The organism is Gemmatimonadales bacterium, from assembly GCA_036279355.1.
In the GTDB taxonomy this organism is placed as follows: Bacteria; Gemmatimonadota; Gemmatimonadetes; order Gemmatimonadales; family GWC2-71-9; genus DASQPE01.
Genome location: DASUJH010000024.1, coordinates 113,346 through 228,688 on the forward strand (window position 1 = coordinate 113,346; position 115,343 = coordinate 228,688).

Annotated in this window: 95 protein-coding genes and 1 tRNA gene (2 of these 96 cut by a window edge); 57 read left to right on the forward strand and 39 right to left on the reverse strand. The window is 70.0% G+C overall.

Annotated features, from left to right (window positions below; genetic code table 11):
• From VFW66_06425 to VFW66_06435, 3 genes are all read right to left on the reverse strand, one after another.
• A protein-coding gene (locus VFW66_06425) for a type IV pilus twitching motility protein PilT (GenBank protein ID HEX5386311.1) crosses the window boundary here: on the reverse strand, positions 1-1,152 show its 5' portion. It extends 288 nt beyond the left edge of the window; 1,152 of the gene's 1,440 nt are visible here — the first part of the coding sequence; it begins with the start codon at positions 1,150-1,152; its stop codon lies off the left edge, out of view.
• Positions 1,153-1,161: 9 nt separating this feature from the next.
• Positions 1,162-1,626 (reverse strand): hypothetical protein, encoded by a 465-nt coding sequence (locus VFW66_06430; protein ID HEX5386312.1) that lies wholly within the window; start codon positions 1,624-1,626, stop codon positions 1,162-1,164.
• 81 nt (positions 1,627-1,707) lie between these two features.
• Entirely contained in the window at positions 1,708-2,595 is an 888-nt protein-coding gene (locus tag VFW66_06435; protein ID HEX5386313.1) for an NAD(P)-dependent oxidoreductase, read from the reverse strand.
• Between the two features lie 189 nt (positions 2,596-2,784).
• Here VFW66_06435 and VFW66_06440 point away from each other — a divergent pair, with 189 nt between their 5' ends.
• Genes VFW66_06440 through dinB form a run of 3 tightly spaced genes read left to right on the forward strand, consistent with a single transcriptional unit; the run spans position 2,785 to position 5,816 of the window.
• Positions 2,785-3,567: an ABC transporter permease gene (locus tag VFW66_06440; protein HEX5386314.1), complete on the forward strand. Its 783-nt coding sequence runs from the start codon at positions 2,785-2,787 to the stop codon at positions 3,565-3,567.
• Positions 3,564-4,610, forward strand: a complete 1,047-nt coding sequence (locus tag VFW66_06445) for an ABC transporter ATP-binding protein (protein ID HEX5386315.1) — start codon at positions 3,564-3,566, stop codon at positions 4,608-4,610. Before VFW66_06440 ends, VFW66_06445 begins: the two co-directional genes overlap by 4 nt.
• A 12-nt stretch (positions 4,611-4,622) precedes the next feature.
• Positions 4,623-5,816: a DNA polymerase IV gene (dinB, locus tag VFW66_06450; protein ID HEX5386316.1), complete on the forward strand. Its 1,194-nt coding sequence runs from the start codon at positions 4,623-4,625 to the stop codon at positions 5,814-5,816.
• 35 nt (positions 5,817-5,851) lie between these two features.
• On the opposite strand, the gene VFW66_06455 is transcribed toward dinB, so the two are convergent.
• Together VFW66_06455 and VFW66_06460 are read right to left on the reverse strand one after the other, a co-directional pair.
• Entirely contained in the window at positions 5,852-6,532 is a 681-nt protein-coding gene (locus tag VFW66_06455) for a hypothetical protein (protein ID HEX5386317.1), read from the reverse strand.
• A gap of 73 nt (positions 6,533-6,605) precedes the next feature.
• Positions 6,606-7,709: an outer membrane beta-barrel protein gene (locus VFW66_06460; protein HEX5386318.1), complete on the reverse strand. Its 1,104-nt coding sequence runs from the start codon at positions 7,707-7,709 to the stop codon at positions 6,606-6,608.
• Between the two features lie 394 nt (positions 7,710-8,103).
• Between VFW66_06460 and glnA the strand changes: the two genes are divergently transcribed.
• From glnA to ilvD, 3 genes are all read left to right on the forward strand, one after another.
• Entirely contained in the window at positions 8,104-9,567 is a 1,464-nt protein-coding gene (glnA, locus tag VFW66_06465) for a type I glutamate--ammonia ligase (GenBank protein ID HEX5386319.1), read from the forward strand.
• Between the two features lie 92 nt (positions 9,568-9,659).
• Positions 9,660-10,055 (forward strand): P-II family nitrogen regulator, encoded by a 396-nt coding sequence (locus tag VFW66_06470; GenBank protein HEX5386320.1) that lies wholly within the window; start codon positions 9,660-9,662, stop codon positions 10,053-10,055.
• 23 nt (positions 10,056-10,078) lie between these two features.
• Positions 10,079-11,755: a dihydroxy-acid dehydratase gene (gene ilvD / locus VFW66_06475; GenBank protein ID HEX5386321.1), complete on the forward strand. Its 1,677-nt coding sequence runs from the start codon at positions 10,079-10,081 to the stop codon at positions 11,753-11,755.
• A 40-nt stretch (positions 11,756-11,795) separates the two neighbouring features.
• On the opposite strand, the gene leuB is transcribed toward ilvD, so the two are convergent.
• Positions 11,796-12,896, reverse strand: coding sequence for a 3-isopropylmalate dehydrogenase (gene leuB, locus VFW66_06480; protein ID HEX5386322.1), 1,101 nt, complete (start codon positions 12,894-12,896; stop codon positions 11,796-11,798).
• A gap of 124 nt (positions 12,897-13,020) precedes the next feature.
• On the opposite strand from leuB, the gene VFW66_06485 reads away from it, so the two are divergent.
• Positions 13,021-14,472: an APC family permease gene (locus tag VFW66_06485; GenBank protein HEX5386323.1), complete on the forward strand. Its 1,452-nt coding sequence runs from the start codon at positions 13,021-13,023 to the stop codon at positions 14,470-14,472.
• Here VFW66_06485 and leuD read toward each other — a convergent pair.
• From leuD to VFW66_06515, 6 genes are read right to left on the reverse strand one after another with little or no spacing between them, the layout of a single operon-like run.
• Positions 14,463-15,077 (reverse strand): 3-isopropylmalate dehydratase small subunit, encoded by a 615-nt coding sequence (gene leuD, locus VFW66_06490; protein ID HEX5386324.1) that lies wholly within the window; start codon positions 15,075-15,077, stop codon positions 14,463-14,465. The genes VFW66_06485 and leuD overlap by 10 nt on opposite strands.
• Complete coding sequence (leuC, locus tag VFW66_06495) at positions 15,074-16,480, reverse strand: 3-isopropylmalate dehydratase large subunit (protein HEX5386325.1); 1,407 nt, start codon at positions 16,478-16,480, stop codon at positions 15,074-15,076. The genes leuD and leuC overlap by 4 nt, the downstream gene beginning before the upstream one ends.
• Positions 16,477-17,607, reverse strand: coding sequence for a ketol-acid reductoisomerase (ilvC, locus tag VFW66_06500; GenBank protein ID HEX5386326.1), 1,131 nt, complete (start codon positions 17,605-17,607; stop codon positions 16,477-16,479). Before ilvC ends, leuC begins: the two co-directional genes overlap by 4 nt.
• On the reverse strand, positions 17,604-18,128 hold the full coding sequence (gene ilvN / locus VFW66_06505) for an acetolactate synthase small subunit (protein ID HEX5386327.1): 525 nt from the start codon (positions 18,126-18,128) through the stop codon (positions 17,604-17,606). Before ilvN ends, ilvC begins: the two co-directional genes overlap by 4 nt.
• Entirely contained in the window at positions 18,125-19,876 is a 1,752-nt protein-coding gene (gene ilvB, locus VFW66_06510; protein ID HEX5386328.1) for a biosynthetic-type acetolactate synthase large subunit, read from the reverse strand. The genes ilvN and ilvB overlap by 4 nt, the downstream gene beginning before the upstream one ends.
• On the reverse strand, positions 19,876-21,438 hold the full coding sequence (locus tag VFW66_06515) for a 2-isopropylmalate synthase (GenBank protein ID HEX5386329.1): 1,563 nt from the start codon (positions 21,436-21,438) through the stop codon (positions 19,876-19,878). Before VFW66_06515 ends, ilvB begins: the two co-directional genes overlap by 1 nt.
• 492 nt (positions 21,439-21,930) lie before the next feature.
• On the opposite strand from VFW66_06515, the gene gltB reads away from it, so the two are divergent.
• The 12 genes from gltB (at position 21,931) to VFW66_06575 (ending at position 36,994) form a co-directional block, all read left to right on the forward strand.
• Positions 21,931-26,604, forward strand: coding sequence for a glutamate synthase large subunit (gltB, locus tag VFW66_06520; protein HEX5386330.1), 4,674 nt, complete (start codon positions 21,931-21,933; stop codon positions 26,602-26,604).
• Between the two features lie 68 nt (positions 26,605-26,672).
• Positions 26,673-28,034 (forward strand): SGNH/GDSL hydrolase family protein, encoded by a 1,362-nt coding sequence (locus tag VFW66_06525; GenBank protein HEX5386331.1) that lies wholly within the window; start codon positions 26,673-26,675, stop codon positions 28,032-28,034.
• Positions 28,035-28,688, forward strand: coding sequence for an outer membrane beta-barrel protein (locus VFW66_06530; protein HEX5386332.1), 654 nt, complete (start codon positions 28,035-28,037; stop codon positions 28,686-28,688).
• Positions 28,689-28,733: 45 nt separating this feature from the next.
• Positions 28,734-30,605, forward strand: a complete 1,872-nt coding sequence (locus VFW66_06535; GenBank protein HEX5386333.1) for an acyl-CoA dehydrogenase family protein — start codon at positions 28,734-28,736, stop codon at positions 30,603-30,605.
• Positions 30,606-30,638: 33 nt separating this feature from the next.
• A complete protein-coding gene (queF, locus tag VFW66_06540) occupies positions 30,639-31,049 on the forward strand; it encodes a preQ(1) synthase (protein ID HEX5386334.1) in 411 nt (136 codons plus the stop codon).
• 80 nt (positions 31,050-31,129) lie between these two features.
• A complete protein-coding gene (locus tag VFW66_06545) occupies positions 31,130-31,723 on the forward strand; it encodes a site-2 protease family protein (protein HEX5386335.1) in 594 nt (197 codons plus the stop codon).
• Positions 31,724-31,839: 116 nt separating this feature from the next.
• Entirely contained in the window at positions 31,840-33,123 is a 1,284-nt protein-coding gene (locus VFW66_06550; protein ID HEX5386336.1) for a citrate synthase, read from the forward strand.
• A 99-nt stretch (positions 33,124-33,222) separates the two neighbouring features.
• On the forward strand, positions 33,223-34,401 hold the full coding sequence (locus VFW66_06555; GenBank protein ID HEX5386337.1) for an acetyl-CoA C-acetyltransferase: 1,179 nt from the start codon (positions 33,223-33,225) through the stop codon (positions 34,399-34,401).
• 3 nt (positions 34,402-34,404) lie between these two features.
• A complete protein-coding gene (gene phbB / locus VFW66_06560; GenBank protein HEX5386338.1) occupies positions 34,405-35,154 on the forward strand; it encodes an acetoacetyl-CoA reductase in 750 nt (249 codons plus the stop codon).
• 43 nt (positions 35,155-35,197) lie between these two features.
• The gene (gene phaR / locus VFW66_06565) at positions 35,198-35,698 is read left to right on the forward strand and encodes a polyhydroxyalkanoate synthesis repressor PhaR (GenBank protein HEX5386339.1); all 501 of its coding nucleotides are present in this window, start codon (positions 35,198-35,200) and stop codon (positions 35,696-35,698) included.
• Between the two features lie 49 nt (positions 35,699-35,747).
• A complete protein-coding gene (gene phbB, locus VFW66_06570; GenBank protein ID HEX5386340.1) occupies positions 35,748-36,545 on the forward strand; it encodes an acetoacetyl-CoA reductase in 798 nt (265 codons plus the stop codon).
• Positions 36,546-36,631: 86 nt separating this feature from the next.
• Positions 36,632-36,994 carry a phasin family protein gene (locus VFW66_06575; protein ID HEX5386341.1) on the forward strand — a complete coding sequence of 121 codons (363 nt, stop codon included), beginning with the start codon at positions 36,632-36,634 and terminating at the stop codon, positions 36,992-36,994.
• 30 nt (positions 36,995-37,024) lie between these two features.
• On the opposite strand, the gene VFW66_06580 is transcribed toward VFW66_06575, so the two are convergent.
• The 3 genes from VFW66_06580 to speA are packed head-to-tail and all read right to left on the reverse strand — an operon-like array spanning position 37,025 to position 41,273.
• Complete coding sequence (locus VFW66_06580; GenBank protein ID HEX5386342.1) at positions 37,025-38,095, reverse strand: class III poly(R)-hydroxyalkanoic acid synthase subunit PhaC; 1,071 nt, start codon at positions 38,093-38,095, stop codon at positions 37,025-37,027.
• A 2-nt stretch (positions 38,096-38,097) separates the two neighbouring features.
• The gene (gene phaE / locus VFW66_06585; GenBank protein HEX5386343.1) at positions 38,098-39,267 is read right to left on the reverse strand and encodes a class III poly(R)-hydroxyalkanoic acid synthase subunit PhaE; all 1,170 of its coding nucleotides are present in this window, start codon (positions 39,265-39,267) and stop codon (positions 38,098-38,100) included.
• Between the two features lie 26 nt (positions 39,268-39,293).
• On the reverse strand, positions 39,294-41,273 hold the full coding sequence (gene speA, locus VFW66_06590) for a biosynthetic arginine decarboxylase (GenBank protein HEX5386344.1): 1,980 nt from the start codon (positions 41,271-41,273) through the stop codon (positions 39,294-39,296).
• 296 nt (positions 41,274-41,569) lie between these two features.
• Between speA and VFW66_06595 the strand changes: the two genes are divergently transcribed.
• From VFW66_06595 to VFW66_06645, 11 genes are all read left to right on the forward strand, one after another.
• On the forward strand, positions 41,570-42,274 hold the full coding sequence (locus VFW66_06595) for a hypothetical protein (GenBank protein ID HEX5386345.1): 705 nt from the start codon (positions 41,570-41,572) through the stop codon (positions 42,272-42,274).
• Between the two features lie 99 nt (positions 42,275-42,373).
• A complete protein-coding gene (locus tag VFW66_06600) occupies positions 42,374-43,459 on the forward strand; it encodes a site-2 protease family protein (protein HEX5386346.1) in 1,086 nt (361 codons plus the stop codon).
• A 28-nt stretch (positions 43,460-43,487) separates the two neighbouring features.
• Positions 43,488-44,894, forward strand: coding sequence for a TIGR01777 family oxidoreductase (locus VFW66_06605; protein ID HEX5386347.1), 1,407 nt, complete (start codon positions 43,488-43,490; stop codon positions 44,892-44,894).
• A 9-nt stretch (positions 44,895-44,903) separates the two neighbouring features.
• Positions 44,904-45,620, forward strand: a complete 717-nt coding sequence (gene queC / locus VFW66_06610) for a 7-cyano-7-deazaguanine synthase QueC (protein ID HEX5386348.1) — start codon at positions 44,904-44,906, stop codon at positions 45,618-45,620.
• Positions 45,617-46,273, forward strand: coding sequence for a 7-carboxy-7-deazaguanine synthase (gene queE, locus VFW66_06615; protein ID HEX5386349.1), 657 nt, complete (start codon positions 45,617-45,619; stop codon positions 46,271-46,273). Before queC ends, queE begins: the two co-directional genes overlap by 4 nt.
• 97 nt (positions 46,274-46,370) lie before the next feature.
• On the forward strand, positions 46,371-46,988 hold the full coding sequence (locus tag VFW66_06620) for an HD domain-containing protein (protein ID HEX5386350.1): 618 nt from the start codon (positions 46,371-46,373) through the stop codon (positions 46,986-46,988).
• A complete protein-coding gene (locus tag VFW66_06625) occupies positions 46,988-47,854 on the forward strand; it encodes a hypothetical protein (GenBank protein ID HEX5386351.1) in 867 nt (288 codons plus the stop codon). Before VFW66_06620 ends, VFW66_06625 begins: the two co-directional genes overlap by 1 nt.
• A 26-nt stretch (positions 47,855-47,880) precedes the next feature.
• Positions 47,881-49,221, forward strand: coding sequence for a sensor domain-containing diguanylate cyclase (locus tag VFW66_06630; GenBank protein HEX5386352.1), 1,341 nt, complete (start codon positions 47,881-47,883; stop codon positions 49,219-49,221).
• Between the two features lie 23 nt (positions 49,222-49,244).
• Positions 49,245-49,790 (forward strand): CGNR zinc finger domain-containing protein, encoded by a 546-nt coding sequence (locus tag VFW66_06635; GenBank protein HEX5386353.1) that lies wholly within the window; start codon positions 49,245-49,247, stop codon positions 49,788-49,790.
• A gap of 24 nt (positions 49,791-49,814) precedes the next feature.
• Positions 49,815-51,590 carry a serine/threonine-protein kinase gene (locus VFW66_06640; protein ID HEX5386354.1) on the forward strand — a complete coding sequence of 592 codons (1,776 nt, stop codon included), beginning with the start codon at positions 49,815-49,817 and terminating at the stop codon, positions 51,588-51,590.
• A gap of 220 nt (positions 51,591-51,810) precedes the next feature.
• Positions 51,811-52,026 carry a cold shock domain-containing protein gene (locus VFW66_06645; protein ID HEX5386355.1) on the forward strand — a complete coding sequence of 72 codons (216 nt, stop codon included), beginning with the start codon at positions 51,811-51,813 and terminating at the stop codon, positions 52,024-52,026.
• Between the two features lie 95 nt (positions 52,027-52,121).
• Here VFW66_06645 and infA read toward each other — a convergent pair whose 3' ends face one another.
• From infA to VFW66_06705, 12 genes are all read right to left on the reverse strand, one after another.
• Entirely contained in the window at positions 52,122-52,340 is a 219-nt protein-coding gene (gene infA, locus VFW66_06650) for a translation initiation factor IF-1 (GenBank protein ID HEX5386356.1), read from the reverse strand.
• A gap of 136 nt (positions 52,341-52,476) precedes the next feature.
• Positions 52,477-54,204 carry a M3 family oligoendopeptidase gene (locus VFW66_06655; GenBank protein HEX5386357.1) on the reverse strand — a complete coding sequence of 576 codons (1,728 nt, stop codon included), beginning with the start codon at positions 54,202-54,204 and terminating at the stop codon, positions 52,477-52,479.
• A 34-nt stretch (positions 54,205-54,238) separates the two neighbouring features.
• Positions 54,239-56,266 (reverse strand): DUF2339 domain-containing protein, encoded by a 2,028-nt coding sequence (locus tag VFW66_06660; protein HEX5386358.1) that lies wholly within the window; start codon positions 56,264-56,266, stop codon positions 54,239-54,241.
• Between the two features lie 22 nt (positions 56,267-56,288).
• A complete protein-coding gene (locus VFW66_06665) occupies positions 56,289-57,536 on the reverse strand; it encodes an MFS transporter (GenBank protein HEX5386359.1) in 1,248 nt (415 codons plus the stop codon).
• Entirely contained in the window at positions 57,533-59,284 is a 1,752-nt protein-coding gene (locus VFW66_06670; protein HEX5386360.1) for an iron ABC transporter permease, read from the reverse strand. The genes VFW66_06665 and VFW66_06670 overlap by 4 nt, the downstream gene beginning before the upstream one ends.
• Positions 59,281-60,357, reverse strand: a complete 1,077-nt coding sequence (locus VFW66_06675) for an ABC transporter ATP-binding protein (GenBank protein HEX5386361.1) — start codon at positions 60,355-60,357, stop codon at positions 59,281-59,283. The genes VFW66_06670 and VFW66_06675 overlap by 4 nt, the downstream gene beginning before the upstream one ends.
• Before the next feature lie 9 nt (positions 60,358-60,366).
• Complete coding sequence (locus VFW66_06680; protein HEX5386362.1) at positions 60,367-61,428, reverse strand: extracellular solute-binding protein; 1,062 nt, start codon at positions 61,426-61,428, stop codon at positions 60,367-60,369.
• Positions 61,415-64,123, reverse strand: coding sequence for a PIG-L family deacetylase (locus VFW66_06685; GenBank protein ID HEX5386363.1), 2,709 nt, complete (start codon positions 64,121-64,123; stop codon positions 61,415-61,417). Before VFW66_06685 ends, VFW66_06680 begins: the two co-directional genes overlap by 14 nt.
• A gap of 39 nt (positions 64,124-64,162) precedes the next feature.
• The gene (locus VFW66_06690; protein HEX5386364.1) at positions 64,163-64,738 is read right to left on the reverse strand and encodes a hypothetical protein; all 576 of its coding nucleotides are present in this window, start codon (positions 64,736-64,738) and stop codon (positions 64,163-64,165) included.
• A 105-nt stretch (positions 64,739-64,843) separates the two neighbouring features.
• Positions 64,844-65,398 (reverse strand): hypothetical protein, encoded by a 555-nt coding sequence (locus tag VFW66_06695; GenBank protein HEX5386365.1) that lies wholly within the window; start codon positions 65,396-65,398, stop codon positions 64,844-64,846.
• A 67-nt stretch (positions 65,399-65,465) separates the two neighbouring features.
• Positions 65,466-65,771, reverse strand: a complete 306-nt coding sequence (locus VFW66_06700) for a hypothetical protein (protein ID HEX5386366.1) — start codon at positions 65,769-65,771, stop codon at positions 65,466-65,468.
• Between the two features lie 165 nt (positions 65,772-65,936).
• Entirely contained in the window at positions 65,937-66,293 is a 357-nt protein-coding gene (locus VFW66_06705; GenBank protein ID HEX5386367.1) for a DUF971 domain-containing protein, read from the reverse strand.
• A gap of 58 nt (positions 66,294-66,351) precedes the next feature.
• Here VFW66_06705 and VFW66_06710 point away from each other — a divergent pair, with 58 nt between their 5' ends.
• Entirely contained in the window at positions 66,352-69,180 is a 2,829-nt protein-coding gene (locus tag VFW66_06710; protein HEX5386368.1) for an aconitate hydratase, read from the forward strand.
• Positions 69,181-69,254: 74 nt separating this feature from the next.
• Here the strand turns inward: VFW66_06710 and VFW66_06715 are convergent, their stop codons facing one another.
• Positions 69,255-70,148 carry a sigma-70 family RNA polymerase sigma factor gene (locus VFW66_06715; protein ID HEX5386369.1) on the reverse strand — a complete coding sequence of 298 codons (894 nt, stop codon included), beginning with the start codon at positions 70,146-70,148 and terminating at the stop codon, positions 69,255-69,257.
• Positions 70,149-70,463: 315 nt separating this feature from the next.
• Between VFW66_06715 and VFW66_06720 the strand changes: the two genes are divergently transcribed.
• Genes VFW66_06720 through VFW66_06730 form a run of 3 tightly spaced genes read left to right on the forward strand, consistent with a single transcriptional unit; the run spans position 70,464 to position 73,407 of the window.
• Positions 70,464-71,642 (forward strand): Re/Si-specific NAD(P)(+) transhydrogenase subunit alpha, encoded by a 1,179-nt coding sequence (locus VFW66_06720; GenBank protein ID HEX5386370.1) that lies wholly within the window; start codon positions 70,464-70,466, stop codon positions 71,640-71,642.
• Entirely contained in the window at positions 71,639-72,001 is a 363-nt protein-coding gene (locus VFW66_06725) for an NAD(P) transhydrogenase subunit alpha (GenBank protein HEX5386371.1), read from the forward strand. Before VFW66_06720 ends, VFW66_06725 begins: the two co-directional genes overlap by 4 nt.
• Positions 71,998-73,407 carry an NAD(P)(+) transhydrogenase (Re/Si-specific) subunit beta gene (locus VFW66_06730; GenBank protein ID HEX5386372.1) on the forward strand — a complete coding sequence of 470 codons (1,410 nt, stop codon included), beginning with the start codon at positions 71,998-72,000 and terminating at the stop codon, positions 73,405-73,407. Before VFW66_06725 ends, VFW66_06730 begins: the two co-directional genes overlap by 4 nt.
• Positions 73,408-73,417: 10 nt before the next feature.
• On the opposite strand, the gene VFW66_06735 is transcribed toward VFW66_06730, so the two are convergent.
• Genes VFW66_06735 through VFW66_06745 form a run of 3 tightly spaced genes read right to left on the reverse strand, consistent with a single transcriptional unit; the run spans position 73,418 to position 76,390 of the window.
• Positions 73,418-73,969, reverse strand: a complete 552-nt coding sequence (locus VFW66_06735; protein HEX5386373.1) for a hypothetical protein — start codon at positions 73,967-73,969, stop codon at positions 73,418-73,420.
• 11 nt (positions 73,970-73,980) lie between these two features.
• Entirely contained in the window at positions 73,981-75,810 is a 1,830-nt protein-coding gene (locus VFW66_06740; protein ID HEX5386374.1) for a TIGR03545 family protein, read from the reverse strand.
• A 7-nt stretch (positions 75,811-75,817) separates the two neighbouring features.
• Complete coding sequence (locus VFW66_06745; GenBank protein HEX5386375.1) at positions 75,818-76,390, reverse strand: TIGR03546 family protein; 573 nt, start codon at positions 76,388-76,390, stop codon at positions 75,818-75,820.
• 48 nt (positions 76,391-76,438) lie between these two features.
• Between VFW66_06745 and thrA the strand changes: the two genes are divergently transcribed.
• The 3 genes from thrA to thrC are packed head-to-tail and all read left to right on the forward strand — an operon-like array spanning position 76,439 to position 81,230.
• Positions 76,439-78,928, forward strand: a complete 2,490-nt coding sequence (gene thrA, locus VFW66_06750; protein ID HEX5386376.1) for a bifunctional aspartate kinase/homoserine dehydrogenase I — start codon at positions 76,439-76,441, stop codon at positions 78,926-78,928.
• Entirely contained in the window at positions 78,925-79,878 is a 954-nt protein-coding gene (locus VFW66_06755; protein ID HEX5386377.1) for a homoserine kinase, read from the forward strand. Before thrA ends, VFW66_06755 begins: the two co-directional genes overlap by 4 nt.
• On the forward strand, positions 79,875-81,230 hold the full coding sequence (thrC, locus tag VFW66_06760; protein HEX5386378.1) for a threonine synthase: 1,356 nt from the start codon (positions 79,875-79,877) through the stop codon (positions 81,228-81,230). The genes VFW66_06755 and thrC overlap by 4 nt, the downstream gene beginning before the upstream one ends.
• Here the strand turns inward: thrC and VFW66_06765 are convergent.
• On the reverse strand, positions 81,211-82,533 hold the full coding sequence (locus VFW66_06765; protein HEX5386379.1) for a PQQ-dependent sugar dehydrogenase: 1,323 nt from the start codon (positions 82,531-82,533) through the stop codon (positions 81,211-81,213). The two genes, thrC and VFW66_06765, sit on opposite strands and share 20 nt — an antisense overlap.
• A 200-nt stretch (positions 82,534-82,733) precedes the next feature.
• Between VFW66_06765 and VFW66_06770 the strand changes: the two genes are divergently transcribed.
• From VFW66_06770 to VFW66_06795, 6 genes are all read left to right on the forward strand, one after another.
• Positions 82,734-83,138 (forward strand): SWIB/MDM2 domain-containing protein, encoded by a 405-nt coding sequence (locus VFW66_06770; GenBank protein HEX5386380.1) that lies wholly within the window; start codon positions 82,734-82,736, stop codon positions 83,136-83,138.
• Positions 83,139-83,228: 90 nt separating this feature from the next.
• Positions 83,229-84,911 (forward strand): energy-dependent translational throttle protein EttA, encoded by a 1,683-nt coding sequence (gene ettA / locus VFW66_06775; protein HEX5386381.1) that lies wholly within the window; start codon positions 83,229-83,231, stop codon positions 84,909-84,911.
• A 49-nt stretch (positions 84,912-84,960) separates the two neighbouring features.
• Positions 84,961-87,114: an alpha-glucan family phosphorylase gene (gene glgP / locus VFW66_06780; protein ID HEX5386382.1), complete on the forward strand. Its 2,154-nt coding sequence runs from the start codon at positions 84,961-84,963 to the stop codon at positions 87,112-87,114.
• Between the two features lie 13 nt (positions 87,115-87,127).
• Entirely contained in the window at positions 87,128-88,648 is a 1,521-nt protein-coding gene (locus VFW66_06785) for a glycogen/starch synthase (protein HEX5386383.1), read from the forward strand.
• A 14-nt stretch (positions 88,649-88,662) separates the two neighbouring features.
• Complete coding sequence (locus VFW66_06790) at positions 88,663-90,354, forward strand: 1,4-alpha-glucan branching protein domain-containing protein (GenBank protein HEX5386384.1); 1,692 nt, start codon at positions 88,663-88,665, stop codon at positions 90,352-90,354.
• Between the two features lie 7 nt (positions 90,355-90,361).
• Positions 90,362-92,326 (forward strand): alpha-amylase/4-alpha-glucanotransferase domain-containing protein, encoded by a 1,965-nt coding sequence (locus tag VFW66_06795; GenBank protein HEX5386385.1) that lies wholly within the window; start codon positions 90,362-90,364, stop codon positions 92,324-92,326.
• Between the two features lie 21 nt (positions 92,327-92,347).
• Here VFW66_06795 and VFW66_06800 read toward each other — a convergent pair whose 3' ends face one another.
• Positions 92,348-93,190 (reverse strand): cytochrome c, encoded by an 843-nt coding sequence (locus tag VFW66_06800; GenBank protein HEX5386386.1) that lies wholly within the window; start codon positions 93,188-93,190, stop codon positions 92,348-92,350.
• A 100-nt stretch (positions 93,191-93,290) separates the two neighbouring features.
• Between VFW66_06800 and VFW66_06805 the strand changes: the two genes are divergently transcribed.
• Both VFW66_06805 and VFW66_06810 read left to right on the forward strand, forming a co-directional pair.
• Entirely contained in the window at positions 93,291-94,184 is an 894-nt protein-coding gene (locus VFW66_06805) for a carbon-nitrogen hydrolase (protein HEX5386387.1), read from the forward strand.
• A 23-nt stretch (positions 94,185-94,207) separates the two neighbouring features.
• Positions 94,208-95,245, forward strand: coding sequence for an agmatine deiminase family protein (locus VFW66_06810; protein HEX5386388.1), 1,038 nt, complete (start codon positions 94,208-94,210; stop codon positions 95,243-95,245).
• 4 nt (positions 95,246-95,249) lie between these two features.
• Here the strand turns inward: VFW66_06810 and VFW66_06815 are convergent, their stop codons facing one another.
• The 4 genes from VFW66_06815 to hutU all read right to left on the reverse strand — a co-directional run bounded on the left by VFW66_06815 (position 95,250) and on the right by hutU (position 99,677).
• Positions 95,250-95,624 carry a hypothetical protein gene (locus VFW66_06815; GenBank protein ID HEX5386389.1) on the reverse strand — a complete coding sequence of 125 codons (375 nt, stop codon included), beginning with the start codon at positions 95,622-95,624 and terminating at the stop codon, positions 95,250-95,252.
• Between the two features lie 192 nt (positions 95,625-95,816).
• Positions 95,817-96,710, reverse strand: coding sequence for a formimidoylglutamase (locus tag VFW66_06820; GenBank protein HEX5386390.1), 894 nt, complete (start codon positions 96,708-96,710; stop codon positions 95,817-95,819).
• The gene (gene hutI, locus VFW66_06825) at positions 96,707-97,930 is read right to left on the reverse strand and encodes an imidazolonepropionase (GenBank protein ID HEX5386391.1); all 1,224 of its coding nucleotides are present in this window, start codon (positions 97,928-97,930) and stop codon (positions 96,707-96,709) included. Before hutI ends, VFW66_06820 begins: the two co-directional genes overlap by 4 nt.
• 73 nt (positions 97,931-98,003) lie before the next feature.
• The gene (hutU, locus tag VFW66_06830) at positions 98,004-99,677 is read right to left on the reverse strand and encodes a urocanate hydratase (protein ID HEX5386392.1); all 1,674 of its coding nucleotides are present in this window, start codon (positions 99,675-99,677) and stop codon (positions 98,004-98,006) included.
• 105 nt (positions 99,678-99,782) lie between these two features.
• Here hutU and VFW66_06835 point away from each other — a divergent pair, with 105 nt between their 5' ends.
• The 7 genes from VFW66_06835 (at position 99,783) to VFW66_06865 (ending at position 105,942) form a co-directional block, all read left to right on the forward strand.
• Complete coding sequence (locus VFW66_06835) at positions 99,783-100,367, forward strand: RNA polymerase sigma factor (protein HEX5386393.1); 585 nt, start codon at positions 99,783-99,785, stop codon at positions 100,365-100,367.
• Between the two features lie 3 nt (positions 100,368-100,370).
• A complete protein-coding gene (locus tag VFW66_06840; protein HEX5386394.1) occupies positions 100,371-101,102 on the forward strand; it encodes an anti-sigma factor in 732 nt (243 codons plus the stop codon).
• A gap of 15 nt (positions 101,103-101,117) precedes the next feature.
• On the forward strand, positions 101,118-102,014 hold the full coding sequence (locus VFW66_06845; protein ID HEX5386395.1) for a DUF4097 family beta strand repeat-containing protein: 897 nt from the start codon (positions 101,118-101,120) through the stop codon (positions 102,012-102,014).
• Between the two features lie 322 nt (positions 102,015-102,336).
• On the forward strand, positions 102,337-102,903 hold the full coding sequence (locus VFW66_06850; protein HEX5386396.1) for a hypothetical protein: 567 nt from the start codon (positions 102,337-102,339) through the stop codon (positions 102,901-102,903).
• Between the two features lie 33 nt (positions 102,904-102,936).
• Complete coding sequence (locus VFW66_06855) at positions 102,937-103,509, forward strand: hypothetical protein (GenBank protein HEX5386397.1); 573 nt, start codon at positions 102,937-102,939, stop codon at positions 103,507-103,509.
• A gap of 11 nt (positions 103,510-103,520) precedes the next feature.
• Positions 103,521-104,291, forward strand: coding sequence for a hypothetical protein (locus VFW66_06860; protein ID HEX5386398.1), 771 nt, complete (start codon positions 103,521-103,523; stop codon positions 104,289-104,291).
• Complete coding sequence (locus VFW66_06865; GenBank protein ID HEX5386399.1) at positions 104,275-105,942, forward strand: hypothetical protein; 1,668 nt, start codon at positions 104,275-104,277, stop codon at positions 105,940-105,942. The genes VFW66_06860 and VFW66_06865 overlap by 17 nt, the downstream gene beginning before the upstream one ends.
• A gap of 40 nt (positions 105,943-105,982) precedes the next feature.
• Here the strand turns inward: VFW66_06865 and VFW66_06870 are convergent.
• A tRNA-Pro gene (locus VFW66_06870) sits at positions 105,983-106,056 on the reverse strand.
• Positions 106,057-106,128: 72 nt separating this feature from the next.
• On the opposite strand from VFW66_06870, the gene VFW66_06875 reads away from it, so the two are divergent.
• The 5 genes from VFW66_06875 to VFW66_06895 all read left to right on the forward strand — a co-directional run bounded on the left by VFW66_06875 (position 106,129) and on the right by VFW66_06895 (position 114,088).
• Entirely contained in the window at positions 106,129-108,108 is a 1,980-nt protein-coding gene (locus VFW66_06875; protein HEX5386400.1) for a DUF885 domain-containing protein, read from the forward strand.
• A 219-nt stretch (positions 108,109-108,327) separates the two neighbouring features.
• A complete protein-coding gene (locus tag VFW66_06880) occupies positions 108,328-108,513 on the forward strand; it encodes a hypothetical protein (protein ID HEX5386401.1) in 186 nt (61 codons plus the stop codon).
• A 208-nt stretch (positions 108,514-108,721) separates the two neighbouring features.
• Positions 108,722-109,762, forward strand: coding sequence for a hypothetical protein (locus VFW66_06885; protein ID HEX5386402.1), 1,041 nt, complete (start codon positions 108,722-108,724; stop codon positions 109,760-109,762).
• 118 nt (positions 109,763-109,880) lie between these two features.
• Positions 109,881-112,073 (forward strand): EAL domain-containing protein, encoded by a 2,193-nt coding sequence (locus tag VFW66_06890; GenBank protein HEX5386403.1) that lies wholly within the window; start codon positions 109,881-109,883, stop codon positions 112,071-112,073.
• A gap of 14 nt (positions 112,074-112,087) precedes the next feature.
• Positions 112,088-114,088: an Ig-like domain-containing protein gene (locus VFW66_06895; GenBank protein HEX5386404.1), complete on the forward strand. Its 2,001-nt coding sequence runs from the start codon at positions 112,088-112,090 to the stop codon at positions 114,086-114,088.
• A gap of 34 nt (positions 114,089-114,122) precedes the next feature.
• On the opposite strand, the gene VFW66_06900 is transcribed toward VFW66_06895, so the two are convergent.
• Positions 114,123-115,343 carry the 3' portion of an MFS transporter gene (locus tag VFW66_06900; protein ID HEX5386405.1) on the reverse strand. It continues 36 nt past the right edge of the window, so the window shows 1,221 of its 1,257 coding nt (coding positions 37-1,257); the start codon falls outside the window, past its right edge — the gene reads right to left on this strand; its stop codon occupies positions 114,123-114,125.

Here is a 115,343-nt window from a genome sequence, read left to right on the forward strand (position 1 = left end):
CTGGGTGATGACGCCGCGCAGCGACTCGGCCAGCATGACCCGGATCTGCGCCTGGCGATCGGCGGGAAACTGGTCGATGATGCGATCGATCGTCGACGCCGCGGAGGTGGTGTGCAATGTGCCGAAGACGAGGTGCCCCGTCTCCGCCGTTTCGATGGCGATGGAGACGGTCTCGAGGTCGCGCATCTCGCCCACCATCACGACGTCCGGATCCTCGCGCAGTGCGGCGCGGAGCGCCTGCTTGAACGAGCGGGTGTGCTGGCCGACCTGACGCTGAGTCACGAGGCACCGCTTGCTCCCGTGCACGAACTCGATGGGGTCCTCGATCGTGATGATGTGGTCGCCGCGGGTGCGATTCACCAGGTCGATCAGAGCGGCGAGCGTGGTGGACTTGCCGGAGCCGGTCGGTCCGGTGACGAGCACGAGCCCCTTGCTCAGATAGCAGAGGTTCTGCACTTCCCGACTCAGACCGAGCTCGTCGGCCGTCGGCACCTGGCTCCCAATGGTGCGGAACACGCCGAGCGGGCCGTGGCGATCCCGCCCCGCGTTGCAGCGGAACCGGCCGACCCCGTCGATCTCGTACGCCCAGTCGGTGTCGCCCGTCTCGCGAAATTCCGCCAGCTCTCGCGGGCCCATGATGCTCGCGAGCATGACCTCGAGGCGCTCGGCGGCCAGAGGCTCGGTGCCGTGCCGCTCCAGCTCGCCGCCGCGCCGGAGCATCGGCGGCTCACCACTCCGGAGGTGGAGGTCCGATGCACCCGCCGCGGCCAGCTCCCGAAGCAAGCGTTCGATGGCATCGCGCGCCTCGCGCTGGTCCGCCGGCGGCGCGGCGGCCGGCGCGGCGGCGCCATTGCCGACCGGCCGGAGCCGCGCGCCCGCGCCAGGGCCGCCCACCGGCAGCTCGACCTGGACGGCGCCGGCCGGGGCCCGATATTCGAATCGAACCGGCGCGCTCGCCGCTGCGCCGCTCACCGCGCCCGCGGGGGCGATCTCCCGCACCAGCGCCGCGATCTGCGTATCGCTCAGCGACTCCTTCGTGAGCGGGCGTGCCGCGCCATCCCGCACCAGCGCCGCGGGTTTTCCGGCCGCGAGCTCGAGCGCGTCGGCGCGCTGCTCGTGGAGCGCCTGGATCAATCGGTCGAGTCGAGCCACGGCTCCTCGTCAGTCATGGGGGCGGACCGTCCGCACCAGGGCCTTGTTGATGTAGTGGGTCACGTCGTCGGTCCAGAGCGCGAAGAATGGGTCGGGACCGTTGACGTAGTCGAGCGCGCGGGCGCGCGATGGCGGCAGCTCGAGCGCCGCGCGCCCGCGCAGTTCGGTGCCGCCCACCACGACGACCTCGAGCGCCACGAGCTTGGCAGCCGAGAAGCGTTCGGGGTCGGTTGGTGGTGCGTGATGGTGACAGGAAAGCACGGCGGCCTGCGACTTGGGCACGAACAATACGCCGCCGTCAGCCTGGGTCAGAGCGAAAAAGGCCTCAGGCCGGTTGAGCATTTCGAGCGGCGTTTCGGGGCCCGGCGGATACGCGTCGCGCGACAGCAGGTGCAGACTGCCTTCGACCCTGACTCCCTCAGCCAGCATGACCTCGGCCGATTCCTGGCGGATGGATCCCCAGGCATCGGTCATGATGTGAATTGGGGCACTGGGCTCAGCATAGGTAAAGGGAAACTCGCCAGCGCCCCCCGATCCCGGCAAGGCCTCGCGGCCTCACCCGCGGATCTCGGTGCCGGCGTCGCGCTCGACGAGCTTGATCGCCTCGAGATAGTCGGCGCCCTCTCCCAGCTCAGCCCGCGCCTCGGCAAAGAGCCGGCCTGCGAGGCGGATGAGCGGCCCGCGCACGCCGGTCTCGTCGAGCAGCCCAAGCGCGATGCGCACGTCCTTCTCGAGCAGTGCGAGTCGGAAGGTCTGCGGCCAGGCGCCGGTGAGCACGCGGTCGGGCACGAGCGATTCGCTCACGAACGAGCGGCCGCTTGATGCATTGAGCACCGCGAGCGCGTGGCGGGCGGGCACGCCCGCCTTGACCAGCGCGACAAAGCCTTCGGCGAACGCCTCGATGTGCACCGCGAGGAGGGCGTTATTCACCGCCTTCACCGCATCTCCCGCGCCCACCGGGCCCATGTGCTCGATGCGCTGGCCGAACGCGGCGAGCACCGGCATGGCGCGCGCAAACGTCGCCTCATCCGCGCCGACCATGACGGTGAGGGTGCCGGCCTCGGCGCCATTGGTGCCGCCGCTCACCGGGCAGTCGGCGTAGGCAACGCCGCGTGCGTGGAGACGTGCGGCAATCCGGCGCGCGCCAGCGGGATCGCCCGAGGTGCAATCGAGGAAGAGCGTGCCGCGCGCGAGACCGGCCTCGAGCCCCTCCGGCCCGTCGAGCAGCGATTCGACCTCGGCCGAGGTCGGCAGGCAGGCGAGCACCGTGCCGGCACCAGCGGCGGCCGCGCGGGGGGTGGCAGCCGCGCGGCATCCGTGCGCACGAGCGAAAGCCTCCGCGCGCGCCGCGGTGCGATTCCACACGACGAGGTCGCCGCGGCGTGCCAGGTGCGCCGCCATCGGCGCGCCGATGGCGCCGAGGCCGAGAAAAGCGACGCTCATGCGGCGCCGCGAGTGATGCGAGGCTGGAGCATCGCGGGAAGATAGAAATGGCCTGTGGGGTCGTCCATGGCCGGATCGCGCATCGGATTGACGGCGCTCGCGGCCCGGCGTACGCTCCGGCGCGGCCGTGTGGCGCAGCCGCGCCGCGGCGCCGCACGATGTTCTCGCCCCATTTCGTCGGAGGTGCCGATGACTCGCCGGTTCTCGTGGTCGCGGGTGGTGCTCGCGGCACTGGGCGCGTGCCTCGTCCTCTTCATCGTGGGCCCGCTGCTCCGACTCCTCCTCGTGGCCTCGCCCGCGAGCTTGAGCACCGCGCTCGCCGATCCCGATCTGCGCGCTTCCATCGCCCTCACGGTGGTCACGGCCACCGCAGCCACCGCCGTCGCGACATTCCTGGGGGTGCCGCTCGCGTATCTGCTCGCGCGCCGCGACTTTCCGGGACGCCGCGCCGTGCAGGGCCTCATCGAGCTGCCCGTGGTCGTGCCCCACCCCGTCGCGGGGATCGCGCTCCTGCTGTTTCTCGGGCGGCGCTCGGCCCTGGGCGGCGCATTCGCGCAGATCGGGATCGAGTTCGTGAGCCACGTGCCCGGCATCGTGGCCGCCATGCTCTTCGTCTCCGCGCCGCTGCTCGTGAGCGGCGCGCAGGAGGCGTTTCGCTCGGTGGACCCCAAGCTCGAGCGGGTGGCCCGGTCGCTCGGCGACACGCCGGCGCGCGCCTTTCGCCGCGTGACACTGCCGCTCGCCGCGCGCGGCATTCTGGCCGGCGCCATTCTCGCCTGGGCCCGGAGTGCGAGCGAGTTCGGCGCCATCGTGATCCTCACTTACAATCCGAAGGTGGCGAGCACGTTCATCTTCGACACCTTCACCGCCCTCGGGCTCGAGGCGGCGGCGCCGGCCGCGGTCGTGCTGCTGCTCATCGCGCTGGGCATTTTCTTGCTCATTCGCCTGGTGCAGCCGATGGAGCGCGCGTGATCCAGCTCGACGGACTCACGGTGCGGGCCGGCGACTTCCTGCTTGGCGAAGTGTCGTTCGCCGTACCGCGCGGCGGGTACGGGCTCATCATCGGGCCCACGGGCTCGGGCAAGACCACGCTGCTCGAGGCGGTGGCGGGCCACGTGCCGCTCAAGTCGGGCCGCGTCCTCCTCAACGGCATGGACGTGACGGGCCTGCCGCCCGAGCGTCGCGAGCTGGGATTCGTATACCAGCAGTATCACCTGTTTCCCCATCTCACGGTACGGGAGAACATCTGTTACGGGCTCCGGGGCCCGACGCGCGGGGATCGCGCCGGCGAGCTGGCGGAGTTGCTGGGCGTGACACCGTTGCTTAACCGGACGGTGCGCGGCCTGAGCGGCGGCGAGCAACAGCGGGTGGCCCTCGGTCGAGCGCTCGCTCCGCGACCGCGCATCCTCCTGCTGGACGAGCCGTTCGCCGCGGTGGACCCGGCGACCCGCCATCTGCTCCGCCGCGAGCTGCGCGCGCTGCACGAACGCGAGGGGATCACCACCCTGCAGGTGACCCACGACTTCGACGAAGCCATGCGCCTGGGCGACATCGTGGCCGTGCTCTCGGAGGGGCGGATCGCGCAGCACGGACCGCCCGAGGAAGTCTTCCGCTATCCCAATTCGGCCTTCGTGGCGCGATTTGTCGGCACCGGCAACGTGCTGGCGGGCACCGTGGAACGCTGCGATGCCTCGGGCGGCAGTCCGTTCGCGGCGCGGTTCACGAGTGGCGCGCTCACGCTCGAGGTTGTGGCCGAGCGCGAGGGACTGGCCCATGCGGTCATCCGGCCGGAGGACATCACGCTGAGCCGGGACGAGGCACCGAGCTCGGCGCGCAACCGCATGGCGGCGACCATAGCCCACCTCGAGTTGCTGGGGCCGATCATCCACGTGCACCTCGACGTCGGCCGCCCGCTCATCGCGGCAGTCACCGCGGCGTCGGCCGGCGCGATGGGGCTGCATCGCGGCGCGCGCGTGATGGTGGCGGTCAAGGCGACGGCCGTTCGTCTGGTCTAGGGTCTCGACGGAATGCCCCCCCGCATCATCCATCTCGACCTCGACGCATTCTTCGTGGAAGTGTGCCGACAGCGCGACCCGGCACTCCGCGACGTCGAGCTGCTCATCGTGGGCGGCAGCCGGCATACGCGAGGCGTCGTGCAGTCGGCGTCATATGGGGCCCGGCGGTTCGGCGTGCACGCCGGGATGCCGATCGCCGAGGCGCGGCGGAGGTGCCCGGGCGCCACGTTCGCACACGGCGGGTTCGCCCACTACCGCGAGGCCTCGCGCGCCGTTCGGCGGGTGCTGGATGGCTTCTCGCCCACCGTGGTGATGGCATCGCTCGACGAAGCGTACCTCGACTTTGCGGGCACCGAGCAGCTGCACCCCGTCTCGCTGCTCCCGCTGGGCGAAGCGCTCCGCGACGCCGTGAGGCGCGAGACCGGGCTCGAGTGCAGCATGGGAATCGCACCCAACCGGATGGTCGCCAAGCTGGCGTCAGATTGCGCCAAGCCCCGCGGCTTGATGGAGGTGCGCGCCGGATGGGAGGAGGGGTTTCTCGCGGGGCTACCGCTCCGGGCGCTGCCGGGTGTCGGACCCCGAACGGCGGAGCGGTGGGCGGCGCTCGGTCTCACCAACGTGGCCCAGGTGCAGCAGATGGACCGCGCCGGGCTCGAGCGGATCGTGGGCCCGGACGCAAAGCTGCTCAAGCTTCGGGCGCACGGCTACGGCGGCAGCGCGCTCCGGGCGGACCGCCTGCCACGCTCGGTGAGCCGCGAAACGACGCTGGCGCGCGATGCGCGTGATCCGGCGGAGCTCGCGTCGATTCTCGCGTTGCTCACCGCGCGCGTGGCGGGACAACTTCGTGAGGAGCATCTCGTCGCGCGCACCGTGGCGCTCAAGCTCCGGCACGATGACTTCCGCACGGTCACGCGCCGAGTCACGCTGGACCATGCTACCGATCTTGACGCCGAACTGTACGGTGGGGCGGCCGCACTGCTTCGGGGCGCCTTTGCCGAGGTCCGGCGCCGCAATCGGGGCGTACGGCTCATCGGCATCGCGGCGACCGGCCTTGCGACGGCAGCGGACCGCGACCTGTTCGAGCCGCCGGAGCGCGCCAGGCTGCGCCAGTTGACGCGCGCGGTGGACGTCGTTCGCGAGCGGTTCGGGTTCGAAGCGATGATGCAGGCGCGGTTGCTTCGTTACAGGCGAGGTTCGGCGCCGTAGCGCCGCGCGGCCGGCACGACCGCCACCTCCAGAGACTAGCGCGCCGGGAAGTTCTCGCTGTTGAACCGGAGTCCCACGACGCGATTGCGCGCCTCGGCCACAGGACCGACATCGCGAAACTCCGCGGTGTGCCCAGCCGAATCGGCCGCGCGGACGGTGCTGTTGCCGTAGAGCCGGTAGTAGCCGATGAAAACGCGCTGGGCACCGGGCCGCACCGCGCAACCGCAGTCGAGCGCACCCGCGAGCCCCGCGTTCACCGTGATCCGGAGCAGGCCGTTCGTCGCGTTGGTGATGAGCGGCGCGAAGTAATCGGCCGTGTCGGTGCGCGCTTCGGCCGCGCGCGCCATCGTGCCGCGCGGATTGGGCACGGCCCACGAATCCTGCATCTCTTCGCCCATCGGGCGATCATCGGCGGAGAGCGGGCGAACCAGCGCCCACCCGGCGACGAGCGCCCGGCGCGGCACCCGCGCCCGCACCGTGTCGCCGGGAGGCACGAGACGCGACGAGTCCCCGATGGTAAGCCTCACCGTGCCGGCGAGGTCGTTGGCGAACACGAACGTCGGCCGGCCAAGGACGCGGGAGGCGGCGTACGCACCGGCGAGCACGAGCATCGACGCCACCGCCGCGGCCAGCACCTGTCCACTCGCGCGGTGGGGCGGCACTGGAGGCGTCGGCGATGGCGACGCCGCGCCGGGAGTTGGCTCGGGGGTGGTCATGGCCTGAATAGGCCGCCGCACCGGGCGCCGGGTCAACCCCCGACCGCCCGGCGAGGCGCCGCCCGCGGCGGGATCAAAACATGTAGGAGGTGCCGAGCGCGAACGTCACCTGGTCCTTGGAGGGAGTCGCAGGGTCGCCGAAGACGGCGAGGCTCGAACGGTCGTAGCGCAGCTCGGGCCGGACGAGGACGTGCTGCCACCGTTTGATGTTGAGCGTCACCGTGCCGCTGCCGAACTTCTGGCCGGCGTTCGGCGGGAATCCGAACACGCCGGAGGTGCGGGTGCCGTCCTCATCGTTGATGTAGTCCCCCCGCACGGCGATACCGAGGACCGGCGTTACGTCGTAGGTCCCCCACGCGCCGAGACCCCACCATCTCGCCTTGCTCCCCGGTGACGGGAGGTCCTGCTCCTCCCCATAGTCGCCCTGCAAATAGACCGTCGCCTTTGGTCCCAGCTTCTGCGTCACCACGATCTCCCCGCCGGAACGCTTGCTGGTGCCGTTGGCCTGCTCGGCGCCGTAGTAGCCGAGCAGGCCGATGACGGTCCGGCCGGTGGGCGTGATGCCGATTCGGCCCATGAACGACTTTTGAGTGTTGTTGTCGCGCACGACGTCCCATCCGTTGAAGACGGCGAGCTCGAAATCGATGGCCGCTGACGGCTTCACGTCCACCCGAAGGCCGGTGTTCGTGAAATTCTCCAGGTACACGAACTGGTTGGCGACCGAGAGGTTCGGGTTTACCACGTCCTCGATCACCTCGATGCCCATGAGCGTGGCGAGCTTGCCCGCCTTGAATTGCACATAGCGGCCCACTCCCGCGGGGATGTTGAGCGTGACGAAGGCCTGGGTGAGGTCGCCATTGTCACCCAGATCGAGGCCGAGCGACTGGGTGACCTTGGCGTCCTGCCCGAAGAGAAAGTCCGCGCGCACACCGGCATCGAAGCGGTCGGTCCGGACCGGCCGCTCGAGCACGACCTTGGCGGCGTTCAGCATGACCTGATCGTGAAAGCGGTCGTAGAAGCGGCCGGCGACGGCGTCGCGGGTGTTCTGCGTCGAGTAGGTGTAGGAGGCGGTCACGAACCCGCTGATGGTGAGCGGCGGCCCGGAGGTATCGGCCGGCGCAGCGCTATCGGGCGCGGTGACCTGCCCGGTGGCATCCCGCGCCAGCAGCGATAACATGGCGGCGGCAACGGTCGCCGCGCGAGCACACCTCCGGAATCGCGTCATGAGCCCCCCTTCGAGTGAGTGGTCCCGGCCGATCAGGGCGGACACACGGACGGGGTCACCCGTCGCGGCGGCCGGGACGATGACGGGGGCAACCGCGGGTCCGGAGCAATGATATGGCTACGTGATGAATGTGTCAAGCAAGATATGTCAGATCTGCACTGCTCGATCAACGTAGATTCATTTGTTGATACTTATGCTGAAAATATGGATATTATGACTGCACTATTAGCACGATCTGCTTGACAGCCTGCAACTCACCCATTATTCTCTCCCCCACGCCCGGCAGCGCCCAAAGCGCCGTCCGGCGGGCCACCGAATACCACCCATTCACGGCTCGCGAGGTCCCATGAGCACCACGGTCAGGCCCAGGGCTCCCCTCCGCACCGCGCCATCGAGCGACGCCGCGGCACTCCTCCAGTTGCTCAAGGACCGAAAAATCCAGGTCGTGGACGTGAAGTTCTGCGACCTGCCGGGCACGTGGCAGCACTTCTCGATCCCGGCGGCCACGCTCGACGCCGAGATGCTCAAGGAGGGGCTCGGGTTCGACGGCTCGTCGATTCGCGGCTTTCAGGCGATCAACGAGAGCGACATGCTGCTCGTGCCCGACGTGTCCACCGCGTTCATCGATCCGGTGCTCGAGGTGCCGACGCTCTCGCTCACCTGCGATATCTACGACCCGGTCACGCTGGAGCCCTACTCGCGCGACCCCCGCTTCATCGCCTTCAAGGCCGAGGAATACCTCAGGACGACAGGCATCGCGACCGCCTGCTACTGGGGCCCCGAGGCCGAGTTCTTCATTTTCAACTCGGTGCGCTTCGACCAGAACGCGTTCGAGGCGTATTACCATATCGATTCGGACGAGGGGATCTGGAATTCGGGGTCCAACGGAAAGCCGAACCTGGGCCACCGGCCGCGCCACAAGGAGGGCTACTTCCCGGTGCCACCCGCCGACCGGCTGCAGGACGTGCGCTCGAAGATCATGCTGGCACTCATCGAGGCCGGGGTGCCGGTCGAGGTGCAGCATCACGAGGTAGCCACGGCGGGACAGGCGGAAATCGACTTCCGCTTCGGCACGCTGGTCCAGACGGCCGACCGCCTGCTGGTCTACAAGTACATCGTGAAGAACGTCTGCCACAGCCTGGGCTACACGGCCACGTTCATGCCCAAGCCTCTCTTCGGTGACAACGGGTCCGGCATGCACGTGCACCAGTCGCTCTGGAAGGGCGACGAAAACCTCTTCTTCGACGAGAAGGGCTACGCGCTCCTGTCGGAGACGGCCCGGCACTACATCGGGGGTCTCCTCGCCCACGCGCCGGCGCTGCTTGCGCTCTGCGCGCCGACCACCAATAGCTACCGGCGGCTGGTGCCGGGCTTCGAGGCACCGGTCAACCTCATGTACTCGGCGCGGAACCGCTCGGCGATCTGCCGGATCCCGTGCTACTCGTCGAGCCCCAAGGCACGCCGCGTGGAGTTCCGCGCGCCTGATCCCACTGCCAACCCGTACCTCGCGTTTTCGGCGATGCTCATGGCCGGCCTCGATGGCATCACGCGGAGGCTCGAGCCGCCCGCCCCGATCGACGAGGACCTGTACGAGCTACACGACGAGCGCAAGGCGACGATCAAGACCGTGCCCGGGAGCCTCGCCGAGGCGCTCGATGCGCTCGAGCGCGACCACGAGTTCCTGCTGGCCGGCGATGTCTTCACGCCGGACGTGATCGCTACCTGGATCGGCTACAAGCGGGCGAAGGACGTCGCGGCCGTGAGCTTGCGGCCGCATCCGTACGAGTTCTTCCTCTACTACGACGCGTAGGCACGCGGCGTGGGATCGGCTATTTTGGGGGTGCCCGCACGGGCGTGCCGCAGAGCTCGGCGTGCCGGGTACCCCCGAAGGAGCCAGAGAGGATGAAACTGATCACCTGCATCATTCGGCCGGAGCGCCTTACCGAGGTGAAGGCGGCGCTTTTCCGTGCCGGGGTCACCGGCATCTCGATCAGCCGCGTAAGCGGCCACGGCGGCGAGCGAGACCTGGTGGAGCACTACCGTGCGTCGTCGATCGTGCTCGAGTTCCGCGAGAAGGTGAAGATCGAGATCGCTGTTTCGGACCCGTTCGTCGAGCCCACGATCAACGCCATCCTCACCTCGGCCCGTACCGGCGAGGTGGGAGACGGCAAGATCTTCGTCCAGGCGCTGGAGCAGGTCATCCGCATCCGGACGGGCGAGACGGCGAACGCCGCGCTGACGCCGGTCACTGCCGACGAAGTGCAGCGGAGCGCGTTGCAGGCAGCCGGCTCGAAGTGACGCGCTCAGCCGAATCGTTCCATATGGCCCATGAACTGCGCAGCCGCGAGATCACGGGAGGCCTTGAGCGCGCCCCCAACCGCGCCATGCTCCGCGCCGTCGGCTTCGGCGACGGCGATTTCTCCAAGCCCATCGTCGGCATCGCCAACGGATACAGCACGATCACACCCTGCAACGCGGGGCTCGACCTGCTCGCGCACCGAGCCGAGGCGGCCGTGCGCGCGGCCGGCGGCATGCCGCAGCTCTTCGGCACCATCACGGTGAGCGACGGAATCTCGATGGGCACCGAGGGGATGAAGTACTCCCTCGTCTCCCGCGAGGTGATCGCCGATTCGATCGAGACCGCCTGCGGCGCGCAGCGGATGGACGGCGTCGTTGCGATCGGGGGCTGCGACAAGAACATGCCGGGCGCCATGATCGCCATCGCCCGCATGAACATTCCGGCCATCTTCGTTTACGGCGGCACCATCAAGCCGGGCCATCTCGACGGGCGCGATCTCACCGTCGTGAGCGCGTTCGAAGCGGTCGGGCAGTTCAGCGCCGGACGCATCGGCGCCGACGAGCTGCTCGCCGTGGAGCGGCACGCCTGCCCCGGCCGTGGGTCGTGTGGCGGGATGTACACCGCCAACACGATGTCGTCGGTGATCGAGGCCATGGGCATGAGCCTCCCGGGCTCATCCACCATGGCCGCCGAGGACGTCGAAAAGGAAGAGAGCGCCGCTCGCTCGGGCGAAGTGCTGATGACGGCCGTCCGCCGCCAGTTGCTCCCCCGGCAGATCCTCACCCGGAAGGCTTTCGAGAACGGAATCAGCGTGGTGATGGCGCTCGGCGGCTCGACCAACGCGGTGCTGCACCTGCTCGCCATGGCGCGCGCGGCCGAGGTGCCGCTCACCCTCGACGATTTCGAGACCATCCGCGCACGCGTGCCGGTGCTTGCCGATCTCAAGCCGTCGGGCCGGTTCGTCGCGACCGATCTGCACCGGGCCGGCGGCGTGCCGCAGGTGACGCGGATGCTGCTGGCGCACGGCCTGCTGCACGGCGACGCGCTTACCATCACCGGCGAAACGGTGGCGCAGGTGCTGCGCGACGTGCCCGACGAGCCGCCGGCGGAGCAGGAGGTGGTCCGGCCGTGGCGCCGCCCGGTGTACCCGCAGGGGCACCTCGCAATCCTGCGAGGCAACCTCGCGACCGAAGGCGCCGTCGCCAAGATCACGGGCGTCAAGACGCCGCGCATGACCGGCCCCGCCCGCGTGTTCGAATCCGAGGAAACGTGCCTCGAGGCGATTCTGGCCGGGAGCATTCGCCCCGGCGACGTCCTCGTGATCCGCTACGAGGGCCCGCGCGGCGGCCCCGGCATGCGGGAAATGCTGGCGCCCACGTCCGCCATCATCGGCGCCGGGCTCGGCGACAGCGTCGGGCTCATCACCGATGGGCGCTTCTCAGGAGGGACGTACGGGATGGTGGTGGGCCACGTCGCGCCCGAAGCCGCGGTCGGCGGTGCCATCGCGCTGGTGCACGATGGCGACCCGATCACGATCGACGCCGAGCGCCGGTTGCTACACCTCGAGTTGTCGGACGAGGTTCTGGCGCAACGGCGCGCCGAGTGGCGCGCGCCCGCGCCGCGCTACCGCGCGGGTGTGCTGCACAAGTATGCCCGGCAGGTCTCGAGCGCGAGCCTCGGCGCGGTGACCGATCTCTAACCCATCGAAACGCGCCGGCCTCGCGCGCGATCCTTTCTAGCTACTTCGCGACGGATCGGCCGCTCTTTGCAGCCGCCGGCGCAATCAAAGCCCGTACAACCAGCGCGCCGAACTCACGCGTGCCGACGCTCGGCTCGCCTGGGCGCGCGAGGTCGCGGGTGCGGACACCCTCGTCGAGAACCCGCCGGATGGCGCCCTCTACCAGGTCCGCCGCTTCGGTCAGGCCGAGGCCGTGACGAAGCAGCAGCGCCGCCGACGCGATCGCTCCGATCGGATTGGCGATGCCCGTTCCCGCAATGTCAGGCGCGGAGCCGTGGACCGGCTCGAACAGGCCCGCGCCGCCGCCGAGCGATGCCGACGGCAGGAGACCGAGGGAGCCGGCGAGCACCGCGGCCTCGTCGCTCAGGATGTCGCCGAACATGTTCTCTGTGACCAGCACGTCGATGGCGGCCGGCTGCGCCACGAGCCGCATCGCGGCAAAGTCCACGTAGAGGTGCTCCAGCCTCACGTCGGGATACTCGGCTCCGATGCGGGTCAGGGTTTCGCGCCAGAGCTGGGAAACCTCGAGCACGTTGGCCTTGTCGACGGAGGTCACCTGGCGCCGGCGGGTCCGCGCGGCCTCGAATGCGACGCGCGCCACCCGCTCGATCTCCCCGACCGTGTAGCGCAGCGTGTTGACTGCGGCGACATCGTCGCGCCCGCGAGGCTCTCCGTAGTAGAGTCCGCCGGTGAGCTCACGCACGATCAGCAGGTCGACGCCGGCGAGTCGCTCGGGCCGGAGCGGCGAGGCGTGCGCGAGCCCCGGGTGCACCGCCACCGGCCGCAGGTTGGCAAAGGCGCCGAGCGACTTGCGCAGTGCCAGGAGCCCGGCCTCGGGCCGATGCTGGCGTGGCGCCTGGTCCATCGCCGGATCGCCGACGGCGCCGAGGAGCACGGCATCCGCATCCCCGACGGCGGCCCGCGTGGCCGGCGGGAAGGGGTCGCCAAGCTCACGGTACGCGCGCGCGCCGATCGGGAATTCGGGCGTCTCGAATCGATGATCGAACAGTTCCGCCACGGCCCGGAGCACCCGAACGGCCTCCGCCGTCACCTCGGGCCCGATGCCGTCGCCGGGGAGCACGGCGATGGTGCAGGTGCTCATGCAGCGCCGTGCTGGCTGCAGCGACCGGCGGTGGTCCACCGCCGCCAGGTTATATTGCGCGGGTCCATTCCCTCTCCTTCCATGCAGCCCATACGACGGCGCCCGACGTTGGTGTGACCCATCGATGAGCGCGGACGCCGCACGCGAGCCGCTCCCGTCGCCGATCGCGACGTCCGCCGACGCCTCCGTCCAGGCCAAGCGCGGCCTCCGCCGCGTGATGGGGCTGAGCGACGTCGTGCTCTTCTTCATCGCGGCGGTCGTCGGCCCGCGCTGGATCGCGGTCGCCGCGGCGGCCGGGCCGAGCTCGCTCGTAGTATGGTTCATCGCCGGACTCACGTTCTTCATCCCGCACGCGTTCACCGTCATCGAGCTCTCGTCCCGCTATCCGGAACAGGGCGGCATTTACGTCTGGAGCAAGCGCGCATTCGGTGACTTCGCGGGCTTCCTCACCGGCTGGATGTACTGGACCAGCAACCTCGTCTACTTCCCCGGCTTGCTTTACTTCGCCGCCGGCAACGCGCTCTTCATCGGCGGCGCCAGTTGGCAGGCGCTGTCCGGCTCGGCGACGTACTTCATCATCGCGTCGCTGGTGATGCTCGCCGTTGCCGTGGGGCTCAACCTGATCGGCCTTGATGTCGGCAAGTGGCTGCAGAATGCCGGCGCGTTCGGCACCTGGATTCCGGTCGCGATTCTGGTCGTGCTGGGCGGATTCGCGTGGATCCATTTCGGCGCCGCCGCGCCGATCAACCCGCACACGCTCGCGCCCAGCTTTCGGTTGAAGGACCTGGTCTTCTGGTCCACGCTCGCCTTCGGCTTCGGCGGCCTCGAGTCGGCGTCGCTCATGAGCGAGGAGATCCACGACGCTCGGCGCACCGTGCCGCGCGCCATCGTGATCGCCGGCGTGATGATAGCCGCCATCTACATCCTCGGCACGCTGGCCATCGTGCTCGCGCTTCCGCCCGGCGAGGCCACGGGGCTGCAAGGGATCATGCAGGCGGTGCAGCAGACGGCCCGGCGCGGCGGCGTGGCGGGTATCGCGCCTGTCGTGGCGTTGCTCATCACGATCGGCAGCATCGGCGGGGTGGGTGCGTGGACGGCGTCGACCGCGCGGCTCCCGTTCGTGGCCGGCATCGACAGTTACCTGCCACCGGTGTTCGGGCGCCTCCACCCCAAATGGGCCACGCCGTACGTGGCGATGCTGGTCCAGGCCGTGGTCGCCGGTTGCTTTGCGGTGCTCGGGCAGGCGGGGGCCTCGGTCAAGAACGCCTATGATTTCCTGGTGAGCATGGGCGTGATCTCGTTCTTCATTCCCTACCTTTTCATGTTCGCCTCGCTCATCCGGGTGCAGAGCGTACCGGCCCCGCCGGGCACACAGCGCGTGCCCGGCGGATCGGGAGTGGCACGGGTGCTGGGCGGGCTCGGATTCCTGGTCACGGCCGGGTCGATCGTGCTCTCGTTCATTCCCGCGGCCGACGATCCGCACCCGACGCTCACGGTGGTGAAGATCGCCGTGGCAACGTCCATCGTGGTGGGCACCGGCGCGCTGCTCTACGCGCGGGGACGACGTCACGTCTGATTCTGCGCGCTGACGAGCCGCCGCTCGTACGCGGCGATCCGCGGCTCCTCCCTGAGCGTCATCCCGATCTCGTCAAGCCCCGCGAGCAGCATTCCTCGGCGATACGGATCCATCGCGAAATCGGCTACGAAGCCGGTCGGGTCGGTGACACGGCACGCCTCGAGATCCACCGTGACGGTGTAGCCGCCCGCGGCAGCGGGCGCGGCAGCCCTGGCGAGGAGCGTTGCGATCTCCTCCGGCGTGAGTCGCACCGGGAGCAGCCCGTTCTGGCAGCAGTTGTTGTAGAAGATGTCGGCGAACGAAGGCGCGAGGATAGCGCGGAAACCATATTCGCCGAGCGCCCACGGGGCATGCTCGCGGCTCGACCCGCAGCCGAAGTTCTCACCCGCGACGAGGATGGTGGCGCCTCGCGCACGCGGGTGGTTCAGCTCGAATGCCGGGTCGGGCGTGCCATCCGGGCGATGCCGCCAATCGTTGAACAGGAACTCGCCGAATCCGGTGCGCTCGACGCGCTTCAGGAACTGCTTCGGAATGATCTGATCGGTGTCGACGTTCACGCGCGGCAGTGCCGCCGCGCGCCCGGTGTGCACGGTAAATGGCCTCATGCCAGGAGCTCCCGCACGTCGGTAAGCGCGCCAGCAATGGCGGCCGCGGCGGCCATCTCGGGGCTCATCAGGTGGGTCCGGCCGCCCTTGCCCTGCCGTCCCTCGAAGTTGCGGTTGGACGTCGATGCGCAGCGCTCGCCGACCCCCAACACGTCGTCATTCATGCCGAGGCACATCGAGCAGCCCGCGTTGCGCCACTCGAAGCCCGCCGCCCGGAAGATCCGGTCAAGTCCCTCGCGCTCGGCGTCCGTCTTGATCCGCATCGAGCCGGGTACGGCCATCGCCCGGACGCCGGGTGCCACCCTGCGGCCCTCGATAACGCGCGCGGCGGCTCGCAGATCGTCCAGCCGTCCGTTGGTGCAGGAGCCGACGAAGACGCGATCGACCGGCACGCCCTCGAGCGGCGTGCCGGGGGCGAGCCCCATGTATTCGAGCGCGCGCTCGACGGCCCTGCGGTCGCCCTCCGCGGCGAACGCATCGGGGCTCGGCACCCGGGCCGTGATGTCTCCGACCATGCCGGGGTTGGTGCCCCAGGTGACCTGCGGCGCGAGCGCCCTCGTGTCGAGCTCGACTACGCGGTCGTAGCGCGCACCGGCATCGGTCGCGAGCTCGCGCCACTCGGCCACGGCCTCGCGCCACGCAGTACCGCCGGGAGCGCGGGCCCGCCCTTCGAGCCATGCGAACGTCACGTCATCCGGCGCGATCATGCCGGCGCGCGCGCCCGCCTCGATCGACATGTTGCACACGGTCATCCGGCCTTCCATCGAGAGCGCGCGGACCGCGTCGCCGGTGTACTCGATCACGTACCCAGCCGCGCCGCCGGTGCCGATCGTCCCGATGAGCGCGAGGATCAGATCCTTCGCCGTAACGCCGGCAGCGGGCCGCCCGGTGAAACGCACCTCCATCGTGCGTGGCCGCGCCTGCACCAGGCACTGGGTGGCGAGCACGTGCTCGACCTCGCTCGTGCCGATGCCGAAGGCGAGCGCGCCGAACGCGCCGTGGGTCGACGTATGCGAGTCGCCGCAGACGATCGTCATCCCGGGCTGCGTGGCGCCCATCTCGGGGCCGATCACGTGCACGATGCCCTGCCCCGGGGAGCCGAGCCCGAACAGCTCGACCGCGAACTCGCGCGCGTTCCGCTCCAGCGCGGAGACCTGGCGAGCGGACACGGGATCGGCAATCGGCAAGCTGCGGTCGCCGGTCGAAATGTTGTGGTCGACCGTCGCGAGCGTACGTTCGGGCCGCCGTACCCGGCGCCCGGCGAGCCGGAGCCCGTCGAACGCCTGCGGTGAGGTGACCTCGTGCACCAGGTGCAGATCGATGTAGAGCAACGCCGGGCCGTCGGCCGGCTGATGCACGACGTGCGGAGCCCAGACCTTCTCGAACAGCGTCCGGGCGGTCATCGCGAGGCGGTGACGCGATCGGCCGGGCGGGCGGTCTGGCGGTCGGCGGCGCCGCCGGTGTGCGGCGCGGCATCCGCCGCACCGGCCGTCGGCGCGTTTGACCGATCCGCCGCCTTCCCTTCCTCCGACCACGGCATCATCGCCCGGAGCTTCTCGCCCACCACCTCGATGGTGTGATCGCGGTCTTCCTGCCGCATGCGATCGAAGTTGCGCCGCCCCGCGCGATTCTCCGCGAGCCACTCGCGGGCGAAGCGCCCATCCTGGATTTCGCCGAGGATGCGCTGCATCTCGGCCCGGGTCTCATCGGTGATGAGCCGCGGCCCGCGGGTGTAGTCGCCGTACTCGGCCGTGTCGCTGATCGAGTAGCGCATGAACTGCATGCCGCCCCGATACATCAGGTCGACGATGAGCTTGAGCTCGTGGAGACATTCGAAGTACGCCATTTCGGGCGAGTAGCCCGCCGCGACCAGCGTCTCGAACCCGGCCTTGATGAGCGCGGTGGCGCCGCCACAGAGCACCGCCTGCTCGCCGAAAAGGTCGGTCTCCGTTTCCTCGCGGAAGCTCGTCTCGATCACGCCGGCGCGAGTGCAGCCGATGCCCGATGCGTACGCCAGCGCGTTGGCGAGCGCCTGCCCGCTCGCGTCCTGATGGACTGCGACGAGCCCCGGTACCCCGCGTCCTGCCTCGAACTCGCTCCGCACGAGATGCCCCGGCGATTTGGGCGCCACCATCGACACATCGACGCCCTCCGGCGGCACGATCTCGCCGTAGTGGATGTTGAACCCGTGGGCGAACATCAGCGTGTCGCCGGAACGCATGCCGGGAGCCACGTCGCGCTCGTAGATCGCCCGCATGTCCTGGTCGGGCACGAGCAGCACGATGGTGTCGGCCGCCGCGGCGGCCTCGGCGACAGGCCGCACATCGAGGCCGGCTGCCTGCGCGCGCGCCCAGGATTCGCCGCCGGGCCGAAGCCCCACGACGACCTTCGCCCCGCTCTCCCGCAGGTTGAGCGCGTGGGCATGACCCTGACTGCCGAACCCGATCACCGCAAAGCGGCGGCCGGCGAGTCGGGCGCGGTCCGCGTCCCGATCGTAGTAGACTCGCACCGACGGCGCGGGGGCGTTCATGATACCGTCTCCGAAGACATGGGAAGAGGGATGCCGGGGGTGGCGTCGCGCTCGAGCGCGACGGCCCCGCTGCGCGCGAGCTCGAGCACCTCAAACCGCTCCAGCGCACGCAGGAACGAAAGCACGAATGCGTCCGAGCCGCTCACCTCGAAAATGATCGAGTCGGCCGACTCGTCGGCGATGGTCGCCTTGTAGAGGAGCGCCACGTCGAGGAGCTCCGCATAGCGGCGCGGTGCCACCCGCACCTTGACCAGCGCCAGCTCGCGTGCAATGCCCTCGCGCGCCGGATAAGCGACGGCCTCATGCACGCCCACAACCTTGTGGAGCTGGCGCGCCATCCGGTCCGCGGTCGCCTCGTCGGTCTCTAACATGATCGTAAGCCTCGCAACACCGGGCGTGGCGCTCGACCCCACCGCGATGCTCGTGATTGGAAGGTTGCGCCGCCGGAGCATTCCGACGGCCCGGTTGAGCGTCACCAGCTCCTGGTCGGCCAGCACCGAGAGCGTCTGCGCCGGCATCATGCGGAGACGAGCGGCGGTTCCGCGGCCGGCGTGGGCGCCGGCTCGGCTTCGATCGGCTCCGAGAGGGACGCTCCCGGCGGAATCATCGGGAAAACGTTTGCCTCCTGCTCGATCAGGAACTCGACTACCGTAGGTCCGTCGTGCCGCATGGCGCGGCCGAGCGCCTCCTCCGTGCAGGACGCATCCTCCACCCGCCAGCCCGCAATGCCGTATGCCTCGGCCAGCTTCACGTAGTCGGGGCTCCAGATCGGCGTCGCGGAGTAGCGGCGCCCATGGAAGAACTGCTGCCACTGCCGCACCATGCCGAGATAGCCGTTGTTGAAGATCGCCATCTTCACCGGGATCTTCTCCTGCACCATCGTCGCCATCTCCTGCATGTTCATCTGAAATCCACCGTCGCCCGAAATCGCCCACACCGGCTCACCGGGCCGCGCGCAGTGGACGCCCATCGCCGCCGGGACCGCGAAGCCCATCGTGCCGAGCCCGCCCGACGTGATGTGCGAATTGGGCTGCTGGTAGGGAAAGAGCTTGGCCACCCACATCTGATGCTGCCCCACGTCGGATACGACGGTACAGCGGCCGGCGGTGACGTCATCGAGCGTGCGGAGGATCGACTCGGGTGAGAGATCGCCCCGATACTGCTCCCTGCGGTTGGTCGCGAAGCCCGCGATCTCGGCGTGCCATGCGTCGCATGCGCGCGGGCGCACCGCATCCACCAGCTGCGCCAGCACCTCGCGGGCATCGCCCACGATGCCGAGCGTCACCGGGACATTCTTCCCGATCTCCGCCGGATCCAGATCGATGTGCACGATCTTGGCACGGGGCGCGAACTGCGCCGTGTTGCCGGTGACCCGGTCATCGAACCGGAGGCCCACGCCGATGAGCAGGTCGGCGTGCTGGATGGCGCGGTTCACGTGAACCTCGCCGTGCATCCCCGGCATGCCAAGGTGCAGCGGGTGCGCCTCGGGGAAGCCGCTGATGCCGAGGAGCGTGGTGATGACCGGGATGCCGGTGAGCTCGGCGAGCCGCCGCAGCTCGGCGTACGCGCCGCTCAGCAGAATGCCGTGGCCCGCCAGGATGAGGGGCCTCCTCGCCTCGGCGATGAGCCATGCCGCATGGCGCAGCCCGGCCTCACGCGGCTGGTCGAGCCACCGCGCGGGCGTCGGCTTGGCGCCGCTCCGGCCGGGGCGCGCGTCAGAGCGGGGGCATCCCGAATACATCGCCTTCTGGCTCTGTACGTCCTTCGGCACGTCAACGAGCACCGGCCCCGGGCGCCCCTCGCGCGCCACCGCGAACGCCTCGCGCACGGTGTCCGCCAACTCGGAGACATCGCCCACCAGGGCGCTGTGCTTGGTGATCGGCTGGGTGATTCCGATGATGTCGGTTTCCTGAAATGCGTCGCGGCCGATCATGGCGCGGGGTACCTGGCCCGTGAGCGCGACAACCGGCGAGTTGTCCATATGCGCAGTCGCAAGCCCGGTCACGAGGTTCGTCGCGCCCGGGCCCGATGTGGCGACGCACACGCCGGGGCGGCCGCTCGCGCGCGCGTAGCCGTCGGCGGCGTGCGCGGCCGCCTGCTCGTGCCGCACCAGCACGTGCCGGAGACCGGGGAACTCGGGCAGCGCATGGTAGAACGGCATGATGGCGCCGCCCGGATAGCCGAAGAGCAACTCCACGCCCTCCTCCTCGAGCACCCGGCAGAGGATCTGCGCACCGGTGAGCGGTGCGCCCGTATTCGGCTCACCCATCACACGCCCCACAAGTAGGAGGAATTGAGCGCCGTCGCCTCGAGCCGGTCCGCGTGGCGCGCCTTGTTGAGGGCATGGATGAGCGCGCGCGCACTCGCCTCGACCACGTCGGTCGACGCCCCCTGGCCGCTCAACGACTTGCCGTCCACCCGCGCCTGCAGGAAGACCTGCCCCACGCTATCGCGCCCCGGGGTCACCGAGCGGAGCTGCAGGCTGATCACCTCCACCGGGCGCTCGAGGATTTCGCTGATCGCGGTGAAGGCCGCGGCGATCGGGCCGTCGCCCGTGCCGGTGGACGCGCGCTCCCCCGCCCATGGGCCGGTGAGCCGCACCTCGGCGCTCGCCGGAACGCTGCCGCACACGACCCGGAGATGCACCAACTGGTACTCTTCCGGCGCGTCGTGAAACGATTCGTGGAGCAACGCGAGGAGATCCTCGTCCAGGATTTCGCGCTTCCGGTCGGCCAGCGCGGTGAATTGCGCGTAGATGTCGTTGAGCTTGGCGTCGCCGAGATCGTACCCCAGCTCGCGGTAGCGCTGCTCCAATGCGTGCCGGCCCGAGTGCTTGCCAAGAATGAGCGTGCACTTGGGAATGCCGACCATCTCCGGCCGGATGATCTCGTAGGTCTGTCCATTGCGCAGCATCCCGTGCTGGTGGATGCCGGACTCGTGCGCAAAGGCGTTCCGGCCCACCACGGCCTTGTTCGGCTGGGGGAAGACGCCGGTGAGGTACGAGAGGAGCTGGCTCGTCCGATAGATCTCCTGCGTCACGATGTTGGTGCGGAAGCCGAGCTGCGGGCGAATCAGCCCGGCGATCACGATCTCCTCGAGCGCCGCGTTGCCGGCCCGCTCGCCGATGCCGTTGATGGTGCACTCGACCTGGCCGCACCCCGCCTGGATTGCGGCGATGGAGTTGGCGACGGCGAGGCCCAGGTCGTCGTGGCAGTGCGCGCTGAAGGTGACGCGGTCAGCGCCCGGCGCCCGCTCCCGCACCGAGCGGAACATGGCGCCGTATTCGGCCGGCGTGGCATAGCCCACGGTATCGGGCAGGTTGATCGTCGTGGCGCCCTCGGCGATGGCCAACTCGACCACACGGCACAGGAAGTCTGGATCGGTGCGGCTCGCGTCCTCGGCGGAGAACTCCACGTCGTCGGTGTACCGGAGCGCGCGCCGGACGCCCGCGCGCACCATCGCGAGCGCCTCGTCGCGGCTCACCCTGAGCTTTTCCCGCAGGTGCAGGTCGGAGGTGGAGAGAAAGACGTGCAGCCGGGCCCGCTCAGCGCCGTGGAGCGCGTCGCCGGCGAGGTCGATGTCCCGCTCGGTGCACCGAGCCAGCGCCGCGAGCACCGGGCGCCGGACCTCCGCCACGATGTCGCGCACGCTGCGGAAGTCGCCCTCCGAGGCCGCCGGGAAGCCGGTCTCGATCACGTCCACGCCAAGGGCGTCGAGCTGGCGCGCGAGCCGGAGCTTCTCCTCCGGCGCGAGACTGTTGCCCGGCGCCTGCTCCCCGTCCCGCAAGGTCGTGTCGAAGATGATCACGTCTTTCACCATGTGCGGCTCCATCGGCTGGGCTCCGAAATGCGCGGCGCCGCGAACCCTGAGGTCCGCGGCGCCTGGTTGAGTCGTCTGAGACGCTGTGCTGCTACGCTGTCTCGACCGGCACGCCGCGAACCCGCCGCTCCCGGATAAGCCCGAGGAGCAGAATGCCAAGGACGAGAAGCGCGAGGTTGCCGATCACGAGGCGTCCGATGCTGGTGGTTCCGGTGCCTGCATAAACTTGAGTGTGGGAGACTACAATCCGGTGCGGGGCGATGTCAAGAGGTGCCCCGGCCGCCTTGACGCGATCCCGGCCTTGCATAAGATTGCGTGCATATGATTGCGCCGCTCGCCCGAATTCCGGTCGTCAAGCTTACGCTCGCCCGCATTGCGGGGGCGGCCGGGTCGCGATAGCGCGCGTACGCGAACCACCCGGCCCGCTCCCGATCGAGCGGGCCTTTTTGTTGCGCTCGACTCCGGCCTCTCCGGCCGGCCGGGCGCCACCACTCTGGAGGCAGCATGGCCGAACATGGGCAGCGGATCCGTCCGGCCGATTCCCGACGTCGCCGCGCCACGGCGGTGGCGAGCGCAGGCGCGAACTGCGGTGCGGACGCCGCCGCACACGCTGCGCGGCGCGGCCCCGCGCTCGATCCCTATCGCGAGCGGGACGCCTGCGGCACCGGTTTCATCGCGCGGGCCTCAGGCCTCCGCTCGCACGAAGTCGTCGCCATGGCGCTGGAGGCCGTGGCCCGGGTGGCGCACCGCGGTGCCGCGTCTACCGACAACTCGGGCGACGGCGCCGGCCTCCTGACTCAGATTCCCCACCGGCTGTTTTTCCGCGACGCCTATCGCCTGGGGCTCCGGCTTCAGCCGGGCCGGCCGTTCGGCGTCGGCGCCTTCTTTCTCCCCGCAGAACCAGGCGCGCTCGCATGCGCCAACGCGCTGGTCGAGGCCGTTTTCGCCGCGGACGGCATTCCCTTCCTCGGCTGGCGCGACGTGCCCGTGAACCCCGCGGCGCTCGGGCCCACCGCGCGCGCCTCCTTGCCCGTGATCCGCCAGGCGTTTCTCGGCATGCCGGCCGGGGTGAGCGACGATGAGGCGTGGGAGCGCGCCCTCTATCTCGCGCGCCGCGAGATGGAGCGCCGCGCAGACGAGGCCGGGCTCGACGGCTTCTACGTCTGCTCGCTCTCCTGTCGCACCGTCGTGTACAAGGCGCTCCTCACCGGCACCCAGTTGCCCGCGTTCTACACCGACTTCCGCTATCCGGAGTACGAAAGCGCGGTCGCGGTATTCCACCAGCGCTACTCCACCAACACGCTGCCCAGCTGGCCGCTTGCGCAGCCGTTCCGCCTCATCGCCCACAACGGCGAGATCAACACCCTCTGGGGCAACCGCAATGCGATGGCCATGCGCCAGCCGATGCTGGACTCGCCGCTCTGGGGCACCAGGGTCGAGCGTATCCGCGATGCGATCTGGGCCGCGGGAAGCGACTCGGCGAGCCTCGACAACGCGATGGAGTTGTTCGTGCGCTCGGGCCGCGATCCGGTGCACACGCTGATGATGATGATCCCGCAGGCATGGGAGAAGTACTCGGATCTGCACCCATCGATTCAGGCCTTCTACGAGTATCACCAGTGCGTGCACGAGCCGTGGGACGGTCCCGCCGCTGTGGCATTCACCGACGGCGTGCTCGCCGGTGCAGTCGTGGACCGCAATGGGCTTCGCCCCTGCCGCTACAAGATTCGGCGCGACGGGCTCGTCGCCGCCGGCTCGGAGGTGGGGCTCGTCGATCTCGACCCGCGCGAGGTGGTGGAGAGCGGGAAGGTGGGGCCGGGCGAGGTGCTGCTGGTCGACACCGCTCGCGGCGAGGTGGTGCGCAACATCGACGCGAAGCTCGAGGTCGCCGGGCGCCGGCCGTACGCGCGCTGGGTGGCCCGCTACATGGCGCAGCTCGAGCCTGACCCGTCGAAGGTAGCGCCGGACCCGGCGCCCGAAACGCTCGGCCGGCTGCAGCGCGCTTTCGGCTACGGGTTCGAGGACCTGCGCCACGTCCTGGAGCCGATGGGCGGCACCGGCAGCGATGCGGTGTGGAGCATGGGCGACGATACGCCGATCCCCCCGCTCTCCCGGATTCCGCACGGCATGTACGCCTACTTCCGCCAGCGCTTTGCACAGGTCACCAACCCGCCGATCGATTCGCTCCGCGAGTCGATGGTCATGTCACTGCGCATGCATCTCGGGCGGCGCGGTTCGCCCCTGCTCGAGCGGCCCAGCTACGCGCGCATGCTGCGCATCGAGCATCCGATCCTCCTGCCGGAAGAAATGGCCGCGCTCCGCAACGTCGCCGGCTTCTCGGCCGTCACCATCGACGCCGTCTGGGATCCGGCCGCGGGCCCGGACGGGCTGCGTCCCGCACTCATCAACCTCCGTCGCGCCGCCGAGCGCGCGGTGCGGCGTGGCGCCCGCATCCTCGTCGTGAGCGACCGGAGCGTTGGCGCGCGCCGCGCACCCATCCCGATGCTCCTCGCCATCGGCGCCGTGCGCCACCACCTGGTGGAGCGCGGACTTCGCGCCCGCGTTGGCATCGTGGCCGAAGTGGGCGATGCGCTCGACATCCACCACTTTGCCGCGCTGATCGGCTACGGCGCCGAGTCGGTGCATCCGTGGCTCGCGCTCGCGAGCATCGGCGGGCTCTTCGGCGAAGCCACGCGAGAAGGCGCCCCCGAGCGCCGCCGCGAGCATACCGACGCGCTCCGCCCCACGCCCGAGGAAGCGCGGCTGCGGTTCCGCACGGCGGCGGAGAAGGGCCTGCTCAAAATTCTCTCGAAGATGGGCATCTCGACCCTGTCGTCGTACTGCGGCGCCCAGATCTTCGAGGCGCTCGGCCTGGGCGCCGAGGTGATCGACACCTGTTTCGCCGGTACTGCCTCGCCCATCGGAGGAATCGGCTTCACCGAAATCGCGGAAGACGTCCTTGCCCGTCACGCCGACGCGTACGGCGAGGAGGCCGAGCCCGCCGGCAGCCTGCCCGACCACGGCCGGGTACGCTTCCGCAAGGAGGGCGAGGACCACGGCTGGGCGCCGCCCATCGTGGTCGCGCTCCAGCAGGCGGTGAAGGCGGGCACCGCGGACGCGTACGGCAACTTTCTGGCAAAGAACGTGGTGCGACGCCCCGCCGGCCCGCGTGATCTGCTCGCCATCCGGACCGGAACTCCGGTGCCCATCGACGAGGTCGAGCCGGCCGAGGCGATCCGGCGCCGCTTCATTTCGTCGGCCATGAGCCTTGGCGCGCTCTCGCCCGAAGCGCACGCCGTTCTCTCCGTCGCGATGAATCGCATGGGTGCCAAGTCGAACTCGGGCGAGGGCGGCGAGGATCCGGCGAACTATCGGGTGCTCCCGAACGGCGATCGGCTCGACAACCGGATCAAGCAGGTGGCATCCGCGCGCTTTGGCGTCACCGCCGAATATCTGATGCGCGCCGAGGAGCTGGAGATCAAGATCGTGCAGGGCGCCAAACCGGGCGAGGGCGGACAACTGCCGGCGCACAAGGTGACCGAGCTGATCGCGCGGCTGCGCCATGCCGTCGCCGGCATTCAGCTCATTTCGCCGCCGCCGCACCACGACATCTACTCGATCGAGGACCTGGCCCAGCTCATCCACGACCTCAAGACGGTAAACCCGCACGCGCGGGTGGGCGTCAAGCTCGTCTCTGAAGCCGGCGTCGGAACCGTGGCCGCGGGCGTCGCCAAGGCCTATGCGGATTACGTGCTCATCGCGGGACATAACGGCGGCACCGGCGCCTCTCCGCTCTCCTCGATCAAGCACGCGGGCGCGCCATGGGAGCTGGGCCTCGCCGAAGCGCAGCACACACTGCTCGCGAACGGTCTGCGGGGGCGGATCGAGGTGCGTACCGACGGTGGCTTCAAGACGGGGCGCGACGTGGTGATCGGCGCGCTGCTCGGCGCCGAGGCATTCGGCTTCGGCACGGCGGCGCTCGTGGCGATCGGTTGCGCGATGGCGCGGCAGTGTCATCTGAACACCTGCCCGACCGGCGTCGCCACGCAGCGCCCCGATCTCCGCGCCAAGTTCAAGGGCACGGCTGAGCAGGCGATCGCGTACTTCACGCTGCTGGCGGAAGATGTGCGGCAGATCCTGGCGGAAATGGGCTTCCGCCGCCTCGACGACATCATCGGCCGCACCGACCTGCTCGCGCGGGTCGAGCACCCGGAGCTGCCCCGCGCGCAGATGCTCGACCTCTCGATGCTGCTCGCGCCCTCGCCCACATTGCCCGGCATGGCGCTCCACCGGACCGCGGAACGAAACGACCGCCCGGGCATGCGCTGCCTGGACGACGAGATCCTGGAAGAGTTGGCACCGTATCTCGAGAGCGGCCTGCCGTTCTCCGGCACCTACCCGATCCGCAACCATCACCTCACTGTCGGCGCCCGCGTGGCTGGCCACATCGCCGAGCGGTGGGGCGATGCCGGGTTGCCGGACGGACGTATCCGCCTTCGCTTCACCGGCACCGCAGGACAGAGCTTCGGCGCGTTTCTGACGCCGGGCATGCACCTGGAGCTCGAAGGGGAGGCGAACGACTACGTCGGCAAGGGGCTTTCGGGCGGCGAAATCACCTTGCGCCCATACCGCCGCGCCGCGTACGCCGACGCGACGCATGAGAACCTGATCCTCGGGAACACCGTGCTCTACGGCGCCACCGGTGGCAAGCTCTTCGCCGCGGGTCAGGCCGGCGACCGCTTCGGCGTGCGGAATTCGGGAGCCGTCGCGGTGATCGAGGGCGCAGGCAATCACTGCTGCGAGTACATGACCGGCGGCATCATCGTCGTGCTCGGCCGGGCCGGGCGCAATCTCGGCGCCGGCATGTCCAACGGCATGGCCTACGCGCTGGACGAGGCCGGCACACTCAAGGATCGCGTGAATCCCGACATGGTGGATCTGGTTTCACTCGACGCCGAGGACGAGGAGTTGCTCCTCGCGCTCATCCGTGAGCACGAGGAGAAGACCACGAGCCCGCGCGCGCGCCGCCTGCTGGTCGAGTGGGAGCACTTCCGCACGTTCTTCCGCAAGGTGGCGCCGAAGGGCGCGGATGCCTCCAATGCCGCCACCCGCGCCGCCTACCTCGGCGCGTCGCCGAGCGTCGAGCCGGAGCTGGTGCTCGCGCGGCGGAGCGCGTAGCCGCTCGCCGGCTTGTGGGGCGGGAGCGCGCCGGACAGATTCCGGCCGCCCCTGGAGAGGAACCCGCCGTGCCGCTTACGGCCACTGAGCTTCGCCTTGCCTGGGTGGTGCTCGCCGTCCTCTGCTTCACCACCCCGCCGCCGGGCTCCCTCGCCGTGGCGACCCTTCTGCTCGTCGTCCTCGCACCGGGTGCGTTACTCCTTGCGTCGCGCACCTGGGCCGACCGCGCGGCGAAGGAGTTGAGTGAGGCCATGCGGACCCGTGCGCCGCGCGTCGCGCTGATACTCGCGGCGGGCCTGATTATCGTCACCGCGTTCCTGTTTAGCGTCTCGGGGGCGCTGCTCCTCACGGCCCTGCTTGGCGCCGGTGTGATGCTCGCCGCGTTGCGCGGCGGCCCTGCGCGCGTGCACGGTCTGCTCGGCGGCATCATTCTCACCGGCCTTGCCATGCTGATCGGCGGCGGCGCGCTCGAGTTCCTGCTCGGACACGTATACGCCGCACGGCTCGGCGCGCCCTCCGAGCTCATGGCCTGGAACACCCGCTACGATGGGATCTGGCGGAGCAATCTCTTCAACATGCGATCACCCTACGAGCGGCTGGCGCGCCGACCTGGCGTGCTGCGCGTGCTCGCATTCGGCGATTCGTTCACCTGGGGCGACAAGATCGCGCGCACGGAAGACACCTGGCCCGCGGCGCTCGAGCGTCGCCTCACGCACCGGCTCGGGCGGCCGGTCGAGGTGGTGAACACCGGCCAGAAGGGATGGAGCACCGCAAACGAGGCCGAGCTGCTCCGCCGGTTCGGCTGGCAGTGGCAACCGGATCTCATCATCGTGCAGTACACCTTGAATGACGCGGCGGTGAGCGGTCCGAACTTCGAGACGACCCAGGATCGCGACGTCTCCCTCCTTCCTCCACGGCTGAGCGAGGGCGCGATCCGCCACAGCGCGCTGCTCTTCCTGCTCGAGCGCCGGGCGGAGGCATGGCTCGCCCGGCCGGAGGGATACACGCCGCGCTACGACACGGCCGGCGTCGCATGGACGCAGCTCGCCGCCGCGCTTCGCGAAATCGGCGACTCGGCCGCGCAGCGTCGCGTGCCGGCCCTGCTCCTGCTTTACCCCACACCCGCGCGCGGAGTCTGGACCGCCGAAACCTACCCTTGGCGCGAGCTCGTGGATCGCGTGGCCCGGACGGGGCGCACGGCGGGATTGGATGTGGTCGATCTCATCCCGGTGCTAGCGGCCCAGGGCGGCAACTGGGCACGTTGGTGGGCCATGCCGTACGATCCCCACCCGAACCCTGCGGCCGACAGTCTCGCCGCGGATGTCCTGGCGGCGCGCATTGTCGAGCGCGGATATCTCGATCGAACCGCAATCGCCCAAGCGCCCGATACGGCGCCTGCCGTGCGCGCGAGGCGCGCCGCGCGGCACTGAGTGCGCATCTCGCGGCGGGCTTTCGCCTCCGTTCTGGCCCTCGCTGCTCTCGGCGCTCCCGCCGCCGCGCGGGCGCAGACGGCACCGGTGGCACTGGGTGTCCAGCTCGGTTACTCGCGGGCCGGATTCACGGATGTTGGCGGCGGAACGCTCAACGAGAGCCGGGACGGCACGCTCTTCGGAGTGTTCGTCGACCGGCGCGTGGCCGGCCCGGTCGGTGCGCAACTCGAGCTCTTCATCGCCAAGCGCGGCGGCGGACTCACCGGGACGCTCGACGGCGTGCCGATCCGCATCAGCGCGCAGCTTGTCTATCTCGACTTTCCGCTCCTCGCCCGCGTCGCGATTCCCGTCGGCAGCCGGCACGTCCGACCGGTCATCTTCGGCGGCGGATCGGCCTCCTTCAATATCGGCTGCGATTTCCAGGCGGAGGTGCCGGGCCAGGTGGTGCAGGTCACCTGCGGCGATTCCGCAGCTGGAGGCGTAGGCATCCGCGGCGTGGACTTCGGCGCCATCGTGGGCGGCGGACTGGAATATTCCTGGCGCCGCTCGGCCCTCCGGCTCGAGCTGCGCGAGACCTTCGGCCTTCGGACCGTCACGACCGACGCCCAGTTCAAGAACCGCACGTGGGCGATGCTGTTCGGCTTCACCATCTGAACCGGAGCGCTTGACGCCGCAATCCCGTGGCGCGACCATCCTTTCATGACCGATGCCATCGCGCCACCGCCCGATCCCACGCGCCATCCCGCCGGCGCGTCGCCCCTTGCCACCGAACAGGAGGCGCGCGAAGTCGCCGAGGCGGCGCGCGAAAAGGAGTGGCAGGCGCCAAGCTTCGTGCGCCAGCTCTTCGAGGGCGCGTTCCGCCTCGACCTCGTGCATCCCTTCCCCGAGCAGGACCCGGCCGACATCGAAAAGGCTCGCCCCTTCCTGGCCCGGCTTGAGCGATTCCTCACCGAGAAGGTCGACAGCGATCGGATCGATCGCGAGGGCAAGATTCCGCCCGAGATCATCGCGGGCCTGCGCGAGATCGGCGCCTTCGGCATCAAGATCCCCGAAGAGTACGGCGGCCTCGGGCTGAGCCAGACGAGCTACACCCACGCGATCGGCCTCGTAACGAGCCGAGACGGTAATCTCACCGCGCTGCTCTCCGCGGCGCAGTCGATCGGCGTACCGCAACCGCTCAAACTCTTCGGCACGCCGGAGCAGAAGCGGCGCTATCTCCCGCGGCTTGCGCGCGGCGCCGTGTCGGCCTTTGCGCTTACCGAGTCGAACGTGGGCTCCGATCCCGCGGCCATGACGACGACCGCCGAGCTGTCCGCCGACGGCAGCCACTACGTGCTGAACGGCGAGAAGCTCTGGTGCACCAACGGCACCATCGCCGAGCTGATGGTCGTGATGGCGCGCACCGGGCCGCGCCGGATCACCGCGTTCATCGTCGAAACCGGCTGGCCGGGCGTCGAAGTGGTGCAGCGCCTCCATTTCATGGGGCTCAAGGCGCTCGAAAACGGCATCGTTCGCTTTCACGATGTCCGCGTGCCCGTCGAGAACGTGCTCTGGGGCGAAGGCCGCGGGCTCAAGCTCGCGCTCGTCACGCTCAACACCGGCCGCCTCACGCTCCCCGCCTCGTGCGCGGCTGCGGGCAAGCGTTGCGTCGAGATCTCGCGTCGCTGGGCGGCGGAGCGGGTGCAGTGGGGCCAGGCGATCGGCCGGCATGACGCCATCGCCCAGAAGCTGGGCCGCATGGCGGCCGACACCTTCGCGATGGACGCGGTGTCGGATCTCGCTTCCCTCCTCGCGGACCGCGGCAACGCCGACATCCGCCTCGAGGCCGCGATGGCCAAGATGTGGAACACCGAGACCGCCTGGCGCCTGGTGGACGACACCCTCCAGATCAAGGGCGGCCGCGGCTACGAGACGGCTGACAGTCTTCGGAGCCGGGGCGAGCGGCCGGACGCGATCGAGCGGATGATGCGAGACATGCGCATCAATCTCATCTTCGAGGGCTCGAGCGAGATCATGCGGCTCTTCATTGCCCGCGAGGCGGTGGACACGCACCTCCGCGTGGCCGGCGATCTCATCGACCCTTCGGCTCCGACCCCGCAGAAGATCCGGGCCCTGCTCCGGTCAGGCGCGTACTACGCCGCGTGGTACCCGCGACTCTACCTCGGCTGGGACCGGGCGCCGCGCCATTCCGAATTCGGCCCTCTCGCGAGCCACCTGCGTTTCGTGGGCCGCGCGTCGCGCCGGCTCGCCCGCACGCTGTTTCATTGCATGCTCCGGTTCGGCCCGCGGCTCGAGAAGCGGCAGGCCGTGCTGTTTCGCCTCGTGGAAATCGGCGCGGAGCTGCTGGCAATCACCGCCACCTGCTCGCGCGCGCACGCGATGGCGCGACGCGATCCCTCCAACCGCGGGCCCGTCGCGCTGGCCGACGTGTTCAGCCGCGCCGCCCGCCGGCGCGTCCACGACCGCTTCCGCGCGGTGTTCGACAACGACGATACTGAGACCTACCGCGTGGCACAGGAGGTGCTCAGGGGCGAGCACGCCTGGATGGAATCGGGCATCGCCCGCGGATAGATTCGACGCCACACCCGAGGAGCATCGCGCATCATGGCAGTCGCCGAAGGCAGAACGCTTCCGTTCACCGGCCCCGAAGCAATCGACGCCGGCGTGCTCGAGACCTTCGGGTACGCGGGGCCCGAGCAGGATATCGTCACCGAGACCCGCGAGTTCAGCGCGGTCTGCCCGTACAGCGGCCTGCCGGACTTTGCCGCGCTCACCATCCGCTACGTGCCCTCGGACCGGTGCGTCGAGCTCAAGAGTCTCAAGTATTACGTGACGAGCTACCGCGCCGTCGGCATCTTCCAGGAGCACGCGACCGCGCGGATCGCCGAAGATCTGTTCCGGCTGCTCGAACCGCGGCGCCTCATCGTTTCGACGCGGTACAACGTGCGTGGCGGCTTCGAGACGACGTGCACGGTCACGCTCCCGCGCGCGCCGCACGCCGCGCCTGCGCTGTGAGCCGGATCATCGCGAACTAGCCGGCCCCGCCCTACGTTTTCCCGACAGCATCAGTGGCGGACTGTATCATGCTGGCGTCGATGATCTCATCTCTGCACCCGCTGCCCGACGTGCCGGACCTGCTCGTGCACGCGGTGCTCGGGCCACTCACTCTCGCCTACGTCGCCGCGTGGATTGCACTGTACGTCCACGAGATCGGCCACGCCACGATGGCCCGCGCGCTCGGGGTGCGGATCTGGGGCGTGCGGCTCGGCATCGGGCCGGCGGTGTTCGATGGTGTCGTGGCTGGCTGCCAACTGCGCATCGGCATCTTGCCTCTCGCGGGATCGGTCGCACTTCTCGACGCGGATGCCGCTGCCATCGGCTACCGGGGTCTCGGAATATCGGAGCGGTCCCACTTCGAGTGGGTCCACGGCGCCTGGCGCGCGCCGCTCATCTCCGCGGCCGGAGGGATCAGCAACCTGTTCGGGGCGCTGGCAGTGATCGCCAACTGGTCGTGGTCCGGGCAGCCCGCCCTCGGCACGCCGCTCGGCGATCTCGCGCTCTACGCCGTGGTGGCAAACCTCGCCGGCTACCTCAACCTGCTTCCCTGCTTCTCGTCCGACGGCCGGCACCTGCTGCAACAGCTGAGCGCCGTGCGCCGCCGCGTCGACGCGCGTACCGACCATCGCTGAACGGCGCCGCCACGGCGGCCCGATGTATGCGTGGTTTCCCGCCCTCGCGGGCGTGAATATCTTTGCCCACCGGGGCCGCTGGCGACAGCACCGCACCTCTCCAAAGGACGTTAGACGTGGCCAAAGACACGCTGACCGTCACCGACGACCGCACCGGCAAGACGTACGAGCTGCCGATTACCAACGGGACGATTCGCGCCATGGATCTCCGCCAGATCCGCACGTCGGAGTCCGATTTCGGACTCATGTCGTACGATCCGGCGTTCATGAATACGGCGGCGTGCCGCAGCGCGATCACCTACATCAACGGCGACCTCGGCATCCTGCGCTACCGCGGCTACCCGATCGAGCAGATCGCCGAGCAGGCCTCGTTTCTCGAGGTCGCCTGGCTGCTCATCGAGGGCGAGCTGCCGACGCGGGCCCAACTCGACGCCTGGACCGAAGAGGTCCGCAACCACACCTACGTCCACACGAACGTCACCAAGTTCCTCGAGGGCTTCCGGTACGACGCGCACCCGATGGGCATGCTGCTCGGCACGGTGGGCGCGCTTTCGACGTTCTATCCCGACGCGAAGCACGTGCAGGACCCCGAGAATCGGCGGCTGCAGCGCATCCGGCTCCTGGCCAAGCTGCCGACGATCGCGGCGTTCGTGTTCCGCCATTCCCGCGGCCTGCCGTTCGTATTTCCGGAGAACGACCGCGACTACATCGCGAACTTCGTGAACATGACCTTCAGCATCGGGGGCAACCACCAGCCCAATAAGGTCCTGCAGCGCGCCCTCGAGATCCTGCTCATTCTCCATGCGGATCACGAGCAGAACTGCTCAACCACGGCGGTGCGCGACGTGGGCTCGTCCCACGTTGATCCGTTCTCGGCAGTGTCGGCGGGCATCGCGGCGCTCTACGGCCCGCTCCACGGCGGCGCGAACGAGGCGGCGCTCGCCATGCTCGATGAGATTGGCGACAAGCGGAACGTGGGGCGGTTCGTCAAATCGGTGAAAGAGGGCCACGGCCGCCTCATGGGCTTCGGGCACCGGGTGTACAAGTCGTATGACCCCCGCGCCAAGCTGATCAAGCGAGTGGCCTACGAGGTTTTTGCGCAAACGGGACTCAACCCGCGGCTCGAGATTGCGCTGGAGCTCGAGCGCATCGCGCTCGAAGACGACTATTTCGTGAGCCGCAAGCTGTATCCCAACGTGGACTTCTACTCCGGCCTCATCTACGAGGCCATGGGCTATCCCCGGGACTACTTCACGGTGCTTTTCGCGCTCGGGCGTACTCCCGGCTGGCTGGCCCAATGGGAGGAGATGCTGTGCGACCCGGAGCAGAAGATTGCCCGGCCGCGCCAGATCTACGTTGGCCCGGGAGAGCGCGACTACATCCCACTCGACAAGCGGTAGGCAGCGGCCCTCCGAGGCCACACCTCTGGTGAGATCGGCCGGCGCGCATTAGTATTTGCTGCGTCGCAGCAATTCGGGAAGCGCCGAGGAGGTCACCAGATGGAACCTGTCTTCATCATCGCCGCCGGCCGCACGGCCATCGGCTCCTTCGGCGGGGCGCTCGCGGGGATGCCGGCCAGCAGTCTTGGGGCGACGGTCATCGGGGGCTTGCTCCGCCGGAGCGGCCTCCGCCCCGAGCATGTTGACGAAGTCATTCTCGGCCAAGTACTTACCGCTGGTGCCGGGCAAAATCCGGCGCGTCAGGCTGCGATCCAGGCGGGGCTCCCCGCGTCCACTCCGTCCATGACGATCAACAAGGTGTGCGGGAGCGGGCTCAAGGCCGTGCATCTCGCCGCCCAGGCGATCCGGTGCGGTGACGCCGGAGTGATCATCGCGGGGGGCCAGGAAAACATGAGCCTCGCGCCGCATGTGCTGCCCAAGTCGCGCCTCGGGACCAAGATGGGTGAATGGGCCCTGCAGGACAGCATGATCACCGACGGGCTCTGGGACGCCTTCAACAACTACCACATGGGCGTCACTGCGGAGAACATCGCGAAACAGTTCTGCATCTCGCGCGAAGATCAGGACCGCTTTGCCGCGGTATCGCAGCAGCGGGCGGAAGCGGCCCAGAAGGCGGGACGCTTCAAAGACGAGATCATCCCCGTCGAAATCCCGCAGAAGAAGGGCAACCCGGTGGTGTTCGACACCGACGAGTTTCCCCGCGCGGGCACCACAGCCGAAGGTCTGGGCAAGCTGCGGCCGGCGTTCGACAGCTCGGGCACGGTCACGGCCGGCAACGCCTCCGGCATCAACGATGGCGCCGCCGCGGTGATCGTCACGTCCGAGAGCCGCGCCAAGGAGCTCGGGCTCAAGCCGCTCGCGCGAGTGGTGGCCTACGCGAGCGCGGGTGTGGACCCGGCCATCATGGGCACGGGGCCGATCCCCGCCACCCGCCGGTGTCTCGAGAAGGCGGGCTGGAAGCCGGCCGACCTCGACCTCATCGAGGCCAACGAGGCCTTCGCGGCGCAGGCGCTGTCAGTGAACCGCGAGATCGGCTGGGACCCGGAGCGCGTCAACGTAAACGGCGGCGCCATCGCACTCGGCCACCCGATCGGAGCGTCGGGCGCGCGGGTGCTGGTGACGTTGCTCCACGAGATGGCGCGGCGGCAGGCCCGGCGCGGGCTGGCGACCCTCTGCATCGGCGGCGGCCAGGGCGTGGCGCTCGCCGTGGAGCGCTGAGCCATGGCCCACAAGTCGAACGGCCGCGTGGCGCTCGTCACCGGCGGCACCGGCGGCATCGGGACGGCCATCTGTCACCGACTGGCCGACGCAGGGTTCAAGGTCGCCACCAACTTCCGCAGCGCGGAGAAGACGAGCGCCTGGCGCAAGACCTGGAAGGGCAAGGGCTACGACTTCGCAACGTACGAAGCCGACGTGACCGACTTCGACGGCTGCCGCCAGATGATCGAACGGATCGAGCGCGACCTGGGTCCGCTCGCCGTGCTCGTAAACAATGCGGGCGTGACGTACGACACCACCTTCCGCAAGATGACCCCCGAGCAGTGGCACACCGTGCTCAACACCAATCTCGACAGCCTCTTCAACGTGACGCGTCACGTGATTCAGGGGATGACCGAGCGCGGGTTCGGTCGGGTGATCAATATCTCGTCCATCAACGGGCAACGGGGTCAGATCGGCCAGACCAACTACGCCGCCGCCAAGGCAGGGATGCACGGCTTCACAATGGCGCTCGCCCAGGAAGTGGCCCGGAAAGGCGTGACAGTGAACACCATCTCCCCCGGATACATCGCCACCGACATGGTCATGGCCATGCCCGAGGATGTCCGCAAGAAGATCATCGCGGACATTCCGGTGGGCCGTCTCGGAACTCCGGACGAGGTGGCGTACGCGGTGAATTTTCTCGCATCGGACGAGGCCGGATTCATCACCGGCGCGAGTATCTCGTGCAACGGGGGCCACCACATGATGTGAGGGTGGGCGCCGACCGCGCCCGCTTTCGCGAAAGGGTCCGCACATGACCGAGCCGCGCCTCATCAAGAAGTACCCCAACCGGCGTCTCTACGATACCGCCGAGAGCCGGTACATCACCGTGGACGACGTGCGGCGGCTGGTGTTGGAGCGCGTGGACTTCCGCATCCTCGACGCCAAGACCGACGAGGATCTGACGCGAAGCACCCTCCTGCAGATCATCACCGAGCAGGAGGAGAACGGGAAGCCGATCTTCTCCGCGGACGTCCTCCAGCAAGTCATCCGCTTCTACGGCGACACCGTGCAGAGCCTCGCGTCCGATTTCCTCGAGCGGAGCCTCGCGGTGTTTGCCGAGCAGCAGGAGCGCTACGAGCAGCAATTGCGCGGGGCGGCGAGCGCCAACCCGTTCACGATCTGGACCGACCTGAGCCAGCAGAATCTCGAGCTTTGGAGCCGGATGCAGCGGGGATTTTTCGATGCACTGGCGGCGCAGCGTGCGCGCGGCAAGGCAGCGCGTGGCCCCGATGCGAACGGCGCGCCGGGCTGACGGCGCGCCGGCGGCTCCGGCCACACCATTTCACTCCGGGAGTTCGCACATGGCGGCAGCGATGTCATGGGAACCTGACGAATCGGCCTCACGGAACGCCGCGCCGAGTCCCGACGTCGCCGTCGTTACCGGCGGTATCGGGGGTATCGGCACCGCCGTCTGCCGTGCGCTCGCCGACGCGGGCAACCGCGTGGTCGCGACGTACCTCCCGCAGGAAGCGGAGCTGGCGCAATGCTGGTTGGGCGACCGGCGCGCCGAGGGCTACCATTTCATCGCGCTCCCCTGTGACGTGGCATCCTACGAGAGCAGCGTCGCGCTCGCGCGCACTGTCGAGTCCACGGTGGGTCCGGTAGGGGTGCTGGTGAATTGCGCCGGCATCACGCGGGACCGGACGCTCGCGAAGATGGAGCCGAGCCAGTGGTTCGCAGTCCTCCGCACCAACCTCGACAGCGCGTTCAACGTGACCCGGAATTTCATCGAGGGCATGCTGGCTCGGCGCTACGGCCGGATCATCAACATCTCGTCGGTAAACGGGCTCAAGGGACAGTTCGGCCAGACCAATTACTCATCGGCCAAAGCCGGCCTGCTCGGCTTTACCCGGAGCCTGGCCCGCGAAGTGGCACCGCACGGCGTAACCGTCAACGCGGTGGCGCCGGGGTACGTGGACACCTCGATGGTGAAGGCCATTCCGGAGCCGATCCGTGAAAGCATCGTGGAGCAGATCCCCGTCGGCCGGCTCGCCCGACCGGAGGAGATCGCTCGAGTAGTGGCATTCCTGGCGGCCGAGGCAAGCGGCTACATCACCGGTGCGACCATCTCCGTAAATGGCGGCCTGTTCATGGCATAGCGGTGGGCTTGACAGTGATGGGCCGCATTCGTATGTTGCGCCGCAGCAATTGGTGCAGTGCACAAACGCCCACGCCCGAGGAGACCATGCAGAACGAATTGATCGACCAGTGGACCAAGTTCGCAAACGCCGCGCTCGATGCGGTCCGCCAGCTGAGCGACATCAACAGCCGGGCGTTCAAGGGCCTCGCCGAGCAGCAGCTCGAGGCGTTCGAGGTCTCGGTTCAGACCGTCACCAGAGGCCTGCAGATCGCCGCCGCACCCAAGAGCTACTCGGAGGTGTCGGCCAACCAGGCGGCACTCGCCAATGAGTACGGCCAGAAGCTCGTCGGCATCGCGCGCAAGAGCAACGAATTGCTCACGGATGCGCAGCACGAGTACACGGGATGGGTGGAGAAGGGCGTGCAGAACGCGCAGGCCGCCGCCGAGCAGCAGAAGAAGGCGGCGTAAGCATCGGTGGGGAGCGGTAGCCGTCGACTGCTACCGCTCCGACAGCCACCGGCAGATTGCGGGAGGAATGGTCGCCTGCGACTTGCCGCTCACATAGAGGCCGATGTGACCGCCGGGAAACTCGAGCGCGGTGTAGTCGTCGGTCCCCACGTAGTCCCCAAGCACTCTGGAGGCGGCCGGCGGCACGAGGTGGTCGTCAGCCGCGTAGATGTTGAGCACCGGCATCGCCACCCGCGTGAGATCGACCGGGTGGCCGCCGATCGACACCTCGCCCTTGATCAATGCGTTTCGCTGATAGAAGTCCTTGGTAAACTGCCGGAACGCCTCCCCCGCCTGATCCGGGCTGTCGAAAATCCACTTCTCCATCCGCACGAAACTCTTGGCCTTGGCCGGGCTCTCGAGCTGGTCCACCATGTCGAGATACTTCTGGCCGGTGAGCCGGAACGGCTTGAGCGAGAGATAGGTCCAGTTGAGCAGCTCGCCGGGAATGTTGCCCAAGGTGTCGACGAGCAGGTCGACGTCGAGGTGGCGCACCCACCGGCTGAGCAGGTTGTCGGGCGTGTGGAAGTCCACCGGGGTGACCGTCGTGATGAGATTGCGAACCTTTTCTGGGTGGAGCGCCGCGTAACAGAGGGAGAACGTGCCGCCCTGACAAATGCCGAGGAGATTGATCTTGTCCAGCGCGTGGCGCCGTCGGATCACGTCCACGCAACGATCCATGTAGCCGTTGATGTAGTCGTCGAGTGAGAGGAAGCGGTCGCCTCCGTCGGGGTAGCCCCAATCGATGAGATACACGTCGAGGCCGCCCTTGAGCATCCCCCGCACCAGTGATCGATCCTCCTGGAGATCGATCATGTAAGGGCGATTGACCAGCGCGTAGGTGATCATTACCGGGACCCGGCGCAGCTCGCGCGCGAGCGGGCGGAACCGATAGAGCACCATCTTGCCCTCGCGGTAGACCACGTCCTTGGCAGTCGCGCCGACGTCGATCTCGCCAAGGTCGCCGAGCGTCTGAAGTCCGCGGGTGAGGCGGGCGCCGAAATCCTGCATTTCCCGCATGGCCTGATCGGGCGTGATCCGAAACGTTTCTGGTGGCAGCACGCTCACTCCTCGGCGCCGCCGGCGCTGGGCGCCGGGGTTTGGCTCCAGGTCCGCCTCGTGCGGAGCGCCGCGAGCTCCTGCCGGAGCGCCGCAACTTCGCGGTTGAGCTCCTGCTGGCGCCGCTGCACCGCGCTCAGATCTCTCGCGGTCGGAAGACCGAAGCCACCTGCCGCCTCATCCACCATGCGGCGGCCCTGCTGCTTCAGCGCCATCAGTCGATTTACCAGGGTGCCGTAAACCTCCGCATACTCGTCGGTGCTTACGAGCTTCGCGTACGCCTCCTCGCCGGCATCGACCCAGAGGTCAAATGCCTCGCGGAGGGTCGTGATCGGCGTTCCGGCATCGCCGCGCTCAACCAGCCGGCGCTGGAAGACATCGATGGCGTCGACCCCGAGCTTGCTGACCACTTCGGCATAGTCCTGGAATGCACGCTGATACTCGAGCCCGAGCCGCAGCAGTTGCTGCCCCCGCTCCTGCCACTCGCGGGTATAGCCCAGCGCGGGCACCGACAAGAATCGGCCGAGCCGCTCGTGCAGATCGTCGGTGAAGTCGGAGGCACCCTGAGGTTTGAGACCGGCGAGGAAGTCGCCGGGCGTGGCGGCGGAGCTCGAGACGGTGCGCCGCCATGTGTCGAGCGGCAACTCCCAGAACGCCATCAGGGAGCGGAGCGGCGCGGCGCCGTGCGAGCCGTTGGAGAAGCCCGCCTTGAGGTCGCCAAAATACGCCGCGACCTGCTCCTGCCAGCGTTCCGCCGCGGCCTCCGGGCGGCCCATGCGCTGCAAGAGCCGCATGAACGTCTCGCCCATCTGGAGATAGGCCTGGCCCTGGGCGAGCACCGCGGCAAGCACGGTCTGCATCGGCGGAGGCGCGCTCGGCGCGATGAGCGAGCGCCACCATGCGGTCACCGAATCGCTCCATGTCTGGCCGGCCGAGTCGGCCGGTGATGTCGGAGCGGGTGCCGCGCTCGGTGCGGCGGCGCGCCACATGGCGCCCCATGCATCGAGGTACTGGCGCTGTGCCTCTAGCCAGGGGTTAGTGGAGAATGGCGATGTGGAGTCGTCGCTCACGAGTCGGTCGCCTCGGTGGAAGGGCGCAGCCGGCGCGCGCGCAGTACGATCGGCATGGCCGGCGCCGGGGGAGAAGTTAGCAGGCGGTATGTTGCAGCGCAACATGGATGGCGCTGCCTCCCTGCACGGATTCAGCCGTCGGCGGCGGATGCCGCGTCGATTTCCTTGGGGATGTCGCCCTCGAGGTAGGTGTATCCCTCGAGCCCCGCCACGTAGTCGGCGATGAAACTGTTCGCCTCCTGGCGCGAGAGATCCTTGGCTCCGTTCACCTTGCGCCGAAACGTGGCAAGCAGATTCGAGGCATGATACTGCACGTAGTTGAGCACTTCGGTCACTGTGTCGCCATGCACGAGGTCGGTAACCTCGTAGCCGCGGTCGGTGAGCCGCACGTGCACCGCGTTGGTGTCGCCGAACAGGTTGTGCAGGTCCCCGAGAATTTCCTGATACGCTCCGGTGAGAAAGATGCCGAGGATGTAGGGGGCGTCCGTGACCGGGTGAAGGTCGAGCGAGGGCTTTCCCTTCCGGCCGCCGGCGAAGCGGTCGATCACGCCGTCGGAGTCGCAGGTGATGTCCTGCAGCGTCCCGCGCCGGGTGGGCGGCTGGTCGAGCCGATGGATGGGCATGATCGGAAAGATCTGGTCGATGGCCCAGTTGTCGGGAAGCGACTGGAACACCGAAAAATTGCAAAAATACCGATCCACCAGCACCGCATCGATATGCGCCGCGATCTCGGGGTATGCCGCCTTGTCGTCGGCGACGGCGGCACTGATGGCCCTGAGCGTACAGAAATAGAACTGCTCGGCGTCGGCCTTGTCGCGGAGCGAGAACACACCGCTCGCGAAGTATTCCTGGGCGCGCTCCTTTGCGAAGACTACGTCGTGGAAGACCTCCTGCACCCGGTCCGGCGACACGGACTCGAGGTTTTCCGCCATCTCCACCAGCAACTGCTGCGGGTCCGGGCGGAGCACGGGCGGCACCGGGTCGGCCAGCGACTCTACGTCGATCACGTTCACCAGCAGAAGCGAGTGGTGCGCGGTGAGCGCCCTGCCGGATTCCGAGATGAGGTTCGGCATCGGCAACTCCTCGGCGCGGCAGACGCCACCGAGGGTGTAGACCACGTCATTGGCGTACTCACGGATCGAGTAGTTGACGCTGGCCGGCCGCGTGCTTCGGGAGCCGTCGTAGTCCACGCCCAGGCCGCCGCCCACGTCGACGTGGTCGAGGTGGTCGAAGCCCAGGTTGCGGAGCTCGCTGTAGTAGCGGCCGATCTCCTCGAGGCCCGCCTTGATAAAGCGGATGTCCGGGATCTGGCTGCCGAGATGGAAGTGCACCAGCCGAAGCAGATCCTGACGGCCGGTGCGGGTGAGATGGTCGAGGACCTTCACCAGCTCCACCGCGTTGAGCCCGAACTTGGACTCCTCGCCGCCACTCTTGGCCCAGCGCCCCGACCCCTCGCTCGCGAGCTTGATCCGCACACCCACCGTCGGCCGCACGTTCATTTCGTCCGCCACGCGCAGCAGGACGTCCAGCTCGTTCAACTGCTCCAGCACGATCATCACGGTGTGGCCCAGCTTCTGGCCCATGAGGGCGAGGCGCATGAACTCCTCGTCCTTGTATCCGTTGCAGACGATCAGGTGGTGCGCGCTCTCGTTGAGTCCGAGCACGGCCATGAGCTCAGGCTTGCTGCCGCACTCGAGCCCGACCCCGTGCGCCGTGCCGAACTCGACGATCTCCTGCACCACGTGGCGCTGCTGGTTGACTTTGATCGGGTAGACTGAGGTGTAGCTCCCGGTGTAGCCGAACTCCTTGATGGCGCTCTCGAATTGGGTGGCGAGCGCCTGGATGCGGGAGCGGAGGATGTCGGAGAACCGAAGCAGGAGCGGCAGTCCGACGCCCTGCGCGTTGAGATCGAGGGCGAGCTGATAGAGATCGAGCCCGCGCTTCGGATTGCCGTCGGGATGGACGGTGACGTGGCCCAGCTCGTTGATGCGGAAGTAGCCAAGGCCCCAGCCGCTCATGTTGTAGAGCTTTTCGGCGTCCCGAGTGGTCCAGGCGGGCGGACTGACGATCGTAGCGATGGTGGCGCTCCGGCTTCGAGAACAGGCGGCCAAAAGTAACGCCGGTCGAAAGACGAGCAAAGCCGGCCAAGGCCCCGGCACTCCCGAGTGCGCGGCGGAGGATTGAGGCTTCCGCGCCGCGCCGTGGTGGCGATGCCACGCAGAGGCCGGCCGGCTCGGTGGTGCGCATCCTCCGCATGCGGCATCACTTCGGCGCCAGCGGTCCGGGCTCCGGCAGTGGCCGGACACTCGGCACGAAGGTCGCACAAGTGGTCGGTGCAATCCTAAGCATAACTGTTGCAAAGAGTTGCACGGGGAACGCAGAACCCGATCCGGCACGAGGAGAACACATGTTCGCCATGACGTTGAAGACGATGCGTCGGCTGCCGCTCGCCCGGCGATTCGAGCTCCAGGTTGCCTACGCGCAGGCCTGGGAGGCGCTCACCGAAACGCACCAGCGCCAGGCGGTGATCTTCGTGCACCGGATGGCCGATCGACTGCCGCTCATGGATGCGCTCGCGCGCTACTTCCGCGAAGTTGCGGTGCCGATAGCGATGCAGGAGACGGTGCGCGCGCGGGCGCTCCTTGCCGTCGCCCGGCAGGTGCCGGCCGAATCGGACGCGGGCGCCGGATCCGAGAACTGGGAGCGGTTGCGGCGGCCTGACCGGTGGGTCGACGTGGTGCGGCGCCGGGCGCATCACGTCGAGGAGACGACGCTCCACTCGCGGATGGCGGCCTGCGTGGCGGAGGCGGCCGTCGTGGCGACGCACGTGCGGATGGCGGTGGAGGTCTCCGAACTGCTCACCGACGACATGACGGTCGACGAAGCGGTGATGGTGTACGTGCGGAGCTTCGACCTTCCGGTGAAAGAGGGCGACGCGGTGTTCCGGGCCGCGCTGGCCCAGTTAGCGGAGCGGCGCCTCCAGGCGAACGAGAGTCCAAAGCTGCGCATCGAGCACTCGCCCGCGCCCGCTCTCTCCGCTCCGCAGCTCGCGGCCCCGGCTTCGGTCGAAAGCTTGCCCGCCCCGGCGTTCGGACTCCGCGTGATCGTCTGACGGCGCGCCGCCGACCGCGGTGGCCCGGTCAGGTCGCCTGCCGGCTTTCCCCGTATATCTTGGGGGAAACCGGCAGTGTGTTTCTGGGGGCGGCCCGACATGAAATGGTCCTATCGGCTGGGGCAGGTGGCGGGGACGGAGGTGAAGATCCACGTCACGTTCTTCCTGCTGCTCATCTGGCTCGCATGGGAGGCGTACGCGGTCGGCGGGACGCCGGCGGCCATCGATCGCACGGTGTTCACGATCGCGCTGTTCGCGTGCGTCGTGTTCCACGAGTTCGGGCACATTTTCATGGCGAAGCGCTTCGGCGTGCGCACGCCCGATGTGATCTTGCTGCCCATCGGCGGCGTCGCCCGGCTCGAGCGCATTCCGGACGAGCCGGAGCAGGAGTTCGCCATCGCGATTGCGGGCCCGCTCGTGACGCTCGCGATCGCCGTGGTGCTGTACCTCTGGCTGCTGCTCACCGGCGTCGCGCCCCGGCTCGGCCAACCGGAGCTCGACACGGGCGGGTTTGCGGTGCGGCTCATGTGGCTCAACCTGTTCCTGCTTGGCTTCAACCTGATTCCCGCGTTTCCGATGGACGGCGGCCGGGTGCTGCGCTCACTGCTCGCGACCCGGATGGGACTGCCGCGGGCGACGCGCGTGGCGGGCGCAGTGGGGCAACTGCTCGCCGTGGGCATGGGTATCGTGGGATTCTTCGGCGGCGGGCCGATTCTGCTCCTCATCGCCGTATTCGTCTTCCTCGGCGCCGGTGCGGAAGCGAGCGCGGTTGAGACCCGCATGGCCGGCGCGGGGCTCAACGTGTCGCAGGTGATGGTCACCCAGTTCCGCACGATCCCCATCCACGCCACGCTGGCTGACGCGGTCGACATGCTCCTCGCCGGCGAGCAACGCGAGTTCCCGGTAGTTGACAATCTCGGCCGGACCGAGGGAATTCTCACCCGCGACAACCTCATTCGGGGACTGCGCGAGCGCGGCCCGCATGCGATCGTGGGCGACGTGATGACCGCCCCGGCGCCGGCGGTTTCGCCCGGGCTGGGCTTCGGCGAAGCGTTGGAACGGCTCAAGGCGAGCGGCTTGCCTGCGCTGCCGGTAGTGGATGCGGCGGGCGCACTCGTGGGGCTCCTCACAATGGACAACATCTCGGAACTGCTCCTGGTGCGGCGCGCCGCGGCGACGCGGTGATCGTGCGGCCGGCGCGCGCCCGGTAACCATGGCAGGCGGCTTTCCCGTGGTCGAGCGGACCACGCGCCTTCCCTACCCGGCCGACGTGGTCTACGCCTGGCACACGCGACCCGGTGCGTTCGAGCGGCTCACGCCGCCGTGGGAGCGGGTCGAGGTCGTCGAGCGTACCGGCGGAATCGAAGACGGCGCGCGGGCCGTGCTCCGGGTTCGCGCGGGGCCCGTCCCCGTGCGCTGGGCTGCGCGGCACGAGGGGGTGGTGCCCGGCCGGCAATTCGTCGATTCGCAAACCGAAGGGCCTTTCTCCCACTGGCTGCATAGCCACCGGATCGTACCCGATGGCGAGAGCGCATCCTTTCTCACCGATCGGATCGAATACGCCGCGCCGTACGGGATCGCCGGTGCGGCGGCCGACCTCTGGTGGGTGCGCCCCCGGCTGGAGCGGATGCTGGCGTACCGTCACGCGGTGCTGCGCGACGACCTCGCATCCCACGCGCGCGCGGCGCTCGCGCCGCTTCGGGTCGCGATCAGCGGCGCGAGCGGGCTCATCGGACGATCGCTCTCGGCGTTCCTCTCGGCAGGCGGGCATCGGGTGACGCGGCTCGTGCGCCGCGCGCCCGGCCCGGGTGAGATCGGCTGGGATCCCGCGGCTGGACGGCTCGACGGCGCGTTGCTCGAGGGCGTCGACGCCGTGGTGCATCTCTCCGGGGCCAACGTCGGCGAGGGGCGCTGGACGGCTGCGCGGCGGCGGCGGATCCGGGAGAGCCGCACGCGCGGCACGGCGCTGCTGGCGAGGGCGCTCGCGGGGCTTGCGCGGCCGCCGGCCGTGCTCGTGTCGGTGTCCGGCGTCGGCATCTACGGAAACCGGGGCGATGAAACACTGCCCGACGGAAGCGCACCGGGCGCGGCGGACCTCGACACCCCTGCCGGATTCCTGGTCGAAGTATGCGAGGCGTGGGAGGCGGCGACTGAACCGGCGCGCGCCGCCGGCATCCGGGTCGCGATTCCGAGGCTCGGCGTGGTGCTGAGCCCGGCAGGGGGCGCACTCGCCCGCCTGCTGCCGGTCTTCCGGCTCGGGCTCGGCGGTCCGATCGGCAGCGGCCGCCAGTGGCTGAGCTGGCTTTCGATCGACGACGCGGTCGGCATCATCCACCATGCCATCGCGACGCCCGGCCTTGCGGGCGCGTTCAACGCCGGCGCGCCGGTGCCGGTCACGAACGCCGATTTCGTCCGCACGCTGGGCAGGGTCTTGCACCGGCCCGCGCTTCTGCCGGTGCCCGCTCGTGCGCTCAGGCTCGCCATCGGCAAGATGGCGGACGCCACGCTGCTCGCGAGCGCGCGGGCGCTCCCCACCCGCCTGGAAGCCAGCGGCTATCATTTCCGCCACGCCGAGCTGGAAGCGGCGCTGCGCTTCCTGCTCGGGAGGCAGGCGGCGTAGCTTTCGCGCATGTCAGAGTCACGAGCCATTGCGCTGTTGAGCGGAGGAATGGATTCCGCCACGACCGCCGCCCTCGCGCAACGCGAGGGATTCGCGGTGTACGCCCTGAGTTTTCGCTATGGGCAGCGGCACGCGGCGGAGCTCGCCGCCGCGCGCCGTGTGGCCGAGCGGCTCGGCGTGGCGCGCCACGTGGTGATGGACATCGACCTGCGGGCCTTCGGAGGGTCCGCGCTCACCGCCGACATCGCCGTTCCGAAGGACCGGCCGATGGACGAGCCGGGCGGCATTCCGATTACCTACGTGCCGGCGCGGAACACGATCTTCCTCGCGTTCGCACTGGCCTGGGCGGAGACCATCGATTCGAGCGACATCTTCATCGGCGTGAACGCGCTTGACTACAGCGGGTACCCCGATTGCCGTCCCGAGTACATCGCGGCGTTCGAAACGCTCGCGAACCTCGCCACCAGAGCGGGGACGGAGCTCGGGCGCCGCGTGACCGTACACGCGCCGCTCGTCGCGCTCACCAAATGTCAGATCATCGAGCGAGGGCGCGCGCTCGGCGTTGACTTCGGCCTCACGCTGAGCTGCTACGATCCATGGCCCGACGGCATCGCCTGCGGGCGGTGTGACGCGTGCGCGCTCCGGCTCAAGGGATTCCGCGAGGCGGGGCTCACCGATCCGGTGGCCTACGCACGTGCGAGCACGAGCAGTGCGGGGCGGCGATGACCTACGCAGTCAAGGAGATCTATTACACGCTGCAGGGTGAGGGCGCGCACACCGGCCGTCCCGCGGTATTCTGCCGCTTTGCGGGCTGTAACCTCTGGACGGGACGCGAGGCGGACCGGGCCGGGGCCGTCTGCACGTTCTGCGACACCGATTTCATCGGCACCGACGGACCCGGAGGGGGGAAGTTCGTGACGGCGGATGCCGCGGCCGACGCGGTCGCCGCCGCATGGCCGCGCTCGGCGCCGAAGGCGGCTGCGGCGGACCGGTCGAGCCGATTCGTCGTGTGCACCGGCGGCGAGCCGCTCCTGCAGCTCGATCCGCCGCTCGTCGACGCGCTGCACGCGCGCGGCTTTACCATTGCGCTCGAGACCAACGGGACGATCGCGCCGCCGGCCGGCATCGATTGGATATGCGTCAGTCCCAAGGCTGGCGCCGAGCTTCTCCTCCGTGCGCCCGATGAGCTCAAACTGGTATACCCGCAACCCGGTGCCGAGCCCGAGCGATACGCAGACCTCGACGCCCGCCATTTCTTTCTGCAGCCGATGGACGGCCCTGCGCGCGAAGTGAACACACGCGCCGCGGTGGAGTACTGCCTGGCGCATCCGCGCTGGCGGCTGAGCCTGCAGGCGCATAAGCTTTTGGGAATTCCGTAAAGGACGGTAACAGCGGTAGAGGCGGAAAGGGCGGTAAGGGGTCCGCCGGCCGACGCCCGTACCGCCTACCGTCCCTTTCGCCTCTACCGCCCTTGCCATGCATGGTTATTCCGATCGGATCCACCACGCGTTCGCATTCACGGCCAAGTACTACGGTCCGCTGGCGCCGGCTTCGGCGGCCATGTCGTACCTGGCGAGCCCGGCGAACGTCGCCGTCATTCTGGCGCGATACGATTGCGACCAGCCGACGATCGTCGCCGGCATCCTGCATCTCGCGCTGGAAGAAGCCGACCCCGCCCACCGCCCGTCACTCGAGGCAAAGGTCTCCGACAAGTTCGGCTCGGTCGTGCTGGGCGTGGCAAAGGATGCCTGCGAACCGCGCTACGATGAGCGCGGCGGCGAGCTGGCGTGGCGCGCGCGGAAGCACGATTTTCTCGCCCACCTTGCCGTCGCCGAGCCGCGCGCACTCGACATCATCGCGGCCGACGAGATCCACCGCTGCGGCACCACGATCACGGCGCTCCGGCGGCTCGGCGTGGAGTACGTGCGCACGGTGTCGCAGGCGAACTCGGCGCAGACCATCTGGTGGTACCGCTCGATGCTGGAGATCCTCGCGGCCCGGCCGGACTGGCCGCAGCGCGCGATGCTGGAGGAGATCCGCGCCATGAGCAGCGACCTCGTGCGGAGCCTCCGGCGCCGCGAAGAGGGGCTGTGATGTCGCCTCGCCTCAGGGCGGCGATACGCGCGGCGGCCGTCGCTGTCGCGCTGACCGGCTGCGCCTCGCTGCCGCCGGCGCCTGCGCCCACGAATCCAATCCGTTTCCTCGCCATCAACGACGTCGATACGGTTGATACGCTGCACGACGGGAGCGGTGGACTCGCGCGCGTGGCCACCATGCGGGCGCGAATCGCGAGCGAGGGCCCCACGCTCTTCGTGCTCGCGGGGGGCGCCCTGCATGGCGGACGCGACATGGTCGCGGCGCTCAATGCTGCCAAGCTCGATTACGCCACCTTGGGCGAGCCGGGCGCGCTCGATCTTCCGCGCGACACGTTGATCGCGCGGATTGCGGAGTCGCGGTTCAAATGGCTTTCGGCCAACTGCACCGAGGCGGACGGCACGCCCTTTCCCGGCGTGCTCGCGTGGGACACGGTACGTCTCGCAGAGCGGAAGATTGGACTCTTCGGCATCACGGCGGCCGGCGACTACCCGGCGCCCGCCCATTGCGGCGATCCGGCCGCGGCCGCCCACCGGGTGCTCGATACGCTGCGCGCGCAGGGCGCGGACCTCATCGTGGCACTTACCCACCAGCCGGTGGCGGCGGACCGCGCGCTGCTTAACCGGGAGCCGGCGCTCGATCTCGTGCTGGGCGGCGACACCGACGCGGCTGCCGACGAGCTGGTGGCGGGGCGCCATGCCCTCAAGGCCGACCCGGATGCGCGCACGGCGCAGTTCGCCACGGTGTGGGGCACGCGAGGGCAGTGGCAGCAGGCGGTGGCGCTGCTTCCGGTCCACGCGGGCATCCCGCCCGACACGTCGGTCACGCGGGTCGTTGCCGCGGCCGGGGGCGCCGGCTCCCGTTGACCCGGCGCCCGCGCTATTTTGCGGCAATGGCCCCGTCACCGACGCCGGTCGCACTCGCCACCATACCCAGTGCCTTCGCAGCTGCGTGCAGACTCTCCCGGACCGATGGAGAGCTGCTCGAGCGTTGCCGGGTGGCGCTGGTGCAGCGCTTCCGGGATGAACGCATCTGGCTCGCGCTCGCGGGACCGGAGGGCGCGGCGCCGCGCGTGGGGCCGGCGGAGGGGTTCGAGCAGGCGGTCGAAGTCGCCCGGCTCAAGACCGGAGAGACCGAGGCGTTCATCAGGGCCGACTGCGCGATCGCCGGCGAGATGAAGACGGTGGCGATGCCGCTGGCACTCGGGCTCACGGTGACGCTCGAGCTGCGCAGCGTGCTGCTCGACCGCCAGGCGGCGCTGGACGACGCCGTCTTTCAATTGCGCGCCCTGCGCCAGGTTGCCCGACTGCTGTCGTCGGTCCACTCGACCGAAGAGACCGAGCGGCTCATTCTCGATTTCATGGCCGAGGTGTTCTTCGCGTGGTGGGCGTGCCTCTACCGCCCTGCGGGCGCCGCGTACACGCCCGCCGTGGTCCGCTCGCTGAGCGAGCGCCCCCAGCCGGAGCCGGTCGATCGCGCCGCGCTCGACACGGCGCTCCCCACGGGCAGTGCGTCGGTGGCCGCCGGCGACGTGGCCCTGGCGCCGCTCATGCAGGGCGACGCCGAGTTGCTGGTGCCGGTCGATGCGGGCTCGGAACGGATGGCGGTGCTGGTCCTGGGGCCTCGGCTCAGCCGCAAGCCGTACGGTCGCGCCGAGCTGGAGCTGGCGGGCACGCTCTCGTTCGCCGCGGCCATCGCACTCAAGAATGCCGAGCTGGTGGAGCAGTTGCACAGCGCGGCGACGACCGACGAGCTCACCGGCCTGTACAACCGGCGTGCGCTGGAGGAGCGGCTCGCCGCCGAGATCTCGCGCAGTCTCCGGCACCAGTTGCACACGAGCGTGTTGCTGCTCGACCTCGACCGGTTCAAGGTCGTGAACGATACCATGGGCCACGCCGCCGGCGACCGCCTGTTGGTCCTGCTCGCCAACGTGCTCCGGAAGCAATGCCGCGCGCTCGATGTGGTGGGCCGCCTCGGTGGGGACGAATTCCTCGTGATCCTGCCGATGACGAAACCGGTCGAGGCGCAAGTATTCGTCGCGCGGGTGCGGGCGAGCCTCGCGGAACTGTGGCAGAGCCACGCGGCGTTCGGACGTCCGACGCTGAGTATTGGCATCGCCGAGGCACCCGTGCATGGCACCACGGTGGACGCGCTGCTTGCCGCCGCCGACACTGCGCTTTACCGGGCCAAGCGGGGCGGCCGGAACGCGGTCGAGGTGGCGGCCACCGGCTGACTGCGGCCCGGAGAAACCGCGCGATGCCCGACCAGGAATTCACGCTCCTCGGCGACGCCTGCTGGCTCGACTTCGTGAACACCACGTGCGGCCGCGCGGCGGCGCCGCCCGATCTGCTTCCCGATCCCGCTGCTTATCATCGCTGGAGCAAGGCCGGCAAGCTCGTGTCCGACGTGGACGCGGTGCCGTTCGAGGAGGTCCTCGCATTCCGCCGTCGTCTGCTCGGACTCGCCGAGGCGCTGGCGGTGGGCCGGCCGGCGCCGGCACCGGCCATCGCCGCGATCAACGCGGTGCTGGCGGCCGAGGGCGGGCGCGAGCGACTGGTCCGTGGGAGCGGGGTCTGGCGGCGCTCGTTTGCGCCGGACCGTGCGGCGACCGCGCGCATCGCCGTGGCCCGTTCCGCCGCGGACACGCTCACCGACGCCACCCGACATGTGCGCCGCTGTGCCGGCGACCCGTGCTCGCTCTTCTTCCTCGACGGCTCACCCACGCAGAGCCGCCGCTGGTGCAGCGCCGCGCATTGCGGCGGCCGCGGACGAATCGAGCGGCGGCGCGGCCTGCTTCGATGATGGGCGCCGTGTGAAAGGCGCCGCATGAGGGCGGCCGGCGCGCCGACGCCGATCGACGCTGCCGGGTCGATTGACGCGGCATCGGCGTTCGCCCGCGCCGAGGCGGCGCTGGGCGCGCGCTACCGGCTCGAGCGCGTGGTCGCGGCCTCGGATGCACGGGTGCTCTTCGCGGCCGAGGACCGGGTGCTCAAGCGTGCGGTGAGCCTTCGAGTGAATTTCCGGGCCGACAACCCGATACGCAGCTGGTTCCTCCGGGAGGCTGAGGCGCTGGGCCGGCTGGATCACCCGGCAATCCGCCACGTGTACGACGCCGGCATCATCGGCGAGCTGGCGTATCGCGTGGGCAACTGGATCGAGGGCGAAGGGCTGCACGACGCGGTGCAGCGCGGGCCGCGACCCATTCCGGCCGTGCACACGCTCGCGCGCGACCTGCTGAGCGCGATGGAGCATGCGCACGGCCGGGGCGTCATCGTGCGGCGGGTGGTGCCGGCTTCGCTGCTTGTGAGCCCCGCGTCCCGCGGCACCATCACCGATCTGCGGTACTGCAACTGGACACTGCCGGCCATTCCGCCGGGCGACGAGCCCACACAGCAGGCGTTCATGGCGCCCGAGGTGCGCGGCGGCGCCGACGGCGACCCGGCGAGCGATGTCTACACCGCCGGCGCGATCCTCTACTTCGCGATCACCGGCGTCGAGCCTCCGCTCGATGCGAGCGAGGCGGCGCGGCCCGCGCTGCTCCGGCCCACGTGCCCCGCCGCGCTCGAGCGGCTGGTGCTCCGCGCGCTCGAACGCGATCCCGATGATCGCTATCTCACCGCGGCGGAGATGCTGGAGGAATTCGCCTCGGACGCAGGCGCATTCGAGCCGGCGGCCGCGGCGGGCGGCACTCCCGCGCCGGACGGGGAAGATCGGGCGCGTTGGGAAAAGCGGCTGCGCCGCGCGCTGGGCGACGACTACGAGTTGCTGGCGCGGCTCGGCCAGGGCGGCTTCGGCCGGGTCTACCGCGTGCGCGACCTCCACCTCGAGCGCGAAGTCGCGCTCAAGATCCTGCATCCGCTGCTCACCCGTGATCCGGAGGTCGTGGAGCGATTCCGTCGCGAGGCGCAACTGGCCGCGCGGCTGAGCCACCCCAACATCGTGAACATCTACGACATCGCCGGCCGTTCGGGGCTCATCTGGTACACGATGGAGCTGATCGAAGGGCCGAGCCTCGCCCAGCTCGTGGAGCGCGAGGGCCCGCTCCCGCTCGACCGGGTGCTCCGGGTCCTGCGCGAGGCGCTCTCGGCACTGGCGCACGCGCACGCGTCTGGCCTGGTGCACCGAGACATCAAGCCGGAGAACATGCTGCTCGAGCCGGACGGCAGCCTCCGCATCACCGACTTCGGCCTGGCGCTGGCACTTCGCGCCGGGCGATTCGGGGGCGCCACCAGCCAGAGCGGAACGCCGCAGTTTGCGAGTCCAGAGCAGTTATTGGGGGAGAGGGTGGACCAGCGGTCGGACCTCTATAGCCTTGCGGCGGTAGCCTATTTCGCGCTGCTTGGCGAGCCGCCGTTTCCCGGCGCCACCCCGGAGCAGGTGCTGGCCCGGCAGACCACCAATCAGATTCCCGTGGCGGGCGAGCGACGCGAGGACGTGCCGCCGGAGCTCTGGGCCGTCCTGGGCCGGGCGCTCGATGCCGACGTCGCGGCACGCTACGGCTCGGCGGAAGAGTTTCTGCACGCGCTGAATCGCGCGGCCGGGGACGGCAGGCGGCAGGGCACCGATCTTGCTCGGGTGGCGGCGCGATGGCTCAGACTTTGACCTCCCTTGACGAGCAGCAGCCGCCCGGCATATTTGTCGGCGCGATCAGGCCTCGGTATTTGCTTTTCAGCAGACCATCGACGGGGAACTCTTAAGGACCCGGGCGCATCGCCCTCGGGTCTTTTCATTTTTCGTGACGCAGGACAGGCCTGCGCGCACGAAAACTCGGCGGCCGCTGGTGCGGCCGCCGGCGCAGTCCAATCAACACGGAGTAGGCGCAATGGCTCGCACCATCGGCACGGTGAAGTGGTTCAACGACGCGAAGGGCTTCGGGTTCATCACCCCGGAGAACGGTGACAAGGACTGTTTCGTCCACCACACCGCCATCAAGGCGGATGGGTTCCGCAGCCTCGCGGAGGGCGAAAGAGTCGAGTTCGACATCGTGCAGGGTGCCAAGGGCCCCGCTGCGGAAAACGTGGTGAAGCTGGCCAAGTAACTCGTCCGCGCACCACTGGTGCTGATCGCAGAACGGCGGGCCGCTCGGTGGAGCGGCCCGCCGTTTTTCGAGCCTCGCCGCGCCGCGGAGTTACGTCACTTGTGCCGATAGATGACCCGCCCGCGGGTGAGATCGTAGGGCGAGAGCACGACGCTGACGCGGTCGCCCTCGAGCACGCGGATCTTGAACTTGCTCATTTTGCCGGCTGCGTACGCCAGAATCTCGTGACCGTTCTCCAGCATGACCCGATAGTTCCGGTCGGGCAGGACTTCGGTCACCACGCCCTCCATCTCGATGCCCTCTTCCTTGGCCATCCAGTCTCTCCGGTAGACTGCCCCTTCGATCATCCCCGTGGAGCGGCCCCCGGGGTATGCGCGGAATCGGCGGAATCTTGCCTGCCGCGGGGCGGGAAGCAACCGCAACGGGCTGTGCGGCGCGTCGCGCGGCGGCCTACGCGGCTGGTGCATCGGGCGTGGCAACGGCGCCGCGAAGCTCCTCGATGTGCTCTTCGACCAGCGCGACCAGGTCGCCAAGGAGTTTCGCATCGAAGCTCAGCTCGACGCCGGCGGCCTGATAGAGGCTCGGCAGCGGCCGCGTGGACCCCAATGACAGCGCCCGCCGGTAGTGCGCGACCGCGGAGGTCGGATCGCGCAGGCTGTTTCGCCACACCTGCAGCGCGCCGATTTCCGCGATGGCGTACTCGATGTAATAGAACGGGTGAAGGAAGATGTGGAGCTGCCGGTACCAGCGCGCGATGCGCTCGGTCTCCAGTCCGCTCCAATCGATACCGCGCTCGAAGCGCGCGCGGATGCGGAGCCACGCTTCGTCGCGCGCCGCCGCGTCGTGGCCCTGCCCGCTGGCGTAGATCCAGTGCTGGAATGCGTCAACCGAGGCGATATGCGCGAGGCTGATGAGCACGTCCTCCAGATGCTCGAGCCGCGCCGAGCGCGCCTCGTCGGGGGTGAAGTATCCGGTCGGGCGTACGAGGTGCCGCGCCGCGATCAGCTCCATCGACATCGAGGCAAGCTCCGCGGCTTCGGCGCCGGGCTGGCGCTGCCAGATGAACGGCTGCGCGCGGGCCGCGAACGCGTGGAAGGCGTGCCCCGCTTCGTGGAGCAGCGTATTCACGTCTTCGGCGATGCCAACGGCGTTCATGAAGATGAACGGACGGCCCTGGTACTGCAGCGTCTCGCAATAGCCGCCGGGCGCCTTGCCTCGACGGCTCGCGAGATCGAGCAGGCCGAGGTCGATCATCGTCTGGAACTCCCCACCCAGATCGGGAGAGACACGGCCGAAGACGCGCCGCGCACCGGCCACCAGCTCGTCAACCGTCTCGAACGGCTTGAGCGGGGCCGCGCGCCACGGGTCCACCTGCAAGTCCCACGGCCGGATCTCCGCGATGCCGAGCCGATGCCGGCGCTGCTCGAACAGCCGCTCGACGGCGGGAACGACCGTCGACTCGATCGCGCCGTGCAGACGCTCACAGTCCGCGGGGCCGTAGTCGAAGCGGAATTTGGCCGGGAAGATGTAGTCGCGGAAATTCGCGAACCCCGCGTTGTGCGCGGCCTGCTGCCGGAGGGCGTACATCCGGTCGAAGAGCTCGGCCAGCGTGTCGCGCGCGGCAAGGTAGGGGGCAGTGATAACGTGCCACGCCCGCTCGCGCGCCGGACGTTCGGCGCTCTTGAGATAGGGCTGGAGCTGGGGCAGCGGTCGCTCCTCGCCCTCCCACATGGCCGTCATGGAACCAGTGATGCGCTGGTAGCGGGCGGCGAGCTGCTCGGCTTCCGCGAAGATCGGTACGTTGGCTTCGCGGAAGAGGGCAATCGCGGTCTCGAAGCGCCGAAGCGTCGTCGCCATGTCGGGGCGGCGGAGCCCCGACTCGATGAGCCGCCGCGCGAGCCCGACGGTGCGCTCCTCCATGCGCGGCAGGATCTCGCTCGAGAAACGGAGATGGTCGGACTCCTTTTGGGGATCGGCGGTGTCGATGGAGTACTCGATCATCGCACGTGCCGCGGCCTCGGTTACCAGCTCCTCCAGCGTCGACCAGGTGCGGAGCCACTCGTCGACCGTGTCGGAATCGACCGGGCGCTCGGCCAGCTCGTCGTAGTAGGGAATGATGTCAGCCCAGGTGGCCTTGGCGAACGACGCCGGGGACGTGGGTAAAACGGACGCGGTCACACGCACTCCTCACTAAGATCCTGCACGCGCATCGTTATGAAGTTGGCCGGATCGGGGCGCGAAGGCCAGCCGAGGCGGCCCGCGCCTGCCGGTGATAGAGATATGCGAGGGCGAGCGAGACGAGTCCGAGCGTGAACACGGACGCGACTCGGTAGAGCGCGTCGAGCGATGACAGATCGACCAGCAGCACCTTGGCCACGGCAAGCCCGGCGACGGCCAAACCGCCAAGCCGCGCGGGGCGGATCCTGCGCCGAAGTCCGAGCACCACGAGGTCCGCCGCGAAGAGCAGCCACCAAGCGCTCACGGCAAGGCCGCCGGCGAGCGCCGCGGTGTCCGGGGCCAGCCCGCGAAGCCGGAAGAGGCGGGTGATCTCGCCCGTCACGCCGAAGAGGAGCAGGCCGCCGCCGGCCAGCCACAGCGCCGCACGCGCGAGATGGACGGCGTCGGGCACTGGCCGGGCGGGCGCGGGTGGTGCCGATGCGGATGCAGCTGCAGGCGAGGGTCCCCGCAGCAAACCGGCAGCGAGCGCGGCAGAAACCGCGACCGCAAGCCACAACACGAGCGCGTAGTCGCCGGTGAACGCGGCATCGTTCCATGGCCGACGCGGGTTGTCCACGGCGAGCAGATGCACCGCCGCCGCGGCGAAGGTCGCCAGAGCGTACCAGCGGCCGTCTGAGCGGTCGAACGCATGGTCGAGCGCAGCCCACAGAAGCGCGAGCGCAAGGAGGATGGCCGGCGCCGGGAGGCCGCCCCAGTGCTCGAGCACCGCGCCGGCGGCCGCGGCGGCGCCTACCAGCGTAAACGGCACCAGCCGTCCCCCGTATCCGGTTGCGAGGTATAGGGCTGCCACCACGAAGGCCGCGATGCCCGGATGCGCGCGCATGAAGTCCGGTGCTGCCACCGCCACCGCCCATCCGATGAAGAGGGGCGTCACCAGAAAGGCGACCAGCTCGCCGAGGGACCACCCGGATGCGGCAGGGCCCTCCACCGGCCGCCCGCGCGCCGACCGAGGCACCACAAGCGGGTTGCGCAGCGCATACCACCAGACCGGCGCCGCGAGCACGATGCCGGCGGCGAGCATCAGCCAGTGCGCGTCGAGGCGAGCGCTCCCCAGGGAGGCGAGCAGAGCCCACCCGCCCCAGAAGGAGAGGAAGCGCGTTTCCCGCCAATGTTCGCGGAGCGCGACGTACATGCCGGCCGCCCCGCCCAGCGCGCTGTACGCAAGCGCGCCGAGCGGCCCCGCACTTCCGACCGCCGTCCAGCCGAGCCCGAAATACGCGAGCGCAACGACGGCCGCGGCACGCCGCCACCGCTTGCGCGCCGCCACCCAACCGAGCGCAATCGCCATGCAGGCGAGATAAAGCAGCAGCAGGTCGGCGTGCGATCGGTCGCGCCCGAGCAGCACGGGCGCGAAGAAGGCGCCGAGCGCCGCGACCGTGCCGAGCGCTTCGGTGTCCACCGCAAACGCGATGGCTGCAAGCCCGAGCGAAACGAGTGCCAGTGCTACGATGCCGGACGTAGGCGGCAGCAATCCGTAGAGGCGCGCCGCGGCCCAAACGGCGAGATACATGATCGCGGCACCCGCGCCGACGAGGGATGCGCCGTAGGTGCGGTACCGATCGAGCAGGCGCCAGCCGAGCGCGCCGACGACGGCCCCGGCCGCCACGCCGCCGGCGCAGCGCACCACGGGCGAAATCCAGCCGCGCTCGAAGGAGAGCTTGAGCAGGTACCCCGCTGCCAGGATGAGTGCGAGCACCCCGATGGCGAGCAGACCGCGCTGGCCGATCCATTCCTCGAACGCGAGTCGGCGGACCCCGGTCTGCGACGGCGTGCGCGGCGGAGGCGCGGCCGCACGGGGCCCGGGCTCCGGCTCGCGGAGCGGTGGGTCGCGGGGCGCGCCGGCCGGCGCGCCCCGCGGCGTAGGAGCAGGCTCGCGCCGCGCTGATGGTCCGCGCGCCTCGGGCGGCAGCACCCGGTCGGGCGTGTTCACGAGCCGGCGCACAAGCGCTTCCACGATCTCCAGGCGCTGCTCCAACCGGTCGAGCCGCTCTTCGACGCTCATAGCCTCCTCCGGCAGCGGCGGATCAAGTCGGGATGTCGGGCGCCGACGCGGGCGCCGGCTTCATGCCGGCAGGCTGCACCCCCACCCGGAAAACGAGCAGGCTCATCAGCACGATGAAACCGGCGGCCATGTAAAACGGCGACGCATGGCCCAGGCGCTCAAATGCAGCGGTGGCAACGAGCGGCGCCACCACGCGCGAGAGCCCCGCGAACGTCTGCGCCACCCCCATCACGGTACCGTATTCCGAGCGCCGGGTGTGGCGCGAAATGAGCGACGTCGTGGCCGGAAAGAGAAGTGCAGTGCCGATCGGTACGAGCGGCATGACCGCCGCGAGGCCCCAGAAGGAGCCCGCCTGAGGAAAGAGGGCCAGGCCTGCGATGAGCGACAGGGTCCCGACCTGCATCGCGCGGGGCTCGCCGATGCGGTCCACAATAGGGCCGAGGCAGAGCGTGCGCATCACGACCGAAAGGCCGCCGATGTAGAGAAACACGAAGCCGATCGACTGCTCGGTCACGCCGAACTCCGCGTCGAGATAGAGCGCCAGGACCGATGTGAGCGCCGCGAACGCAAGCATCCCGCCCGCGTAGATCAGAATGAGCCTCGGGACCGCACGGGTCGGGTGGCGCACCACCTCCCATCCGGCACGCCAGACCGGTGCCCCCGCCGTTGCGTGCGCGCCGGAGCCGTCCTTCCGGCGCGACTCCGGGAGCCAGCGCCAGGCAAAGCCGGCGTTGAGCAGGCAGAGCGCCGCCGCCAGAAATCCCGGCGCCTCGGGGCCGAACTTGGTGGCGAAGGAGCCGATGACGGGACCGAGCATGACGCCGGCCGACGTGGCGGCGGAGAGCCAGCCCAGGGCGCGGGCCCGCTGCGCCGGCTCGATCGTGTCCGCTACGTACGCTTGGGCGACGCCGGTGGTGCCGCCGCCTGCGCCCTGGATGAGCCGCGACGCGAAGAGCAGCCAAAGCGCGTCCGCCACGCCGAAGACCACGTACGCCAGAGCCGAGGCGCCGAGTCCGATGAGAAGCGCCGGGCGCCGCCCGTAGGTATCCGATACGCGGCCCCAGAGCGGCGATGAGAGGATCTGCGCGATGGAGAACGCGGAGATGATGATTCCGACTTCGAACGCGGTGGCATGCAACCGGAGCGCGTAGAACGGGAGCAGCGGAAGCACGATCGCGAAGCCGATCATGTCGACGAAATTCGTGGCGATGAGCACCCAGAGCCGGCGAAGCTGGTCCCGGGCCGAAATGGCGGGGGCCGGCTCGCTCACCCTGCCCCGCCCCAGTCCGCGCCGAGCGCGAAGATCGCGGCGCTCAGCGCCATGAGGACGACGCCGTACGCCGCAGCGACGCCGACGTCGGACTGGCGCAGGCTCGCCAGGATCTCGAGCGAGATCGGGCGGGTGTCGTAGGTGTAGAGCACGATCGACGTCACGAAGTCTCCCAGGGCGGTAACGAATGCGAGCGTGGCCCCCGCCATGAGCGAAGGCCTGAGCAGCGGCACCGTGACCCGCCGGAGCGTGCGCCAGTGGCCGGCGCCCAGACTCGCGGCCGCCTCGTCGTACGAGGGATCGAGGGCACGGAACCCGGCCAGCGTCGCGCGGCTCGTGATCGGCAGGTTGCGAACGAGATAGGCCAGCGGAAGGATCCAGATGGTGCCGATCAGCACCACGCGGCCGAACCAGGGGGCCCACACGCTGAACGCGGTGGCCAGCGCGATCGCGAACACGGTGCCGGGCACCGCCCACGGAAGGGCAAGGAGCAGGTCGAGCGCGCGCCGGCCCGGCACCCGGCGCCGTACGATGAGCGCGGCCGCGGCAAGCGAGAGCGCCACCGCGGCCGCCGTGGCCAGCGTGGCGAGCCAGAGGCTGTTGAGGAGCGGGCGAAGCCGCACCGGGTCGCCCACCAGCGCCGCATAATTCGCCAGGCTCCACGCCGGCGGGATGGCCTCCGTGGTCCAGGTGCCGAGCGGGACAAACGAAACCACGAGCAACGTGAGGTGCGGAAGCAGGAGTACCACCGCGAGCGACCAGGAAAACACCGCGAGGGCCACGCGCGCGCCGCGATGGCGCACCACCGCGGGTGCCGGTGCGGTGCCTTTGGTGCCGGCTCCAACGGCACTCCCGCCCCCCGCGCCGTATCCGCCGCTGTCCGTGCCGCGGAACAGCGCGAGCGCTGCGAGCGCAAGCAGCGAGAGCGCCACCGTCTCCACCATCGCGAGGGCATTCTCACCGTTGAGTCGGGTGGCGACGATCTGCGTCGTCATCACCCGGAACCCGCCGCCGAAGATGTATGGCGCGCTGAACGACGCGAGCGACGTCATGAACGTGAGCAGCGCGCCGCCGGTGAGCGCCGGCGCCAGCGCAGGGAGAACGACCCGCTGTGCGGTGCGCCAGCGACCGGCGCCGAGGCTCGCGGCCGCCTCGAGTTGCGCAGCGTCGAGCGAGAGGAGCGCCGCGCGGGTGAACAGATAGAAGTACACGTACATCGAGTAGGCATGCACCATGAGGATGGCGCCGGCGCCCTCGAGTCGCCACGGGGCCGTCTCCAGTCCGAAGACTGCCTGGACCAGACGCGCGAAGAAGCCCGACTCTCCGTAGAGAAAGAGAAACGCGACCACGCCCACGAGCGGCGGCAACACCGCGGGCAGCGCGATCACGGCGCCGAGCAGGCGCCGGCCCGGAAAGTCGTATCGGGCGAAGAGCACGGCGAGCGGGATGCCGATCGCGCCTGCGAGCAGCACGCTCACGACTGAGATCCAGAAGCTGTCCCAGAGCGCGCGCCATTCGGTGGGGCGCCGGAGAAACTCGCGCACATATTCGAGCGTCCAGCCGCCGGCCGCGCGGAGTGCCTCCGCGCCTGTCGCCTCGGTGCGGACCGCGTCGACCAGCACGAGCAGCAGCGGATACACCACGAGCCAGCCGAGCACGATGAGGAGGAGCGCGCCGGCCGCGGCCGTGGCCGGGCGCGCGCGACGTGCCGCCGCCGCCGCCGGTATCGCGCGGAGTGCCGCGGTCACGGCGACTCCCGCCGGAAGAGATGGATGCCGCCGCCCGCTCGGCGGCTCGGCACCAGCCCGACCCGTTCGCCGATGGCGACGGCGCGGCTCGTGCCGCTCACCTCGACGGCTTGCCCTAACTCCGTCCGCACCGTGAAGAGCGACGTGGCCCCGGCGAACCGGCGCTCCTCCACCGTCGCGGCGAGCGCCCCCGCCTCAGGCTGCGCCATCCAGAGCGCCTCGGGACGCACCAGGACCTCGACCGGGTCGCCCGGACGCAATGACTGGGTGCGTGCGTCGGCCACGATGCCCCATTCGGCGCTGTCCACCCGCACGCGCACTCCGCGCTCGTCCCGTGCGACCACGACCCCGTGGAGCGCCGATGCGCGTCCCACGAAACGGGCGACGAACGGACTTGCGGGACATCCATACAGCTCGTCCGGCGTGCCCACCTGCTCCAGCCGCCCTTCGCGCAGCACCGCCACGCGATCGCCCAGGTCGAAGGCCTCGTCCTGCTCGTGGGTGACGAGGACGGTGGTGATGCCGACCCGGCGGATCACGTCGCGCAGCTCGCGCCTGGTGCGCTCGCGAAGCGTTGGATCGAGGTTGGAGAGCGGCTCGTCGAGGAGCAGCACCTGCGGCTCGGGCGCCAGCGCGCGAGCGAGCGCGTCGCGCTGCTGCTGCGCGCCCGAGAGCTGCCCGATGCGGCGGCGCTCGAACCCCTCGAGGTCCACGAGTGCCAGCGCCGAGGCGACGCGCGTGGCGAGCTCGGCGCGCTCGATGCCGCGTGCCGCAAGGCCGAAGGCGACGTTTTCGCCCACATCGAGGTGGGGAAAGAGCGCGTAGTGCTGGAACACCATGCCGAAGCGCCGGGCGACGGGCGCCACGCGGGTCACGTCGCGGCCCTCCACCAGCACGCGCCCGGCGTCGGGGGTCTCAAAGCCCGCGAGCAGCCGCAGGGTCGTGGTCTTTCCGCTCCCGCTCGGGCCCAGGAGCGCCATGATCTCGCCGCGCGCGAGGGCGAGCGAGATGCCGTCCGCCGCGGCGGTGTCACCGAAGTGCCGCGTGAGGTGGTCGAGCTCGAGATAGGCCATGCGCGTCGGCTACGGACGGCCGGTGCCGCGCACGTGGCGGTCCCAGTAGCTCATCCAGGCCGGGCCCTCCCGGGTGAGCAGCGCCCAGTCGATGTGGGCCACCACCATTTCGCGCTCCACGCCCCGGACCCACGCGGGCACCGAGTCGCTCGGCAGGTCGTCGCGTGCGGGCAGCCGATACACGGCGCGCGCTGCGAGGAGCTGGGCGCCCGCGCTCCCCACGAAGTCGATGAAGCGGCGCGCCGCCGCGGGATGCCGGGCGCCACGCACGAGACCAATGGCGTCGTCGATCACCACGGTGCCGCTCCGGGGAAAGACGTAGCCGAACGGCATGCCCTTCGACCGGCTGATCAGAATGTCGGGCAGATCCCAGAGCGTGATCACGCCCTCGCCGCGGGTGAGCTTGGCATCGAGCACCGCCGGATTCAGCGTGTAGGCGCGGGTCTGCGCGTCGAGCCGGCGGAGCCACGCCCAACCGGCGGCGGTATCGCCCGTATCGCGCCGGCTGCGCATGAGTATGAGACCCCAGATGGCGCGCATCGTGCCGCTCGCCATCGGGTCGCGGATCAATACCTTGCCGGTCCAGCGCGGCGCCAGCACCTCGTCCCAGTCGTGCGGTGCCTCCGCGCGCGAGACCGCACGGCTGTTGAAGGCGATGACGGCCGGGGTACGATACACCGGCCAGTAGAGATCGTCGGGCCCGGCGCCGCGCCGGTCCACCTTATCCGCCCACGCCGGCCGGTACGGCGCAAGGAGCGAATCGTGCACGCCCCGATCGAACAGCGTCGTGGGGCCGCCGAACCAGACGTCAGCCTGCGGATTCACCCGCTCGAACCGGAGGCGGTCGAGAATTTCCTGGCTGCCCATATCAAGCCAGCGGACATCTATGTCGGGGTTAAGGTGTTCGAACCGGGTTTCAAGGAGCGCCAGCTGGTCGCGGCCGTGGGGGGAGTAGAGGAGTAAGGGGGTACGGGAGTCACCGCGGCAGCCGAGTGAGGCGGCAAGGGCGGCCACGAGGGTCCACCAAACCCTACCGCCTTTTCTGCCTCTACCGCCGTTACCGCCTTTCATTCGCCAGCGCGAGGAGATTCGCGAACAGGCGGTACGCTCCGGGGACACCCGCCGGGAGTTGGCGGAAAAAGCTCAGGCCCGTGTAGATGTACGTTCCCTTCCCCACGGGTGCGACGAGCAGACTTCCCTCGAGCGGTGCGTCGCCGGGGTCGTGCATCTCGAGCAGCGGCTCGTAGCGCGCATCCCAACTCCGCGCGAAGTAGAGTCCGCGCTCCTGCACCCAGCCGCGCCAGTCCGCCGGCCCGATGCGGTTCGGCACGTTGAGCGCCCGGGCCTTCGGCTGAAGCAGCACGACCGGCGCATTCTCGTCGGTCACCCGATCATGGCTCACCGGCGGCCCCGCCGAGCTATCCGCCCGAACCGCAGTGCCCTTGCCGCCTTTACCGTCTCTACCGCTCTTACCGTTTTCTCTTGCCCCTTGCCCCACCACTACGTCCAACCGCAGCGGTCTCCCCCCCACCGTCATCGGATACGGCGCATACCCCCCGGCGAAGAATCCGTGCTGCTGATACTGCACCAGCACCATGCCGCCGCGGCGCGCGTAATCGAGCAGGCGTGCATTGTACTGCGTGAGCGCGGGTACCACCTCGTATGCTCGGCTCCCGATCACGATCGCGTCGTAGCGCGAAAGGTCGCCGCGAGCGAGCGCCGCACCGTCGAGCAGCTCGATCGGCACGCCGACGCTCCGGAGCGCCTCCGGCACGCGGTCGGCCGCGCCACGCACGTAGCCGACGCGTGCAAGGCGCGGGAGCGCAAGAGAGCCGGTGCGGATGACGGTCGTTGCAGGTCGGGTGAATTGGCGCGGGCGGATATGCGGATAGTCAACCACCTCGACGCCCGCGTCGTATCGCCTTCCACGTGTGTCCACGGCAACGGCGCGCACCATGAGCGTCCCGGTACCTCCCGCAGGGGGGGGCGGCACCAGGAAATCGAAGCTCCGCACCTCGTCCTCACGCGTGAGCGTGAACCGCTGGGCCGCGGGTGCTCGCCACCCCGCCGGCAGCTCGAGCTCGAGCGTCCCGCTCGTGGAGTCGCGAACGCCGTGCGTGAGCGTCACGGTGAAGTGCCGAGCTTCGCGCGTCGTCGTGGGCCAGAAGAGCGTGTCGGCGGCGAGCTTCACGTCGACCCGCGGCACCACCACCACCGGACGCCGCACCTCGCCCACCGCCTGCTCCCGGCTTCGCGCGGCAACCGTGAGCGCAAACGGACCCTGCGCCGGGTCGCCGCCGATGAGGCCCCACGCGTCGAGCGCACCGATGCTCGCGCGGGTCTCGTCCGTTCCCATGCCGTTCCATGCCGCGTACATCGCTCCCACGAGCGGATGCTCGAGCCACGGCGCCGCCGTAGGCTCGGCGTCCTCGGGGATCCGGACGTCCACGTCGCGCGACGTGAGCTGGCCCGGCGGCACCGCGTTGCCCGGCGCGTTGGCGGGCGCCCCGCCTGCCATGCCGAGGGCGAGCCGCGCCGCGTCGCCACCGCCGTTCCATCCGGTGAGGTGCACCGTCACGGTCCGTCCGGCGGTGACCCGCGGATCGGACGCGAGCGCGTCGAACACGATGCCGCGCGCGATGCGGATTGCCCGATCGAAATGCGTCCGCTGGTCGCGCTGGGCGACTTCCGAGGCTGCCTCGGGTGCTCCCGACGCCCTCACCGCGCGCACCCACAGCGATTCCGCGGCTTCGAGCCGCGCTGCCACCGAGGGGCCCGGGTCACGATTGATCGCCGCCACCATGTCCGCAACGCGCGTGAGGCCAGCCACGAGCGCCGGTCGCACGGAATCCGCCGCGAGCGCCACGAACGGAAGCGCCGCGAGCGCCGTATCGATGCCGGCGAAGAGCGCATCGGCACCGGCGCCGGTACTGTCAGCGAGAAGCGCCAATCTCACGACCGAGGGCCCGAGCGTCTGCAACTGCCCCATGTCCTGGGAGCGGTGCAGGCTCCGGCTCGCCATCGCGATCTGATGGTACGACTTGCCCACGACTGGATCGAGCGCGCCGCCCTGGATGGTGAGCGTGGTCGCCGCCGAGTCGAACCGGGCGCTCCGGTAGAGCTTGCGGGGCGACCACGCCGCCAGGTGCTCTTCGGTGGCGAGCTCCGGAAAACGGGTCGAGTCGCCCGCGACGCGAAACGCCTCGATGGCCGCTCGGCCTGCGGCCTGGTGCTGTCCGTGCCCGTCGCGCGGGGTGCCGCTGAAGATGGAGACGATCACCTGCGGCCGAAACCGGCGTACGACGCGCACGACGTCCTTGAGGACGGTGTCGCGGGGCCAGTGGTCCCAGGTGTCGGCGAGCGTCTTGGAGAAGCCGAAATCGTAGGCGCGGGTGAAATACTGCTGCGCCCCATCGAGCCGGCGGGCGGCAAGCAGCTCCTCGGTCCGCAGGAGGCCGAGCGCCTCGCCGAGCTCGGGTCCGATCACGTTCTGGCCGCCTTCGCCCCGGTCGAGCGAGAGGTAGGCCGCCTCGGCGCCCATGCTTCGCGTGAGGATGGTGAGCAGCTCGGTGTCTTCGTCGTCGGGATGCGCGCCGATCACGAGCACCCGCTTGTAGTGCCCGAGCTGGCGCAGCTCCTGGGCGAGCGCCACCGCGCCACCGGTGGACGGTGGCGCGAGTTGGGCAGCGAGCGGTGCGGCGGCGAGAACGCCGCAGAGGGCGAGCGGCGCGGCGGCAAGCCACGGGGCGACGAAACGACGATGCACGAACCCGGCCGGGTGAGGACGGGAAGAAAAGTAATCCGCCTAGCGCGGTGCCGCCCCCAGCGGCGTCTCCCGAATCAACCGGCGCATCCCGGGGTGGCGATGCCAGAGATACGCTCCCATCGCGGCGGCCGCGAGCGTGTTCGCGATGAGTACCGTCCAGAACGGGAACAACGTCCGCGTCGCCTCGGAGGCGAGCGAAAGCAGCCCGTAGAAGAACACCTCAAACACGAGAAACACCTGCACGAGCGCGTAGCGCACCACCGATTCGTGCGCGGCCCACCGGATCAGGGCCACGACCACGTACCCGAACGCGAGGAACACGATGAAGTGCACCGCGGTGTACGCGACAACCGCGCTGAACACGGCATGCTCGAGCACCGGCTTCGATTCGCCGAACAGCAGGACCTGGCCGAGCACGCTCGGTGTTCGGAGCGGCACGCCGGCCAGTGAATCGATGATGAGGAACCAGATCGCGACGACCACGGCGCCGATGGCGCCCACGTACGTCCCTTCGTCGCCCAAGGAGAGTTGATTCTGGCGCATGGGGCGCACCCCCGAATCAACGAAGAACCCCGGCGCCGCCCGGCTTTGAATGCCGGGGGACGGCTCGGGCATTACCCGAACGCCGCAACCCGCGGCCCGTGCCTACAGTGGGCCACGGCAGGGGGGAACGCAAGTATCGGGTTTGGGCGGGAAGACGGCCGGCGTGGGCCCTCGCGCTCAGCGGCGGTGCTGCGGCTCGCCGCCGGCGCGGGGCGGCGGCGCAGGCGGGCTTTCGTTCACGTCACCGAGCGGCTCCTCGCGCAGCGATTCGCGGAGCCCGGGATGGAGCCGCCAGATCCACCAGACCATGGCGATCGACCCCAGCGCGGCCGCGATCACCGTGGACCACCAGGGCACCCGGTACCCGGTGGCGGGCGACAGCAGGTACGCATGCAGTACGAGCCACGTGAAACCGAGCACCACGCCGAGCCAGAGACCCATACGAAGCGACCGCTCGCGGAGCACCAGGTGCACCAGCGCGGTGAGCACCATGCCGATCACGATGAACGACGCGAAGTGGAGCAGCGTGTACCCGAGGATCGCGCCGCCGTCGATGACGTCGGGATTCGGCGTCCGATCGCCATGCGCCAGCACCTGGCCGAGCAGGTTCGGCGTGCGGAACGGCATGCCGGCGATCGAGTCGACGATGAAGTACCAGATGATCGCGACGATGGCGCCGGTCAATCCGGCGATCGTCCCCTCGCGAAGCACCGAATGCGTGCGGATTGCCATGCCGGCGCCTCCACTTCTTCCTGAAACTGCCAAGGCCGCGCATGGGCCCGCGGCACTCATGGTGGTATCAGGAAGTGTGGGGCGGCGCGGCCGGGGAGGATGTGTCCGGGCTCACCGGCTCGCCCACGCCGGACGGGGCGTCGCCCGGCAGGCCGCGGGGACCCGTGGCGGCCGCGGCGCGTGCCGCATGCGCTTCCCGCTCCCGCTGCTGCGCGCGGCGGCCGAGCACGAAGGCGGCGACGAAACAGGCGAGGGCGTCCACCAGCAGCACCTCGCCGACGGTGTCCCAGAGCGGCGAGGCGATGTCGTGCAGGAGCAAGAGCATGCCGGCCGAGACCAGGATGGTCCCGACGGCCCGGAGCACCTCCTCCATGTTCTGCCATCTCGTGCGGCGGGCCCAGTACACCGATGCCCACAGCCCGACGATTCCGAGGAGGAGAATGCCGTACCAGATGGCGATCCAGTACTTCCGGCCAGCGATCGTGAGCCACTCCTTGCGAGAAGGCGGCGACCGGGGCGGCAGCGGGGATGAGCCCTGTCACGTTACATCCGGTAGAGCCGATCCACCAGACCCCGGCCGGCATTGCGGGCAACCGCAGGCCGCCCTCAGGCGTTCAAAGGTGTAGATCCCGGTGTCGTGCCCATCGCTCCAGCGGATCCGCAGGCCGTAGGCGCCCACCAGCGAAACCGATTCCGGCCGCACGTCGGGCGGCACGCGGTCCGGGTCGAGCAGCGGTCGGCCGCTCATCTCCTCCACGCACGCCGCGCAGGGGCAGGCGAGCCGGAGCGCCCTCGCGGGATAGAGCCAAGCGTGGCCCGCCGCGTCCCATTCGACGTACAGACCGTCGTCTCGGCGGGTAATCGCGTGCGGAATGGGCGGAAGATTCGTCGTCAACTTGGGCTTTGGTATATTCGAGTGTGACCCGCCACGTCCACCATCTTCCCCTCGCGCAATGAGCTCCAGCACTCTGAATCCATTCGGCGCCCGCGGCACCCTGATGCTCGGCGCGGAGACCGCCGTTATCTACCGCCTCGACGAGCTGGGCCGCCAGGGCCTGGCCGACCTCGACCGGCTCCCTTACTCGATCCGCGTCCTGCTCGAGAATGCGCTGCGCCACGCCGGCCGCGGCATCGTGAGCGAAGGGCACGTGCGCCAGCTCGCCGGGTGGGCCCCCGCTTCGGACGCCGGGCGAAGCGAGATCCCGTTCATGCCCGCGCGGGTCGTGCTCCAGGATTTCACCGGTGTCCCGTGCGTCGTTGACCTCGCGGCGATGCGCGACGCGATGGCGGACATGCGGGGCGACCCCGACCACATCAACCCGGTGGTGCCGTGCGATCTGGTGATCGATCACTCGGTGCAGGTGGATTATTTCGGGTTCGAGCGGGCGTATCAGATGAACGTGGAGCTCGAGCTCGAGCGCAACCGCGAGCGTTATCAGCTCCTCAAGTTCGCGCAGCGCGCCTTCCACAATTTCCGGGTCGTCCCGCCCGGCACCGGCATCGTGCACCAGGTGAACCTGGAGTACCTGGCGCCGGTGGTGCAGGTGCGGCAGCAGTTCGGTGAGCTCACTGCCTTTCCTGACACGTGTGTCGGCACCGACTCCCACACCACCATGATCAACGGCCTCGGCGTGGTCGGCTGGGGCGTGGGCGGCATCGAGGCGGAAGCGGTGATGCTGGGGCAGCCCTACTTCATGCTCATTCCCGACGTGATCGGCATGCGCTTGAGCGGCGCGCTGCCGCTCGGCACCACGGCGACCGACCTCGTGCTGACCGTGACCCAGATGCTCCGGAAGAAGGGCGTGGTCGACAAATTCGTCGAGTTCTACGGGCCAGGGCTCTCGTCGCTCGGGCTTGCCGACCGCGCCACGATCGCGAACATGGCCCCCGAATACGGTGCCACGATGGGGTTCTTCCCGGTCGACGCGGAGACACTGCGCTATCTCGAGCGCACCGGGCGCGACCCGGCCCTCATCTCGGCGGTGGAGCGCTACTTCAAGACGCAGCGGCTCTTCCGCACCGACGACTCCCCGGACCCGGTGTACACCAGCTCGCTCGACCTCGATCTCGGCACCGTGGCACCGAGCCTTGCGGGGCCCCGCCGCCCACAGGACCTCGTGCCGCTTCCGGAGCTCAGGCGGAATTTCCTGGAGAATCTGCCGAGCCTCCTCAGCGCCAATTGCCCGCCCCAGCGGCGCGAGCTGATCGAGAGCAGCTACTCGCGCTGGATCGGCGAAGGCGGCGCGAACGTCACCATCGGCGACATGGGCGCGGAGAAGGGCGGCGCGACCGTGGAGGCGGTGCCGGCGGATGCGCCGCCGGTCGTCCGCGGCATGCACGAAGGCCAGGAGGTCTACCTGCATGACGGCGCGGTGGTGATCGCGGCGATCACGAGCTGCACCAATACATCGAACCCGTCGGTGCTCATCGGCGCGGGGCTCCTCGCCAAGAAGGCGGTCGAGCGTGGGCTCGCCACCAAGCCGTCCGTCAAGACGAGCCTCGCACCGGGCTCGCGCGTGGTCACCGACTATCTCAACGGCTCGGGGCTCACGAAATACCTCGACGCGCTCGGCTTCCAGACCGTGGGCTACGGCTGCACCACGTGCATCGGCAACAGCGGCCCGCTGCCCGAAGCCATCGCAGAGCTGGTCGAGGAGCACTCGCTGGTTACCGCAGCCGTGCTGAGCGGCAACCGGAACTTCGAGGCGCGCATCCACCCACAGGTGCGGGCGAACTATCTCGCGTCGCCGATGCTGGTGGTGGCGTTCGCGCTCGCCGGCCGGGTGGACATCGACCTCACCCGCGAGCCGCTCGGCAATGGTCGGGGCGGCAAGCCGGTCTATCTGCGCGATATCTGGCCTTCGCCGGACGAGATCCGCGACACCATGGCGGCGTCGCTCAAGCCGGAGATGTTCCGGCGCCGCTACGGATCGGTGTTCGAGGGCGACGAAACGTGGCAGACGCTCGCGGTGCCGGAGGGCAGCAGGTACGCCTGGGACGCCCGGTCCACGTACGTGCAGAAGCCGCCGTTCTTCGCCGATCTCCCGGCCGAGCCGCCGCCGCTTCAGGATATCACGGGCGCGCGGGCCCTCGCCGTGCTGGGCGATTCGGTGACGACTGATCACATCTCGCCGGCCGGCGCCATCCCGAAGAACGGGCCCGCTGCGCGCTACCTGCGCGAGCACGGGGTGGAGCAGGTGGACTGGAATACGTTCGGCTCGCGGCGCGGCAACCACGAGGTCATGATGCGCGGCACCTTCGGCAACGTGCGCATCGCGAACCAACTCGTGCCCGGGAAGGAAGGCAACTGGACCCTGCACTTCCCCACCGGCGAGGTGATCTCGATCTACGATGCCGCGATGCGCTACATGGAGGCCGGCACGCCGCTGGTGATTCTCACCGGCAAGGAGTACGGCACCGGCTCGAGCCGCGATTGGGCGGCCAAGGGTCCGGCGCTGCTCGGTGTGAAGGCCGTGATCGCCGAGAGCTACGAACGGATCCACCGGAGCAACCTCGTGGGCATGGGCGTGCTGCCGCTGCAGTACGAGAAAGGGCACGACAGGAAGGCGCTGGGGCTTACGGGGGACGAGACATTTGAGATCAGGGGGATAGCGGAAGGGCTGGCGCCGGGGGGAAGGGTTGCGGTGAAAGCGATAGGGCCTCAGGGCAATACGATCGCTTTTTCAGCGATCGTACGGCTCAATTCGGCGGTCGAGTTGGACTATTTCCGGCACGGCGGGATTCTGCAAAGGGTGTTGCGGGGGTTTAGAGGCCGGCGGTAGGGATGGTAAAGGCGGTAAGGTGCTCGCGAGCCGAGTCCTTACCGCCTTTACCGTCTCTACCGCCGGTACCGACCTTACGCCACCAGATCCCGCAGCCGGTCCCCGGTTTCACCTTCCCGCAAGCGGAGCAACGCGCGGTCCCGAAGCTGGCGGATCCTTTCCCGCGTGACGCCCATCATCCTGCCAATCTCTTCCAGCGTGCGGCTATTCCCGTCTTCCAGCCCAAAGTACAGGCGCAACACCTTGGCATCCCGCGGGGGCAGCGAGGCGAGCGCGATCTCGATGTCCCGCGTCTGGCTGTTGGCCAGCGTGTTCATGTCGGTGCTTTCCTGCTCGCCGCTGGTGAACCGCTCGATGCGCTCGTTGCCCTCGCCATCCCGCGTGGGGTGATCGAGACGAACCGCCTCGGAGTTGAGCGCGCTGAGCGAGCGCACCGCCTCGACGGTGAGCCCGGTGGCGCGGGCCAACTCTTCGGTGGTGGGCATCCGGCCCAGCCGGTCCTTGAGCAGCGTGGTGGTGCGGCCCAGCCGGCTCAGGTCGGCCGTGCGGTTCAGGGGCACCCGCACCGGCCGGCCGTGCCGCGCGATGGCGGCCTGCACCGCCTGCCGGATCCACCAGACTGCGTACGAGATGAACTTGACCCCGCGGTCGGGATCGAACTTCCGGGCGGCCGTCATGAGCCCCAGGTTGCCCTCGCCGATCAAATCCACGAGCGGCACACCCCGGTTCTGGAACTTCTTCGCAACCGACACGACGAAGCGCACGTTGTGCCGTGCCAGGCGCTCCTGGGCAGCTACGTTGCCCTTGAACGCCTTGCGCGCGAGCTCCATCTCTTCGTCTCGCGTGAGGAGCGGCACCCGGCTGATTTCGTCGAGGTAGAGGTCCAGGCTTTCCCGGCCCTCATCCACCGCACGGGCGATCTGGGCGGGCCGGACGGGTCTGCGCTTGGCTCGTGCCTTGATGGTCACTAGTCGAACCTCCTATGGCGAGCGGGCGCATACGGAACCCACGGCGTGCACCGCGGGTGGACGCGCGCGTCGGAATCGGTCGGGCAATCTAGCGGCTAACGTGCGAAAAATCAATAGCTTAGCTACGCCTCCCCGGGACCGCCTGCCTAAACTACTGCTACCAGCGGATTTGCAATCGCGTGACGGGAGTGAGACGCGTGGGGTGACCCGCGTTGCACGCGCGGCAGTCAAGCCGTCACGGCGTCGCCTTGACCGCGCCGCCTCCCGGCGCAGATTACGCCGCCACCTCTGATTCAAGCCACCCCGGAGTTCCGGATGCGTATCGGAGTCCCGAAGGAAGTCGGGCGGGGCGAGCAGCGCGTCGCGCTGGTGCCCGAATCGTGTAAGAAGCTGATCCAGCTGGGGTACGAGATCGCGGTCGAATCGGGAGCCGGTGCCGCGGCGGGCTTTCCCGACCAGCTCTACCGGGATGCCGGCGCCGCCGTATACGCCGACCCTGCCACGCTCCTCGGCTCCGCGGACCTCGTGCTCAAGGTGGGCCCGCCGGGTGCGGGGCCAGCCGTGGGGCCGGCACCGGATCCGGTGGCCCGGGACGAGGTGGCCTGGATGCGGCCCGACGCGATCTATCTCGGCTCGCTCATGCCGCTCAGAAATCTCCCCGCCGTGCGCGCCCTCGCCGCACGCGGGGTCACCGCCTTCTCGACCGACGCGATTCCCCGCACCACCCGAGCGCAGTCCATGGACACCCTCTCCTCCATGGCGAACATTGCCGGTTACAAAGGCGTGCTCCTCGCGGCCGCCGAGCTCAACCGCTATTTCCCGATGCTCATGACGGCGGCAGGGATGGTCTTCCCAGCCAAAGTCTTCGTCGTGGGCGCCGCCGTCGCGGGGCTGCAGGCGATCGCGACCGCGCGCCGCCTCGGTGCCAACGTGGTTGCCACCGACGTCCGGCCGGAGGTGAAGGAGCAGATCGAGAGCGTCGGCGCCAAGTACGTGGGCATCGAGCTCGGCGCGAGCGCGGCGGCGGGCGGCGGCTACGCCAAGGAGCTGTCGGACGAGGATCGCGCCCGCCAGCGGCAACTGCTGGCCGAGCAGTGTGCCCAGTCCGACGTGGTGATCACGACGGCGCTCATCGGCGGTGTCTTGGCGCCGCGCCTCGTGACGGCCGAGATCGTGCGCTCGATGCGTCCGGGCTCGGTGATCGTCGATCTCGCGGCCGATGGCGGCGGCAACTGCGAGCTCTCGCGCCCGGGTGAAACGGTGCGCGAGGGCGGCGTCACCATCATCGCGCCGCTCAATCTGGCGGCCACGATGCCGTTCCACGCGAGCCTGCTCTTCTCCCGCAATCTCACGGCCTTCGTGCAGGCGTTCACGAAGGAAAAGCAGTTCCAGCTCGATCTCACCGACGACATCCAGCAGGGCGCGCTCATCACCCACGGCGGCGCGGTGACCAACGCGCGCACGAGGGACGCGCTCGAGAAGGAGCCCGCATGACCGATCCCACCCCGGCGGCCCAGCCGCTCGACTTCTGGGGCCTCGTCTTCGTCTTCGTGCTGGCCTCGTTCATCGGGCTCGGCGTGATCCGGCGGGTGTCGCGCCTGCTGCACACGCCGCTCATGTCGATTACCAACGCGATCTCCGCGATCGCGGTGGTGGGCTCGATCATCGTGACCGGCGCCGACTATCCGCGTCCGATCCGGCTGCTCGGCGCGGTCGCCCTGTTCGCCTCGATGACCAACATCGTGAGCGGCTTTCTCATCACCGACCGCATGCTCAAGATGTTCAAGACGGACACACGGGCGCGTGACGCGGCGCCGCCGGCAACTCGGCCGGGTGAGGGCGCGCGGCCATGATCCACGATCTGGTACAACCGTCGTACATCATCGCGACGATCCTGTTCATTCTGGCGCTCCACTGGATGAACACGCCGCAGACCGCGCGGCGCGGCGTGTACGCGGGCGTGGTCGCGATGCTCATCGCGGTGGTGGTCACCTGGATCCAGCCGCAGGTCGTGCACCATGGCTGGATCATCGTGGCGATCATCGCGGGCTTCATCGTGGGTGTGCCGCTCGCGCTGGTGCCCCTCACGGCGGTGCCGCAGCGGACCGCGTTGTCCCACGCGTTCGGCGGGCTCGCGGCGGGCCTCGTGGGGACGGCCGAGTACTATCTCGGCGTGGGCGAGGGACCGGAGAGCCTCACCACGTTCCGCATGATCGCGATCATCGCGGAGATCATTCTCGGTTTCCTCACGTTCACCGGCAGCCTCATGGCCACCGGCAAGCTGCAGGAGGTAAAGTGGATTCCGCAGCGGCCGGTGACCTACCCGGGGCAGAACGTGGGCAACGTCGGCCTGCTCGCCGTGGCCGTGGTGCTCGGCGTGGCGCTCATCATGCACCCGACCGCGGCCTGGGCGCCGGCCCTCTTTCCCGTGATCATCGCGATCGCGCTGGCCTTCGGCGTGCTGCTCATCATCCCGATCGGCGGCGCCGACATGCCGACGGTGATCGCCATCCTCAACTCGTACGCCGGCCTTTCGGCGGTGGCGATGGGATTTGCGCTCGACAACCGGCTGCTCATCACGGCGGGCGCGCTGGACGGCTCGAGCGGGCTCATCCTCGCCATCATCATGTGCAAGGCGATGAACCGCTCGTTCGGCAACGTGCTGTTCGGTGCGTTCGGGCAGGCGCCCGCCGCAAAAGCGGGCGGCGAGGAGAAGGTCTACAAGTCGGAGACCTTCGAGGGCGCGGCGCAGGTGCTGGAGCAGGCCAATCTCGTCGTGATCATTCCGGGCTACGGGATGGCGGTTGCGCAGGCGCAGCACAAGGTGCGCGAGCTGTACGACCAGCTCAAGAAGCGCGGGATCACGGTGAAATTCGCCATCCATCCGGTAGCGGGGCGCATGCCGGGCCACATGAACGTGCTCCTCGCGGAAGCCGACATTCCGTACACCGACCTGGCCGAGATGGACGAGATCAACCCCGACATGCCGCAGTGCGACGTGGCGCTCGTGGTGGGCGCCAACGACGTGGTGAACCCGGCGGCACGCTCCGACAAGACGAGCCCGATCTACGGCATGCCGATCATCGACGCCGACAAGGCGCGCACGGTGTTCGCGATCAAGCGGAGCAAGAACCCCGGCTTTGCCGGGATCGACAACGCGCTCTACTTCTCCGATCGGACGTGGATGCTCTTCGGCGACGCGAAGAACGTGATCGGCGAGCTGGTGAAGCAGCTCGCCGGCGGAAGCGGGCTGCACTGAGGTGCGCGGGTCATTTCGCCTGCTCCGCCTGGTCGCCGCGACGGCGCCGGCCGGCCATGTAGACGACCGCGTCCCATGCGTTGTGGATGCCGATGAAGAGCAGCAGGAGAGTGGCGGCTCCGACGGCAAAGAGCGAGGGCGCCGGATGCCGCGGCAAGGCGATCGCAGCCACGAGCAGCGCCGCGTAGGTCACGAGCGGCAGCCCGCTGTGCCATACCCAGTCCTCGAAGACCGGCGCGTAGGCGGTCTGCCGGAGCGCCTGCCGCGTCACGCCGACCGCGTAGAGCAAGCCGCCAGCCCCACATAATGCGACGGCGAGCGCCGCGCCGGGCAGCGCCGGCCAGGGCGCGCTCAGGACGGCGGAGACGAGCAGGGCGAGCGAGAAGTGGACGACGGTCGGGGTGCCGAAGGCGCCGATCGCCTGCGCGTCAGCGAGGACCTCGATTTCCGTCCCGAGCACGATAACGACGAACTGCAGACCCGTGAGCGCGGCGGACGACGAGCCGACGATCACGTAGAAGCTCTCCCAGCCGGCGACCGGAGCCAGCATTCCGTCGGCCATCGTCCCCCCCGTCAGCTCGGCAATTTGATGTTCGGCAGGTGGAGCAGGTCGCCGCCCGTGATGCGGGCGAGCGCCGCCTCGAGTTGATTCTGCGCCTCATCGAGTCGCTGCGTAAGGCCGGCCACGCGGTCCCGGGCTTGCGCCTCAACCGCCGCCGCCTCGCGTCGCACCGGCTCGACCTTGACGCTCACCAGGCTGTCCACCCTGGCCCGCGCCAGTTGCTCCGCCCGTGCCACCTGCTCGCCGATTACGGCCTCGAGTCGATTCGCCACCGCGTCGTCCAGGTTGGATGACAGCGAGAGGTGCGGCGAACGCACGGTGCCGGAGAGCCGCGCGTCCACGCTGAGCCGGTCGAGGCCGGAGACGACCTGCCACACGATGCGCTCGAGGTCGTTGAGCGGCCGGCCGGCGGTATCGATACTCCAGGCAACCTTGTTCGACGCGATGGCCCAGCGGCCGCTCAGCTCGCCGTTCCTGAGCGTGAAGTGGAGCCGCGACGTGCCGCGGCCAGGGTCGAGCCGCACCGGGAGGACCGGCAGGTCAATGGTCGGGAGCCCCAAACCCGCGATATCGGCCGCGATCGAATCGCTGGTTTCCGCGCCGACGTGGTCGAGCACCGCAGCCACGTCGAGCGCGGAGACGATCGGTCCGGCGGCGCGCCGGCTCGCGGAGACGATCGTCGGTTTTCCATAGAGCGCCGGCGCGGACGTGACGCCCTGGACGTTTGCGCTGTACCGCCCTGCGAGCGGCCCCTCCCCCGCGATGGAAAAGCTCACGTCGCCGGCTTCGATCAGGAATGCGGGGTACTTCCGCTCCTTGGGAAAGTGGACGTCAACGCCGGCCTGCCGCAGGCGGTCGGGGCCCGGCGCTTCGTGCGGCAGGAGACCCGGCGGCATGTAGCGCCGGGCGAGCTGCACCCAGTACATCGCCTGCTGAAATCGGGCGACGCTCACCTGCCCGAAGAACGCCTTGCCGATGTCGGGCGCCGCGATGCTCGGCAGCTTGAGCAGGCTCCGGGCAAAGGCGTAGTCGCGCTGGCGCGCCGCGTCGAGCTGCTCGAGGCCGTTGGCCAGCAGGTCCACACCGGCGCGGGCGCTCTGCTCGAGCGCACTCACCCGCGCGCGCGCCTGCTTGATCTGGTGAAGGGTTCGTTGCACGGCGGCGACGGCATCGCGGGTGCCCTGAACGCCGAGCGTTTTCGGGTCGGCGTGCTGGAGGCGCTCGGCGAGGGCGCGGGCGCTGTCGACGACTTCATCGAGCGCCAAGCCCTGGATGCCCTGCTCCAGCGCGCGGCGGGTCGAGTCGGTGCGGTCGCGCAGCGCATTCGCCGCCTGCACGGTGCCGAGTCGGCCCGGGTCGAGCACCAGTTGGCGGATGGTGTCGATCGGCGTGAGCGAGAGGAGCGGCACGTCGAACTTGCGGGTCCATTCGCGCACGGCGCGCACGATCTGCGGTGCCGCACCGTTCGGATTGGCGGCGCGCGCGCGGGTGCTCCGCCGGGTGTTGAATCGCATCCCGGTCAGCGAGAGCCGCTCGACGACGAGCTTCTCCTCGGCCAGCGCGTACGGGTCGAGCTTCACGTGGATGTCGGCCGCCTCGACCAGGTTGCGCATCGGGTCGAAGGGATCGGCCACCTGGAGCCGGTGGAAGTCGGCCGCGACGTCGCGCGGATAGAGGTCGAGCTTGGCGACGTCGACCTCGGTACCGAGCAGATCGCCGCTGGCATCCTCGGTGGTCTCGCGCGCGATCGGCTCGGCGAAGAGCACCACCAGCACGGCGAGAATGATGAAGAGGACGACCAGCGGGCCGATCGCGCGCCAGCGGAAGAGCTTCACGTTCATCCGTCACTCATCGCGGCCGGAACCAGCGATAGACGTTGTAGGCGCGCGAGGCCATGAGCGCCTGGTAGAAGCGCGAGCGCCGCACCCGCTCGCCGATCGTGGCGCGGTAGCGCGCCACCCCCCAGCGGGCTCCGAAGAAGATCGGCACGGCGAGCACGAGCCAGCCGACGAAGCTGCCGAGCACGACGGTGTTGTTGAAGTTGGTGTAGGGCACGAGCGGGATGTTGTACATCGATTCCCAGAGCGGCCGGAGCGCCCGGCTTTCGAGCAGCGCGAAGCCGATCCGGTTGAACAGCGGATCCAGCAGAAATCCCACCGGCACGAACAGCGCCCACCCGAGCATTCCTCCCCCGAACGACACGTTGAGCACCACGACAAGCCCGAAAATGATCGCGTTATGCACGTTGACGAGCGGGGTGAGGCCGAGCACCGAGCCGAACGCTACGCCGAGCGCAACTTGGCCCGGCGTCCCCTCCGAATGGAGGGTGGCGAGCATCGATTGAAGCAGCTTGAGCAGCGTAAGCATGAGCGCAATCGAAGGCGGCGGCGAGGGCGCACGTTGATGGACTTTCCGTCTCACGCAGTATACACTCCGCCGAATATGTCCACACCCCGCCGCGCCCCGCACGTGCACAAATTCGGCGGGGCTTCGCTCGCCGACGCCGAGGCGATCGGGCGCGCGGTCGCCATCGTCCGCGGCCACCGCCACGAGCGTCCGATCGTCGTGGTGTCGGCGATGGCGGGCGCGACGGACACGCTGCTCGCCGTGGCGGCGCGGGCACAGCGCGGCGAGAACGGGGCGAGCACCACGCTCATCGCCGAGCTTGGGGCGCGCTACACGGCGGCGGCGCGTGGGGCGCTGCCGGCCGGACGGGCCCGCACCGACCTCCTCGAATACATCCAGGCGCAGTGCGACGAGCTGGCCGCCGTGGCCGCGGGCCTCCGGCTCCTCCGCGATCTCACGCCGCGCACGAGCGATTTCATTGCCGCGCGAGGTGAGCGGCTGAGCGCGCGGCTCGTGGCCGCGGCGCTCACGGCCGGCGGTGTCCGCGCCCGTTACGTCGACGCGGCGGACGTGGTCCGCACCGACGCGCACTTCGGCCACGCCTCGCCGGATTACGACCGGACCGACCGCGCGGGGCAGCGTGCGCTCGAGCCCTTGCTCGCCCGCGGGATCGTGCCGGTGGTGCCTGGATTCGTCGGCGCCTCGCCCGGCGGCGACGTCACGACGCTCGGCCGCGGCGGCTCGGACCTCACGGCGACGCTCATCGCGCGCGCTGTGGGTGCCGCGCGGGTGTCGCTCTGGAAGGACGTGCCCGGACTCCTCACCGCCGATCCCAGGATCGTGCCCGACGCGCGCGTGATCCCCCAGCTTCACACCCGCGAGGCCGCCGAGCTTGCGTACTACGGCGCCAAGGTGCTGCACCCACGCGCGCTGATCCCGCTCGCGGGCCGGCGGATTCCGCTCTTCGTGCGGCCGTTCGCCGAGCCCGCAGCCGCGGGCACCGAGGTCTCCGAGCGCATCGGCACCACGCGGCTTCCGGTGAAGGCGCTCTCCGCCGCGACCCACCAGGCGCTCGTCACTGTGGCCGGCAACGGCATGCTCGGCGTGCCGGGCATTGCGGCGCGGACGTTTACCGCGCTCCAGGGCCGCAACATCTCAGTGTCGCTCATTTCGCAGGCCTCATCGGAGCACTCGATCTGCTTCAGTGTACCGGCGGCGGCCGCGCGCGGGGCGCGCGAGGCACTCGAGCGCGAGTTCCGCGACGAAATCGCGCGGCGGGAGATCGACGCCGTCGAGGTGCGGCCCGGCCTCGCCACGCTCGCGGTGGTGGGCCTCGGCATGGCAGGCACGCCGGGCATCGCGGCGGGCGTTTTCTCGGCGCTCGCCTCGGGCGGCATCAACGCCGTCGCGATCGCGCAGGGATCGTCGGAGCTCAACATCTCGGTCGTGGTGGAAGGCGAGCACGCGGCGGAGGCGCAGCGGCGGATTCACGCCGCGTTTCAGCTCTCGCGCATTGGCGGCGGGAGCGTGACGCGGCCGGAGCGGGTGGAAGTCGTGCTGCTGGGATTCGGACAGATCGGGCGGATGCTCGCCGGCCTGCTCGCGCGGGTGCGCCGGCCGCAGCTCGAGCTGCGCGTGATCGGCATCATCGACCGCAGCGGGTTTCTCTTCGAGCACCGGGGGCTCGGCGCCCGGCGCCTCGCCGCGCTCGCGGCGGCCAAGCAAGGCGGCACGCCCGTCGCCAAGCTGCCGGGCGGGCGCGCCGGCTCACCGGGCGAAGCGATCGCGCTCATCAGCGGCCACGCGCTGCGCCGGCCGATCCTGGTGGATGTCACCGCGGACGACACCGGCGACATTCTCGCGCAGGCGCTGGCCTCGGGCATGGACCTCGTCCTCTCGAACAAGCGGCCCCTCGCGGGGCCGCGGGCCGAGAGCGAGCGGCTGCACAAACTCGCGCGGAGCTACGGGCGGCGACTCCGGCACGAAACGACGGTGGGCGCCGGGCTGCCGGTCATCGACACGTACTACAAGCTCATCGAATCGGGCGACCGCGTAACCCGAATCGAGGGCTGCCTCTCGGGCACGCTCGGCTTTCTTCTGGACGAGATGAGCCGCGGCCGCGCGTTTTCCGCGGCGCTCCGCGCCGCGATGGCGCAAGGCTACACCGAGCCCGATCCACGCGACGACCTCTCCGGTATGGACGTCGGGCGCAAGGCGCTCATCCTCGGCCGGCTGCTCGGCTACTCGGGCGAGCTGGCGGCGGGCATGGTGGAGTCGCTGGTGCCGGCGGCCGCGCGCGGGCGGACGCTCGCGAGCTTCCTCGCGCGCCTGGAGGAGCACGACGCCGAGTGGGCGCGGCGAATGGACGCGGCCGCGACGCGGAGCCGCGTGCTCCGCTACGTGGCGGCGGTGACGCGTCGCTCGCTCGCCGTGGAGCTGCGCGAGGTCGAGCGTACGAGTCCGTTCGCTGCGCTCAAAGGCGCGGACAACACCGTCGTGTTCACCACCGCGCGGTACAAGTCGAACCCGCTCGTCATCACCGGCCCGGGCGCAGGCCCGCCTGTCACCGCCGCCGGAGTGCTGAACGACATTCTGCAGCTCGGCGCCGCATGAGCATGATGCTCAAGGTTCGCGCGCAGGCGTTCGCGCCCGGATCGGTCGGCAATCTGGGGCCGGGGCTCGACATTCTCGGCCTCGCGGTCGCGGGCGCTGGGGACGAGGTCGCGGCGGAGCGCACGGAGGCAGGCCGCATCACGGTGCGGGGCGCCGGCCACGCCGACCTGCCCACCGATCCTCGGCGCAACACCGCCGCGCTCGCGGCGGCCGAGGTGCTGCGCCGTGCGGGCGCGCGAAGCGTGGGGCTCTCGCTCACGGTGCGGAAGGGGCTGCCGCTCTGCGGAGGCCAGGGCGGGAGTGCCGCGTCCGCGGTGGCCGGCGCGGTCGCCGTGAATCACCTGCTGGGCGGCCCGCTCGACCGCGCGGCCCTGCTCGAGGCGTGCGTCGAGGCGGAAGCCGCGGTCGCGGGGCGCCACGCGGACAACGTTGCGCCGTCGCTGCTGGGTGGAGCGGTGCTCATCCGGAGCCTGCACCCGCTCGATGTGGTGCGCCTGCCGGTGCCGCCGGAGCTCTGGGTCGTGCTCGCGCACCCCGACCAGCGGCTCCGCACTCGGGAGTCGCGCGCCGTGCTCCCGCGCGAGGTGGCTCTCGACGTGGCGCTGCATCAGGCGGCGCAGGTGGCGGCGGTGGTGGCCGCACTCGCCGCCGGCGACTACGCGCTGCTGGGCCGCGCCCTCGACGACCGCGTGGCGGAGCCGGCGCGCGCGCCGCTTCTTCCGGGGTTCGACGCGGCCAAGCGCGCGGCCCACGCGGCCGGGGCGCTCGGCGCGTCCATTTCCGGGAGCGGGCCCACCGCGTTCGCCCTCGCGAGGGGCGAGGCGAGCGCGCGCGCCGTGGGCACCGCAATGCAGGCGGCGTACGCCGAGTCAGGCATGACCGCGCGGATCCGCGTGGCGGAGGTGGATCGGAGCGGCGCGCGGGTGGTGCCGGGAGCGGGGGACGGGTGAGCGGCGAGCGCGGGAGCGGCAGCGCCGCGAGCGCATCCGAGGCGGCGCGCGCGCGCAGCGTGCAGCGCTGCGTCGCCTGCGGGAGCGAGATGCCGGAGAGCGATCCGCGCACCCGCTGCGCGCAGTGCGGCGGGCTGCTCGAGCTCGCCCACGTGGGCCCGGGGTTCACCCGTGAGGCGCTGCTCGCATGCTTTGCGGAGGCCCGCGGCGCGTCGGGCAGCAACGCCGCCACCGACGGCGGCGCCCAATCAGGCGTCTGGCGCTTCCAGGCCGCCGTGCTGCCCTCCGCCCGGGAGATCATTACGCACCCCGAAGGCAATACTCCCCTGCTCCACCGCGCCGCGCTCGACCGCTGGACCGGCGCCGGGCAGCTCCTCATGAAGCACGAGGGCCACAACCCGACCGGCTCATTCAAGGATCGCGGCATGACGGTCGGCGTGACGCAGGCCAAACGCCTCGGCGCCGCCGCCGTGGCGTGCGCCTCGACCGGCAATACGTCGGCATCGCTCGCGGCATACGCCGCGCAGGCGGGCATTCCCGCGCTCGCACTGGTACCGTCCGGCAACGTCGCCCTCGGCAAGCTCGCGCAGAGCCTCGCGTACGGTGCGCGCACGCTGCTCGTCCGCGGCGACTTCGACGACTGCCTGCGCCTGGTCGAGCAAGCGAGCGAGCAGCTCGGCGTCTATCTGCTCAACTCGATCAATCCGTTTCGCATCGAGGGCCAGAAGACCATCGTGCTCGAGCTGCTCGAGCAGCTCGGCTGGGACGCGCCCGACTGGATCGCGGTGCCCGCCGGCAACCTCGGCAACACCGCCGCGTTCGGGAAGGCGCTGCGCGAGGCGCGCGCCTGGGGACTCATCGACCGGATGCCGCGGATCGCCGCGGTGCAGGCGGAGGGGGCGGCACCGTTCGCGCGGAGCTTCGGCGAGGGGTTCGCACGGCGGCACACGGTGAAAGCCGAGACGGTGGCGACCGCGATCCGCATCGGCGACCCGGCATCGTACGAGCGCGCGGTGCGAACCATCCGCGAAACCGACGGGGTGGTACTCGCCGTGAGCGACGCCGAGATCCTCGAGGCCAAGGCGGCAATCGATGCGGCGGGCGTCGGCTGCGAACCCGCGAGCGCCGCGAGCGTCGCCGGCGTGCGGCGCCTCATTCGAGACGGCGTGATGCGGCCGTCAGAGCGGATTATCAGCGTGCTCACCGGGCACGTACTCAAGGACCCCGGTGTGCTGATCCGCTATCACCAGGAGATGGACCCGCCGCCTGCCGGCGCCAACCGCCCGATCGAAATCGACCCGACGCTCGGGGAGGTGGAGCGGATCCTCCGACTCACTGCGGCGCCCGCGTAGCGCCCTCGCCGGCGCGTGCCTCCTCGGCCGGAGGCGCGCTCGCGTTCACGATCCGCCAGATCATCCCCTTGCCATCCGACGCCACATAGAGCGCGCCATCGGGCCCCACCGCAACGCCCGAGGCACGGAGCCATGTGGGCCCCGCGCTCCCGATCGCGAATGTGCTGTACTTGCCGGTGGGCTTGCCGCTCCGGAACGGCACCCACGACACCCGGTAGCCCGCCTGCGGCAAAGGCGCGCGATTCCACGAGCCATGGAAGGCGATGAAGAGCCCGTCGCGATAGGCCGAGCCGAATTGCCGCGCCGTGGCCGGGGTGGAGAACGCGATCGCGAGCGGGGCCCAATGCCCCGGGAACGCAATCAGTGGCTCCTTGAATTCGGCGCAGCGGCCCACCCTGGTGCCGTCGCCGCCGTACTCCGGCGCCAGCACCAGGTGATGCAGGTCCACGTCGTAGTAGCAGTACGGCCAGCCGAAGTTGTCGCCCTTCTCGATGCGCACCAGCTCCTCGCCTGGATTCTCGGCGCCCTTCTTCGCGGGGACGCCCCAGTTCTGCGTGAGCTGGTCGCGCCCCATCATGGCGCCGTAGAGCGCGCCGGTGCCGGGCTGGATGGCGAGCGCCACGGTATTGCGCAGCCCGGTGGCGAACCGCTCGCCATCGCCGAACGTCTGCCCTGGCTTCGAGGCGGAGAATCGCCAGATGCCGGCACGGGTCTCGAGCTCGGTGCACGGATCTTTGCCCGGTGAATGCGATTGACGGTTCGCCACCTGACAGCTGTTCGTGGCCGACCCGACGTTCACGTAGAGTGCATCGCCGGGACCGATGGCGATGCTCTTGGCGTTGTGGTCGCCGCCGTGCGGCAGACCGCTCACGACGGTTTCCCGCGGGCTCGTCGGCTCGAGCTGGCCCGCGCGCCAGGGGTAGCGGTACACGGCGTCGTCGGTCGCGTAGTAGAGAAATCCATCCGTGAGCGCGATGCCGGTGCCGCCATCCTTGCCGAAGTGGCGCACGAGATCGGCGACACCATCGCCGGTAGTGTCGCGCATCCCGGCCACGTTCTTGTCGGAGATGTTGGCGAAGACGTCGCCGTTCGGCGCCACGGCGAGATGGCGCGCGGGGCCCAAGTCCTGCGCGAAGACTGCGGCGCAGAATCCGTCGGGCAGCGTGAGGCCGGCATTGTCTTTCGCGCAGGACGGTGCCGGATGGCGCGACGGCGTTGCGGCGACGGCGAACGCGCCCAGCGCGAGCGCGGCGCCGCGCCGAGCGGCGATCTGAATCGAGCGAGAGCGAGCGATGGCGAGCATGGCAGTCACCGGGTGCAAACGGGTTCGAAGGCGTCGATCCTTCGCCTGGAATATGGGCGAATCCGGCGGCCCGGGCGCGTGATGGGCGCCACAAAGTCGGTGCTCCCCTATTGCCGCTGGGGAAAAGCGTCATACTTTGATGTGCGTTGGATTGCTTTCTTGCGGCACCCCCCGTACTCACCGTCAGAGGGAGATGCGCGATGGCCACCACCAGGAGAAAGAAGTCCGCACGCAAGTCGGCCAAAAGGTCCTCCAAGAAGTCGGCCAAGAAGTCCGCCAGGAAGTCCGCGCGCAAGCCGGTCGCCCGGAAGCGCGCCGCCCGGCGCCCCGCGCGGCGGAAGAGCGCGGCCACGCGGAAGCCGAATGCCGCGTTCATGAAGCCGATGACGCCGGACTCGGCGCTCGCGGCCGTGGTCGGGTCGACCCCGCTCCCCCGCACCGAGGTCACCAAGAAGCTCTGGGGTTACATCAAGAAGCACGGGCTCCAGGATCCCAAGGAGCGCCGCATGATCAACGCCGATGACAAGCTGCGCCCCGTCTTCAACGGCAAGTCGCGGGTCTCGATGTTCGACATGACGAAGCTGGTGAACAAGCACCTGAGTTGACGCGAGCCGTGCGGCTCGACCGGGGGCGCTCCCGTCGGAGCGCCCTTTGCGTTTCCCGTTCTCCGCGCACGCTGTTATCGTTGTGCCCCTATGCCAGGCCCTCAATACATCTTCACGATGCGGGACCTCCGGAAGGTCGTCCCTCCGAGCCGCGAGATCCTCAAGGGAATTCATCTCGCCTTCTTTCCCGGCGCCAAGATCGGCGTGCTGGGCGCTAACGGCGCCGGCAAGAGCACGCTGCTCCGGATCATGGCGGGTGTGGATCACGATTTTCAGGGTGTTGCGCGCCCTGCGGACGGCATCCGCATCGGCTATCTCCCGCAGGAGCCGGCGCTCGATCCCGCCAAGGACGTGCGCGGCAACGTGGAGGAGGCGGTGGCACCGGTGCGGGCGCTGCTCACCGAGTTCGAGACGGTGAGCGCGCGCTTTGCCGAGCCGATGGACGACGACGAGATGGCGCGACTGCTGGAGCGGCAGGGCGACGTGCAGACCCGCATCGAGGCCGCGAACGCATGGGACCTCGAGCGCACCATCGACATCGCGATGGACGCGCTCCGCCTGCCGGCCGGCGATGCGGATGTAGCCACGCTCTCGGGCGGCGAGCGCCGCCGCGTGGCGCTCTGCCGCGTGCTGCTCGAGCAGCCTGACATGCTGCTGCTCGACGAGCCCACCAACCATCTCGATGCCGAGAGCGTCGCGTGGCTCGAGCGGCACCTGGCGGAGTTTCCGGGGACGGTGGTGGCGGTGACGCACGACCGGTATTTCCTCGACAACGTCGCGGGCTGGATCCTGGAGCTGGACCGCGGCTTCGGCATTCCCTGGCAGGGCAACTACTCGTCATGGCTCGCACAGAAGCAGCAGCGGCTCGCGGTCGAGGAAAAGCAGGCCTCGGCACGACAACGCACGCTGGAGCGGGAGCTCGAGTGGATCCGCATGGCGCCGCGGGCGCGCCAGGCCAAGTCGAAGGCGCGCATCACGGCGTACGAGCAGTTGCGCGACGAGAGCGAGCGGGCGCAGGAGGGCACGGCGGAAATCCTCATCCCGGTGCCGGCGCGGCTCGGCGACGAGGTGGTGATCGCCGACGGGCTCGCCAAGGGCTACGGCGAGCGGCTCCTGTTCGAGAACCTGAGCTTTGCGCTGCCGCGCGGCGGCATCGTCGGCGTGATCGGACCCAATGGCGCGGGCAAGACGACGCTCTTCCGGATGATCGTGGGCCAGGAGCAGGCGGACGCGGGCACGCTCACGGTGGGCAGCACGGTGCAGCCGGCCTACGTCGATCAGTCGCGCGACGCGCTCGATCCGGACCACACGGTGTACGAGGAGATTTCGGGCGGGCAGGACCAGCTCGCGTTCGGGCGCCGACAGGTGAACGCGCGAGCCTACTGCGCCGGGTTCAACTTCCGCGGCGCCGATCAGCAGAAGCGCGTCGGCGATCTCTCAGGCGGCGAGCGGAATCGCGTGCACCTCGCCAAGCTGCTCAAGAGCGGCGGCAACCTGCTGCTGCTCGACGAGCCCACCAACGATCTCGACGTGGACACGCTGCGCGCGCTGGAGCAAGCGCTGCTCGACTTTGCGGGCTGCGGCGTGGTGATCAGCCACGACCGGTGGTTTCTCGACCGGATCGCCACGCACATGCTCGCGTTCGAGGGTAACAGCGAAGTGGTGTGGTACGAGGGGAACTACGCCGACTACATCGAGGACCTCAAAAAGCGGAAGGGGCCGGACGCGGACCAGCCGCACCGTATCGCATACCGGAAGCTCGTGCGGACGTAGCAGCCCGTCGCTGTTTACGCCCCGTCGCCGACCGCTTACCCTTAGGCCCATGACGAGCCAGACCAGCCGGATTCCGTACCTCCCCGCGAGGATCGAGGGACTCGCGTCGATCGCCATGAACCTCTGGTGGAGCTGGAGCCGCGAGGCCCGCGACCTCTTCCGCGCCATCGACGAGCTGCTCTGGCACCACGTCCGCCACAATCCACTCGACTTCCTCTGCCGCGTGGACCCCGCACGCGTCGCCGCGGCGGCGAGCGACCGCGACTTCCTCCGCCGCTACGACGACGTCGTCGCGCGGATGACCCACGAGCTCACGACCGGCGACACCTGGTTCGCGCGCAACTATCCCGACTCGCGTGACGGCCCCGTCGCCTATTTCTGCGCCGAGTTCGGCCTCCACGCCTCGGTGCCGATCTACTCCGGCGGCCTGGGCGTTCTGGCCGGCGACCATTGCAAGGCCGCATCCGACCTGGGCCTGCCCATGGTGGGCGTCGGGCTCTTCTACATGAAGGGCTACTTCGACCAGCGGCTCCGGCTCGATGGGTGGCAGGAAGACAGCGACGAGGAGTACGACATCACCCGCACGCCGCTCGAACCGGTACGCGGGCCGCGCCACGAGAGCTTCCTTACCGTGGTCGAGACCATGGGCCGCCCGGTGCAGGTCCGCGCCTGGCGCCTCATGGTGGGCCGCGTGCCGGTCTATCTGCTCGATACCAACCTCGAGGCCAACCACCCCGACGACCGCGGCCTCATGAGCAATCTCTACGGGGGCGGCCGCGATCTTCGCCTCAGGCAGGAGTGGATCCTCGGCGTGGGCGGCGTACGGGTGCTGCGTGCGGTTGGGGTGAATCCCGGCGTGTGGCATGCGAACGAGGGCCACGCGGCGTTCATGATGGTCGAGCGGCTGCGCGAGTCCGCCGCCCGCGGCACCGCCTTCGCCGATGCGCTGCGCGAGGTGCGGGCCACCAGCATCTTCACCACGCACACGCCCGTGCCCGCAGGGCACGACGCCTTTGCCGTCGAGCAGGTGGAGGCGTGCGCCGGCCCGGTGTGGGACGAGGTGGGCATCTCGCGCGACCAGTTTTTCTCGCTGGGACAACATCCCGCGCTCCCCGGCCAATTTCATATGACGGCTGCGGCCGTCCGCTGCGCCGCCCGGGTGAACGGCGTCTCGCGCCAGCACGGCCAGGTGTCCCGTCACCTCTGGCGCGAGCTCTGGCCCAGCCGGCCCTGGGAGACGGTGCCGATCGGTCACGTTACCAACGGCGTGCACGTCCGCACCTGGATGGCGGCGCCCGTCATGGACCTGCTCGACGAGCGCCTGGGCCGCGACTGGATGGACCGCAGCGACGACCCAGCCCTCTGGGATCAGGTGCTCACGCTCGACCACCAGCGGCTCTGGGATGCGCACGTGCGCCTCAAGGGCGTGCTCTTCGACTACGTGCGCGAAGACGCGCGCCACCGCTTTGCCGACCAGCACACGGAGGCGGCGCAGGTGGTGGGCGCCGGGACGCTGCTCGATCCCAAGGCGCTCACGATCGGCTTTGCCCGCCGGTTCGCCACCTACAAGCGCGCCAACCTCATATTTCGCGACCTCGACCGGCTGCGCCGGCTGCTGGTGAATCCATGGCGCCCGGTGCAGATCGTCTTCGCCGGCAAGGCGCATCCCGCCGACAACCCGGGCAAGGAAGTCTTGCAGTGTGTCTACCAGTTCACCCGCGATCCGGCGTTCGAGGGGCGCGTGGCGTTTCTGGAAGACTACGACATGCACCTTGCGCACCTGCTGGTGCAGGGCACCGATGTGTGGGTGAACCTTCCGCGCCTCCCGCTCGAGGCCTCGGGCACGAGCGGCATGAAGGCGGCGCTCAACGGAGTGCCCCAGCTCGGCACCCTCGACGGGTGGTGGAAAGAGGGGTACGACGGGCTCGCGGGATGGGCCATCTCGCCGGCGGGCGAGACCGAAGAGACCGATGCCGCCGACGCCGAGCGATTCTACCGCCTGCTCGAGGAGCAGGTGATTCCCTTGTACTACAGCCGGGACGCCCGCGGCGTCCCGCTTGGCTGGGTGGAGAAGATGCGCTACGCGATCCGACTGGCGGGCGCGCGCTTCACCGCCCGGCGGATGATACAGGAATATGTCCAGGAGTACTACGCACCGGCGTTCCACGCAGACGCAACCGCAGACGATCCCCCCACCGCGTGAGCAGGCGGAGGCCGTGGCACGCATCTCCCCGCCCGCCGCACCAGGCACGGCCAGGGCGCCGCTGAGCACGCCGGCCGGCGAGCCGGTGTCCGTCGTGCATCTCACCGCCGAATACTTCCCGTTCGCCCGCACCGGCGGCCTCGGGGAAGCCGTGAGCGGCCTCGCCAGGTTTCAGCACGACGCCGGGCTTCCGGTCGCGATCGTCATGCCGCTGTACCGCTCGGTGCGCGACGCCGCTCCCGACCTCGAGCCCGTGGGACCGCCCATCCGGGTGCTGCTCGGGCCGCGCATCGAGGAGGCGCGGCTCTTCCGCGTGGCCGGGCACGGCCGCGGGCGCGGCCCTCAGGTCTACTTCATCGAGCATCTCGAGTTCTTCAACCGCGCCGGAATCTACGGAGAGAACGGCGCCGATTACCAGGACAACGCGCGGCGCTTCGCGTTTCTGGCGCTCGCCGCGTGCCTCGCGCTTCCTCGCGTGATGCGCGGCCCGATCCTCTTGCACACGCACGACTGGCACACGGCGCTTGCCCCCGTCTACCTCCGCACCGTGCTTGCGGACGACCCTGATACGCCCGAGGCGTACACCGTGCTGTCGGTGCACAATCCCGGCTACCAGGGTCACTTCGCGCCAGCCGTGATGCCCGAGATCGGGCTCCCGTGGACGCTGTTCAACTGGCGGCAGCTCGAGTGGTACGGTAAGGTGAACTTCCTCAAGGGCGGCCTCGCATTCACCGACTACGCGGTGACCGTGAGTCCCACCCAGGCCGAGGAGTTGCGCACGCCGGGCGGCGGGTTCGGCCTGCACGGGATGTTCACCGCCCTCGGGCCGCGGTTGGTGGGGATTCTGAACGGGATCGATCAGTCCGTCTGGGACCCGGCGCACGACGGCCAGATCACCGCGCCGTACTCGGCCGACTCGCTCGGCGACAAGGCCAAGTGCAAGCGCGCGCTGCAGCGTTCCTACGGGCTGCCGCAGCGGCGAAAGGTGCCGCTCTTCGGCATGACCGGCCGGCTGGTCACGCAGAAGGGGCTCGACCTCATCCTCGGGAGCCGGCACCTCCTCGCGCAGGATGCGCAGTTCGTTTTTCTCGGAAGCGGCGAGCCGCGCTACGAGCGCGCGCTCACCGGGCTTGCGGGCGCCAATCCCGACCGCATCGGCGTGCAGCTCGACTTCACCGACCGTCTGGAGCACCGGCTCATGGCGGGCGTGGATGTCTTCCTCATGCCGTCGATCTACGAGCCGTGCGGGCTCACCCAGATGCGGGCGCAGCGCTACGGCGCGCTGCCGGTGGCGCGGCGGGTCGGCGGCCTGGCCGATACGATCGACGACGACGCGACCGGCTTTCTCTTCGATGCATACACGCCGATGGCGCTCGAGGCCGCGGCGTTCCGTGCGCTCGATTGCTGGGCCGACGCTGCGGCCTGGCGGCATATGGCCCGTGCCGCGATGGCAAAGGACTTCAGTTGGCAGCGCTCGGCCACGGCCTACCTGGACGTCTACCGGCGCGCGGTGGCCCACGCCGCCCGCGTTTGAGCGAGGAGCTCGCGATGGACTTCGTGCTCACGCTGCACAGCCATCTGCCCTGGGTGCTGAACCACGGGCGCTGGCCGCACGGCAGCGATTGGCTGACCGAAGCCGCTCTCGACACGTACCTCCCGCTGCTCGAGGTCTTTCGGAACCTGGAGGCCGACCGGGTACCCGCGCCGGTCACGATCGGCTTTACCCCGGTGCTCGCCAACCAGCTCGCGAGTCCCCTCTTCGCGGCCGAGATGGAGACCTTTCTCGCGCAGCGGCTCCGGGCGTGCGACGAGGCGCTCGCCTCGATGCCCGCCACCGGCGATGCGCACCTCGTGCCGCTGGTGCGGTTCTGGCGCGAGCGCCTGGAGCGGCTGCGCGAGCTCGCGCGCGAGATCGAGTACGATCTCGTCGGTGCCTTCCGCGCCCTGCAGGACCGCGGCCGCCTCGAGATCATCGGCTCGGCCGCGACCCACGGATTCCTGCCACTGCTCGCGCGCGACGAAAGCATCCGGCTCCAGCTCGCGGTGGGCGTCGCCGAGCATCGCCGGCTCTTCGGCCGGGCGCCGGAGGGCTGCTGGCTCCCCGAGTGCGCCTATCGCCCGCGCGGCCCGTGGGCTCCGTGGCCCGGCGCGCCCAAGTCCGGCGTACGCCGCGGCATCGAGGAGCACCTGGCCGACGCGGGCTTCCACTACTTCTTCGTCGACGCGCATCTCGCCGCCGCAGGCCGTCCGCTGGGCGTCTACGGCGATCCGCTCGCCGGCCCGCGTGAGGCGGCCGACGGCACCGCTGGCGCGGGCAGCGCCACGCTCCGGAGTCCCTATCGCGCCTACCGGGTTTCACCGGCGCGCGGCGCGCGCAACGTTGTCGCCTACGTGCGCGATCCGCGCGCGTCGATGCAGGTGTGGAGCCGCCACGAGGGCTATCCCGGCGAGGCGCGGTACCTCGAGTTCCACAAGATCCGCTGGCCCGGCGGCCTCAAGCTCTGGCGCGTCACCGGACCGGAGGTCGACCTCGGCGAGAAGGACGCGTACGACCCCGCCGGCGCGCGCGAATCGGCCGGCGGCCATGGGCGCCACTTCGCGCACCTGCTCGAGGAGCTGTCGATCGATCGCTCGCCCGGCCCCGATGGCGTCATCGTGGCGCCGTTCGACACCGAGCTGTTCGGGCACTGGTGGTTCGAGGGACCCGATTTTTTGGGCGAGGTGTACCGCGCGCTCACCCGCGAGCCCGATGTGCGGCCGGCCACCGGCTCGGCCCACCTGGCCGAGCATCCCGCGCGCGCGGCGATTCGCCTGCCGCCCGGCACCTGGGGCGCCAACGGCGACTATAGCATGTGGCTCAGCGACCAGACGGCGTGGACCTGGCAGCGGCTCTGGCCGCTCGAGGAGGCGTTCTGGGACGTGGCGGGCGACGCGCTCGCGGAGCCGGCGGCGCGCCCCGTGCTGGCGCAGGCCACCCGCGAGCTGCTGCTCGCCCAGTCGTCCGACTGGCAGTTCATCATCTCGACCGGCGCCGTGGTCGATTACGCCGAGCGCCGCTTCAACCTGCACTGCGACGACACCGCGCGCCTGATCGCCGCGCTCACGCCCGGAGGCGGGGTGCCGATCGAGGAGGGCCAGCGGCTCGCCGAGGAGCTTGGGCGGCGCGACCCGCTCTTTCCCGACGTGCTGCCGGCGGTGGCCGCCGCGCTCAACGGCTCGCGCTCGATCGCCCTGAGCTGACGCCGCGATGCGCCCGCTCCGCTTCGTCTTCGGCCTGCACCTCCACCAGCCGGTCGGCAACTTCGACCAGGTGTTCCAGCAGCACCTCGACGACGTGTACCGGCCGCTGCTCGAGCGGTTGGCCGGCGCCGACTTCTTCCCCGCCGTCCTTCACATTTCCGGTCCACTCCTCGAGTGGCTCGAGCGACACGCGCCCGCGTACCTCGACCGCCTCGCTCCGTTCGTGGCGGACCGAAGGATCGAGCTGCTCCTGGGCGGCTTCTACGAGCCGGTGCTCGCGTCGCTCCCGCGCGCGGACCGGGTCGAGCAGATCGGCTGGCTCAAGGACGCGCTTCGCCGCCGGTTCGGCGTCGAGGCCGAGGGACTCTGGCTCACCGAGCGCGTATGGGAGCCGGAGCTCGCGGTGGACCTGGCCGAGGCCGGCGTGCGCTACGCGCTGGTGGATGACCGGCACTTCCTCGTCACCGGCTTTACGAGCGACCAGCTCCACGCGCCCTGGTGGACCGAGACGAGCGGGCGGCGCGTGGCCCTGTTCCCGATCGACGAGCGCCTTCGCTACCTCATTCCTTTCCGGCCGCCGGCAGAAACCGCCGCATACCTCGACGAGCTGCGCGCCGCCGGCCACCAGCTCGCCGTGCTCGCCGACGATGGCGAGAAGTTCGGCGGGTGGCCCGGCACCCGCGAGTGGGTCTACGACCGCGGCTGGCTCGATCAGTTCATGGCGACGATCCGCGGTCGCATCGATGCGGGCGCGGTCGAGCTCAGCACGCTCGCCGACGCGCTGCGGGAGGTGCCGAGCGGCGGCCTCGCCTACCTGCCCACGGCGTCGTATCGCGAAATGGAGGCGTGGTCCCTCCCGGCCGCCGCCGCCATCCGGCTCGGCCGCCTGGAGCGCGACCTGGGAGAGGAGCGCATCGCGGGGCCGGACGGCTCGCTCATTCGCGGCGCGCACTGGCGCAACTTCTTCGTGAAGTACTCCGAGTCGAACCGGATGCACAAGAAGATGCAGGCGCTCTCCGAACTGGCACGCCGCCGCGGCGACCCCGAGGACGTGCGCCGCGCCATTGGCCGCGCGCAGTGCAACGACGCATACTGGCACGGCGTCTTCGGCGGCCTCTATCTGCCGCACCTGCGCGAGGCGATCTGGCGCAACCTCGCCGCCGCGGAAGCGGGCCTGCGCCGGGGCCAGGGACTGGCGTGGGAGGTGCTCGACCTCGACAACGACGGCCACGACGAAATCTGGGTCCACTCGGATCGGTTCAGCGCGGTGGTGAGCCCCCACCGTGGCGGGGCGGTCGAGGACTATACGATTTTCGCGACGGGGATCAACTACGCCAACGCCCTCACGCGCCGGCTCGAGCCGTATTACGTCACCGCGATCGAGGAGCAGGCGCGCGCCGAGCACGGGGACAGCGCCGGTGCGGCGAGCATTCACGACATCGAAGCGGGGCTCCGGCTCGATGCGCAGCCGCCCACCGACCGCGAGGACCGCACGCTCTTCGTGGACCGGGTGCTGGCACCCGGCATTGCGCTGGAGAACTATGTCGCCGGAGACTACGCGCCGGTGCGGTCGTGGGCCCGAGTGCCGGCCGCGTACGAAGTGTCGCGGCCGCGCGGCGCGGTGGAGATCCGCTGTACCCTGCCCGCGGGCGGGATCTCGGACGCCGTGAGCGACGGCGCGCCTCGGCCGCTGGAGAAGCTCATTCGGTTCACGCCGGACGGGCGGGTCACCGTGTCGTACGCGTGGGATCCGGCGATGGCCGCACCCGACGATCTCTTCGCCCCTGAGCTCTCGCTCTTCCGGCCGCTCGATGCGGCGTTCGAGCCCAAGCCCGAGGTGTGGAGCTTTCCGATCGAGACGCTGGCCAAGTCCGAGCGCGGGCTCGACCGTACCCTGCAAGGCGAATCGATCACGCCGCGCTGGCCGGTGAGCGCCGGCGCCGCCCGAATCAGCCTCTCCGCGGAAGACTGAGCGCTCGGCAGCGCGCCGGCCCTACGTCCCCGATTTCACAGCCGGCCGCCCGACGCCAATCTTGCCGTCGGCTCGCCCCTTCAGGTACTCGTAAATCTCGTTCATCGTCTGGGGCTCCATGCCGAGCGCACACCAGGACGGCATCCCCTTGGCGGGCCGGCCGGCGCACACCGTCGCAACGAAGATCGCCTTCGTGGGAATGGGGCCGTCCGACTTGAGCGAATTCACCAGCGCCGGCGCGAACGAGCTCCCCACACCGAACTCGCCGTGGCAGCGTGCGCAATTGAGCTCGAACTGCTTCCAGCCCTGATAGGCGGTTTCCGAGATCGTATCGTGCGGCGCGGGATGATACTTGTCGTGCAGGATCTGCGGTGGTGGTCCCTCCTGGTTCGCGGCCGCACCGGCCGACGTGCTGCCGGCGGCGGTGCTGCCGGCCGACGTCGTCCCGGCCGCGGCCGCTGCGGGCGGCTTCATGTGCATCGAGTCCTGCCGCGACGAGTTCGGCCTGCCCCTCGGCGCGCGCGCGATCTGGGCGGCGCGGGTGGAGTCGGCCGATGACGTGCGGGAGCTGTTCGTCGCGGCGGTGGCCTGATCGGAGCCGGCGCGTCCGGCCGTGTCGGCCGCCGCGGGTGCCATTGCCGTGGTGTCACTCGACGTCGTGGTGCTCGATGCCGGTGCAGGCGCGGCGGTGTCGGCCGGCGCCGGCGCTGCCAGCGTCGTGTCCGGCTGTCCCTGGGCCGCTCCGGCCTCGCCCCGGCTGGGGGGCGCGCTGCACCCGATCGCCAGGAAGAGACTGCCCAGCAGGCCGCACGCTATGCGAGCCGCGGCGGGGGTGCCCGTCACACGGAATTTTCTGGCGCTCATCGGTACATCCTCCCAGGTGCAAAATGGCGGCGTTCGCGCCGCCGTCGCGTGATGCACGTCACCCGCGCCTCGCGGCCCCGGCGCGGCTATTTTCCGCTCCATGACAACTCCCGTCGTATCGCCCGGCATCGTGCCGGTCGGCCTGATCCAGATGCGGCACTCCGACGATCGGGCCGATAACCTCCGCCGTGCCATCGCCGGCGTGCGGGAGGCGGCCGGACGGGGCGCACGGATCGTGTGCCTCGAGGAACTGTTCCTGAGCCGCTATTTCTGCCAAACTGAGGACCACGCGCACTTCGCGCTGGCCGAGCCGGTGCCTGGCACGACCACGGATGCGCTCGCCAATGTCGCCGCCGAGCTCGGCATGGTAATCGTGGCGTCCCTCTTCGAGCGCCGGGCCGAGGGTCTCTATCACAACACCGCCGCCGTGATCGACGCCGACGGCCGGTATCTCGGCAAGTACCGGAAGATGCATATCCCCGACGACCCGCAGTACTACGAGAAATTTTACTTCACTCCGGGCGATCTCGGATTCCGGAGTTGGGAGACGCGCTACGGACGCATCGGCGTGCTGGTCTGCTGGGACCAGTGGTATCCCGAGGCCGCTCGGCTTACGGCGCTCGCCGGCGCGCAGATCCTTTTCTACCCGACCGCCATCGGCTGGCTGCCCGCCGAGAAGGCCGAGCACGGCGAGCAGCAGCAATCGGCGTGGGAGACGATCCAGCGGAGCCACGCCATCGCGAACGGCGTCTATGTCTGCGCGGTGAATCGCGTCGGCCACGAACCCGGCCCCGCGGGCGGCCTCGAGTTCTGGGGCGGCAGCTTTGTCGCCGATCCGGGTGGGCGCGTCATCGCGAAGGCCGGCACCGGCGAGGAAGTGCTCGTGGTGCCGTGCGACCTGGCGAAAGTCGATCAAAGCCGCACACACTGGCCGTTCCTGCGCGATCGCCGCATCGACGCGTACGCCGACATCTGCAAGCGGTATCTGGATTGACGCCTGCCGAGCTGGGCTTCCGCATGCCCGCGGAGTGGGAGCCGCACCTCGGTACCTGGCTGAGCTGGCCCCATAAGGAGGCCTCGTGGCCCGGCAAGTTTTCCAGAGTGCCGGGGCTCTTCGCGCGCGTGGTGCGGCTGCTCGCTGATCACGAGCAGGTGCACGTCAACGTCGCCGGCCCCGAGATGGAGGCCGACGTGCGCCGCATGCTCGCCGATGCGGGCGCGGGCGCGGGCAACGTCTTCTTCCACTACAACCCCACCAACGACGCCTGGTGCCGCGACCACGGGCCGATCTTTCTCGAGCGCGCCATGGGCGGCGCCGCACAGGGCGGCGTTGCCATCCGGCGCGAGCAGGCCGTCGTGGACTGGGGCTTCAACGCCTGGGGCGGCAAGTACCCGCCCTACGACCTGGACGACGCGGTGCCGGCACGAATCGGCCGCGAGCTCGGGCTGCCGGTGTTCACGCCCGGAATCATCATGGAGGGTGGCTCGCTCGACGTGAACGGCCGCGGCACGCTCCTCACCACCGAATCCTGTCTGCTCAATCCGAACCGCAATCCTGCGCTCTCCCGCACCGAGGTCGAGCGCTATCTCCGCGCGTACCTCGGCGTGCAGCATATCCTCTGGCTCGGGCGCGGCATTGCGGGCGACGACACCGACGGCCACGTGGACGACCTCACCCGCTTCGTGGATCCGACGACCGTGGTCACCGTCGTCGAGGACGACCCGCGCGATGAAAATTTCGAGCCGCTGCAGGAGAATCTGCAGCGGCTCGGCGCGATGTGCGACCAGGACGGGCAGCCGCTCCGGGTGGAGGCGCTGCCCATGCCGCCGCCGGTGATGCACCAAGGCCAGCGGCTTCCGGCGAGCTACGCGAACTTCTACGTGGCGAACGGACTCGTGCTGCTGCCGGGCTACGACGCGGCGCGCGACGAAATTGCCCGCGTCACCCTGCAGCGGCTCTTTCCCGACCGCCGCGTCGTCGTCATCGATTGCACCGACCTGGTATGGGGACTCGGCGCGTTCCACTGCATCACGCAGCAGTGGCCGGCGCCGTAGCCGCTCAGGTCTTCTCCCAGGTTCCCTCCAGCGCCGCGTGCCGGCCGCCGCAGCTGTCGAACCCGACGCCGTCCACGTTGAGGCCGTTGTCGCTCTTGTCGAGCACGTACTTGGCCTCCGCCGTAGCGCAGGCCATGCCGCTGTCGGCGGGGAAGACGAGTGTGTCGCCCTTGAAGGTGACGTTGCTCTTAATCGTCGGGTTGTCCGCCCACCGCGGTGACGGAAGCGTGAGCTCGACCGATCCGCCGCCGAGCTTCATCTGCACTTCGCCCTCGTTCGAGAGCTCGCGCTTGTAGTCGCCACTGTAGCCGCTCGAGCCGCCTTCGCCGCAGCCCGCTGCGAAGACGAGTACGAATGACGCGACCAGCGACGCCGTCACAGCAGTCATACCGTGTGGCCCAACGGTCATCAGGGTACCCTCCACTCAATGTCCAGGGGAGCCTTGCAGTCAGCCGCGCGCTTGAGACGCGCCGTTGCAAGATGCGCCGGCTCCGCGCGGGGCGCCAGAGGCAGCCGGGCACCGATTCGGGCGGGCTCCCTGAGGCGGCGCCGGCAATGCCGCGGCAGGACCCTACCGCCGCGCGAGCCCATGCAGCAGCTGCCAGACGGTGAGCGCCGCGAGCCGAGCCGTCCGCCCGTCCTCATCGTATCGAGGATTAAGCTCGACCAGGTCCACAGACCGGACCGCTGGACATGCGCCGGTGAGCGCGGCGATGCGCAGCCACTCGGCGGCCGTGAGTCCGTCCACTCCCGGCGCGCTGACGCCCGGAGCCGCCGCCTGGTCCACCGCATCGAGATCGAACGACGCGAGCGTGGGGTCGCGCGCGGCGGCGAGCAGCTCGCGCACGACGGTGGGCGTGAGCTCGTCGCGGAACACGGCCCGCCCGTGCTGGCGCACGTACGCCAGATGCGCCCGCGCCACGCTCTGGGGTGCGAGCCCGGCCACCACGTAGCGCCGCGCGGGAGCGGACGGGTGCTCGAGCCCCTGCCGGAACGGCGAGCCCGAGTGGCCGCCGGCCGGTGTCGGCTCGCGAACGTCGGGGTGCGCGTCCCAGTTGAGCAGCTCGACATCGCGCCCTGCCGCGACGTAGCCCAGGAAATGGCCATACGTCGTCTCGTGGCCGCCGCCCAGCACGATGGCGAACACGCCGTCGCCGAGCCAGGGCGCGAGCGCCGCGGCCAGATGCCGCTGGTCGGCCTCGACGTCACCGGTGACGGCCACGTCGCCCAGGTCCGACGTGCGCTCGACGAGCGCGCGGGCCTCGTCCGCTCCGTCGCGCGGGTCGGGCGTGAGCCGGGCGAGCGCGCGCCGGATGGCCGCGGGCCCCTCGGCCGCGCCGGGCCGCCCGCCGTTCCGCCGCACGCCCTCATCCGAGGGGAAGCCGAGCAGGATGGCGCGCGGACGATCTCCGGGGCCGAGAGCGCGGCCCAGCAGCTCGCCGATGCGCGGGTCGTCCGCGCTCACCCGACCCGCCATTGCGTCACCCCGCCGATTACCGTCTCGAGGCAGGCGTTCGGCCGAAAGTGGTAGAGCCATTGGTTCACGTCGGGCGCGTCGATGATCGCGAAGTCCGCCATTTTGCCCGGCTCGAGCGAGCCGAGCTCGCGCGCAAGGCCCACGGCGCGCGCGGCGTAGGTAGTGGCGCCCTTCAGCGCCTCTGCCGGCGTCATCCGTTGGCGGGTGCAGGCGAGCAGGAGCGCGAGCGGCAAGTCCCAGCTCGGCGCGGTGCCGGGGTTGAAGTCGGTGGCGATGGCCACCGGCACGCCGGCCGCGATGAGCGCCCGCGCAGGCATCGGCGCCTGGTTCAGGTAGAGCGTGGCGATCGGCAGACTCACGGCCACGATGCCCGCGGCCGCGAGCGCCGCGATGCCGGCCGGCCCGACGCATTCCAGGTGATCGGCCGAGAGGGCACCGACCTCCGCGGCCAACTCGGCGCCGCCGCTGTCGGTAAGCTGATCCGCATGCACCTTGGCCGCGAGCCCCGCCGCGCGTCCCGCGAGCAGAATGCGCCGCGCCTCCTCGACGCTGAACGCCGACTCTTCGACGAAGACGTCGACGCACTGCGCGAGCTGGTCGGCGGCCGCCGCCGGGATCATCTCATCAATGACGAGCGCGATGTATGCCTCGCGCCGGTCGCGGTACTCGGGCGGCACGACATGGGCGCCGAGCAGCGTCGGCACCAGGCGCTGGGGTCCGCGCCGGGCGAGCCGGCCGTACACGCGAAGCAGCCTGAGCTCGGTCGCGAGGTCGAGCCCGTAGCCGCTCTTGCATTCGACCGTCGTGACGCCGAGCGCGAGCATACCGGCGAGCGCCGCGGCGGCACGCGCGAGCAACTCATCCTCACTAAGCGCCCGCGTGGCCCGCACCGTGGCTGCGATGCCGCCGCCGGCCGCCGCGATCGCGAGATAGTCTTCGCCGCGGAGGCGGCGCTCGAACTCGTCGGCGCGCCAGCCACCGAACGCGAGGTGCGTGTGGCAATCGATGAGGCCGGGAATCACGAGCCGCCCCCCCGCATCGCGCCGCTCCGCGCCCGCGAACCGGGCCGGCAGCTCCGCCTCCGGCCCCACCCACGCGACGCGCCCCGCCTCCCACGCGAGTGCCGCGTGGCGAATCGCGTCGATATCGCCCTGGCCGCCCTCGTCGCGACAGATGGCCAGGAGGCCAATGTTCGTCAGGACCGGCATGCTGGAGGGAGAGCGAGCGGCGCGGCGCGTGCGCGGCGCTGCGCTCCGTGGTCTGCTGCGCCGCGCCCGGACCTCACCGCGCGGGAGCGATCATCGGCAGGTCAACGCCACGTTCCCGTGCCGTCTCGACGGCGAGCGGATAGCCCGCGTCCGCGTGGCGCATCACGCCGGTGCCCGGGTCGGCGGTGAGTACCCGCGTGAGGCGGCGGTCGCCCATTTCGGTGCCGTCCGCCACGGCCACCATGCCGGCGTGGACCGAGTAGCCGATCCCCACGCCGCCGCCGTGGTGCAGCGACACCCAGCTCGCACCGCATGCGGTGTTGAGCAACGCGTTGAGCAACGGCCAGTCGGCGATCGCGTCGGAGCCGTCGAGCATCGCTTCGGTCTCGCGGTTGGGCGACGCGACCGAGCCGGCGTCGAGGTGGTCGCGGCCGATCACGAGCGGTGCCGCCACCCGGCCGGTCTTCACCAGCCAGTTGAAGCGGAGGCCGAGCTCCGCGCGCTCGCCGTACTCGAGCCAGCAGATCCGCGCGGGCAGCCCCTGAAAGTGGACCTTCTCACGCGCCTGCCGGATCCAGCGGGCGAGCGCCTCCTTCTCCGGGAAGGTCTCGAGCACCGTGTCGTCGGTGACGGCGATGTCCCGGGGATTTCCCGAAAGCGCCGCCCAGCGGAACGGCCCCGCGCCCTTGCAGAAGAGCGGCCGGATGAAGGCGGGCACGAACCCGGGGATCTCGAATGCGCGGGCGAGGCCGCGGCGGTCGGCCACCTGGCCGCGCAGGTTATTGCCGTAGTCGAACACGATGGCCCCGCGCTGCTGCAGCGCGAGCATCGCGTCCACATGCGTCACCATCGAGTCGAGCACCCGCGCCTCGTACGCGGCGGGGTCGCGCTCCCGCAGGAGCGCCGCAGCATCGAGCGTGAGGCCCGCCGGGATATAGCCCACGCGGAGGTCGTGCGCCGATGTCTGGTCAGTCACCACGTCGGGCACGATGCCGCGCCGCACCAGCTCAGGCATTACCTCGGCGATGTTGCCCACGAGGCCCACCGAGAGCGCCTCGCCCCGCTCCCGCGCGCCGAGGGTCATGTCGAGCGCCTCGTCGAGATCGTGCGTCAGCCGGTCGCAGTAGCCGGTTTCCACCCGGCGGCGGATCCGGTGCTCCTCCACGTCCACGCCGAGAAGCGCGCCACCGTTCATCGTGGCCGCGAGCGGCTGCGCGCCGCCCATCCCCCCCAGGCCGGCCGTGACGACGAGCCGCCCGGCGAGCGAGCCACCGAAGTGCTGTCGGGCACACTCTGCAAACGTCTCGTAGGTGCCTTGCAGGATGCCCTGCGTCCCGATGTAGATCCACGAGCCGGCCGTCATCTGGCCATACATCGTGAGCCCGAGCGCCTCGAGCCGCCGGAACTCCTCCCACGTGGCCCAGCGCGGTACCAGGTGCGCGTTCGCGATGAGCACCCGCGGCGCTTCCGCGTGGGTGCGGAAGACCCCCACCGGTTTGCCGCTCTGCACCAGCAGCGTCTCGTCGTTCTCCAGGCGGCGAAGCGTGGCCACGATGCGCTCGTAACAGGCCCAGTTGCGCGCCGCCTTGCCGCCGCCGCCATACACGATCAACTCCTCGGGCCGCTCGGCCACCGCGGGATCGAGGTTGTTCATCAGCATGCGGAGCGCGGCCTCCTGGTGCCACCCCTTGCAGGAAAGAGTGGTGCCAGTGGGTGCGGCGATGGCGGGAGCGGAGACGGTGGACATCCGGCAGATCGGATTGAGAGTGCTGTAACCTTACCCGTGGCGCGGGCCTGCGCCAAGAGCGCCATATTCCAACCTTTACCGCGGCAGGGCCATCCAACGCCGTACATGACGCACCCCGCACCCGGAGCCGCGCTGCTGCAGCGAGACCAGGCGATCGACCCGAGCGACCGCGACGCGGTGGAGGTGGCGCTCGCCGCCAGTGGGGACGCGTGCGCCTTCGAGCGGCTCTACCGGACCCACGTGGCACGGGTGCACACGCTGGTCCGCCGGATGCTCGACGACCAGGATGCCGACGAGGTGACCCAGGATGTCTTCGTGCGCGCGTGGGAAAAGCTGGCGACGTACCGCGGCGAGGCGGCGTTCGGCACCTGGCTGCATCGGCTCGCGGTCAACGTGGTGTTGGCATGGCGCCAGCGCCTCGGCACCAGGCGCGAGCGCTTCCTTCCCGACGACACGGCGCTCGAGACCGCCTCGTCCCGCCGGGGTGCGCCGGAACTGGCGCTCGATTTCGAAGCGGCGCTCGCGCACCTGCCCCCCGGCGCGAGGCAAGTCTTCCTGCTCCACGACGTCGAGGGCTACCGGCACGAGGAGATCGCCGAGCAGCTCGGCCTTGCGGTGGGGACTTCGAAGTCACAACTGCACCGCGCACGGATGGCGCTCCGGCGCCACCTCGAGCCGGGAGGCGAGTGAGCGATGATGCACGATCCCTGGACGGATAAGCTGTCCGAGTATCTCGATGGCGAGCTGAGCGGCGCGGAGCGGCAGGCCCTGGAGCGGCATCTCGCCGCATGTCCCACCTGTACGGCGGTGCTGGCGGAGCTCCGGCAGGTGGTTGCGCGGGCGCGGGCGCTGCCTGACCGGCCGCCGGAGCGGGAGCTCTGGAGGGGGATCGCGGCGCGCATCCGGGCGCCGGACGCGCCGGGCCCAGCCGGGGCGGAGCCGATGCGGCAGGTGCCACGCCGCCAACCGCCCGCGCGGCCTTTGCCGGCCCATTCGCAGCGCTTTTCTCTGGGCCAGCTCGCGGCGGCCGCGGTGCTCGCCGCCGCCGTCTCTGGCGGCGGCGCCTGGTGGGCGGCGGCACGGCCCGCATTGGCCGGCATTCACTCCATGCCGGCGGCGCCCGCCGCACAGGTCTCGCCTGCCGGTACCGCTCGCCCGGCCGCCTTCAGCGCTGAGCCCCGCTACGATGCCGCGGTGGCGGACCTCGAGCGCATTCTCGCCCAGCGCCGCGCGTCGCTCGACCCGAAAACGGTGAAGGTGCTCGAGCGGAATCTCGCGCTCATCGATCGCGCAATCGCTGACGCGCGCCGCGCGCTCGCCGCCGATCCGGGCAACGCCTATCTCACGACGCACCTCACCAACACGATGCTCTGGAAACTCGACCTGCTCCGCGAGGCCGCGCGTATCGCGACCGCGCGAAGCTGAACCCGGAGAGCGCCCGTGCTACTCTCGCTTGCCCTGGCCGTCCTGGCCGCTGCGCAGAACCCGGACACGACCGTCGCCGTGACGCGGGGTCAGCGCCTCGAGGTGCGCGCGCACACCGGCGCGATCACCGTGCACGGCTGGTCCCGCGACGCCGTTCGCGTGCGTGCCGACCTGGACGGCGATGCGCTCGACCTCGACCAATCGCCCGTGGTGCTGAGCGTCGGTGCCACCGGCCACCGCGGCCCGCCGGAGCACGCGACCTACGACATTACGGCCCCGACCTGGATGGCGGTGAGCCTGAGCGGGGTGGACGCCGAGATGCGGGTGGAGGGCATTCAGGCGCCCGTGCAGATCGAAACGGTCGACGGCGACGTCACCGTGCAGGGCGGCGCCGGCAACGTGTCGCTCCGATCGGTGGAGGGGAAGGTTACGCTGAGCGGCGCCAAGGGGCGGATCGACGCAAATTCCGTCAACAGCGACGTGACGGTGCGCGATGCAAGCGGCGGCATCCAGGCGACCACCGTCGACGGCAACGTGCGGCTCGTCAGCATCGCCTCGGACGAGGTGGAGGCAACGACGGTGGATGGTGACATCGTGTATGACGGCACCATCCGCCCGAGCGGCCGCTATCGGCTCGCCACGCACGACGGCGACGTGACGCTCGCGGTGCCCGACGGCACCGACGCGCTCGTCTCCGTCTCCACGTTCGACGGCGACTTCGAGGCGGCGTTCCCGGTGACGCTTCGCGAGCGTCACGGCCGCCGCTTCTCGTTCACCCTGGGCGGCGGCAGCGCCCGGATCGATCTCCAATCGTTCGACGGGACCATCCGGCTGGCGCGGCCCGGCGCGCTGCCCACCAAGGGCGGCGCCAACGGCGCGCGGACGAGCGCGTCGGACTCGGCGCAGGAGTAGCTCGCCGCCGCGCATTCGCGGCACCGCATTTTGAGCCGGGGAGCGGCCCCTCGCCCCCACTGTCAAGAAACTCGAACCTGCGCTCGCGCCCCCCGCCGCGCCTCACCGCGCCCCGGCGCGGCGGCGCATGCTCATCCTTGTGCCGCCCCCGTTTCGCACCCGCCGACCAAAGTTGAGCCGCTCGATTCCTTGACTGTTCGCACGGCGATGCGCCAGGTGGCATGGAGCTTGTACCGGCCGCGCGCCGGTCAACCGCGCCACATGAGCGACGCCCACCCGGCGTGGCGCGCGAGCGGGCACAACCTCAGCGACGGAGAGCCACATGAAGCTCCTGGTCAAGGGTGCATTGATGGGTGCGGTCGTCGCGTTGGCACCGGCGGCGCTGGCCCACGCGCAGGCCGGCCTCACCTCGTCGGTGCAGACGGTGCAGATCAACGCCACCAAGAATCCGGTGCTCACCGTGGTGGTGAACTCGGGCGGCACGCAGACGATCGGGGCGCTGGTGGACGGGACCACCAACAACTTCGCCACGCCAGTGAACGTGACGACCACGTGGGACCTGGGCGTCGGCGCTGCATCGGTGTCGTTGGTCGGGTATTTCAGCACCCCGGCGCAGGCGCTGGTGAACGGCGCCAATGCGCTCACGTCGAGCCTCATCAAGGGCGACGTGAACGGCGGCGGCTTCAACGCGTTCACCGGCAACGCGGTGGGCGGCGTAGGCTCGGCGGGCGGCAGCCTCACGATCTTCACCGCCACGACTCCGACGCCGGCGGCGCGGAACTCGAACCGCACCGACAACCTCGCGCTGCAGATCGATTTGACCGGCCAGCCCGCGCTGGTGCCCGGCACCTACAGCGGCACGCTCAACCTGCAGGCCGTCACCCAGTAGACTCCGCTCGATCCGTCGACCTGAGCGCGTCCGATGCGCCTCCGCCTGCTCCTTCCGAGTGCCCTCGTGGTGCTCGTGACCGGGCAGGCGGCGGCACAGGCGGGCAAGGTGTCGACGGCGCAGGTCATCACGCTGGCAGCGGTCAAACCCGGGCAGCTCACGCTCGCGGTCACGGCCGGCGCCGTGCAGTCGCTGCCGACGCTGACCGATAACGCCGTTAACGTCTTCCCGACCCCGGTCACGATCCAGACGGAATGGGACGTCAACCCCGGCAAGACCGGGACGGTGAATGTCGTCGGTTGGTTCAGCTCGCCGGCGCAGGCGTTGGTGAATGGGTCAACCGGGACGCCGATCCCGTCGAGCATGATGAAGGGACGGATGCTGACCGGCGCCGTCCCCGCCTTCACCGCTTTCACCCAGAACGGCGTCGGCGGGGTGGGGAGCGCGGGCGGCAGTCTCCGGTTGCTCAACCTTACGATCACCGGCACCAACAAGAAGGTCACGCGCACCGACAACCTCGACCTCGAGATCGACCTCACCGGCGCGGCAGTGCTGCCGATCGGCACCTACAGCGGCACGCTCAACCTCGAGGCGATCACCCAGTAGAGCCCCGAGTCATGCCAGGTAAATCCCGCCCCACGTCCAACGCCGTGCGACGCCGCCGGACCGCGCCATCGCGGATCCGCGCGGCGATTCTCGCGGCCCTGCTCGCGCCGGCGGGATACCTCCTGCCAACCCCGCTCGCCGCGCAGACCGTGAGCCCGCCGGTCGCCGAGTATACCGAGCGCGCCCGGTCGAGCTTTCGGCTCACCAATGGCACCATCTTCCCGCTCACCGCGGTGCTCGAGGTGAAGGGGTTCCGCGTTACCGAACAGGGAGAGGTCGTGCCGGCGCCGATCGATACGTCGCGAGTGCATGTGCGCCTCTCGGCGACGAGCTTCCGGATCCCGCCCCGCGCCACCTACACGGTCTTCTACGAGGCTACCGCCGACAGCACGCCGGCCTGGTTCACCATCTCGTCGGCGCTGAGCGGGGCGCGCACCGATGATGGCATCAATTTGCGGATCATCCTGCCGCACGTGGTGTACCTCAACCAGAAGCAACCGCTCGCGCACGACGAGATCGTGGTACACCGGATCGAGCTCGACTCCGCGACGAAGAAGGCGCGCGTGCTGCTGGAGAACATCGGCCCTCACCTTGGCAGGGCGCAGACGCTCTCACTGGAGACCGCCGATGGCGAGCGGCATCCGGGCGGCGGCTTTCCGATGTTCCCGCACTTCCGCCGGTGGGCCGAGGTCGATTGGGATCTGGCCGCGCCGCCGGCGCGGGCAGAAATCCGGTTCGCGAAGTTCACGATCGATACCGCCCCCGGTGGCCCCCGCTCGTGACCCGCCGCGCCCATCGCTGATCGCGGCCGTCTGCGCGGCCGCTGCGCTTGTCATGCTCGCGCCGATCCGCCTCCCGGCCCAGACCGTGGTCGAGATGCAGGGAGGCGCGTCGTCACTCACGGGAGGGTACGGGGCCACCAGCAATTTCTGGCACCAGGGCGTGGATGGGTGGGTCGGCATCGGCTGGCTCGACGGGCTCCGCGTCGGCGCCTTCCTCCGCACCGCGATCGGCCGCGACACCCTTCGCCTCGGCAACGACGTCCTCTCGCTCCGCTACCCCACCGACGTCTTCGGCGGGGGCTTCAACGTGCTGGTGCAGGGCGCGCAATTCCAGCACACGACGCGCGACGGAAACGCCGTGTTGTTCGCCGGCGCGAGCTCGGCCGGTCTCGCGGCCCCGTCGTTCTCCGCCTGGAAGGCGCGCGCACCGATGGGGGCGCTGCTCCTCGAGCGGCGGGTCTCGCCCACCGTGCGGCTCAGTACGAGCGCGGTGTTCGCCGAAACGGAAACCATCGTGCCCGGCGTCGAGTGGCATCCCACGCCGGACGTCACGACAGCGCTCGCGGCCGGGACGGGCGGGGGCCGGCCCTATGCGGCGTCGAGCCTCGTGCTCACACGCGGGCCGCTCACCGTACGCGGCTCCTACGTTTACAATCCGCGCCGCTTCCGTCCCGCATCGACGCCGGCGCCCAGCCAGAGCCAGCTCGATCGCGAGAACCTGCTCGTGACCTATGAGGTGGGATCGGCCTTCTCGATCGGGGTGGGGCACCAGAACTTCGTGCAGGACTCGGCCGACGCAGTGGCGCCGATCCGCGCATCGGGCAACTCGTTCTACCTGGGCGGACGCCTGGGCGAGATGCGCCTCACGGCCGGCGTGTACGATTCGCGTTCCGATACGCTGAGCAACCTGAGCTCATTCATCGCCGTGGGCCGGCAGCTCACGTCGTGGCTCGATGCCGAAGCGTTCCTGCTGCAGAGCCGGCCCCATGGGCGGCCGTCGAGCACGACGCCCCTCATGAATCTGCGCGAGCGCATCTCGCCCCGCATCGGCCTCATGCAGCAACTCAGCCGAAGCGACGGCAGGTTGCGGGTGCGGTTCGGCGGGAGCCTGCTCACCGCGCTGGGTGAGATCGGCGTGGATTACGAGGTGGTACACCAGCCGTTCCAGCCGCTCGATCCCTTCCGCAGCGCGCTCAACCTGACCGCGCGGATCCAGCTCGGCAGCTACTCGACCAACATCGGAACGTTCATCGCGCCCGACGGAAGCGTCGACTACTCGGCCTCGGGCAGCACGTTCCTCTACATGGGTCAGTACGGCGCGATGCCGCCGCGGGCCATCGGCGCCCAGATCGCGCACTACATCGTGCGCGGCCGCGTGCTGGATGACGCGGGGCAGCCGGTCGAAGGCGCGGCTGTCGCCTTCAACGGGCAGACGGCCTTCACCAACTCGAAGGGCGAGCTCATGCTTCGCACCAGGCACCCGGAGCACTTCCACCCCGAGGTGCTGCTGGACCAGTTCCTGTTGCCCGGCCACTGGCGGGTGGTGAGCGTGCCCGAGGAGGTCGTGGCGCAGCCGGAGCAGCGCGCAACGATGATCGACATCATGCTCGAGCGCGCCGTTGCGGCTGCGCTCGCGCCCGAGCCGCGATGAAATCGCCCCAGCGACCAACCGTCGCCGGGGCGATCGACAATCGGGACGGCGGGATTTGAACCCGCGACCCCTGCAACCCCATTGCAGTGCGCTACCGGACTGCGCTACGTCCCGTGCTCGGAAGCCTTCTTGCCGAGGCGGAAGTGTAGCCCGCGGGTCTCGAGGGCGGAAGGGGTATATTTCGGCATGAATCGCCGCCGGTTTCTTGGTCGGGCCGCGGGCAGCGCCGCGGCCTTCGGCGTGCTGCGCGAGCTCGGCGCGTGCAGCCCCGCCGCGCCTGCCGCCGTCGCTCCGAACGCAGGCTCGGCGGATGGCGCCGCCACCGGCGCCTTCCGCCAGCTGCGCGATCAGTACTTCGTCGACACCCTGCGTCGCTATCCCGTCGTCTCCACCTACCTGGGCGGCGACGGCTACAGCCCGGCGCTCGCCGGCGTGAACGGCACCCTGCGCGACTTCCGGCCCGAGGCGCTCGCCGATGAGATCGCGTTCCTCAAGGGAATCGATCGGGCGCGCCAGCGCATCGACGCGGCGGCGCTCGCACCGGCCGACCGAATTGACCACGGCGTGCTCGGCGCGCAGGTCGCCTTCGTCCTCCATCAACTCGACGAGCGGCACTATCCGGAGCGAGCGGTCGACACGTACGTCGCCGAGCCATTCCGCGGCGTCGATTGGCAACTGCAGCAGATGCAGGACCTCGCCGGCGGTGCGCGCGGCACCGCGGACGAGTGGGAGCTGGTCGGCCGCCGGCTGCGCACCGTGCCCGCGTACCTCGACGCCGCGCGCGCGCGGCTCCTGGCGGGGCGGCGCGCCGGCAACCTCCCCGACCGGCGCCTCATCGCGGAGGACGGCGTCGCCGGCAGCCAGGCCAACGTCGACTATTTCCGCAGCACCCTCCCGCGTACCGCCGCCGGCTATCTCGGCAAGAGTGCCGCGGCCAGCCGCACGCTCGAGCGACTCACCGAGGCGGGCGCGGCCGCAGCCGCCGCCTTCGATGCCTTCGCGCGCTTCCTCCGCGAGAGCTTTCCCGACGACGGTACGGCCGACCGGTTCGCCGCAGGCGAGCAGGAGTACGATTGGCGGCTCGCCAACTGCCTCCGCGTGGATCGACGTGCCGCGGACCTGTGGGAGTACGGCGCCGCGCAGGTGGCGCTTTACGAGGACCGGATCTCCCGCGTGGCGGCGGAGGTGGCGCGCGACGCCGGGCTGAGCGTGAGCTTCGGCAATCCGAACGAGCGCCGCGCGGCCGTGCGGCAGGTCATGCAGCACCTCTCAGAGGATTCGCCGCGCGATGACGACGAGCTGTTCCGCTGGTATCGAGAGGCCGGAAAGCGTGCGGTGGCCTACGGGCGCGAGCAACAGCTCTTCGACATCCCAGCCGACTACCGCCTCGACGTCGTCCCGACACCCCCGGTGCTCCGCAGTACGATCGACGCCGCCTACTACCCCGCACCGCCCTTCAAGCACTCGGGCGTGGGGCGGTTCTATCTCACGCCCACCGGCAACGACCCCGGCGCGCTCAGGGTGAACAACCGCGCGTCGGTCGCCGACACCGCGGTGCACGAAGGCTTTCCCGGTCACGACTGGCACTACAAGTACATGACGCAGCACGCCGCCGAGATTTCCAACATCCGCTGGCTTACGCCGGGGGCCGTCGAGGACTCGTCGTCGATGTGGGAGGACTCGATGGCCGCCGAGGGCTGGGCGCTTTACAGCGAAGAGCTGATGGCGGAGCCGGCGCGCGGCCGCCCCCACGGCTTCTATACGGCGGCGGAGCATCTCTACGAGCTGCAGGGCCAGTTGCTCCGAGCCGTGCGCGTGCGCGTCGACGTGGGGATGCACACCGGCCGGATGTCCTTCGACGACGCGGTGGACTACTTCACCGAACACGTGTCATTCTACCCGGGCGCGTGCGCGGCGGCCGGCCGGGACGACACCGCGCACGCCATCTGCGCCACGGCCCGGCGGGCCATCTATCGCTACTCGAAGTGGCCTACTCAAGCCGTCACATACAACCTCGGCAAGAGCGCGATCGCGGCGCTGCGCGGCGCGCTGAGCGCGCGCGCGGGGCGCGGCTTCTCGGCGCGCGCATTCCACGAACGCTTGATGCGGATGGGCACCATTCCGGCTGGTTACTTCCGGGAGGAGATGCTCGCCAACCCGGTCTGAGCGCGCCGTATCGCACGTTCTGGCTGTGCCGCATGGCCGTATGCCGCGGACCCCCACGCCTGTGACTGTCCCCACCTCAGAGATCGGCCGCTGCTACCGATACTAGGACCAGCCCGGAGCGGTAACCGGGCCGGCACGTTGCCGGAAGGGACACGCCCGGGGCGCGCGGCATACCCTGTGCGAAGCAGGGCCGGCGGCCCCCGGCCCGGAGGGACTGCAATGCACGACGACGAACGCCTGCCATGGGAGAGCGACGGCGACCTGCCGTGGGAGGGCCGGTCGGCGGCTTGGGAGCCGGATGCTGCCGAGACCTGGCGCGGCGACATCCACCTGCGGGAATGGCCCGAGGAACTCGCCGGACCGGAGTACTGGCTCTACAAGAAACTGGATGAAGACGGGACGTGACTTCGGCCCATGAAGGCCGGCCAACGGGCCCCTACCGGGGCCCTTGACTTGTTCTAACTAGCTGATAATTTTCAACTTACATCCGGTTCGGCCACTGTTCGGTCGGGTGCGCCGGCGGCCCCTGCGGGTCGCGGCGCCGGCCGGCGGTTCGCGGCGGGCCGGTGGGTTTATTCGAGGCATGACATCTGTGCAGCAGGAGACAGGGTGAATGGCTGAGACGTTGCCGACTCCCACCGAGACCGTGCCGGTGCCGCTGGCGCCGCCGTCGTGGGATCCGTTCCAGTTGATGGATCGACTGGATGAAGAAGCGCTCCGCAAGGAGCTGGAAGGCGTGGCATCGAACGATCTCGTCTACGTCGTGAAAGAGGGTGGCCACGAGGTGGTGGGCCTCTCGAAGACCGGCGTCGACGAATGCTGTCTGGCGCTGGTCGCGCAGGGGCAGGTGATCCGCGAGGAGGATCTCGCGTATGAAATCATCGGCGAGGGCGAAGAGCGCGAGGCGTTGTTCAAGGTGAAGGCGGCGCGGTTCGCGGTGTCGCCCGAGGGGCAGGAGGTCCGGCTCGACCAGGTCATCGGCGTCAAGCGGCAGGCGCTCTTCTACGAGCCGGCGCAGCTCGATCTCGACGCCAGGGTGCCGAGCAAGAAGTATCGCGGCCGCACCTACCGCGAGTTGCTCCAGACGGACGAGGGGCGCGATTACCTCGCCTGGATGGCCGACAACTTCAACGAAACCGAGATCCGCGACTTCGTCCGCCGCATTCTTGCGGGCGAGGAGGTCGTGGCGCTCAGGGGCAAGCAGCTCAATCCGCACTGGTACGAGGCCGGTGCCATGAAGGCGGCGCGGAACGCACGCTTCCGTCTGATTCCGGGCTCGGTGCGGGCGCAGGTGATCGCGCAGGCGCGCCAGGCAGGCCAGACGCGCGTGGTCGAGCGCACTGTCACCCGCGGCGATGCGCGGAGCGCGGCACCGGCGGATGCGCGGAGCGCAGCGCCGAGTGCGCCCGCGGCAGCGCCCGCCACAGCGCGGCACGAAGAGGTGGCCGCGGCGCGTCCGGCCCCGTACGCGCCGACCGAGAAGCAGGTCGCGTTTTTCCAGCGGCTGGCGGATTCTCCGGTCTTCTCCGAGGAGGAGCGGAAGCGCGCCTTCGAGTGGCTCGCGACCAAGGCCACGCGGCAGACGATCAAGGATCAGATCGACTGGCTCAAGCGCCAGGTGGAAACCCGCCGCGGGCGCGACACGGCGGCCTGAGCGCGTCACAATCGAACCGGTACGCACGGGCGGTGAGGAATTCCTCACCGCCCTTACCGTGTCCGGCACCCCCGCTCATATTTCCCGCATCCCTTGCCCGCCGCCTCGTCGGCCTCTCGTGCAACGCTTTGCAGCGTCGGCTGATTCGTTCGCGCCAGTCGCCCCGCCGTCGAGCCCTGCTGAGGAAGCGCTGAGAGTAAGCGAGGAGCGCCTCAAGCTGGCGCTCCTCGCAACGGACACGCGGCTCTGGGAATGGCACGCGGAGACCGGCGCCCGATTTGTCGGCGACGGGTGGACCACGCTGCTCGGCGACCAAGCGGAGGCGCTCGACGGCGGCGCCCATCTTCCCACCCGCTTCATCCACCCCGACGACCTGCCGGCGGTGGCGCACCGCCTGGAGCAACATCTGGCGGGCGTCGCGCCGCTCTTCGACGCGGAGTACCGGCTCCGCACCCAGCGCGGCGAGTGGCGCTGGGTGCACGACCGCGGGCGCGTGGTCGAGCGCGATGACGGCGGCAAGCCAATGCGCCTGATCGGCATGCAGACGGACGTGACCGAGCGCAAGGAGACAGACGCGGCGCTTTTCCGCGAGCGGGAGCGCGCACTCGTCACCCTCGCCTCGATCGCCGACGCGGTGATCACCACCGACAGCCGCGGCATCGTCGACTACCTGAACCCCGTCGCGGAGTACCTCACCGGCTGGTCGCTGGCGGAGGCGAGGGGCGAGCCGCTGACACGCGTGTTCACCGTGCTGCACGACACCACCCGCGAGCCGGTGGAGACCTCTGCCGAGCGGGTGCTCGACGAGGCGCGGCCGATGGGGCTCACCAGCCATCTCACCCTGGTGCGCCGCGACGGCGTCGAGTTCGCCGTGGACGAGTCGGCCGCCCCGCTTCGCGCGCGCGACGGGGGGCTCACCGGCGTGGCCGTGGTGTTCCGCGACGCGACGCCGCAGCGCCAGATAACCCGCCAGCTCTCGCACCAGGCGACCCATGATCCACTCACCGGGCTCGTAAACCGGCGTGAGCTCGAACGACGGCTCGCCCGCGTCGTGGCAAGCGCCGAGGAAGCGGGAACGACGCACGGGCTCTGCTACCTGGACCTCGACCGCTTCAAGGCGGTGAACGACTCGTGCGGCCACGCGGCGGGCGATGCCCTCCTCCGGCAGCTCGCCGGAATCCTGCGCAGCGAGCTCCGCGGCCGAGACACGCTCGCGCGTCTGGGCGGCGATGAGTTCGCCGTGCTGCTCGAGCATTGCGAGCTGGACCAGGCGCGCCGCATCGCCGACGCGCTCCGCCTGGCCGTGCAGAATTTCCGCTTCGCCTGGGATGACGCGACCTTCAGCCTCGGCGTCAGCATCGGCCTGGTCGAGATCACGGCGGCCACCGGCACCGAGGCGGACGTGCTGCGCGCGGCCGACGCGGCCTGCTATCGTGCCAAGTACGCGGGGCGGAACCGCGTCCACGTCGCCCGCACGGAGGAGCAGGCGGCGCCCGCCGCGCCCGCCCGCATGGACTGGGCGGCGCGCATCACCCGCGCACTCGAGCACAGCCAGTTCCGGCTCTACGTGCAGCCGATCGTTCCGCTCGTGGTGAACGGCGAGGCAGCACGGCGAAACGTGCCCGCCTCCGGATTCTGGGAGGTATTCCTGCGCCTCGAGGACGACGAAGGCGTGATGCTCCCGGCCGGCGCATTTCTGCCTGCGGCCGAGCGCTACGACCTCATGACGATGATCGACCGATGGGTCGTGCGGGAGACCATTACACGGCTCGCCGGCTGGCGTCCGCCCTCCGCGGGCGCGACGCTCCCGCTCTGCTGCATCAACCTTGGCGCAGGGTCGCTGCGCGACGACGCGCTGCTCGGCGTAATCGAGGAAGAGCTGACCGCGCATCGGCTCCCGCCGTCGTCGCTCTGCTTCGAGATCAACGAATCCGCCGTGCTGGCCGACCTGGGCCAGGCGGTCGCGTTCTGCCGCGGACTGCGCGCGCTCGGTTGCCGGGTCGCGCTCGACGACTTCGGCGGCGGGCTCGCGTCGTTGCACCACCTCAAGGCGCTCCCGCTCGATCTGCTCAAGCTGAGCGCGGCGCTCACGCGCGGTCTCGAGGCCGATCCACTGCAAGGCGTGGTGGCGCGCGCGGCGAGCCAGGCTGCCGCAGTGCTCGGCCTTCCGACCGTCGCAACGGGCGCCGATTCCGCCGGCGTCGTCGCGGCGCTCAAAGCGCTCGGGCTCGACTACGCCCAGGGATTCGCGCTCGGCCGCCCCCGCCCCATCGAGGAGTTGATGGTGCAAGCAGAGCGCGCACCGGCCTGACCGCGACCATGCGCGTGAACCCGACGACTTCCGCACCGACCGGGTTTGCCCTGCCCCGCGCCGCGCTCGCGATGCTCGGTGCGGTCGGCGTGTCCGCGCTCGCGGCGTGCGCCGGCGAGCCGGTCGAACCGACGCCGACCGTGCCGGTGGCGAGCGTGGTGGTCGTGCCGGCGACGCCGGTCGTGGGGGTCGGGGCCGCGGCGCCGCTCACTGCCGTCACCCTGAACGCCGGCGGCGACACCCTGCCGCGCCGCCGAATCGCGTGGGCCAGCGCCGATCCCGCGGTCGCGACGGTAGACGCGGCGGGCGTGGCGACCGGTGTCGCGGCCGGCAGCGCGCGGATCACCGCAACCTCCGAGGGCCGGAGCGGCTCGGTCACCCTCACCGTGAGCACCACGCGGGTGGCCGCGGTGCAGGTGGCTCCCGCGACGCTCAGGCTCTCGACCGGCGCCACGGCGACGCTCACCGGCACCGCGCTCGACGGCGGCGGTGCGCCGCTTCCGGGTCGGGTGTTCGCGTGGGCGTCGTCGGCACCCGGCGTCGCCGAGGTATCGGCCAGCGGCGCCGTGCGCGGCGTAAGCGCGGGGAGCGCCACGATTCGCGGTACCTCGGAGGGCCAACACGCCGATGTCACCGTGGCCGTGACGCGGGCCGCCGTCGCCACGGTGACGATCACGCCTGCCGGCGCGAGCGTCGGCCTCGGTGACACGCTGCAACTCACCGCCGTGGCAAAGGACGCCGCCGGCAACGTGCTCGGCGATCGTACGGTCAGCTGGACCAGTGCCGACCCGACGATCGCCGTGGTGTCGCCGGCGGGCGCCGTGCGCGGGCGCGCGCCGGGGCGCGTGACGATCACCGCGGCCGCGGAAGGCGCCACGGGCATGGCCGCCGTCGTCGTCGCGCTTCGGTTCAGCGCGGTGAGCGCTGGTCAGGACTTCACCTGCGGCGTGACGCCGGTCGCCACGGCCTTCTGCTGGGGGCGCGACGTGAACGGCTCGCTGGGCGGCGCCGGCGGAGATCGCAACGCGCCCGCCGCGGTGTCGCTGCCGCCCGGCGTGCAGTTCGATTCGGTGAGCGCCGGCGCCGACCACGCCTGCGCGCTGAGTGCGCAGGGCGGCGTCTGGTGCTGGGGCACCAATACCTTCGGGCAGCTCGGTGACGGCACGCTCATCAACAGCGGCACGCCGGTGCTCGCGAGGACGCCGGCCGGCCTCGAGTTCGTGGCGGTGAGCGCCGGCGCGGAGTTCACCTGCGCGCTCGCCACGACGCACGTGGCGTATTGCTGGGGACTCAACGACTCGGGCCAGCTCGGCAATGCGACCAACGTTGCCACCAACACGCCGAACCCGACGCCGCTCGAGGTGGGCGGCGGACCCTTCGCGAGCCTCGGCGCCACCCAGGGGCACGTCTGTGCGGTGGGCGACAACAGCAACAGCCTCGCCTTCTGCTGGGGGAGCAATCTGACCGGCGAGCTCGGCCGCGGCGGAAGCGCCGGCACCGGCGACTTCGTGCCAGCACCGGTGCTCGGCTCCTCGCCTTACGCGACGGTGGCGGGCGGTTTCGGATTCAGTTGCGGCATCCAGACCGGCGGAGGGGCGTTCTGCTGGGGCAGCAATGGCGCGGGTGAGCTGGGCACGTCGACTCCGTTCACCACACAGACGTTCCCGGTGGCGGTGGATGGCGGGCACACGTTCACGCAGCTCTCGACCGGGCAGGCGCTCGCCTGCGGCGTGAGCACGAGCGGTGCGGGGTTCTGCTGGGGCTCGGATGCGTTCGGCCAGGTGGGCGACGGGACCACGGGCGGCACGCCGATCACGCCGGCGCCGCAGGCGGTGGCGGGCGGAATCGCGTTCATCGCGATCGATGCAGGCTACACCCACGCCTGCGGCGTCGCCGCAGACCACCGCGCCTATTGCTGGGGCCGCGCCCAGCCCGGCGCGCACGGCGGCGCAAGCGCGCTGGGCGACGGGAAGTCGGCCGACAGCAACGTTCCGGTGCTCGTCGCCACCCAGTGAGCGGGGGCGGCGCGCCCCGCTCATCAGCGTGCGTTCACTTGATCTCGCCGAGCCGCCGGAGCGACGGCACTCGCCACGCCGTGAGTGCCACTACCGCCAGCGTCACTGCGCCTCCGGCCACCACCGCTGGCACCGTCCCGATGAGCCGCGCCGCCACGCCGGACTCGAAGGCACCGATCTCGTTGGATGATCCGATGAAGATCTGATTTACCGATGATACCCGGCCCAGCAGCGGCTCGGGGGTCATCACCTGCACCATCGTCGAGCGGATCACGACGCTCACCATGTCCACTGCCCCGCCGATCGCGAGCAGCAGCACCGAGAGCGCAAAGTTGCGCGAAAGCCCGAACCCGACGATCGAGAGCCCGAAGAGCCCGACGTTGGTGAGCAGCGCGCGTCCGGCGCGGCCAACCGGTGGCCGGTGCGCGAGCAGCAGCGACATGACCACTGCACCTGCGGACGGCGCGGCCCGAAGCACGCCCAGACCCTGGGGACCCACCCGCAGGATGTCGGCGGCGAATATCGGAAGCAGCGCGGTGGCGCCCCCAAAAAGCACGCTGAAGAGATCGAGGGTGAGGGCACCGAGCAGCACCGCGTGCGCGCGCACGAAGCGCACGCCGGCAGAGAGTCGCTCGAAGACGGCACCCGTCTCGGCCGGCACCGGCGTGGACGCGTGCCGCACCCGCGCGAGCGCGGCGAGCCCCACGGCCATGAGGGCGACGTCGGCGCCGTAGGCGGTACGGATGCTGGAGAAGCCGTAGAGCAGCCCGCCCAGGGCGGGCCCGAACACGGCTGCGAGCTGCCAGGTCGAGCTCCGCCAGGCCACCGCGTTGGGATAGAGCGCGCGCGGAACCAGCTCGGCGCCGAGGGCCTGGCGCGCGGGCTGGAGGAAGCTCCGCGCGATACCGCTCACAAAGATGACCGCGTAGATCGGCCAGACGCGGCCGTCCGCGATGATCCCGGACCGGAGCGTGAACGCGAGCAGCGCGGCGGAGCAGCCGAGCATCACGATGAGCGCGGCGAGGGCGATGCGGCGCCGGTCGCGCAGGTCGGCGACGTGTCCGGCGAAGAGCGCGATCGTGATGAACGGCAGCGCCTCGGCGAGGCCCACGAGCCCAAGCGAGAGCGGATCGTGGGTGACGTCATAGATCTGCCAACCGACGACAACCGCCTGCATCTGGGTAGCGACGGTCATCGCCAGCACACTGGCGATGAACCAGCGGAAATTCGGGATGCGGAGTGCGGCGTAGGGATC

Excerpts from the sequence above, each read along its gene's own strand:
- VFW66_06620 (HEX5386350.1), top strand. The coding sequence starts at position 46,371 with ATGCATGGTTATTCCGATCGGATCCACCACGCGTTCGCATTCACGGCC.
- VFW66_06800 (HEX5386386.1), bottom strand. The coding sequence starts at position 93,190 with ATGAGCGCCAGAAAATTCCGTGTGACGGGCACCCCCGCCGCGGCTCGC.
- VFW66_06720 (HEX5386370.1), top strand. The coding sequence starts at position 70,464 with ATGCGTATCGGAGTCCCGAAGGAAGTCGGGCGGGGCGAGCAGCGCGTC.
- VFW66_06485 (HEX5386323.1), top strand. The coding sequence starts at position 13,021 with ATGAGCGCGGACGCCGCACGCGAGCCGCTCCCGTCGCCGATCGCGACG.
- hutU (HEX5386392.1), bottom strand. The coding sequence starts at position 99,677 with ATGTCCACCGTCTCCGCTCCCGCCATCGCCGCACCCACTGGCACCACT.
- VFW66_06855 (HEX5386397.1), top strand. The coding sequence starts at position 102,937 with ATGCGCCTCCGCCTGCTCCTTCCGAGTGCCCTCGTGGTGCTCGTGACC.
- VFW66_06635 (HEX5386353.1), top strand. The coding sequence starts at position 49,245 with ATGCCCGACCAGGAATTCACGCTCCTCGGCGACGCCTGCTGGCTCGAC.
- VFW66_06695 (HEX5386365.1), bottom strand. The coding sequence starts at position 65,398 with ATGGCAATCCGCACGCATTCGGTGCTTCGCGAGGGGACGATCGCCGGA.
- VFW66_06730 (HEX5386372.1), top strand. The coding sequence starts at position 71,998 with ATGATCCACGATCTGGTACAACCGTCGTACATCATCGCGACGATCCTG.
- VFW66_06880 (HEX5386401.1), top strand. The coding sequence starts at position 108,328 with ATGCACGACGACGAACGCCTGCCATGGGAGAGCGACGGCGACCTGCCG.
- VFW66_06545 (HEX5386335.1), top strand. The coding sequence starts at position 31,130 with ATGATCTCATCTCTGCACCCGCTGCCCGACGTGCCGGACCTGCTCGTG.
- ettA (HEX5386381.1), top strand. The coding sequence starts at position 83,229 with ATGCCAGGCCCTCAATACATCTTCACGATGCGGGACCTCCGGAAGGTC.
- VFW66_06440 (HEX5386314.1), top strand. The coding sequence starts at position 2,785 with ATGACTCGCCGGTTCTCGTGGTCGCGGGTGGTGCTCGCGGCACTGGGC.
- queF (HEX5386334.1), top strand. The coding sequence starts at position 30,639 with ATGGCAGTCGCCGAAGGCAGAACGCTTCCGTTCACCGGCCCCGAAGCA.
- VFW66_06600 (HEX5386346.1), top strand. The coding sequence starts at position 42,374 with ATGAAATGGTCCTATCGGCTGGGGCAGGTGGCGGGGACGGAGGTGAAG.
- VFW66_06575 (HEX5386341.1), top strand. The coding sequence starts at position 36,632 with ATGCAGAACGAATTGATCGACCAGTGGACCAAGTTCGCAAACGCCGCG.
- VFW66_06515 (HEX5386329.1), bottom strand. The coding sequence starts at position 21,438 with ATGGAGCCGCACATGGTGAAAGACGTGATCATCTTCGACACGACCTTG.
- ilvB (HEX5386328.1), bottom strand. The coding sequence starts at position 19,876 with ATGGGTGAGCCGAATACGGGCGCACCGCTCACCGGTGCGCAGATCCTC.
- VFW66_06765 (HEX5386379.1), bottom strand. The coding sequence starts at position 82,533 with ATGCTCGCCATCGCTCGCTCTCGCTCGATTCAGATCGCCGCTCGGCGC.
- VFW66_06875 (HEX5386400.1), top strand. The coding sequence starts at position 106,129 with ATGAATCGCCGCCGGTTTCTTGGTCGGGCCGCGGGCAGCGCCGCGGCC.
- VFW66_06740 (HEX5386374.1), bottom strand. The coding sequence starts at position 75,810 with ATGAACGTGAAGCTCTTCCGCTGGCGCGCGATCGGCCCGCTGGTCGTC.
- hutI (HEX5386391.1), bottom strand. The coding sequence starts at position 97,930 with ATGCCGGTCCTGACGAACATTGGCCTCCTGGCCATCTGTCGCGACGAG.
- VFW66_06455 (HEX5386317.1), bottom strand. The coding sequence starts at position 6,532 with ATGACCACCCCCGAGCCAACTCCCGGCGCGGCGTCGCCATCGCCGACG.
- queE (HEX5386349.1), top strand. The coding sequence starts at position 45,617 with ATGACCTACGCAGTCAAGGAGATCTATTACACGCTGCAGGGTGAGGGC.
- VFW66_06680 (HEX5386362.1), bottom strand. The coding sequence starts at position 61,428 with ATGAAAGGCGGTAACGGCGGTAGAGGCAGAAAAGGCGGTAGGGTTTGG.
- VFW66_06700 (HEX5386366.1), bottom strand. The coding sequence starts at position 65,771 with ATGGAGGAGGTGCTCCGGGCCGTCGGGACCATCCTGGTCTCGGCCGGC.
- infA (HEX5386356.1), bottom strand. The coding sequence starts at position 52,340 with ATGGCCAAGGAAGAGGGCATCGAGATGGAGGGCGTGGTGACCGAAGTC.
- glgP (HEX5386382.1), top strand. The coding sequence starts at position 84,961 with ATGACGAGCCAGACCAGCCGGATTCCGTACCTCCCCGCGAGGATCGAG.
- VFW66_06770 (HEX5386380.1), top strand. The coding sequence starts at position 82,734 with ATGGCCACCACCAGGAGAAAGAAGTCCGCACGCAAGTCGGCCAAAAGG.
- ilvD (HEX5386321.1), top strand. The coding sequence starts at position 10,079 with ATGGCCCATGAACTGCGCAGCCGCGAGATCACGGGAGGCCTTGAGCGC.
- VFW66_06840 (HEX5386394.1), top strand. The coding sequence starts at position 100,371 with ATGATGCACGATCCCTGGACGGATAAGCTGTCCGAGTATCTCGATGGC.
- leuD (HEX5386324.1), bottom strand. The coding sequence starts at position 15,077 with ATGAGGCCATTTACCGTGCACACCGGGCGCGCGGCGGCACTGCCGCGC.
- VFW66_06430 (HEX5386312.1), bottom strand. The coding sequence starts at position 1,626 with ATGACCGATGCCTGGGGATCCATCCGCCAGGAATCGGCCGAGGTCATG.
- VFW66_06710 (HEX5386368.1), top strand. The coding sequence starts at position 66,352 with ATGAGCTCCAGCACTCTGAATCCATTCGGCGCCCGCGGCACCCTGATG.
- VFW66_06555 (HEX5386337.1), top strand. The coding sequence starts at position 33,223 with ATGGAACCTGTCTTCATCATCGCCGCCGGCCGCACGGCCATCGGCTCC.
- VFW66_06805 (HEX5386387.1), top strand. The coding sequence starts at position 93,291 with ATGACAACTCCCGTCGTATCGCCCGGCATCGTGCCGGTCGGCCTGATC.
- dinB (HEX5386316.1), top strand. The coding sequence starts at position 4,623 with ATGCCCCCCCGCATCATCCATCTCGACCTCGACGCATTCTTCGTGGAA.
- VFW66_06595 (HEX5386345.1), top strand. The coding sequence starts at position 41,570 with ATGTTCGCCATGACGTTGAAGACGATGCGTCGGCTGCCGCTCGCCCGG.
- VFW66_06725 (HEX5386371.1), top strand. The coding sequence starts at position 71,639 with ATGACCGATCCCACCCCGGCGGCCCAGCCGCTCGACTTCTGGGGCCTC.
- VFW66_06850 (HEX5386396.1), top strand. The coding sequence starts at position 102,337 with ATGAAGCTCCTGGTCAAGGGTGCATTGATGGGTGCGGTCGTCGCGTTG.
- leuB (HEX5386322.1), bottom strand. The coding sequence starts at position 12,896 with ATGAGCACCTGCACCATCGCCGTGCTCCCCGGCGACGGCATCGGGCCC.
- VFW66_06885 (HEX5386402.1), top strand. The coding sequence starts at position 108,722 with ATGGCTGAGACGTTGCCGACTCCCACCGAGACCGTGCCGGTGCCGCTG.
- VFW66_06755 (HEX5386377.1), top strand. The coding sequence starts at position 78,925 with ATGAGCATGATGCTCAAGGTTCGCGCGCAGGCGTTCGCGCCCGGATCG.
- VFW66_06735 (HEX5386373.1), bottom strand. The coding sequence starts at position 73,969 with ATGGCCGACGGAATGCTGGCTCCGGTCGCCGGCTGGGAGAGCTTCTAC.
- glnA (HEX5386319.1), top strand. The coding sequence starts at position 8,104 with ATGAGCACCACGGTCAGGCCCAGGGCTCCCCTCCGCACCGCGCCATCG.
- VFW66_06675 (HEX5386361.1), bottom strand. The coding sequence starts at position 60,357 with ATGGCCTATCTCGAGCTCGACCACCTCACGCGGCACTTCGGTGACACC.
- phbB (HEX5386338.1), top strand. The coding sequence starts at position 34,405 with ATGGCCCACAAGTCGAACGGCCGCGTGGCGCTCGTCACCGGCGGCACC.
- leuC (HEX5386325.1), bottom strand. The coding sequence starts at position 16,480 with ATGACCGCCCGGACGCTGTTCGAGAAGGTCTGGGCTCCGCACGTCGTG.
- VFW66_06435 (HEX5386313.1), bottom strand. The coding sequence starts at position 2,595 with ATGAGCGTCGCTTTTCTCGGCCTCGGCGCCATCGGCGCGCCGATGGCG.
- VFW66_06795 (HEX5386385.1), top strand. The coding sequence starts at position 90,362 with ATGCGCCCGCTCCGCTTCGTCTTCGGCCTGCACCTCCACCAGCCGGTC.
- VFW66_06810 (HEX5386388.1), top strand. The coding sequence starts at position 94,208 with ATGCCCGCGGAGTGGGAGCCGCACCTCGGTACCTGGCTGAGCTGGCCC.
- VFW66_06605 (HEX5386347.1), top strand. The coding sequence starts at position 43,488 with ATGGCAGGCGGCTTTCCCGTGGTCGAGCGGACCACGCGCCTTCCCTAC.
- phbB (HEX5386340.1), top strand. The coding sequence starts at position 35,748 with ATGGCGGCAGCGATGTCATGGGAACCTGACGAATCGGCCTCACGGAAC.
- VFW66_06860 (HEX5386398.1), top strand. The coding sequence starts at position 103,521 with ATGCCAGGTAAATCCCGCCCCACGTCCAACGCCGTGCGACGCCGCCGG.
- VFW66_06690 (HEX5386364.1), bottom strand. The coding sequence starts at position 64,738 with ATGCCCGAGCCGTCCCCCGGCATTCAAAGCCGGGCGGCGCCGGGGTTC.
- VFW66_06790 (HEX5386384.1), top strand. The coding sequence starts at position 88,663 with ATGGACTTCGTGCTCACGCTGCACAGCCATCTGCCCTGGGTGCTGAAC.
- VFW66_06645 (HEX5386355.1), top strand. The coding sequence starts at position 51,811 with ATGGCTCGCACCATCGGCACGGTGAAGTGGTTCAACGACGCGAAGGGC.
- VFW66_06535 (HEX5386333.1), top strand. The coding sequence starts at position 28,734 with ATGACCGATGCCATCGCGCCACCGCCCGATCCCACGCGCCATCCCGCC.
- VFW66_06470 (HEX5386320.1), top strand. The coding sequence starts at position 9,660 with ATGAAACTGATCACCTGCATCATTCGGCCGGAGCGCCTTACCGAGGTG.
- VFW66_06630 (HEX5386352.1), top strand. The coding sequence starts at position 47,881 with ATGGCCCCGTCACCGACGCCGGTCGCACTCGCCACCATACCCAGTGCC.
- VFW66_06625 (HEX5386351.1), top strand. The coding sequence starts at position 46,988 with ATGTCGCCTCGCCTCAGGGCGGCGATACGCGCGGCGGCCGTCGCTGTC.
- VFW66_06460 (HEX5386318.1), bottom strand. The coding sequence starts at position 7,709 with ATGTTATCGCTGCTGGCGCGGGATGCCACCGGGCAGGTCACCGCGCCC.
- VFW66_06835 (HEX5386393.1), top strand. The coding sequence starts at position 99,783 with ATGACGCACCCCGCACCCGGAGCCGCGCTGCTGCAGCGAGACCAGGCG.
- VFW66_06660 (HEX5386358.1), bottom strand. The coding sequence starts at position 56,266 with ATGAGCGTCGAAGAGCGGCTCGACCGGTTGGAGCAGCGCCTGGAGATC.
- queC (HEX5386348.1), top strand. The coding sequence starts at position 44,904 with ATGTCAGAGTCACGAGCCATTGCGCTGTTGAGCGGAGGAATGGATTCC.
- phaR (HEX5386339.1), top strand. The coding sequence starts at position 35,198 with ATGACCGAGCCGCGCCTCATCAAGAAGTACCCCAACCGGCGTCTCTAC.
- VFW66_06640 (HEX5386354.1), top strand. The coding sequence starts at position 49,815 with ATGAGGGCGGCCGGCGCGCCGACGCCGATCGACGCTGCCGGGTCGATT.
- gltB (HEX5386330.1), top strand. The coding sequence starts at position 21,931 with ATGGCCGAACATGGGCAGCGGATCCGTCCGGCCGATTCCCGACGTCGC.
- ilvN (HEX5386327.1), bottom strand. The coding sequence starts at position 18,128 with ATGATGCCGGCGCAGACGCTCTCGGTGCTGGCCGACCAGGAGCTGGTG.
- ilvC (HEX5386326.1), bottom strand. The coding sequence starts at position 17,607 with ATGAACGCCCCCGCGCCGTCGGTGCGAGTCTACTACGATCGGGACGCG.
- phaE (HEX5386343.1), bottom strand. The coding sequence starts at position 39,267 with ATGTTGCGCTGCAACATACCGCCTGCTAACTTCTCCCCCGGCGCCGGC.